This is a genomic window from Exiguobacterium sp. FD-YE-25-4, from assembly GCF_057004685.1.
Genome location: NZ_CM168041.1, coordinates 517,501 through 632,843, shown reverse-complemented (window position 1 = coordinate 632,843; position 115,343 = coordinate 517,501). Strand labels below are relative to the sequence as shown.

The following is a 115,343-nucleotide window of genomic DNA, read 5'->3' as shown; positions in this document are numbered from 1 at the left end:
CATAGTCAGCTCCGCCTCCGACCGTTTGGACGGTCACTTTGACGCCAGTCTCTTCTTCGTATTCTTTCGCCATCGCCTCGAGGTCTTTGGCGATTTCCGCCTTGAACTGGAAGACGTTCAACGTGACGTCTTGTTTGTCCCCGCTATCCGCGTTCGCATCGTTCGATCCTTCATCTTCCGTAAGCGACCCGCCGCCACAGGCCGCAAGCGTCAATACCATCCCAGCCGTCATGACGGCAGTTGATAATCTCCATTTACGTTTCATTTTGCTTCCTCCTAAGTATAGAGTCGACAATCATGATTCCAATCGGTACACCCTAACTTTAGATGAAAACGCTTCCATTATGTAGGTGTCAAAATTGACGTGTAGGGTGGAAAATGTTGCACAGAAAACCAGGACTTTCTTATTGAAAAAGAAAGTCCTGGTTTTAGTTTCTTCTATATAATTACAACAGGCTGATTCCGGCTTCTTCACACGCGGTGATCATCTCACTCGGCCAAACCGAAGATTGGACTTCGCCGATATGGCGGGCACGAAGCAAGTACATGGCGACACGGGATTGCCCGATGCCCCCTCCGATGGTAAGCGGGAGGCGTCCTTCGAGGACGGCTTGGTGGAACGGGTACTTCCGTTTCTCTTCGGCACCGGCTGTAGCCAACTGCTCAGCGAGTACCGTCTCGTCGACACGGATCCCCATCGACGACAATTCGAACGCCGATTCGAGTTCCGGGTGCCAGACGAGGATGTCGCCGTTGAGTGACCAGTCATCGTAGTCGGCCGCACGACCGTCATGCTTATCGCCTGAGGCGAGTGCACCACCGATTTGCGAGAGGAAGACCGCACCGTACGCTTTACAAATCGCGTGCTCACGTTCTTTTGGTGTGAGCGTCGGGTAAAGGTCTTCGAGCTCTTGGCTCGTCAAGAAATGAATCGACTCTGGCAAAATCGCCTCAATCCCGTACATCGATTCGACCGTCTGCTCCGTCTCGCGGAGTGCCGCGTAAATCGATTCGACCGTCGCCTTCAAGTACTCCGTCGTCCGGTGTTCCCGGGCGATGACGCGTTCCCAATCCCATTGGTCGACGTGAAGCGAGTGCGTCGCGTCGAGCTCTTCATCACGACGGATGGCGCGCATTTGGGTGTACAAGCCTTCCCCGACCTCGAATCCGTAACGGCCGAGCGCTTCTCGTTTCCATTTCGCGAGCGACTGAACGATTTCAAGTTCGTGTCCCGGATACTGCGTGTCGAACTGAATGATGCGTTCGACGCCGTTCAAGTGGTCGTTGACACCGCTCGCCGATGTGACGAACAGCGGGGCCTGCACTTGTGTCAACCCAAGCGCCGTGCTGAACTTGTCTTCGAATGTCGCCTTCACTACTGTAATCGCCTGTTGTTTCGCTTTCATCTTGCTTGTTGCTGTCGTTGTCATGTTTTCTTCCTCCAATTGTGGGATTTTGGGACGGAGCAATAGAAAAAAGCCCTCCAATCCCATGGACTATGGGACGGAAGGCTTCAAGCTCCGCGGTGCCACCCAAATTAGTAGACGAATCTACTCACTTTTTCGAGACGAACATCTCGTAGTTCCGATAACGGGGAACATTCCGGCTACGTCTACTTGCAAAGCGTTCGGGTAGCGACTCCAGGAGGTTCTTCGACAGAGATTTCAGTCCGGGCTCTCACCTTCCCCGGCTCGCTTTGCTTACGTCTTCTGTGTACTCGTCCTTTCAATGTCGTTCACAATTGAATTGACCCAATTATTATAAATATTCCGACGAATGTCAACAGCTTTTTTCAAAAAAATTCTCCCCCGTGTAGCGGACGGGGGAGACCCTTGGGAAGGGTTATTTGATCGAGCCGCTCGTGATCCCTTTGATAATATGCTTTTGCATACCGAAGAAAAAGACGAGGAGCGGAACGATCCCAAGGACTAAACCTGCGAGTGCCAAATCCCATTGTTTTGTATATTGTCCGAAGAAATAGAACGTCGCGAGCGGAATCGTCCGCAGTTCGATGTCTCGGAGGACAAGTGAAGGTAACAGAAAGTCGTTCCAAATCCAAAGGCTGTTCAAGATGACGATTGTCACCGTGATCGGTTTTAAAAGCGGGAACACGATGCGCCAAAAGACGCCCCACGTCGAGCAACCGTCAATGATGGCTGCTTCTTCGATTTCTTCCGGAATCGACTTCATAAACCCGTGATATAAGAACACGGAGATGCCTGACCCAAACCCGAGATACATGACCATCAGTCCCCAATGGCTGTTTAACAACCCGAGTACGCTCGATACTTTCACGAGCGGAATCATGATTGACTGGAACGGGATGACCATCGCCGCGACGAACAAGAAGAAGATGACCGTCGAAATCCAATGTTTCGTCCGGACGAGCTTCCAAGCCGCCATCGATGTGAACAACACGATCAGTAGGTTCGCGCCGGCCGTGATGAGGAGCGAGTTCAAGAAGACGCGTCCGTAGTTCATCGCCTCCCATGCCTCTGAATAGTTCGAGGCGAGCCAAACGTTCGGCAAGGCAGACGTATTCGTGTAAATCTCGGCGATCGATTTGAACGAGTTGACGATGACGTAATAGAACGGGACGAGGTACAAGAGCCCGAGTAAAATCGCCACCAACTCGACGAGACCGAGCCCCGCCGTATATCCGCCCGTCCGCAACGGCTTTTGCGGCAACAATTGTCGTGGTGCCTGATCGATATTCGCTTCGATGCGTTCAATTTTTTCCGTCGTCATGCCTCCACCTCCCGCTTTTTCGTCAAGTACACTTGCGTGACGGTAATCGCCGCGACGACGAGGAAGAAGATGACTGCTTTCGCCGAGCCGAGTCCGTAGTTATTATTCACAAACGATTCGGTATAGATGTTCAAAGCGAGCATCTCCGTCGATTTGAACGGCCCGCCGTTCGTCAGTGATAAGTTCGTATCGAATACTTTGAACGACCATGAGATGGTCAAGAACAGACAAATCGTGATCGACGGCATGATCATCGGGAGGGTGATATGACGAAGCATCTTCAACCGGTTTGCCCCATCGATTTTAGCCGCTTCGAGTAAATCTGTCGGCACATTTTGGAGCGCCGCGATGTAAATGACCATGACATAGCCCCCACCTTGCCAAATGGCGACGATGACGATGCCCCAGAACGCCGTCTGAGCGTCACCTAGCCACGGCAGTTCGAACAGACTCCACCCGGTCAGTGCCCCGATTGATTCAAAGCCCTTCACATAGATAAACTGCCAAATGAACCCGAGAATGAGCCCGCCAATCAAGTTTGGCATGAAAAAGACGGTGCGCAGAATATTGCGCGTCTTAATGTTCATCGTCAATAGTAAAGCCAATAGGAAGCCGACGATATTCGTCAGCACCACGGCCACGAGCGTATATTTCGTTGTGATCCAGAACGAAGCGCGGAACTGTTCATCTTCAAATAAAATCCGATGGTAGTTGTCCAGTCCGACCATATTCAATTGCCCCGTCACACCGTTCCAATCTGTGAAACTGTAATAAATCCCGTTGAAAAATGGAATAAGCACGATTGCCACAAATGCCACAAAGGCCGGACCAACGAATGCGATAAAACTCGCCGGCTTCTTCCAATTTCGTCTCCGTTTGATTCGTTTCGGTGTTTCTGTCATGTTCATCGCCTCCACTATCAACTTACCTTCCTGGACCAAAAATGAAAACGGATACATTTGACGGAAAGGGTGGAATATATTGCACTCAATGGGTGAATTCTACGAAGCGATGGGTTATGATAAACTCAATGACAACACGAACGAGTCTTCCCCAACGAAAGATTAAACCTTGATTCCGGGTCGATTCACGAATGAAATGGACTAAATAGATTACAATGTTCGAAAGTGGAGGGATTTTATACATGACGACGATTAAACCGTTATCCGACCTAACAATTGCCCAACAAGCCGAGATGCTACCTGTCAAAGAGATTGCGGAAAAACTCGGTTTACAAGAAGATGACCTCGATCTATACGGGAAATATAAAGCCAAGTTATCATTCGATGTCATCGATCGGATGGCGACTCGAGAAGACGGGAAACTCATCCTCGTCACGGCGATCAATCCGACTCCAGCCGGTGAAGGAAAGTCGACCGTGACCGTCGGACTTGGACAGGCGTTGAATCAACTCGATAAACAAGCAATCGTTTGTCTACGTGAACCATCACTCGGTCCGACGATGGGCTTAAAAGGCGGTGCGGCCGGCGGCGGTTTCAGCCAAGTGTTGCCGATGGAAGACATCAACCTTCACTTCACAGGTGACATGCATGCGATCACCGCAGCTCATAACACGATCAGCGCCATGCTCGATAATCATCTTCATCAAGGGAACGACCTCGGGATCGACGTCCGTAAAATCGTCTGGAAACGTGTCCTCGACTTGAATGACCGTGCACTTCGTCACGTGACGATCGGACTCGGCGGCAGTGCCCACGGGGTACCACGTGAAGACGGATTTGACATCACCGTGGCGTCCGAAATCATGGCCATCCTCTGCCTCGCCGATTCGTTGACCGACCTTGAGACGCGCATCAAGCGCATCGTCGTCGCCTACGATCAAGACAACGAACCGATCACGGCCGAACAAATCGGGGCGGCTGGTGCCGCGACCCTGTTGTTGAAAGAAGCGTTCAAGCCGAACTTGGTGCAAACACTCGAACAGACGCCCGCGCTTGTTCATGGTGGTCCGTTCGCCAACATCGCTCACGGCTGCAACTCGTTGATTGCGACAAAAACTGCGCTCAAGCTCGGTGAATACGTCGTCACCGAAGCCGGATTCGGAGCCGACCTCGGTGCCGAGAAGTTCTGTCACATCAAGTCACGCATCGGTAAATTAAATCCGGACGCCGTCGTCCTCGTGGCGACAGTCCGTGCCTTGAAAATGCATGGTCGCGTCGCCAAAGACCAACTCCACGTCGAGAACGTCGGGGCCGTCGGGAACGGATTAAAACTTCTTGCCAAACATGTCGAGACGATGGGGAAACTTGGCTTGCCGACCGTCGTCGCCCTCAACCGATTCAATTCAGACACGACCGAAGAGTTGGCGGCCGTCCTCGACTGGTGTGAAGCGAACCACATTCGAGTGGCGCTCAGTGAAGTGTGGTCAAACGGAGGCCAAGGCGGACGTGCGCTCGCCGAGGCCGTCATCGAGACGATTGAGTCGAATGAGAGTGCATTCACCCCGCTCTATGCGTTGACCGATTCGATCGAACAAAAAATCTTGACGATTGCCCGTGAAGTGTATGGGGCGGCCGACGTCACCTTCACCGCGACCGCAAAAAAACAAATAGCTCAAATCGAAGCGAACGGCTGGCAACACTTACCGATTTGTATGGCGAAGACACCGTTCTCGCTGTCAGACGACCCAACGAAACTCGGCTACCAGCACGGGTTCACTGTGACCGTAAGAGAGTTGAAACCGTCGGTCGGCGCTGGCTTCCTCGTCGCCTTGACCGGAAACGTCTTGACGATGCCAGGTCTGCCGAAGCAACCGGCCGCCTTGAATATGGGAATCGACGAGACCGGTAAAGCAATCGGATTATTTTAAACGACACGGAGGGATACAGATGGACGTCACGGAACATACGTATGCGGACGGGTATCGGACGCATGTGCTACACATTCCCACCTCACAACCAATTGGAAATTGCTTCATCTTTCACGGTATGCTCGAGCATCACCGACGATATGTCGAATTCGCTGATTTTTTGTCAGAAATTGGTTTTAACGTATTCCTATGCGATCTCCGCGGTGCCGGTTCTTTGGCACGGGATCAGTCCACTTACGCCCACTTGTCTCCACATGAAGGATTTGATCAAATGGTTGATGACGCTATCTCACTCCTCGATCACTATCAAGACGAGTTGCCGACTGTCGTCCTCGGCCATAGTTTCGGCTCACTGCTCGCCCGTCGCCTCGGGCAACGGTTAGGTCATCGCCTGGCTGGCGTCATCGCCGTGTCTCCGCCTCCACATTCGGGATGGATCGGGCGGATCGGACTGTATGCGATCGATTTGGCCATCCGGTTCAAAGGGAGCCAATATGAATCTCGCTTTTTCGAACGCTTGCTGTTCGGACGATACAACTTAAAGTTCTTACCCGCCACGACCGAGAGCGATTGGATTTCAAGCGTTCCAGAAGAAGTATCCGCCTATGTAAACGACCCGGATTGCGGCGGGATTCCGACGCTCGGCTACTTGCATGAGGTCGCCCGCGCCTCACTCGATGTGACGTCCACTGCCCGGATTCACGAGCATCCGAAAACGTTACCCATCTTGTTCGTTGTCGGGGCTGACGATCCGGTCGTCCATGACGGTGAAGGACTCACGGGAATCGTTCGTAAACACCAAATTGCTGATATCGAGTTGACCGTTCTCTCCTATGACAATGCCAGACATGAGATTTTGCGTGAACGACAACGACAAGACGTGTGGACCGATATCGGCGATTGGATGCATCAAACCGTACAAATCGAAAAAAGAACCTCCATTTCCTAGGAGGTTCTTTTTTCTTTCCATAAAAATACATCACTTTTCTAATTCATTTACCTTTTTTGTAATTTACATTCTTCTTTCCAATTTTTAAGTACGCTATACTTAGACCGCACACTACATGAATACATACATGTTGATCTGTATTCACCGAAAGGGGTAACACATTGAAGCCAACAATCACACGATTGAGCACGGCCGTCCTCATCTCTAGCACAATGTTGAGTACGCTTGTTCCCGCTCATTCATATGCAGCAACATACGAAGGAACCGTGAATACATCTATTTTAAACGTACGTTCCGCCACTTCGACCACTTCGGACATTGTCGGGAAATTGACGCAAGGCGAGACCGTTCAAGTATACACAACGAACGATAACTGGGCCCAAATCGAATTCGAGGGCGAAAAACGCTACGTGTCGGCAACGTATTTGACATTGAAATCAACCGTTGAAAAAACAGCGACGGCAACGGCCTCGGCCTACACAGCGGACGCGAACGTCAACTTGCGTTCGTCGACGTCGACTTCTGCCGTCATCCTCACGACGATCCCGAAAGACGCGACCGTGACCTATATCTCTTCGCACGGCGCGACCGGCTCGTGGATGAAAGTGACTTACGGGAAATATACAGGTTACGTTGCAGCCCGCTACTTCACACCGACGACACCTGTCGAAACGTCTTACTATGCTGTCAAGACAGCCGTGCTGTATGACTCGACAGGTTCAGGGGCGACGAAAATCGGAACGATTCCGGCAGGTGCCAAAGTGACGCACCTCGCCTCACTCGGCGCGACCGGTTCGTGGTTTAAAATCGAGTACGGCTCGACCGTCGGATACGCCCCGGCCCGGAACTTCTCGACTTCGCTCTTGACGCCGGAAGCGACGACCCCTTACTTCGCGGTCAAGAACGTCGCTTTCTATAACAGTTCCGCCTCGGGCGCGACGAAAATCGCGACGATCCCACTCGGTGCCCAAGTCGAACAACTCGCGATGCCAGGACTTAGCTCATCTTGGTTCAAAATCCGCTACAATGGCGTGACCGGCTATGCGGCAGCACGTAATTTCTCAAAGACAAAACCAGAAACCGTCGTGCGGACGCCTTACTATGCCGCTCGTGACCTCGTCTTGTATAAATCATCAGCTTCAGGGGCGGAACGTCTACGGACAATCCGGGCCGGTAGCAGAGTGACACAAGTGTCAGAGGCCGGACTCGCAAGTTCGTGGTTCAAGATTGAATATGATGGCGTGACCGGCTATGCCGCGGCTCGAAACTTCTCGACGACTCCGCCAGAAGTGATTGTGATCAAACCTTATTACGCGATTCGCAACGTGGCGATGTATAGTTCATCGGCTTCGGGTGCGACGAAAATTGACACGATTCCATTCGGCGCGAAAATCGAGCAGATTTCGCAGAGTGGATTGTCGAGTTCATGGTTTAAAGTACGTTACGATGGGAAAACGGGCTATGCAGCTTCACGCCATTTCTCAGTCGACAAACCGGAGGTGATCGTCGTGACCGATTATTATACGACGCAACGAGTCGTCCTCTATGACCGGTCTGTTTCACCGAAAACAAAAATTGCCGTCATTCCGACGGGAACGAAAGTTCAGCAAATTTCTGAGGCTGGCTTGACGAGTTCGATGTACAAAATCAAGTACGGCTCGCTCACGGGCTATGCGACCGCCGCCTATTTCGCCGACAAACCACCGGCTCCAGAAGAACAGTTAGAAGCTGAACGGGAAGTCGAGGTCGTCGTCGCCAACAATGGCACGTTGAACGTCCGGACGAAACCGGTAGACGGGAACGTTATCGGTACGCTCGCTAACGGAACGGTCGTCAAAGTGAAACCAATCGTCGGCAGCGACTGGGGTGTCATCTCGTACCTCGTCAACGGTTCGCTCGTAAAAGGGTACATCTCCCTCACGTATACGAAACCGTACACGCCGCCTGTTGCCGGCAGTAAAGAGATGGTGATCACAGAGACGGCTTATCCGTATACGCTTGCGACGATGGTCACGAAGCAGCGCAACGTGTTCGCCCAGTCGGACGCATATCGCGCCGCGAACGCGTATGTACCGAAATCATACATCACTCGTGCGACAACGACTGCCACGACCGGGACGATCGCCTCGACAGAGCTATTTACAACTTCATTCCAGTACTTGAAAGCAACCGCCTCATCATCGGCTGCCAGCTTGACTAGCCTCTCGAGCAATACGAAGCTCGAATATCTCGGCACGCAAAAGGTCGGCTCGACGACTTGGTATAAAGTAAAATCGGGTCTATTGACGGGATATGTCAGCGCCGCCAACGTTGCCGGAAACGTCAAGGTGTTGAAAGATGCCTCATTGACGGCGCACTCGTTCGGGGTGATCAACCCGGGTGAGACGGTGACCATCACCGGTGAAATCGGTCAGTATTACACAATCAGCTACTATCGCCCGAGTGGATACAATATTCGCGTCTATGACCGGAATTGGCGTCTTGCGACAGATGAAGAAATCACACGTCAAGTTTCACCGACTTCGTTCGCCACGACGTCACGTGAATATTTCCAATTCCTCGACTTGTCGAAGAGTGCAGATTTGACAGCGACCGTGTTGAACAAATCGCTCGTCGGCAAAGGAATTTTAGCAGGCCGTGGCCAAGCGTTCATCGACGCCTCACGTACGCACAACGTCAACGAGATTTATCTGTTGTCGCATGCGTTATTAGAGACGGGACACGGAACGTCCGCACTCGCCAACGGGACAGTCGTCTCGAGCGTCGACGGCAAGGCCGTCACGCCGAAGACCGTCTACAATATGTACGGCATCGGTGCGATTGACGGGAACGCCCATGTCAAAGGTGCTGAGCGCGCTTATAAAGAAGGTTGGTTCACACCGGAAGCCGCTATCATCGGCGGGGCCAAGTTCATCGGCGACTCGTATATCAACAACTCGAGCCGGAAACAGAACACGCTCTATAAGATGCGGTTCAATCCGAGCAATCCAGGTACGTATCAATATGCCACCGATATTTCGTGGGCAACAAAACAAACGGCCAATATTTACAACATGTATCAACAGCTCGACGCTTACACGCTTTACTTCGAAGTTCCGAAATTCCAGTAAGACACAAAGAGACACGCAGCCGACGTTGGCGCGTGTCTCTTGTTATGTCCACTCGATCGAGTCGATAATCGATTCGATCTCTAACTTCTCATTCGTCACTTCATCGGCGACATACGTCAAAAACAAAAGTCGCTTCCCGTCTGTCAACGACCATACATCGAGATGCATGCCGTCTTCAATTCCGCTCGCATAGGCCGTCGTCATACCACCGGCCTCCGACGTGACGCTTGGGGCGACTTTGACGTCGATCGGGAACTCACCTAAAAACGTGTTCAACTCTTGTAGCGCGGCGTCACTCGGGGCTTGTGCTTCCTCCGCTTCATAAATGGACATTTGAAGCGTCCCTTGCGCGTCTGCCTCGACAGAGTAAAAACTGACATGGTCTTCTTCTTCATTGTATTCAAAGTGTTCTGGGTAGTCTAGACGGATCCAACCGTCAATTTCGTATTCCTTCATGCTGTTTGCTCCTTCGTTTTCTTGAATGCCAGCCCGGTCACCATTTTCGCTTGAAGCGCATATTTGAGACGCTCCGTTACGTAAAGGCGTTGGCTGTTTCGATCTTGGGCAATCATATGCCCGAATAAATTTAGTCTCACGGTTTGCCGTGACAAAAAATAGAGCCGATCCGGATCTAACGGTCGATACTCGCCCGAATCTTCAAGATGTTCAATCTCGAAACGGCGTAACACGTTGAGTGCGCAGTATTGATCCGTCTTTCCGGTGCTCGTGTGCAACTCGACTCGAACGAGTTGAATATCATATGGGCATAAGTTCATAAAAATCGGGCCGATCCGTTCGTGGATGAGCAGGACGCCCATATCCGTCTCAATCAAATCGGGAAGTGCCTGCATGTCTTGAGAGATACTCAAGACGACGTAAGGGCGTTCAGTCGGTGCGAGCAATTCCCCTTTAAAAAAGCGGAATCGTTGAATGCCGGTCAATACACGGGCCCGCCAGGCACTCCCACGAGCTTCCGCTTCAATCCGATATAGCCTTTCTCGACTCACGACTACTCCCCCTTCAATTGTTTGAGCGACGCGACGAATCGTTCCCACTCCTGGTCGTCACAGACGACCTTACTTTCAATTCCCCATTCTTCATCGATAGTCAAACGTACTTCGTTCGTTTCGAGATGACGCGTGAGCTGTAACGTCCCGATTTGGACGAATAACGGTTCAATGATGAACTGATTGGTCTCTGGACTGATCCATTTCAAGCGCTCTGTCCGGAGAATCACAAGCCAATTCGCCTCACGGCTGATCGAGAATGTCCATTGGCGCAGCTTCGTCTCATGATTGATTTGTTTGCCTTCTTTCATCATCCGAAAGCCCTCGCTCATCATCTGTAAATAGGATTTACGCTCACTCATGCCCCATCCACTCCTCTCTCCTATTATCTTAGCAAGACGACCTAGCCGCAACAACCAATGTTTTTTCAAAAAAGGGTTTGCAAAGCTAAAATCCTGTGCTATTATATTACCGTAACGTTAAGCGTTTCGCGGGTGTAGTTTAATGGTAAAACCTCAGCCTTCCAAGCTGATGACGAGAGTTCGATTCTCTTCACCCGCTCCATTTTAAAATTTCATATGCGGGTGTAGTTTAATGGTAAAACCTCAGCCTTCCAAGCTGATGACGAGAGTTCGATTCTCTTCACCCGCTCCAATTACCGACATATACGCGAGAATTTGCTCGCACACATAACCGCACGGTACACCGTGCATGAAGCAGGACGTCATTCGACGTTCTGCTTTTTTGTTTTTCACGATAATAGCAGTCATACCGGCGACGCTTAAATGATGACGATTCGGGAAAAGGATGGAAGACAAGAAGGAGGGATTCCCGTGATTCAAGTACGTCTTCAACCGTTCACTGTTTACGAAAGTGCACTCATGCGAACGACTTCGACGTTGATTGAGACGAATGAGAGCTTAATCGTCATCGATCCGAACTGGCTGCCTGAAGAGATTGCCACCATCCGCCGAGACGTCGAACTGCGTCGACAAGGCAAAAAGCTGTATGTCATCTATACGCACCAGCATTACGACCATATTATCGGTGCCTATGCGTTTCCCGATGCGACCGTCATCGCATCTCAGGCGTTCGTCGAGACGGATGCGCGCTCGCAGTTAGACGAGATCCAGTCGTTTTATGAGCAGTATTATATCGATCGCCCCATCGTCAAACCGGCCGTCGACATCATGATCTCCGAGGACGGGACGCTCGCACTCGGCTCTACCCCCATCACATTTTTATTGACACCCGGACACGAGTCGACTCATATGTCTTTAATCGTCGAACCGCTGCGACTCCTGATTTGTGGCGACTATGGGTCCAATATCGAGCCTCCGTTCATCGAGCATGATGCCGAGGCGTATTTGAATTCCTTGCAAAAACTCCAAGCCGCCATTTATGAGTATGAGATTCGTTGGCTCGTCCCGGGCCACGGCGATTTATGCGACGATCGCAGCAAGATGATGGAGCGGCTGAGCGCGGCCGAAGAGTATATCCTCGCTCTGCCCGAGGAACGGGTTTGGTCTCCCCATTGGCCCGAGCACGCCTTTTTCCAACGCGTCCATGAACGGAACCGTAAGCACGTCGAACAAAAAGCGAAAGATCGCGAGTCACGGCAACAAGATTATTGACACAAAAAAATCGCAACGTCTCCCCAAGACGTTGCGATCCCCCCTATTATGTAGACCTATTTCTTTGTGATGCGCTCTGAACGGACCGTGAACATACGGTCAATCCCATAAATGGTCACGCCGGTTAAGGCGAGCAATCCAATCATAGCTGATGAAAACATTGACCATACCCCCATTGTTCACAAATTCGTCAAAATCACCCCGTGCCTTCATTATAGAAGAAAACAAACAAAAAAGAAAGCGTTTTCTTCTAACTTTCTTCACAATTTTGTCACCTCTTTGAGTTCCCATTTGCTTGTCCAGCCTTGCGCAAATATGTGTAGCTTTTGTGGAATGTGGGAATACACTCTATAAGAATAAAGAGACAGAAAGCTGTTCGTTGAGGAGGAAGAGGCATGATTAAGTACGGCACATTGGTGCGGGTCGAAGGGAAGTATGCCGTGTTACGTTGGAACAACGGCTCGAGTTTCATCCCAAGACGATTCTTGCCATCAGAAGCACGTGTTGGCGATACAATCATTCGAGATAATCATCACTATTATCTCGAGGAAGACATGACACCGAATTTTGATGCGCTCATCAAACAACATTATAAAAAGTAGACAAAGACAGACCGGTTCACTCCCAGTCTGTCTTTGTCCGTTCATTTACTTTGTTTTGTCTCGCAACCAATCGAAATCGACCGGTCCGACTTGTTTGGCGGTGATCACACCGTCTGATCCGATGACATAGGTCGTCGGCATGGCCACAATGCGATACGTTTTTACAGCCTCGCCGTCTTCGTCTAACAGGACCGGGAAACTGAGCGGCACTTCTTCTAAAAATGCATCGACATCTCGTCGGCCGCGACGTTCGTTATTCGTGATGTTCACGCCTAGCACAGGGACGCCCGTCTCATCGCTAAATTTAATCAGTTCAGGTAGTTCTTCACGGCACGGAGGACACCACGTCGCCCAGAAGTTCACTACAACCGGCTGTCCTTTGTAATCGGCGAGCGATAGGCGTTCCCCTTCGACCGTCTCCAGTTCAAGGGCCGGCGCGCGTTGACCGACCTCGAGACCGCCAAGTACGCTATCGTCCGTGGCGATGCTGACCGCCGGTTCCTTCGCCTGACTATTAAACTCGTCATATCCTTTATAGCCTAAACCGGCCACGAGGCCAGCCATGATCAATCCAATCGCTAGTTTATGAAATCGCATGATTTACCCCTTGTCCTGTGTACTGTTCACTCCTAAACTTAACTTATCATATCATTCAAAGGAGAGTAACTATCTTGCAACTTTACAACGAGAAAGTTAGCGTCACACTAAAAGCACACGGTGCCGAAATGACCAGTTGGAACGTCGACGGGACGGAGCTCCTCTGGCAAGGTGACCCAACGTATTGGGGCCGGCAAGCCCCGATCCTTTTTCCGTTCGTCGGACGCCTGCTCGACGACCGTTACTTATATGACGGAATGACGTACACGATGAGCCAACACGGATTTGCGCGCGACGAACTGTTCGAGGTCGCCGAGGCTTCCGATACCCACGTCCGCTTTATCCTGCGCGATTCTGTCGAGACGCGTAAACACTATCCATTTTCATTCGAACTGAATGTCATCTATCGCCTCATCGGCGAAGAGTTGAGCGTGACGTATCGTGTCGTCAACCGAGATGATACCGTCCTCCCGTTCAGCATCGGCGGGCACCCGGCCTTTAATATCCCATTTGCCGGGGGGACGTTTGAAGACTATACGATTGACTTTGGGGAGACGCGAACACTCGACCGTCTATTGCTCGAAGGACCTTACTTGACGGGTGCCTATCAACCTCTCGGGGAACGCCGTTACATCCCGCTGACTCATCACTTGTTCGACCAAGATGCCCTCATCTTTGAACAAATCGAGTACGCAGCGCTTCGACATCAACCGAGCGGTCGGGCCATCGTCATGGAATCCCCTCACTTCACCCATTTCGGCATCTGGTCGCCTCCACACTCCGACGCCCCGTTCGCCTGTCTCGAACCTTGGTTCGGACACGCTGACTACAAAGGTCATCGGAAGGACATCCGCCATAAAGAAGATATGCAACTGCTCGACCCTGGTGAGTCGTTCGAGGCGACTTACACGCTCTATACCGAATAAAAAACGAGCTGACCGATGCGGTCAGCTCGTTTTGTTAAAAGCGATTTTCTTGCTCCGCCTCATACTCTGACGGCGGTTTTTTCATGACGATGGCCAGGACGATATAAATCAATAGACCAGGACCCCCGAACAAAGCGAGGACGACGAAGATGATGCGCATTAACGTGACATCGACCCCAAGGTATTTCCCTAGTCCCGAACAGACACCGGCAATCATTTGATCAGACGGATCTTTATACAATTTTCGTTCCATCAGGACACCTTCTCCTCCAGATTTTCGTTAGCGTTGTGGTCGACGAAGCGTCGTTCTGCCTCCAGTCGCCACTTCCCCACGACTGTCAAAATCGAGTGCTTCATTGATTGGGGTACTGCCGGATTTCACTTCGATCCGACGGCCATACAACCCACGATTATCGAGCGAAGCGGTGATGATCGTCGCGACGTCCGTTTCAGAAATCGTCGCACCATTCGCATCACTCAAGTCTTCCGATGCCTCAATCGAGCCTTTCCCTGGCCCATCTACAATTGTCACTGGGCAAATGATCGTGTAGTTTAAACCGCTATGTTCGATATACTCATCGGCCGCGTTATTGGCAGACAAGAAGTTGAAATGTTCTTTCGGTGCCGCGTCCGGTTGATCCGCGCCGTATGCACTGAGCAAGACGACGTGACGGACACGTTCTTTTTTAGCAGCGTCAATCGCTTTCATCGCGACGTTGCGGTCCAGCAGTTCGATTTCCTTGCTTGATCCATCTGCCCCTGCCGTTGCCGCGATGATGACGGCATCTTGTCCCGAGGTCGCCTCGTGAATCCCTTTATCCAATTCTTTCTCGACGTCGACGGTGAGCACGCGCGCACCCATCTTTTCATACTCTGCCTGTAGTTCAGGATAACGAATTAAAGCGGTCACTTGATGCGATTTCGCTAAACTTTTCAATACACGTCTACCGATCTTTCCTGTTGCTCCAATGACTAAAACTTTCATTCAAATTTCCCTCCTCAAAAGAGTAGTTCATTTGATTAAATTTCCTCTTTCGGAACGGAATCAAACCCTTTTCGCGAAATTATCTCACCGTTCCCCACATCGTCAAGTCGAGGGCGTCACGAATGGCTTGAACACTCGCTTCGGTCGGTTGATAGTAATAGACGTTATCGATGTAGGCGTCTTCTCCTTCGATTTGAAGTTTATCCACCTGCGGCTGTAATACCATCGTCATTCCGATCGATGCCATCTGCAACGGATTCATTTCGAGTCCCATTTCGTCTTTCATGAAACGATACGTCGCCGGGATTTTCGTCCACCCCGTCGGACTGGCCAATTTATCGGCGACGGCCGACATGACTTCGGTTTGGCGGTTAGAGCGGGCACCGTCCGTGTCTGTCTTCCGGTGACGGGCGTAGGCGAGCGCCATGTCCCCGTCCATGGCGTAAGACACTCCTTCTGTGTACTCATACGTTTGATTGAAGCCTTTCTCGCTGAACGAGTGGGTCGCTGTGACGTTGACGCCGCCGACGAGGTCAATCAATTCCATAAACGTTTCAAACGTGATCACGACTTGACCGTCAACCGAGGTTTCCGTCAGTCCTTCTACCGCCCCGACCGTACAATCCGCACCACCATAGGCAAACGCATGGGTGATCTTATCGCCTTCTCGTTCTGGTTCGCAAGGAATCGCTGTATACGTGTCCCGCGGAATCGAGACGTTTTGAACAGTGCGTGAACGTGGTACAAATTCCATCAACTGTAAAGAGTCCGTCCGTGATCCAGATAATGATTCTCCGACGCGGGCGTCACTTCCCATCACTAAAAACGTAACAGGACGCGTTGCCATATAGCCGACTCCGATGAGGAGGAGCAATATGACAAGCAATAGCTTCCCTTTCCACTTCCGGCGGCGCGGTTTGTCTTTCGGTGCGGTCGCCTCATGTTTGACGTGAGTTCGTTCCGGTTCACGTGTTTGGCGTCTCGGTTCCCGTCGTTCTTCTCGACGTGGCTTTGATTTACGTTTCGTGCCGAACGGAAGAGTTAACTTCGCTTTCGGTTTCCGGACGTCGCGCGCTTTCTTTTTTGGTTCAGACGACTGTTCATGCGCTCGGTTTAGAAACGGATGCTCGCCTTGTGTCGTCTCTGCTAGCCGGCCCGTCTCCCATCTTTCCGGGCTCTCTTCGTTTGTTTGATGATTTATCGCTTCGTGTCGAGCTTGTTCGTTTAGCTGAGCCTCTTCACTCAACCGTTCCCGTTCGAGCTCACGCTTTCTGCGTTCGACACGTGATAAGTGTTGATCGTCATTCATATGCAATACCTCAATTATGGTTAGATTTTTCTACATTATCATCGACAAACGTTTTTCTGACAACGGTTAACGTAAAAATCCGTCTCAAGCATGAGACGGAAGGGTTGTTTTGAATCGAAAGCGGGAAAGGAAGAATAATTGGTGTCTGCCCATCTGCGGACAGTTACTTTGTTCGACGTCCTCTTGAAAGGAGGGAGAGCTAATGCGTATCGGGAAGTTACGGATGTTGCTAGAACAGTACGGCGAAGCCACGCTTCGCGATGTGATTGTCGAGATGTATCGAAACATCCCTAAAACCGTGATTGAAGAGAAAGACATCGACTTTATGGTCAGCCAGTTCACACGATATAAAGAGCAAAAATCGTCAGACGAACGTCATTCGCTCTCACAAACCATCATCCTCGCTGAACGTTTTGTCGAATTGGCTTATGATCACTTATATGTAGTACCGAACCAAGTGATGAGTGAACGTGACCAAAAAAATTGGTACATTCATGCGAAAAAAATCATTCGCGATTTAGCCTATTACGCGGATGACGAGCCCGAGGCCCGGACGATGTACGAAGAAATGTTTTTGTTGCTGTCGTCTTCAGCGGGAGAAGAACCGCTCTTCACAACGAGCGATCCTTTCCGGTTGTTAAAATTGTCTCAAACCACGATGTTATCCCAACTGATTCAGTATTATCAACTTGATGCCCCCACGACCGCCGTTTGGATCGATCGTTCCTTATACACCGCACTCCATGTCCCAAAAGATGTTGACTCGACTCGGGTCGACCTGCTCTCGACACTCCTCGATCAATCTTATAATTCGTCCGAATGGAATTTGCTCCGTGAACGTTTGACCACGTTGTGCGACCGCACATTAGCCAAAGCCCACACAGACGAGAACGCCCTTGCCGATTATCAAGCCTTAAAGATGCTTGAGCTGGAATTACTCGTGGAGCGCGGCCATTTATCAGAAGCCGAACAAAAGTTGTTCGCCGAATATATCCCTTTCTTCTCCCATCGTTCAGAACCGTTCAAAGTATATGTGAATATGCTCGAAAGTCGTGGCCATGCGAATGAAACGAAACGATTGCGACGACTCGCCAAAGAAAAACGAATCCAATTTTAATCATACAAAAAAGGGAGTCAATCGACAGCGTCGGTTGACTCCAAAACATGATATGAACGAGGGGTGTTCATCTGAAAAGGAGGGGAAGTTGGTGCAGAACTCCCTTCCTACACGTTTAGTATAAATCAGATTTGAAACCGCTTCCGATTCAGATATTGCATTTTTGTGAACGTTTTCACGTTATTCAATCGCATTGATAATCCCTAGCCCGATCACGGATAATAATACAATCAATACAAAAATGAACACCATCTCGTTCGGGGAGCGAAACCCTTCATATAGTTCTACCGCTTCGTCAACGATGACGTTCTCATGGACAACGATCGGATTCGTTTCCGCCTGCGCCGTATGCGGTATACCCATCAACACTACTGCTAATAACCAAAAACTTATTACGTATCGCATAGTCGTCTCCTTGACTCGTTTCTTACCCATCAGTATAGCATGTCTTTTTCATTTAACCTGAATTGGATTGTTCTACGTTTTAACAAATATCACACCCTGTTTCATCCTCCGCCATCAAATCTCTTTATGTATGTCTTAGCCAGATAGAGTCTCGTCCTTGAGCCATTTCCACGTCAAATCGGAAAGATTTTTGGGTGTTTTTGAAACAAATACGCCCTTGATTTCCCAATAAATGTTCATCAATTTAATACGAGCATTTGTATGTGGTAACGCTTACAATTTAAGGGTATCTCATTTTATATAGAAAGTAGGACCGCTCGGATGAAGCAGACCTTTACCATCAAAGAAAGTCGTGAACTTCCACCCCATCTTCGACCATTGCTCCACAATCTTTATAACCCTCGGCACGTCCCGAATCTGTTCAGCTTTCCACCACAGTGCTCGTTGTATACCGGTTGGCTAGGAAATGAGCTCATGGCCGCCATCACCGTGGATTATCGTGACCTCCCCACCACCCAACAGATTCGCATGACTGATGCAGCCTATACAAACTTCGCGGCATTGCGTGGGTTGATCGATCGCGTCTTGTATCAATTCCATCCGCATATCGGACAAAAAACGATGGTCTCTTTAAATGTCCAAAACGCAAAGGCGCTTCAACGACTCGATTCGTTCACCGCCATCGGGTTCACACCTCATCTTGAGTCGACCGTTTATGATTTACCTGTACTACCGTTCCAAAAAGAGACATACGCGCAATGGCAACTCTGCCTTGAGCATCCGGAAACGTATGCGTTATGGTCATCGACCCGCAATCAGTACGCCCGTCTTTTGCCAGGCGCCTTACCGGTTTCGGCTAGAACCATCGACGAATGTCATCGAAATCAAGGTGCGTTCCATTCATTGAGACGGAACGGTGCTGTCGTGGGCACGATGTATAGCCGAATCGAGTTCTCGCGCTTGCATATTCATGAGCTCCACATGACGTGCGACTCATTCACGACCCGAGAAGGTCTCTCGTTCCTCCAACAATCATCTTTCATAAGGTTGAAAAAGATTCAAGACGTCAAGGTCACAGTGACATCGCTCCAACCAAACTTGCGAGACGCCCTACTAAAACAAAAAGCCACCCAAACATCTGTCAGCACTCATACATTTTTAAAAGAATTGGTCCCTTATCCTTCTGTACAGTAAACAGTAAAAAAACACGAAACGTTCTGGGTCCTTCATCGGACTCGTTCGTTTCGTGTTTTCATTCGGCAGCGTTTGTCGATTCCATCGCGAGCGGTGGCATCTGTTCAAAAAGATCGGTTCTAAGTCCTGTATCGCGCCGATCCAACGATTCGATTCGATCGAATTGGATCTCGCGGTCCGCCACGCTGAACCAATAGGTGATATGTGGCTCGTCTGTAAAACGCAGGGCATAATTGGAACCGTTCAAATGAAAGTCCACTTCCGTCGACAAGATTTCAGCAGGACCAATTTTTTTATGTGTCGTCAATCGTTCCAGGACGACTTGTTCTTCATTGATCCGATAATCGACAAACGTCGCAAGTGAGAGTCCAAACACAAATGACACCAGCGCGAACGCGCTGATCAATCCAAGAGTGATCTTTCCGTTCATTTCGCCGTCCCTCCCTCTTTCAGTATATCGGATTCCGACAAAACGTTGTGAAGTGACATTTTGTTCAAGTTTCGTCAAACTAGAGTGTGAGGAGGGATCAAGATGCACATTGACCATACCGGAATCGCTGTCCGTGATTTAGACGAAGCGATTTCATTTTACACGACCGTCCTACAAGGGAAGCTCGTCGATCGCTACACAAACACAGCGGTCGGCGTCGAGACGGAAATCGCCGTCATCCACGTCGGTGACGATGTGATTGAACTGTTGTTGCCGACGAGCCCAACGAGTCCAATCGCCCGCTTCATGAAAGCACGAGGCAAAGGCGTCCACCATATCGCCTACCAGGTTGATGACTTAACTCAATCGATCGAGTCGCTCAAACGAGACGGCATTTCCTTTTTAGAGGACACGTTGCGGACGACGGCAAAAGGCCGACGTCTCATCTATATGGACCCACGTCATTCGGGCGGCGTCATCGTCGAACTGTGCGACTATCCGACAACAAGCAAGCAGTGAGGGAGCCCCTCACTGCTTTTGTAATGCCTGCTCGATGATATCACGGTTTTTTGTCTTCAACCGTTCGTTGTGCGAGGACACCATCGCCGCTTTCGTGGCGTCCGGATCGATGAACGTCTTTGCACGGTTGACGGCATTGGCCGCATCTTGGAAAGCGCCCGCGATGAGGTGGACTTTCCCTTCATGCGTCAAAATGTCGCCAGCCGCATATAAACCTGGCACCGACGACTCGCTGCTCGCATTGCCTTTCACGTAAAAACCATCCACCATCTCGACTTGTAACTCGCAATCACCGAGCAGCGCCGTATCCTGCTCGTACCCATGGTTGATGACGACTTCGTCGACTTCTACGAGATCACGTTCCCCCGTCCCGCAATCGACGAGCGAAACCGCATGAATCGTCGTCCCATCCCGAGAGATGAGGTCTTCGATTTGCGTATGCAACCGACAGTCGACACGGCCACAAAGCAACTTATCGACTTGTGACTCATGTCCCTTGAGCGCTTCTTTCCGGTACGTTAAAATGACGCGCTCAGCAATCGGTTCGAGCTCATTGGCCCAGTCGATGGCACTGTTGCCGCCCCCTGAGATCAATACCGTCTTTCCTTTGAACGCCATGAGCGATTTGACCGTATAGTGTAAATTCGAGACCTCGAAGCGCTCTGCCCCGCTGATATCGATTTTCTGTGGTTGTAGGATGCCGCTTCCTGTCGCGACGATGACCGTCTTGGAAACATGCTGTCCATGTGTCGTATCGAGTACGAAATGGCCTTGGTTGTCCTTCGTCATCGATTCGACTTTCTCTCCGAGCACGACGGTCGGATCAAACGTCAAGCCTTGTTCCACCAATTGTTCGATAAGGCGAGCACCGGTCGTCGGTGTGACCCCGCCGACGTCCCAAATCATCTTCTCTGGATAGACATGGATTTTGCCGCCGAGATGTGGTTGAAACTCAATCAATTTCGTCTTCATCCCACGAAGCCCACTATAAAACGTCGCATATAGTCCGGCTGGTCCGCCCCCAATAATCGTTACATCATATACATCTTGTTCGCTCATCGCCCTCACCCTTCCTTGAAACTCCAGCGCCATTGATTCTCATTCTCATTCACTATACCTTGAAACACGCCTGTCGACAATCTATTTTGACATCAAACAAACATTGACACGATGTGTGGCACTTGCTATAGTAGATTCGATATTGAGAATCATTATCACGGGCGTCATCTACGGAAAGGGGAATCCATCATGTCACGGATACATACGACAGATATCGAGGTCGGATATGGCGACAAGACGATTGTAAAACAATTGAGCTTGTCGATTCCCGACCATAAAATCACGACGATCATCGGACCGAACGGCTGTGGAAAATCGACGCTCTTGAAGGCGATGACCCGGATTCTTTCTCCGTCTAACGGTTCAGTCCATTTGGACGGAGCCGACATCGCCAAATGTAACACGAAAGAGATCGCCCGAAAAATGGCGATCCTGCCGCAAACGCCAGAAGGTGCCGGCGGATTGACGGTTGGAGAACTCGTCTCCTACGGCCGGTTCCCTTATCAATCCGGATTTGGCCGCCTTTCGAAACATGATCATGAAGTGATTGATTGGGCGCTTGACGTGACCGGGACGCTCGCCTATAAAGACCGCAGCGTCGATGCCCTCTCAGGCGGACAACGTCAGCGTGTATGGATTGCGATGGCGCTCGCCCAAGAGACCGATTTGATTTTCTTGGATGAACCGACGACGTATCTCGACTTGGCCCATCAGCTCGAAGTACTCGAACTGCTCGAGACGCTCAATCGAGACCAAGGACGAACCATCGTCATGGTCCTCCACGACTTGAATCAGGCCGCTCGCTTTGCCGATCACATCGTCGCGATGAAAGACGGCGAAGTACTCGCGACAGGAACGGCCGAAGAAGTCATCTGTCCGCTCGTCCTCAGACAAGTATTCCACATCGATGCCATCATCGGTCGCGACCCGCGGACCGAGAAGCCGATGTGTCTCACGTATCACTTGATCAAAGAAGAGACAAACGAAGTGAAACACGACAAACAGGTCGCCGCAGCACTGCTTGCCAACGCGCATTAATCGGCTGAGCACTACTTAACGTCCCGCACATTGCGAGACGTTTTTTCATTCAGCGTGCGTTTTTGGGGAGGAAGACGCGGGTATTGAGTGGAAGATACTGAGAAAGGAGGCACGCTATGGATTGGTTAGACGGGTTCTTCATTCTCATCTCAGTCGCTTGGCTATATGAAATTTGGCGTTACCGAAATCGGTCCGAGCCGACCGACGGCGCCAGTGAGCACGCCAGTTTTTACATCGTTTCATTGATCATGGTCATCGTGTTTGCGGTTTCCATCGGATTATCCGTCTGGACAGATGTACGTCAACCGCTTCCCCAACGTCTGCTCGGACTCGGTTGCTACGTAGCCGGAGTGTCGCTCCGCTATTGGGGCATCGGGCAGTTGCGCCATCAGTTCACCCGTCACGTCGTCGTCCGTCCCGAGGATGAACTCGTCAGTTCGGGGCCGTATCGCTATTTACGTCACCCGCTCTACACAGGGCTCTTGTTTATCACACTCGGGTTTTCACTTTACTTCACGCATTGGGGCATCGCCTTATTCGGCACATTCTCGATTGGTTTAGCGCTGTTATGGCGAATTCACATCGAAGAGAAGATGCTGACCTCTCATTTCGGGAGCGCGTATCGAACGTGGGCCAAATCGCGTAAACGATTGATCCCGTTCGTCTATTGAGCAACAATCGCTGAATAAACAAAAACATGCACGCCGTCAATCGATGACGGTCGTGCATGTTTTTTTATACAGAGAAGCGTCCGAGCAGACGGACGATCATAAAGCCTGCCCCAAATGAGAGGATACTGAGCACCCACATGAGCGTCGTGTCCGGGAGACCCGGGAATACGACCGCGAGCGAGCCGATGACGAGGCCTAAAATGACGGAAAACGTCATGCCTGGAAAATGGCCGAGCAAATAGCGGATCACTTTACTGCTGACGATGAAACCGACCGCCACCCCAAGACCGACGATACCGATGATGAGAATATTCAAGTTCGATAACGCACTGATGACGGTTGGATAGACCCCGATGAGAAGCAAGACGAACGAGCCGCTAATCCCTGGTAACAACATGGCCATACTTCCGAGCCATCCTGAGAAGAACAACAGAATCGCCGTGCTTGTGGAAAGTTCTGTAATGATGGCCGTATCTGCCGGTTTAATGATAGCCATGCTCGCCACAAGAATGGCCCCGATCACCATGGCGACGATATGTACCGGACGCATGACCGCACGCGATCGAAATTCAAACAGGAGCAACGGAATTATCCCGAGAATCAACCCGATGAAAAAGAACTGGGTCGGCTCGTAATATTCAAGCAGCAAAAATTCGATCACGCGGCTAAGACCTAAAATCGCACCCGCCATCCCGATCCCGAGCGGAATCAAGAACAAGATATGCTGTTTCCAATGTCGACTGAAAATCCCACTGATCGCTTCGATCAACCGGTCATAAATCCCTAAAATAACTGCAATCGTCCCACCACTGACACCGGGAATCAAGTCACTCGTCCCCATCGCGATGCCGCGCAGGATATTTTTCCATTCCATACATGATCTCCTTTTTCGCTACTGATTCATTTCAAGCATTTAGTATAGCCGAGTCGCAATCATTTTGCATCGGTTTTAAGACTGATAATTGACCGATTGACGGTTCAGTCAAAGCGCGAGCGCCATATAATCAAACCGTCCTCCGGAGATATCGATTTCTTTCACTTTTTTAAAGCCGAGCCGCTCATACAACCGCCCGGCTGCCGGGTTCGTCTGGTCAACGTTGAGCGTGACTTGTGGGATGCCTGTCTCACGGGCATGGTCAATCGCTTGTTGAATCAGTTTCGTCCCAATCCCACGGCCGCCGAACGACGAGTCGACAGCGACCGAATCGATATAGAGCACATCCCCTGACGTTTCGACGTCTAACGTGTCCGGTTGCCCTTGGGTCCGGAGCCACGCCTTGATCGGTTCATCCAACTGCGATGCCCGTTCCCCGTGGTAGGCAATCAGAATGCCCGCCATCACTGTCTCGTTTTCCGCCACCCAAACGTTTTCGTAGCTCAAGCGGTTTCCGGGCTGACCAATCCACATCGAGAGTCGTTCGAGTACTTGTTGTTGGTCTGACGTACCGGTCAACGAATACGCAATTTCGTGAATCGCCGCGTAAACGAGCGGTGCGATTTGCGTGCTGTCATCCGGTGTCGCTTTTCGAATATTCATCTTTATCGCCTCCACCCATCAGTCTAGCACAAAGCTTCTTTCAAAGGGTTTGTCGGACAGTGAAGTGTGGGATGATACAAACAGAAGGGAGGAATAAGTAATGAAAGCAATTTTGACAGGCATGAACGGAACGGTCGCCCCTGTCGTCGCCCGTACATTAAAGCGGCACGGCATCGAGCCGGTCGCGTGGGACCGCACGAAAGTGTCCACATCTGACGAGGCTGAGATGCGAGCCTTTATCGAATCGGTCCGCCCGACTTATTTTCTTCATATCGGCATGGGTGCCGCCGAATGGGCCGATACGCTCGCACGTCTATGCGGGGAATATAAAATCCCCTTCCTCTTCACGAGCACCGTCTCCGTCTTCTCCGACAGTGTGACGGGACCAATCACCCCGGACACACCGCCCGATGCAACAGATGAATATGGTGCCTATAAACGGGCGTGTGAAGAAAACATCGCTAGGACTAATCCCGGTGCCCAAATCGTCCGCCTCGGTTGGCAAATCGGGGACGGTCCCGGTTCGAATAATATGATGGATTATTTCGAGACCGAGATGAAGCGAAACGGTGTAATCGTCGCGAGCGCACACTGGTACCCGTCCTGCTCGTTTTTAGAAGATACGGCGGACGCCTTGTTCGAGATTTTGACGAAACGTGGGCCGGGACTGTATCAATTGAACGGCAACCCGAGCCATTCCCTCTATGACATCGCACTCGGCTTGAAAGAGTTGCATGACACATCATGGCAAATCGAACGAACCGACGAACCGAAACGGGATAACCGTATGGTCGACACGAACATCACAATCCAACCGATCACGAAACGGTTAGCCTTGCACACAAAATGAGTCGCCTCTCGGCGACTCATTTGCGTTCAACCCGTTCCAACACGAGCCCGCTTTTCGGCAAACTCGGTAAGTCCACAAAACTATAACTAAGGTCTTGAGACGGTACCTCATAGCGATAGCGGTTCAAGAACACGTCGATCGTTTCACGCATGATGGCGATCGTCACATGTTCCCCGGCGCAGCGATGCCCAAAATCCACATCCCCGCCACCTTGAGGGATGAACGTGAACGGGCTCTCGGTCCACCCTTTGAACCGGTCTGGATTGAACTGTTCGGGTTCCGTCCAAAGCGAGGGGTCGTGGTTCGTCCCATACAAGTCGAGCAAGACGAGCGTCCCTTGCTCGAACGCAAACCCATCCCATTCGAAGTCCTGCTTGACGCGCGCGGCCGTCACCGGGAAGAACGGATAAAAGCGCCGGACTTCTTGGACGAACCATGTCGAATCCGTCTCGCCGTAGGCCAACCGGGCACGAGCCTCCGGAAACTGATGCAACGCGAGCACAGTGAACAAGACGTAAATCGACACCGCCACAGTCGGTCGTAAAATATTGATCACCTCGACCGCCACGACATCGGCCGGAAGCAACTCCCCTGCCTCATCACGATGCCATGAAAATTCATACAACGCTGTCTGTTCGTTCGGAAGCAACCGGTTCGTCCGCACTTCCTCGACCATCTTCCGAACCCAAGACTCGGCCGACGACCGGGCCGCCCGTCCACGTATGTGCTTTGGTCCAAGGGCCGTCCCCGATTCGAACAACAACCGCATCTCATCCGTCCGCTGTTTCACTTCATGCTCACCGAGCGGAACCCCGGCCCATTCACAAACGGCCCGCATGAGGACTTCTTGCGCCATATCATAGAGCATTGTTTCGTCTTCGGCCGCATCGAGCGCTCGTTCCCATTCACGGCTGACAAGTCTCGTCAGTCGCTCGATATTTCCTGGGAACATGAGCGACATGAACATCTTTTTTCGATGTGCATGCGCCGCACCGTCCAGCGTCTGCACCCCGTCCTCCCCGAATAACGTCTTCAGCAACCGCTTCGGTGCCGCGTCTTGCCGAACGAATTTGTCCGCGTCATAAAATAAAGCGGCTGCCTCGGCACCACCGAGACAGATTGCTCGCTCCCCAAGTAAACGCGTTTCGAATAGGTTTGACTGAAAGCTTTTTCTGCGGTTCGGGACATACAAGTAGCCCTCCCGGAGGAACGCCAAGCTATGGTCGAGCCCTTGTTCTTTCGGGATCGGTCGTGTCATGATGTATCATCCTTTCCAACTTTTCTATAGAGGATGTTCCCCTGTTCTTAGCGAACAAACCTATAAAGAAAGGAGGCGGGCGAATGCTCTCATTTATTTTGACGTTTCGTCGCATGTTTCGCGGAATCTGGCGCGGTCTGAAAGACGCTGAGTTTCAAGTGTTGTTCAGTCTCGCCCTTCTGACCATCGTCTCGGGGACACTATTTTATTCACGGTTCGAGGACATGCGTTGGCTTGACGCCTTGTATTTCAGCGTCGTCACGCTCACGACGATCGGCTATGGGGATTTCGTCCCGACGACCGATCTCGGTAAAGTGTTCACGATCGGCTACGTCATTACTGGTGTCGGCATCATGGTCGGCTTCATCACCAAAGTCTTTGACCACCTCCAGCAAGCGCGACTCGAAGAGGTGCGCAAACGAAACACGCCACCGTCTCCTTGAAGACGGTGGCGTGTTTCGTTAAGATGCTTTTCGATTTCGATTTTCGAGCTCGAGTTGCTGATTGAACCGTTTCGTCTCGGCGATCACGACACCCGACAAGAACAGCAGACCAATCAAGTTCGGGATGGCCATCAAACCGTTAAATACATCGGAAAGGGCCCAGACCAAGTTAAGGTTCGTCGTCATCGCGCCGAGTCCGGCCACGAGGACGAAGGCGATGCGATACGGAATAATCGATTTCTGGCCGAACAAGTAGTGAATCGAACGTTCTCCATAATACGACCATCCGAGCACCGTCGAATAGGCGAACATGACGAGGCCGATTGTCACGATATATCCGCCAGCCGGCCCTAAAAATTGCTCAAACGTCGCCGTCGTCAACGCGACCCCTTCGAGCCCCGACCCGATTTGTCCGCCCATGACGAGCGTGATCCCTGTGACCGAACAGACGATGAGCGTATCGAGGAACACTTGCGTCATCGAGACGAGTGCCTGACGTCCTGGCATATCCGTCTTGGCCGCCGCCGCCGCGATTGGGGCCGATCCAAGACCGGCCTCGTTCGAGAAGACGCCGCGGGCCACCCCGTAACGAATCGCCGCCCCGATCGCTCCTCCACCAATTGCCTCGGCGCTTAACGTGCTGCTGAAGATGAGTGAAATCGCATCTGGAATGAGCGTATAGTTCATAATCATAATCAATAATCCACTGCCGAGATAAAAGACGATCATGACCGGTACGAAGTAACTGACGACGCGTCCGATCGATTTGACACCACCTAAGATGACCGCACCCGTGAAGATCATGATCAAGATACCGGATACGTAAAGCGGCACATCAAACGTCGTTTGGAGTGCCATCGCCACCGAATTCGTCTGTACCCCGTTTCCAATCCCGAACGCCGCGAGGGAAGCGAACCCCGCGAAGGCGACGGCGAGCCAGCGCTGTTTCAAGCCGCGCTCCAAGTAATACATTGGTCCCCCAGCCATTTGTCCCCGCTCATCAGTGACCCGATATTTGACCGCGAGCACGGCTTCCGCGTATTTGGTCGCCATTCCGAAGAAACCGGATACCCACATCCAGACGATCGCGCCTGGCCCACCGAGCACGACGGCCGTCGCGACCCCGACGATATTCCCCGTACCGACCGTAGCCGCGAGCGCGGTCATGAGTGCTTGGAAGTGACTGATGTCCCCTTTCGATGACTTGTCCTGATTTTTAGAGAATGCGAGCTTCAATGCGTAAGGCAACTTCGTGATTTGAATTCCCCCGAGACGTACCGTCAAATAAATGCCTGTCCCCACAAGCAAAATCAATAACGGTGGTCCCCACACAAAGTTTGAAATCGTACCGATGAGTTCACTGAACGATTGACCCATGTTGTATTCCCCTTTCCCCGTATGTAATGAGTACATCTCTATTTTTTCAGAATACTTAGAAGATTGTCAAAAGTATTGTGATAAAACAAGTCAGAGAAAGAGGGGCTGTATCTAAAACAGCGAGCCGTCGATTAGACGTCTCGCTGAGATGGGGGTTTTTCACGTTGTAACGGCGCCTTCCAATCGAACTCGTCCGGCACGTAGTCGAGCCCGCCCGAATGGAACGGTTGGCAACGCATGAGCCGGCGCGTCGTCAAATAACCACCTTTGAGTGCACCATGTTTCTCGATCGCCTCGATCCCATAATGCGAACAACTCGGATAAAACCGACACGTCGGTGGTTTCAACGGAGAAATGAAGCGTTGATACCCTTGAATCCCCCGGACTAATACTCGTTTCACGTTTCATCGCCTCCTGATTGATTACTGCCATGATAGCTCGACCGGTCCGACTTGTCATCCGTGACGTCTGCGACAATCCAGTGACAAGACGGTGTCACGTTTTTCCTTTGTTTTACAATTTGAGCACGAGAGGCGCTATTTGACGCATCATTTGTTATGATAGGCAACATGTACACGACCGAATCTATATGAAGAGGTGACGATTATGAATATTTTAATGGTAGGAGCAGGATCGATGAGCGAGTCACTCGTCCGCGGATGGTTAGCCTCAGGTCTGTCTCCTGAACAAATCACGATGACGAACCGGAGTGACCGGACACGTCTTACAGAACTTCACACTGAGCTCGGCGTGCAAATCGTCGACGAAGAGGATGTCAACGCGTATGACATTGTCGTCCTTGCGATGCAACCGGACGGGGTGCTTCCATATGTAAGCTCGAAGACGTGGACCACACCGCTCCTCGTCTCCGTAGCGGCTCATATCGAACCGAGCGAAATTGAAGAGGCGTCAGGTCTCCCTGCCGTCTGCGCGATGCCGAATACGCCAGTGGCTTATCAAAACGGGATGACCGGACTCTGGTTCGGACCCGAGACCGATGATACGGTCCGTGAAACGGCGACGGCGTTGTTTGAGCGTGTTGGTCGTACAGCTGTGACTGATGCGAAGACGATGTCGGCCTTTATGGCCGCCGCCGGTTGTAGCCCCGCTTTCTTTTACGAGATTGTCGGGTCGATGACACCGGTCTTGACGGAAGCAGGATTTGACGAAACGACAGCCCGTCAAATCGTCGCCCAAGCGATGAAAGGATCAGCTGAGCTTCTCCTCCATGAGACACGGCCGACGAACGACTTGATCGCAGATGTGGCCGCGCCGGACGGTCCGACCGATCGGGGTGTCGGTGTCCTTCGCACACGCGACTTGGCTGACGTCATGTCATCCGCACTACGTGAAAGCGCGAAAGAAGACCATGAAGCGATTGACGCACCGATTGAAAGAACGTAACCATTGAATGAAATGCCCGCTAGAAGTCGAACGTTACGTTCTGACGTCTAGCGGGTGTTTTTTCGTTTCCCTTCGTATGCTCGATAAGTCATAAAATCCACATATTATGGGAACTTCCAACGACAAAGGGCATGGTATGCTACTGATTGAGAACAATTATCATTTAATGAATATGGAGAGATCTCAATGCGTTCACTACTTGCCATTCCGTTGCATCAGCCTGTGTTCATATCCGATTTGACGAGAATTGATGATCGTCTGCGCCGTCGCATGATTGCTTTAGGGTTTTATGAGGGCTGTTCCATACGGATCAAACGTCGGGCCATCCTATCCGGACCGCTCACCATCGAACAAATCGAACATCAACAAATGATTGCGATTCGTCGTTGTGACGCCGAACAAATCGAGGTGATTGTCCCATGACCCAACGAATCGCCCTCATCGGGAACCCGAATACCGGAAAAACGTCATTGTTCAATCGATTGACAGGTTCTTTCGCCCACGTCGGAAACTGGTCCGGCGTCACCGTCGAACAGAAAGTCGGACAATTGCATGGAAACATCGGACAGCTAATCGACTTGCCGGGTGTCTATGACTTAGACCCGCTGTCGGCTGACGAAGCGATCGTCTCGCGGTTCCTGTTACAGGAACCGTTCGATGGGCTGTTCAACATCATCGACGCCTCACAATTCGAACGCAATTTACAATTGACGCTCCAGCTGCTCGAAATGGGGCGCCCGCTCCAAATCGGATTGAACATGGTCGATGTCGCCGAAGGAAGAGGCATCACCATCAATTTAGAACGGTTGCGCGAACGGTTGAACGTCGATATTTTCCCCATCACAGCGCGCACCGGAGCCGGTTGTGATGTCCTTTTATCCTCGCTTCAATCGAAACCACGCGACCCGTTCATCCTTGATTACGGGCAAGATACCGAACGTGCGATTCAACAAATTTTGGACGCGACCGGCCGCTCCGACCGTGACCGCTGGGTCGCTGTCCAATACTTGGCTGGAAACCGTGTCATTTCCGAGCTACTTGAGTCTTCAGCACCAACCGTTCTCGCGATTCGAAAGACGTTGGAAATGAAACTCGGTCGCTTCGCTCATGCCCATATCACGGAACGAAGACGCGAGTGGACGAAAGACGTTCGTCAGCACGTCGTCGAGGAACGGAATACCCGGCGCGTCACGCTGACTGATCGCATCGATGCCGTCGTCACACATCCGATCTGGGGCTTACCGATTTTCTTCGCGGTGCTCTATAGCTTGTTCCATATCACGTTCAACTGGGTCGGCGCGCCCTTATCCGATGTATTGGATGGATTGTTGACCGGTCCCGTCACATCGGGAACGAGCTGGTTGTTACAAACGCTCGGGACCTCGTCCTTCATCCAGGCATTGATCATCGAAGGTGTGATCGCCGGTGTCGGTGGCGTCCTCGTCTTCGTACCGCAAATCTTTGTGCTCTTTTTCTTCATCTCATTCTTAGAGGACTCAGGGTATATGGCGCGCGTCGCCATCGTCATGGATCGTTTCATGCAACTCGTTGGACTGAACGGGAAAAGCTTCATCCCGATGATCATCGGCTTCGGCTGCAACGTCCCGGGTATCATGGCCGCCCGAACGATCGAGGAGGAGCGCGAACGGCTGGTGACGATATTCATTTCACCGTTCATGTCTTGCTCTGCACGTCTACCGATTTACGCCGTCTTTGCTGCTAGCTTTTTTGCATCGAATCAAGCGCTCGTCGTCCTGTCGCTCTATATGTTAGGAATCATCTTGGCATTGATCATCGCTAAAATTTTTACGTCCCTCTTGGCCGCAGAAGACCGAAATAGCCTCTTTATCGTCGAACAACCTCCTTACCGGGTCCCTCAGGGGTTGACGCTTTGGCGCAGCACGTGGCAAAAAGCAAAAGGGTTCGTCCGAAAAGCCGGTACGTTCATCTTTGGAGGTTCCGTCTTCATTTGGTTGCTCGCTTATTCCGGCCCAAATGGGTTCGACGTGCCGATGGACGAGAGTTTTCTCGCCATGGTCGGTGGCGTCATCGCGACGTTGTTGGTACCGCTCGGATTTGGGACATGGCAAGCGGGCGCTGCACTCATCACCGGTTTTTTGGCGAAAGAAGTCGTCGTTTCGACGATGGCGATCATCTATGCGGTCAGTGAATCCGATTTGTCGGCTTCATTATTTCCCGTGTTCACTCCGTTGAGCGCGTATAGCTTCATGGCGTTCGTCTTGCTTTATGTGCCGTGCCTGGCGACCGTTGCTGTCATTCGGCGTGAGGTAGGAAGCGCCAAGCTGACATGGGTCGCTAGCCTTTACGGATTAGGCGTGGCGTATGTCGTATCGTTGCTCATCTACCAAATCGGCCGTCTACTCGGATTTTCGTGACAAGGAGGAAATGAGATGTCTTTATTTGATCTATTGATTGGCCTTGGCGTCTTCGGATACGCCGTTTATGCGCTTTATCGATACACACGAAAAGCAAAAGCCGGGAAATGTGCCACTTGTGAGATCAAACCGACGTGCACATCATCCTGTGAGGCCGCCGACTGGGATCAACTCATCACCGAGGCTTTACGTTCCAACTCAAAAAAGTCATGACCTATACAAAAATGGACGGGCGCGTTTTTTGCGCCCGTCCATTTGTTCATTGAAAGATATGTAACACGGTGACGATGACGGCGACCATCAAAATCCCCGGCAATAGATTCGCGACGCGAATCCGAGTGATGCCGACCAAATTTAAACCGATTGCGACGATCATGACGCCGCCGGTCGCTGTCATTTCTAAAATAAAGTCATCCATGAGCGATTCAGGGATAAACTTCATGATTTGGATGGCGAGCAAGGCGATTGCCCCTTGGTATAAGAGAACCGGGACGGCCGAGAACATGACCCCAATCCCTAGCGTCGAGCTAAGGACGAGTGCCGTGAAGCCGTCAATCAATCCTTTTGTATAGAGGACATCATGGTCCCCACGCAATCCACTGTCGAGTGCACCGATGACCGCCATCGCCCCGATGACGAAGATGAGCGTCGCCGTGATGAAGCCTTCGGCGATACTCGACTTGCTCTTGCCGCCGAGTCGGCGTTCTAATTGATAGCCGACCTCGTTCAACTTCTCATCAAGTTTCCACCATTCGCCGAGCGCCGCCCCGATGACGAGACTGCCGATGACGATTAAAAAGTTCTCACTCTTCATCCCCATTTGAATCCCCAGCAAGACGACGGCGAGACCGATGGCTGCGGTGACCGTCTCTTTCATTCGTTCGGGGATGCGGTGAAATAAAAGTCCAAGTAATGTGCCAATCACGATCAACGCCGCGTTGACGATTGTTCCGGTTAAGACCATCGTATAACTCCCCGTTTCTGTATGTATTGAGAGGAATATACCAACTGTGTATGTAGACTGTCAATTGAAAGAAAAACAAAAAAAGCCACTTCTCGCAAGAAGTGGCGTCGCGGAAACCCACGTTCCTATGGGTTTCGCATCGGGTTTGGCACCCAAGTGATTCTGACTGGGCTCGAACCAGCGACCTCTACCCTGTCAAGGTAGCGCTCTCCCAGCTGAGCTACAGAATCAGGTCGTGTCCTCTCTTAAGGACACTATTAATATATCAAGAAACTAATGCCTTGGCAACTGTTTTTTAAAACTTTTTTTACTTTTTTTCAACGCGTCATTTCTTCCCGTTTCATATGGCGGCATAACCGCTCTAAATCACCGGCATATACCGAGACGAGCATGCCTTGATACTCGGTGTCACGGTCCCAATGCAATCCGTTCGCTTTCGCGACTCGTTGCGATGGGACGTTATCCGGATGAATCAAGGAAATGATCTCTTTCTCACCTTCTTCGAACGCATGACGCATAAGGCGAGCCGCTGCCTCGCGTCCGTAGCCCATATGCCAATGCTTCGGCGCCAACCAATATCCGACTTCAAGTTCAATCGTGCCGTCGAGTTCATGGAGCAACGTGCCGGCATGACCGATCGGCTCGTCATTTTCATGCGACATCAATTTGAGCAACCCGGTTTGACGACCCGTCTGATAGCGGGCCAACTGGCGCTCGAACCATTCGATCGTCTGTTCATCCGTATATGGCTTTCCGTCCGGGCTAATGAAACGCATCACGCGCGGATCTTGGAGTAGCGATTTCACGAAATAAAAATCAGCAATCGTGTAAGGTTCGAGTCGTAGACGCTCGGATTGCAGTTTGATATGACTCATCGTCCCCGCCCCTTTCGTTCACAGTCTGAACTATTCAATTCCCGTTTTTATTCGAAGCTAATCCTGATCACGCGACAACTTTCAATCCGATGACGCTTCCGATAATAAGCAATAAGAAGAAGATGCGCCACCGGTCCCGGGATTCGTTCAAGTACAGCATGCCGAGCACGACCCCGCCGGCCGCCCCAATCCCGACCCAAATCGAATACGCCAATCCGAGCGGGAGCGTCTCGAGCGAACGCGACAATAAATAAAAGCTTAAGGCAAACGTTCCGACCGACAAGATCGACCATTTAACAATCTGATAGCCTTTTGATTTACCCATCCAAAAGACGGCCATCATCTCAGCAAGACCCGCACCAATCAAAAATACCCAACTCATGCCGACTCACCTCCCGTCACTTGTTTCAGTCCGACCACACCGATCAGAAGCGTGATGATAAAGACGAGCTTCATCCCGGTGAGCGCCTCGTCGAACAAGAGCGCCCCGACGATGACCGTTCCGACGGCTCCGATGCCGGTAAAGACGGCGTATCCCGTCCCCGCCGGTAAGGTGCGGAACGACATCGCCAACAATCCAAAACTCACAATCAATAATAGAATCGTCATCACGCTCGGACCGAGCACCGTGAACCCGTTCGACAGCTTCATCGTCGTCGCCCAAACGATTTCGAGCAGACCGGCGAGCACGAGCCAAACCCAGGCTAGTTGATCTTGTTTCATGTCCAACCGACTCCTTTCTTGAAAATCGTGAATGCGGCCCGTTGCCGTTTGACGCGATTCGTCTCAAGCGTGAAGAGCGAAAGAAGCGCCCCGTCTAGAAAACAATAGTACGCGTCATACACGTCCTCGAGTGACTGTTCGGGTAAGGCCCCTTGCTCCATCGCCAATCGAAACTGTTCTTTCTCGAACGCTTGCAGTTCCGTCTCGACCGAACCGAGCGTCGTCTCGATGAACGATCGCAACTCGGGCGGTGGGACGAGCAACATCCGCTTCGTCAGCATCCACGTCTCTTCCTCTTCAAAGAAGCGAATCAACGCCTCGACGATCGCCTCGATCCGCTCGAGCGGCGCAGCGTCAACGGAAGCGTCCCGTGCCTCCTGCCAGATGTGTGCATAACGGTTCCCCATGTCCTCGACGACTTGCTTGAACAGTTGTTCTTTCCCTTCGATATGGGCGTATAGCGACGCCTTTTTGATGCCGACATCCTCAGCGAGCGAGGCGAGCGACAAGCCTTCATATCCTTCAAGCGCAAACCGGCGCCGCGCCGCCAGTTCGATTCGTTGTTTCGTATTCATCACAGATCGTCCCCTTTCTCTCTCACCACCTTACCTAACGAACGGTAGGTAGTCAAATGTGCGGATTGCATTCCCCGGTTCCACCCGGCAAAATGGAGACAGTGAATGGGAAAGGAGCGCTTTATATGCTTGAGCAATTCAGCTTTACGTTACCGACCGAGACGACACACGGACGGAAACGAATCGTCCGTGTCTATCGTCCCGACTTTGTTTCGGCTGACGAGCAGATCCCGGTCCTCTATATGCACGACGGTCAAAACGTGTTCGACGGCAAGACCGCCACAATCGGCGAAGGTTGGTCGATCGACCGCCACATCGAGGACTTACAATTGCCGCTCATGGTCGTCGCCATCGCGAGTGCCCCAGACTGGCTCGACCGCTACGATGAGTATTCGTTTTATGAGGATGAGATGCTATACCGGCGGATTGGACCGGAACTCGCCAAGACACGGCCCACGCTCGGGGGTAAAGGGCGTGCTTACGCCGACTGGCTCATGCAAGAGTTGAAGCCGTGGATTGATGAACGCTACGCGACCGACCCGGACGACGTCGGCGTGATGGGCAGCTCGATGGGCGGGGTCATCTCGCTCTATATGATGACGGCCTATCCGTCCATCCGGCGCGTCGGCTCGCTCTCGACGGCCGCTTGGGCTAATCTCGACTCCCTCATTCGGGAAGTGAAGCAGGCCGATGTGACGGCGCGTCTCTATATGGACATCGGGACGAACGAGACGAGCGGACCGATCACGCCCGAGGATTACCTTTATACGAATGCGAAACTCGTCGAGACGGTCGCGCGAACAGGGGTCGCCTTTCGCTATGAGGTCGAGCCCGGTGCCGTCCATAACGAGATCGCGTGGCGGCGTCGGTTACCGAACGCCCTCGCCTTTCTCTATGAATTGACATGAAAAAAGAGACGAATTCCACGAAGGGATTCGTCTCTTGCTTGATTAAATGACCCAGTTGCCGTCACGCATGATGGCTTCGCGTGAACCGTCTTCGAGTTCGCCGTCGATGTTCATCTCGGCCGAGCCGATCATGAAGTCGACGTGTGTCATCGAGTCGTTCGCACCGTTCTCGGCGAGCTCTTCGGCTGACATTTGCGGTCCGCCTTCGAGACATGTCGAGTACGCGCGTCCGAGCGCCAAGTGGCACGATGCGTTTTCGTCGAACAACGTGTTATAGAAAAGGAGACCCGAGTTCGAGATGGGTGAGTCGTCCGGCACGAGCGCGACTTCTCCGATACGACGCGCCCCTTCATCGAGGTTCAACAACTCATCGAGTGCCTGTTGTCCTTGTTTCGCTTCCGCCTTCACGACTTTCCCGCCTTCGAACCAGAGCGTGAACCCATCGATCAAGTTGCCGCTATAGCTGAGCGGTTTCGTGCTCGACACGTGACCTTCGACCGAATCTTTATCGGCGAGCGTGAACACTTCTTCGGTCGGCATGTTGGCGATGAAATCGACACCGTCGATGTTCGGACCGCCGCCGCCAAGGAAGACGTGCTTCTTCGGCAAGCCGATCGTCAGCTCCGTGCCCGGTGCTTTGTAATGGAGCTTCGTGTACTTCTTGTTCGTGAGTAACGTCGCGCGTTCACGGAGCGATGCGTCATGCGTATCCCACGCCGCGACCACATCCGGTTGGTCCATGCGTGTCGCTTCGAAAATCGCTTTCCAAAGGGCTGGTACGGCGTCTTCACGGTCTGGGAAGACTTTCTTCGCCCATGCTTCCGAAGCGCCAGCAACGATTGACCAGCTGACATTGTCGCTCATGACATATTTGCGCCATTTCGCGAGCGCCACGCCGGCAGCACGGTTCGAGTCCGCGATGCGTGACGACTCGACGCCGTTCAGTGCGTCCGGGTCGTCGCTGACGATCGATAGGAATGCCGTCTTCTCTTCGGCCAATTGCTCAAAGCGGGCCTTGAGCCATTCCGGGTATTCTTTGAAGGCATCCGCTGGGGCGTTGAAGTAACGGACTTTCGTCGTCTCTTCGTCGCTCCAGTTGACATACACTTGTTTCGCGCCAGCCGCGTAAGCTGCTTTCACGATTTGACGGACGAGCGGTGCTTGGCTAATATCAGCTCGGACTTCGAGCTGTTGGCCCGGCTGAATGTTGACGCCTTTTTTGACGGCAAGCTCAGCGTAGCGGGCAAATTCTGCCTCAGTCGGCATGGTTACAGTAGACATATGTACAGTTCCTCCTTTTTCACTTATTTCTATTTTCTTAAATTTTCGGAAAAGTTGCAACCAAATCGCAAAAACGGGCATATTAGTAGATGAAGACAGAAGGAGGAATATACATGTCAGATTGGAAAACAACGTACACACACTTTTTAACGAGCGCGACCGAGGACTATACCGACAATGAAACATTAGGTGACCTTTTGGTCCAAGGCGAACTCGCTCTCGCTAAAGTGACGGTCGACGTCGCTTCAAACGAGATTAGCAATATCGAGCGCGAAGAAGAACTGACGCTCTACTTCCAAATGAAACAGTTACTCAACATGTTGCGTGCCGTCTATAATCACCAGTTCGAGATGCAGCCGGACAAACAACATGCCCTCGTTGCGGCCGTCTTATACTTCGTATCCCCATTCGATGCGATTCCGGACGACGCCCCACTCGGCTTATTCGATGACGCTCAAGTCATCGATTACGTGCATGAACAGCTCGCAAGCGATATCGACCGCTTCCACAACGAATTGTAATCGTTCGGCGCTTGAAATTCCTCCACCATCGGAGTACGCTTGAGTGAGTTTATTTCAAAGGGGGCGTATGGCGCCTAGCCATCATCTATGTACGCAAAATCAAGAAAACGAATCGCCGTCGAGACGACTTTGTTCATCATCGCCGGAACGATTCTACAATCGATCTTTGTCGGCTTATTGCTCAAACCAAACGAGATCGGGTCCGGGGGCATCGTCGGGATCACCTTGATCATCAACGAGCTGTTCGGTACACCGATCGGATTCACGCAACTCGTGTTGAATATCCCGCTCTTTATCGTCGGGATTAAATATCTGGGGAAACGGTTCATTCTCATGACCGGGCTCGTCGTCGTCTTATCATCTATCTTGATCGATACGTTGCCCGTGCTCATCCCGCCGACCCCGCTCGACGACCCGCTCGTCGCCTCGGTGTTCAGCGGAATCGTCTCCGGTCTCGGACTTGCCTTGCTGTTATTCGCAGGTGCCTCGACCGGTGGCCTAGATATTCTCGGGAAAGTCATTTACACGAACAACCGCAATTTATCGCTCCCTAAGATCTTTTTGACGCAAGACATCATCGTCTATATTCTCGTGTTCATCACGTTCGATATTAAAGCGGTCATGTACGCGCTCGTGCTCAGTTTCGTCCGGTCGCGAACGCTGTTGACGATTCACCGATTCTTCTCGGCACAAAAGCAGTGCTTCATCATCTGTAAGAAAGCCGATGAAATCAACCTCGTCATCAAGCAAAACTTGAAGCGTGGTGTCACAATCATGGACGCAACCGGTGGTTATTCGAACGACTCGAAGAAAATGTTGTACGTCGTCGTGCAAAACAATGAAATTCCAAAACTACGTCAAATCGTCTCCGATATCGACTCGGAAGCGTTCGTCACCGTCTCGGAAATCGATTCGGTCGTCGGTAACTTCAAAGAGCATTCGTATACCTTGTAATCGACAGCAGCTTGCTGTCGATTTTTTTGGTGTAACAAATCCATAAACAATCCGATAATAATGATGAGCCTCTTAGACATATACAGAAGGAGGTGCATGAGTTGATCAACCACTCGTTGCGCCAAACAGTCCCCGCTTTGCTCGTCGGGACCTTTTTTCTCGGCCTTTTATTGATCCTGTTCACCCCTTATGACTTGAGGGAGACGAGTTTGTTCGTCTATTTCACGGCGGTCACGCTCATCGCGACTGCCTTCAGCATCACCGCCGTCCTTCGGAATCGCGGCATGCGTCGCTACATCCATTTACTGATTAGCGCCGGAAACGTTTGTTTCATCGCCTATTTAGTCGGGCATCACTTCGTCATGTCAACTGGAATTGAGCTTATGCCGTTCATCCAAAACTTCTTTTATTTAATCATGTCGTTGATCGTGATCACCCAGTCGATTGAGATTCGGACATTGAAACTGCGAACGTTTGATATCTTCGCCTTGCTCAGTTTTCTGTTGATCGGCGCCATGCATCTGTTCATTTATTCGAGCGAGAACGGGAGCTATGCCGCCAACTTGAATGGGTTTGAAGAACAGATGGTGTTGATCAGTCTGTACATGATGCTCGGCTTTCTCTACTTGAATCGAATCACTTCGGCAGGTCAGAGCTTCCGCGTATTGTTATTGGTCGGCGTTCTTGGCTTCACGACCGCTTCGATTTTGAACCAATTGCTCATCTTCAACGGCATCGGCCACGAGTTAATTCATTTGCTTCAAGTGACGAGTATTTTCATCATTTCCATCAGTTACGTGTTTGATGAATCGACCGAGGACGCGCTCGTCCATGACTCCGTGTTCGATTACGTCGTCTATAGCACAATCGTCATGCTGTTCATGCTCGCCTCCGATCGGCTGCTCGGTACATCCGTGCTCGATTCGATGACCGCGAATGCCGTCTTGTTGCTACTCATTCGTCAGTTCGTCGTCGCCAAGCAAAATGCCTTGATCAGCCACCGCTTACATACCGTCAACACTGACCTTGAAGTCGCAGTGACGACGAAAGCACATGAGCTTGAAATTCGGGAGCAACAGTATCGGTCCCTGTTCGCCTATCATGCCGAACCGATTTTCTTGTTCGACCTTCACGGTGAAGTGTTGTCCGTAAACGAGGCCGGCAGCTCGGTGCTCGGTCATGACACAGAGACACTCATCGGTTCCAACATATTAGATATCATCGAACAAAAAGACCGGTCCGCCTATGCGACCGTATTGCATGATTTGAAGAACGGTCGCCCGCGTACGCTCGACGTCGATGTCGTCACCGAGGACGGGGCGAAGCGAGTTTGGCAGCTGATGAACATCCCGATGATTATCGACGGGGAAGTCGAAGGCATTTATGCCATCGTCAAAGACATCACCCAAATGATCGTGCAACAAGAACAAATCTACTATCAAGCAAATCATGACAGTTTGACGGGACTACATAACCGTTACGCGTTGCAAGAACAAATCGAACGGCTCATCGCCGAAGGACGACGATTCTCGCTCATGTTCTCCGACCTGGACGGCTTCAAAGAGATCAACGACCAGTTCGGCCATCATATGGGCGATGAATTGCTGCAACACATCGGCAAACGACTAAGAGGTGCCTTATTGCCGAACGAGTACGCGGGACGGCTCGGCGGTGACGAGTTCATCGTCGTCGCCGAACATGATGATGATGAGATGTTAGTCGAACGGTTGCGACGCTTCGTCTATCGCCCGCCTTACTTTATGGGCGGAACGCTCGTCGAGATCCATGCGTCGATTGGCATCGTCCGCTATCCCGACCACGGATCGACGCTCAAGCACTTGCTCTCAAACGCAGACCTCGCGATGTACAAGGCAAAGGACAAGGGACGTAATGAGACCGTCCTGTTCGCGCCAGAGCTGCGTGCGGATAAAGAAGAACGCAAGCTGTTGATGGAAGGGCTCGACACCGCCCTTGAAAAAGGCGAGATCTCGCTTTACCTTCAGCCTCAAGTCGACGCCTCGACGAAAGCCATCATCGGGGCCGAGGCGCTCATGCGCTGGCAACGCGATGGGGTCTTCATCCCGCCGAGCCAATTCATCCCGATCGCCGAGGAGACGGGCCACATCCACGATCTCGGTCGCTGGATGATCCATGAGACATTCCAATTGATGTACGCCTTCGAGCAAGGAGACATCAATTTGCCGAAATTGTCGGTCAACCTCTCCGTCCGTCAATTGTTCGATGAACATTTAATCGAGTATTTGACGACTTTGTTTGAGCGGTTTCCAATCGAACCGAGCCGACTCAACTTCGAATTGACCGAGACCGTCGCCGCCCACCATTCCGACCGGGTGTTGACACGGATCCTCGAACTCAAGGCGCTCGGCATCAAACTGTCGATCGATGACTTCGGGACCGGCTACAGCTCGCTCGCCTACCTCGTCCGCTATCCAATCGATGAGCTGAAAATCCCGCGCGAGTTCACGATGCAACTCGAAGAGAACCGGGAGTATCAAACCGTCACCGCGACGATCGTCGCCATGGCCCGACAACTTGGGATGGCGCTCGTCGCCGAAGGGGTCGAGACAGAATATCAAGAGAATTTCTTACGAAAAATCGGCTGTGATTCGATGCAAGGGTATCGCTATGCGAAGCCGATGCCGCTCGATGAGTTTGTCATCTACTACATGAAGCAGACGATGTGACAAAAAATGCCCCGAACCGGTAAACCGATTCGGGGCATTTGCTTATTTCATCTCATAAATTTTGACTTCGCCCGGCTTCAAATCGACCCACAGGTCCCAATTCTCATCGAACGAGTGCTCGGCATACGGCCATGACGTCGGTGAGTAGACCATCTCGGCGAAACGGCTTGCGTTCCAGTTACGGCGGCGCACCCCGTCGAGCGGGACTTTCCCCTGCAGCGGATGATGCATGCTCGTGTTGGCAACGACAAGGAGCGTCTCGTTCGTATCCGGACGCAGCCAAGCGAGGCCGATGAACGGCGCATCCATGTGCGTCATCGCGAGCGGTTCGAAATGACTCGGGTTGACGAGGACATCCAACCAACGACGACGCACTTCGGCAACTTGATGCATGAGTTCGATCATCTCTTCTCGTTCCGGGTGATCCCAATGGAACTGATACGCGTCGAAGAAGGCGAGCTTACCAAAGTACGGATCGGTCGGGAAGAGTTGGTACGCCTCTTCCGGTCGACAGTCGAGCCCGGTGTTCATCGGTTGCGTCTCATACAGTTCGAGCCCCGAGTTCGTCATCGGAACCCCGTTCGGCACGAAGCCGTTCAACACAGTGAGCAAGCGACTCGCTTGCCGTCCCCCGTCCCGTGTCGCCACGCGGCGCGTGTCCGCTGTTTCTCCGGCCGCGAACACCGGCAACGGTAAGAAGCGTGAGTCATAAATGAACTGGTGTGTCTCATGCGTATCGAATCGAGGTTCTTTATAGAACCCGTAGCCGATAATCATGTTATAGCCCGCCTCTTTCGCTGCCCACGCTCCGATTTCGATCAATTCTTCAGCGATGAAGCTGAAGTTGGCGTCGAGTGCGCGTGGCTGTTGAAGGATCCGTTGTGCCAAATCGACCGGCAAGGCGTGACCCATATCGATGCGGGCCCCATCGATTCCAAATTCGCGCTGGTAGTGTGGGATGATATCGGCGAGCATCGCCCATAGCGGCTCATTGATTTGATCGCCCCGGAATTGATTCGACTTGATCGAATCGAACAGAATGTACGGAGCCAAGTTCGCCTCGCTGACGTAAGGCGCTGCCGCTGTCGGATGATCGAGGAACAGACGGAAGTATGTGACGTCCGACCATGGCGGTTGCGGGTCATTGATACAATCCGAAAAAGCTGGAGCGGTCGTCAAACCGAACTCACGCTCGATGACCGCGAGCAAGTTCTCTTCCGGGTGCTCGAGCAAGTACGTCTTCACCGTCTCCCACTTGTCCGCGTCAACGAGGTTCGGCGCCATCGAGAAACGACGCAAATGCGCCCATACGTCTTCCGACCCGTAAATCATTGGCAAGAAAGCGTGCTCTGGTTTTACGTTCTCTCCGATACCGGGCACGTGCGGCGGGTGATAGTAGTCGAGTTCCGTCACCGGGATCCAATAAAACCATTCCGGATTTTCTAGAATGAGACGGTTGTCACGGGCGCATGTGCGCGGGATGACATCGATGACGACCCGAATCCCGACCATATGGCACGCCTCGACGAACGCGGCGAACTCTTCTTCGACCGTCAACCCGTCTCCCGTCAACGTCTCTTTCAGTTCTTCATCGATTCCAAAGAAGTCTTGCACGGCATAAGGAGAACCAAATTCGCCTTTTTTATTTTTGTGGCTATGTTGCGAGATCGGCAATAGGAACAACGTGTCGATTCCCATATAAAGCAAGTGCGGGATTAGCGCGAGCGTTTTGACGAACGTTCCCGTGTCCTTCATCCCGACCGAGTTTTCCATCTCGACATAACCTGAACCGTCATGATCCCATGACGTCGAGGTCCGGACTTGCATCGAATAGACGGAGGCACGCTTAATCCAATCGCCGCCCGTTTGAAGATATCCATCCGCTTGGGCGACCGACTGATGATAATCCCGTCCGTCGACCGCATGCGGGAGAATCGCTTTTTCAATCGTCTCGATTAAAAAATCGTAAGGATTGACCCGTTCGACGCCATCTCGGACAGGCTCTGAAGGGAATTGCAGGCGGTTCCACAAGGCCGGAATGTCATATTCCATGTTCGTTCGTTTTTCTTTCAAGACCTGGTGTAACTTGTGTAACGATGAGTTCTCTGGCATGTGTATTCTCCTTATGAATGAAATCGTTCCTCATTTCATTGTAAACGATAACAAGAAACGCTTTACTATATATTTATACCTTTACCCGAAATTTTCCTTTTCCAAAAAAATATTTTGCGACGAAATCGGTAAATATTGTACGATTGTATGGAAGGAGGGATGACCGTGTCCCAACAGAAATGGCTGACCTTACTCATCTTGTTATCACTTTTATCCGCGCTGATCCTTGCGGGTTTTGGGTTTCAACTTCGAGACACGAGACATCAACTCGAGTCGATTCATAGTCAACGCCTCGATTCCTATGATGCCATCGAAGAGATCATGTATTTTAACATTGAACGAGCCAACGCCATTCGCGGGTTGCTCGCCTACGAAGACCGGCGTTTTTTAGAATCGTATTACAGTATGTCCCAGCAAGCTGAAGAGTTGAAGACTTCGATCACGAACGACCCGCGCACACCGAGCTCGCTGATTGATTTGCTTTACCGTGACGGAATATGGGAGCAAGGCGCCGCCGAAGTGCTTGTCTTTTATGAGCGCGGCGATCTCGAGGCCGCGACCGAGCTAGCCGAGACGATGACCGATCAGCGCCAAACGATCCTCGAAGATTTGCGCGCATTGAAGAAACTACAGTATGAAGACATCCGCAAACAACTCGTCGCGACCGAGAATCAAATCGATGTGTTGATTCAAGCCCTCACGTCGATTGCCATCTTGCTCATCGCCGCACTGCTCGTTTTGCTGTTTCTCCTCTTCAAAACACGAAAAAAAGACCGTCTCCAATGAGACGATCCCTCGACCTCAATTTCCATTGTGAGGTCTTTTTATTTGGAATGAATGAGACGTGCGGCGTTCCCGATGGCGAGCAAGGCAACCCCGACGTCAGCAAACACGGCTTCCCACATCGAGGCGAGCCCGAAGAGACCGAGCAAGAGGAAGAGCGCCTTCATACCGAACGCGAACGTGATGTTTTGCCAAACAATCCGCCGTGTCCGCTTGCTTAATTCAATCGCTGCCACGACGTCGCGCGGAGCGTCGTTCATCAGCACGAGGTCGGCTGCCGTGACCGCTGCATCACTCCCGACGCCGCCCATCACGAGTCCGACATCGGCTCGTGCGAGCGCCGCCGCATCGTTCAATCCGTCACCGACAAAAGCGACCTTGCCGGTTGTCGCCAACCGCTCGACTTCTGAGACTTTTTGATGCGGAAGCAATTCGCTTCTCACTTCATCGATTCCAATTGCCGAACCGACGGCGGCTGCGACTTCTTGCCGGTCCCCGGTCAACATGACCGTCTGATAACCATAGCGCTTCAAAGCTTGAATCGTTTCTTGCGCATCTGGCTTCACTTGGTCTCTCAACTCGATTCGGCCGAGCCAACGGTCATTTTTGACGATATGGACGATCGTCCCCGATGTCTCCGCCGGGGTTGGATAACCCAATTTTTGAACATAGCGGGCGCTGCCGACGTAAATGCGGTTTTCACCGTCGATCGCCATCAACCCGTATCCCGGTTCTTCTTGAATCATCGAGAACGGTGCGACTGGACCCGCATGCTCGACGATTGCTTTTGCGAGCGGATGCGTGGAGGCCATCTCAACACGGGCGGCAAGCTGAAGCAACTCGTCTGTCGTCAGCTCCCCGTTTGTCACGACATCGGTCACTTCAAAGCGGCCGGTCGTGAGCGTACCGGTCTTATCGAATACGACCGTATCGACTTCGGCGAGCACATCTAAATATTCGCCGCCTTTCACTAGGATGCCCCGCCGTGAACCTGCTCCAATCCCACCGAAATAGCCGAGTGGAATCGAGATCACCAAGGCGCATGGACAACTGATGACGAGGAAGATTAAGGCCCGGTATACCCATTCCTCGAGATTTCCGACAAACAGTGGTGGAACAAATGCGACGACCGCCGCGAGCACGACGACGACCGGCGTGTATACTTTCGCCAACCGTGTGATCATCTGTTCCGTTCTCGCCTTGTTCATGCTCGCTTGTTCGACGAGGGCAATCATTTTTTGCAGGCTCGATTCAGTCGCCGGGCGTTCGACTCGTATTTCGAGCCGCCCGTCAAGGTTGACCATTCCCGCAAGGACGTCTTCCTCGGGACCGATTGGGCGTGGTAACGACTCACCTGTCAGCGACGCCGTATCCAATGAGCTCGAGCCTCGCAGCACACGACCGTCCATCGGGATCTGTTCGCCTGCTCGAACGATGATGATGCTACCGACCGCGACCTCTTCAGGACGTCTTTCTACTTCACGTCCATCTTCGAACACGCGCGCAATCGTCGGCTTCATGTTCAACAGCGATTGAATCGACCGTCGCGAGGCGTGGACGGCCCGTGCTTGGAAGTATTCACCGAGCTGGTAGAACAGCATGACGGCGACCGCTTCCGGATACTCCGCAATCGCAATCGCACCGATTGTCGCAATCGTCATTAAAAATTTTTCATCAAACCATTCCCGATGCCATACGTTACGAATTGCGGCATAGACGACGTCATAGCCTGCGACCACATAGGCAATCGCGTACACAAAGAGCGAATCGGTGTACAGACCGACGAGCAGCAGGGCGAACGCGACGCCAAACCGCCACAATAAGCGACCCGACATCGGCACTTCCGCCTCGTCTTTGACAAAATGTGCACCCGGTTCAATTCGCCCCATCGTCGCTTCGATGGTGCGGAGCGTCTTCGTGTGATCCTTCGAATCATCCCATTCGATAATCATTCGACTTGTCGCAAAATCGATTTGACAAGCGGCGACACCGTCCTCTCCCGTCACGCTTTTCTCGATTTTGGCGGCACAGTTCGTACATGTGATCCCTTCGACAGGTAATACATCTCGTTTCATAATTATCTCGCCCCTTTACATTCAAACGTTCATTTGAATATATCGTATCGCTGTTCCATCACAATTACAACCAAAAAAAGAGCCGACTGGAATCCCAGCTGGCTCTTTGTCACGCATCAATTTGTTCGGCACTGTGGGCCATCGCAATCTCGACGAGTAGCCGGACGTGATCATCGTCGAGTGAGTAGTAGACGACTTTTCCATCTTTTCGATATTTGACAAGCCCTTGCTCGAGCAACGTCCGTAAATGATGCGACGCCGTCGCGTTTGAATGTCCGATCACGGCCGCCACATCACAGACGCACAGTTCCCGTTCTAACGTCAGGACGTACAACACTTTGAGCCGGGTCGGATCGGCGAACGCTTTGAACAATCGACTGACTCGAACCGCATCTAGGTCTGTCAGTGCCCGTTGTAATACCGTCACATCTTCACTTTGAATGGCGATTGTTTCACACTGGGGTGCTTTCATCCGTCTCACCTCATTTTCTGTACTCTCATTCTAACAAAATCCGATTTATAAATCTGTTATATATTATTGTTGACTTACACACCACTGTTATAATACAATCAAACCAACATAACAGCTAAGTTACTTAAATAAAGGGGGCAGTTACAATGAATGAATGGGCAAGCCGACTTGAATCTTCCGTCGAATTTTATCGGAAGTTACCGGACAAGACGTGTCAAGAATGCGGGAAACAGATGGATGAGCAGTGCGAGTCTTACGAGAACACGTGCCCATCTTGTGCTGAAAAACTCCAACTTAGCGAATAAAGCAAATCCCTCGGAACAAGTTTCCGAGGGATTTTTCATGGCAGATGATAACCGAGATAGGCCGCCAGCAGACCAAGTACATAGGTCGCAAGCAAATACATCCCGAAACGAAGCCAGTCTTTGGCGACGAACCGCATCACTTCGAGCTTGAACGTCGAGAACGTCGTGAACGAACCGAGAAAGCCGACACCGAGACCGAGCATGAGCGTTTGGTGAACACTCGCCCCGTATAAATACCCAAGTCCAAACGAACCAGTCACATTGACGATGAGCGTCGCCCACGGGAACGCCGATGTCGTCCGGGTTTTGACGAACTGACCGACCCCGAATCGCGCCATCGCCCCGAAGAACGCGCCGATCATGATGACGAGAAGCGTCATCGTACTCCCCCCTCTCGCATGACAGCCCGATCGAACCGTCGCCGCCCAAACCAAAATCCGAGCCATGAACTAAACAGCCCAAGTCCGAGACTGAGCGTCACATAAAGCAGAGCTGAACCGAATGCGTCAGCCTCTAACAATTCAATCGTCTCCACACTGAACGTCGAGAACGTCGTAAACGAGCCGATGAACCCTGTCCCGACCGCAGTGACGACACTTGGGGAGAGACGTCCGGAACGAAACAGAAAGTGTGTCAGCCAACCGAGCGCGAAACTTCCTGATAAATTGATGAGCAGCGTCCCGAGCGGAAACAGACCGATCCAAAACGTCTCGATGCCTGTCCCGATTCCATAACGTGCCAAGGCACCGAGCGCTCCTGCCAAGCCGACGTACACATAGAGCATGGCCCCGTCTCCCTTCAAAAAAACACCTGCCGCGAGCACGTCGCGAGACAGGTGTTTGAGTCTGTATTCATTATAACAAGCGATGCGCAATCACGAAATAGCGGCTGGTGCGAACACGGCCGAAATCGCCTCGAACGCCTCATCGAGCTCTTCTTTCGTGATGACGAGTGGTGGCGCCAAACGAATCACCGTCTCATGCGTCTCTTTGCAGAGCAGACCGCGCTCTTTGAGCGCTTCACAATAAGGACGTGCCGCTTCTGTCAATTCGATTCCGATGAATAGACCGCGTCCACGTACATCTTTGATGAGCGGATTGTCAATCGATTTCAATCGGTCCATGAAGTACGTCCCGAGTTCAAGTGAACGTTGTGGCAGTTGCTCTTCCTCTAACACTTCAAGCGACGCGATCGACACGGCTGCCGCGAGCGGGTTCCCGCCGAACGTCGACCCGTGCGACCCTGGATTGAATACGCTCAAGACGTTCTCATTGGCTGCGACACATGATACCGGGAATACGCCGCCCCCGAGCGCTTTTCCGAGAATATACATATCCGGCTCCACATCTTCCCATTCGATGGCGAACCATTTGCCTGAGCGACCGAGCCCCGATTGAATCTCATCGGCCACGAACAAGACATTATGCTGCTGGCAGAGCTCACTGGCACGTTTCAAGTAACCAGCCGGTGGGATGATGATCCCGGCTTCGCCTTGAATCGGTTCGACGATGAACGCCGCCGTATTTTCAGTGATGGCCGCCTCGAACGCATCGATGTCACCGTACGGCACGACTTTAAACCCTGGCAATAGCGGTCCGAATCCGCGTTGATATTCCGCTTCTGTCGACATCGACACCGCCGCCATCGTCCGGCCGTGGAAGTTGCCCGAGCAGACGATGATTTCCGCTTGGCCTGGGATTTGTTTCACTTCATACGCCCAGCGACGTGATGCTTTGACAGCCGTTTCGACTGCTTCCGCACCCGTGTTCATCGGCAACACCATCTCTTTGTTTGTAAGCGCTGCCACTTTTTTGTAGAAACGACCGAGTTGATCATTGTAAAACGCACGTGACGTCAGCGTGATTTTATCCGCCTGATCTTTTAGCGCTTGGATGATTTTCGGATGACAATGACCTTGGTTGACGGCCGAATAGGCACTCAACATATCCATGTAGCGGTTCCCCTCTGGATCCGTCACCCAGATCCCTTTCGCTTCCGAGATGACGATTGGAAGTGGATGATAGTTGTGCGCCCCGAACTTCTCTGTCAATTCAATCACTTCTTGTGTCTTTGACATTTGATTTCCCCCTTATCAAAAAACTATCTTACTCCTTCAGTATATGATGACCGTCTTTCTTTTGACAACGACCAACTTGCCCATTCCTCGGGTTGGGAAAATAAGGTACACTGAACGTAGAGTACGATTCATTTGATGTAGATTGGAGGAAATGCTGTGGCTTCATTGCGCGATTTGCCGATTGACGAGTTCATCGATGCTTTATCTGTCCCATGCTGTTACATCAACCTCGACGGCAACGTCCTTCTTTGGAACGAGCATGCGGAAACGCTCTTCGGATGGGAACGGGACGAGGTCCTTCACCACCCACTCCCGGTCGTCCAGCACTTAGAGCATACGCTCGAGACGTGGTCGCCACTGCTCCTTCAATATCCGTTCTCGACGACGGCGATGACGCCGTTCAAACATAAAAACGGTTCGGTCGTCTATGCGACCGCCTATTTACAATCCTTCTCCATCAACGATTTCACCGGCTATTTTTTAGCCTTTTTACCGAAAGGGTTTAGTCCGCTCATCAGCACGGAACAGTTCAACTTACTCCATCATTTTCAGGCGATGATTGAGCAGTCGACTTATTATCTGGCTGCGAACGCGTATGGGGAAATCACCGAGATCAACCCGTTGTTATGCGGATTGATCGGGGCCCCCGACCACCAATTTATCGGTCGTAATTGGTTCGAGCTCATCCATCCGTCATTCGAGAATGACCCGATCGCCGAGGACGTGCTTCAAGCGCTTACGACCGACCGTATTTGGAACGGCGAGATGCCCATCCGCTCGGAACGTCATACGGCGAACACGTGCTGGCTCAATTTGACGGTCGTCCCAATCTTGAGCGAAGAAGGCGAAGTCGTGCAATATACCGCCTTCGGATTTGACGTCTCGGATAAAAAACGGCTCGAGCAAGAGGTCAACTACCTCGCCTATCATAACGATTTGACCGGTCTATTAAATAAAAAAGGGTGGCTTCGCCAATATGCCCACGTCTTGAAAACTGTCGATCAAGGGGATGGTTTGGTCCATGTCGCCTTGTTCGACATCGATCGCTTTAAAATCATCAACGAATCGTTCGGCTCCCGTGTCGGCAACGAACTACTCGTCCAAATCAAAGACCGGGCCACTCAGTTCATGCCTGAGACGAGCGTCATGTTCCATCCGTCGGGCGGTTTGTTTGGACTCCTGTTCTTTGAAGAGTCGAAAGAGGAAGTGTTCCAGTTGTTGCGCCAATTGCAACATGAACTGCAACGACCGTTCCGGATTTATCATCACTCGATCATGGTGTCGATTTCCATCGGTTGTGTCTTCTATCCATCGGCCACATCTTCATTAGAAGAACTATATACGCGTGCCGAAAGCGCCTTGTTCAAAGGGAAACGGATTGGCGTCGGCACGATTCAGTTCGTCACGAAAGACATGGACGACGCGTTCTCACGTCAAATCCATATCGAAAAAGCGCTCTATCAAGCGCTCGAGGAAAAACACTTTTATTTGGAATATCAACCAAAGTTCGAGTTGAAGACCGACCGGCTCATCGGGTTCGAGGCGCTTCTCCGTTGGCATCACGATGAACTCGGTCAAATCCCGCCGTCGGAGTTCATCCCGCTCGCCGAGGAGATGGCGCTGATCGTCCCGATTAATAACTGGGTCATCCTTGAGGCCGCCAAACAGTTGAAAGCATGGCAACGACTCGTTGATTATCCGTTGTCGATGGCTGTCAACATTTCACCGAACCAATTCCGGAGCGACAGCTTCATCAATACGCTCCGAAATATCAAGCAACAGCTCAATTTAAACCCGTCCGACATCATTCTCGAGATCACGGAAAGTCTCGTCATGCAACAGACGGATGAAATCATCGCCCGGATGAATCAAATCAAGCGGCTCGACTATCGCCTGTCGATTGACGACTTTGGAACTGGATTCTCTTCACTCCAATACTTGAAGTCGTTCCCGGTCGACGAGCTGAAAATCGATAAAGTCTTTTTAGACGATTGGCTCGCCTCGAAGTCGCACTTGCTCGATGTCATCGTCCATCTCGGCAAGAGCCTACATCTGCACGTCGTCGCCGAAGGCGTCGAGGACCAAGAGATGCTCGATCATTTGAAGCAAACTGCCTGCGATTCGTTCCAAGGCTTCTTGTACGCGAAGCCGATGCCTCCAATCGAAGTCGTTCACCTGTTAACGGGCGGAAAGCAATAAAAAAGTCATCGGACGTCTTCACGACGTTCGATGACTTTTTTTTATAGGCTGATCGTGGCCGTCCATAGTCCATAGACGCCGTACGTGGCCGCCAACAGAATGACGACCGCAATCATATATTGCAGACGGTTCAGGAACGGCCGGCCCTGTTCACGTTCGGCTATCATGAAGACGAACACGCCCGGCGCGTAAAGAATCATCGCGATGAGCATATATTCGACACCCGACGCATAGAGGAGCCATGCCGCGTAAACGGTCGCGATGCCCGACATGACAAGCATCGAGCGCGTCCCTGTGCGTCGTGCCTCTTTCCAACCGAACAAGGCGGAAAACAAGTACGGGACGAGGGCCGCAATCCCGGCAATGCTCGAGAGCACCAAATAGGTTTGTTCGGAGAAGAGTGCAATGATGGTGACGAGTTGTGTGAAGACTTGCGTGATGAACAAGGCACTCACCGGCGTCTCATTCCGATTGAGCCGATTGAACAATTTCGGGAACACCCCGTCGCGACTTGCCACATAAGAAATCTCTGTCGCGAGAATCGTCCACCCGAGCAACGCACCTGAGAGCGAGACGAGGAGGCCGATATTGATGAGGGTCGCACCGACGGGACCGACGACCGCCTCAAGCACATACGCCATCGATGGTTCCGCCAGTGACGCGAGTTGCTCTTGGGTCATCACCCCGAACGATAGGATTGAGATCATCATATAAATGACGAGTGTCCCAACCAGTCCGATCACCGTCGCTCGTCCGACATCTCGTTTATGACGGGCCCGTGATGATAAGACGACCGCTCCTTCGATGCCGACGAACGCCCATAACGTTACGAGCATCGTCGATTTCACTTGCGGGAACACCTGTGACCAGCTGAAGCCCGACTGACCCCAAAAGTCGATTTGGAATGTGTCGATCCGGAACGCGAACAAGATAAGGATGATAAATAAAAAGATTGGGACGAGCTTCGCGATTGTCGTGACGATATTGAGGAGGGCCGCTTCTCTCATCCCTCGCGAGATGATCCAGAACAGCCCCCAAATCACGATCGCGCTCATAATCAATCGAAACGACCGATGCTCTGACGAAAAGATCGGGAAGAAATAACTGAGTGTGCTAAAGATCAACGTGATGTTCGCCACCGTCCCAATCCACGCGGACATCCAATAACCCCACCCGCTGTTGAAACCGACGAACTTGCCGAACCCTTCCTTTGCATAGGCATAAATCCCGCCTTCAAGCTCAGGACGCGTATTCGCTAAAAATTGAAACACGAACGCGAGCATGACCATGCCGATGCCCGTGATCGTCCAACCGATCAATACCGAACCGACCCCGGCACCTTGCGCCATCGCGCCAGGCAAGTTAAATGCGCCTCCACCGATCATCGTTCCGACGACCATGGCAGCAAGCCCGAAAAAGCCGATTCCGGCTGATTGTCCCTTCATTCCAAACCCTCCAAAAAAAGTTGACGTCTGACGAATAACTATACATGGATAATGTATAATCATTCGATGATTTCCTTATTCTACTGAATCCAATGACGTTTAGATAGGTATTTCACTAATGTTTATATTTTCGAATAATTTAAAAAATTTTATTGCGCATTCATCTTGTTTGTAGTTTAATTGCAATATATTCGAAACAATCAGAATTTTCGGGAGGTATGACAATGCGTAATAAGAAATGGTTAGCTTTATCGGGTGTTGCCTTGCTTGCGACAGCAGCATGTGGCGGCGGAGAAGAATCATCGTCGAGCTCGTCGGACGGATCATCATCGGGTGATGCGAAGAAGGAAATCACGCTCGTCTCGGCGACGGATTTACCACAACTCGACCCAACGCTCACAACGGACTCGACATCGATCATCGTGACGAACAACGTCTTCGAGGGACTATATCGTCTTGATGAGAACAACCAGCCGGTACCGGGAATTGCTGAAGACGTTGAGATTTCAGAAGACGGACTTACATACACCTTCAAGTTGCGTGATGCGAACTGGTCAGATGGCTCACCGGTCACAGCTGAAGACTTCGTCTATTCATGGAAGCGCGCCCTCAACCCAGAGACAGGCGCGGAATATGCGTACATCCTTCAAGACTTGAAAAACGCCAACAAAATCCTTGCAGGCGAAGAAGAACTCGATGCGCTCGGCGCGAAAGCGGTCGACGAGAAGACGCTCGAAGTTCAATTGGAAGCACCAGCCCCTTACTTCCTCGGATTGACAGGTTTCCCGACGTACATGCCACAAAAGCAAGAGTTCGTCGAAGAGCAAGGCGAGTCGTTCGCGAGCGCGGTCGATAAGACACTCTACAACGGACCTTACGTCTTAGACAGCTGGCAAGACAACGAAGGTTGGGTATACAAAAAGAACCCCGACTACTGGGATGCTGAAAACGTCAAGATGGAGACGATCAATGTCAAAGTCGTCAAAGAAGTCGCGACGGGTGTCAACTTGTTCGAATCGGGCGAAGTCGACTACACGCTTTTGTCGTCTGAATTCGTACCACAATTCCAAGACAGCGAAGAGTTCAAGACTCGTGCCGACGCACGCATCAACTTCCTTCGCTTCAATCAGAAAAACGAAGCACTCCAAAACGTCAACATTCGTGAGGCGCTCGCGAAAGGCTTCGATAAGCAAGGTGTCACAGACGTCATCTTGACAGACGGCTCACAGCCGGCCAACTATATCGTCGCGAAAGACTTCACGTTCACAGAAGACGGAGCCGACTTCCGCGAGAAGTATCCAGACCTTCAAAGCTACAACGTCGACGAAGCGAAAGCGGCATGGGATAAAGGTCTTGCCGAGCTTGGCGTCGAAACGATCGAACTTGAATTCCTCTCACGTGATGAAGAAGCGTTCAAGAAAGTCAATGAGTACATCAAAGGTGAGCTCGAGAAGAACCTCCCTGGCCTCACGCTCAACATCAAGCAACAGCCGTTCAAAAACTTCCTTGACCTTGAAGGTAAAGGTGAGTATGACGTCTCAGCTGCTGGCTGGGGCCCTGACTACCAGGATCCAATGACGTACCTCGACATGTGGGTAACGGACGGTCCATTCAACCGGATGGCCTACTCGAACGACGAGTACGATAAATTGATCCAAAGCGCGAAACAAGAAGCCGATCAAATGAAACGTTGGGAAACGATGCAAGAAGCAGAACGCATCTTGCTCGAAGATGACTTCGCGATCGCACCGATCTATCAAAAAGGTGAAGCGTACCTCGAACGCTCAAACATTCAAAACATGCACCGCCATCCGTTCGGAGCTGACGCTAGCTTCAAGTGGTTGGACGTCAACTAATCAGCAAGCCCTGTCACTCCTGTGGCAGGGCTTGTTTGTGCATCGACACCTATGCCAATACAAAAAAGAGGCGTGCCACGAGCGGTGGCACGCCTTTAATCTAGATGAATTACGCTTCGCGTTCAGCGCGCATATCAGCTGGCACGCGTCCGCGTTTAGAAATGATTTGCGCGATGACAAGGGCCACGACGAACGTCGCGAATGCCGCGAAGAAGCCGATCCACATCGAACCTGTGATCCCGAGGACCAAATACCCGACCGCTGACACACCAGCCGCAATCAACGCGTATGGAAGTTGTGTCAACACGTGGTCGATATGGTGCGATCCGGCACCCGTCGAACTGAGGATCGTCGTATCCGAAATCGGTGAGCAGTGGTCACCGAACACCGCACCAGCGAGCACCGCCGCGAGTGTCGGGAGCAACAGTTCCGGATCGACGGCCATAATCAAGTCTGCCCCGATTGGAAGCATGAGACCGAACGTCCCCCAGCTCGTCCCTGTCGAGAACGCCATCAGACCGGCGATCGCGAACAAGATGAGCGGCAAGTAAGATGCTGCAATCGAATCTGTGACGAAACTTGCCAAGTAATCACCCGTTCTCATATCTCCGATGACGGCAATGATCGTCCAGGCAAAGAGCAAGATGAGTACAGCAGGCCACATGGCACGGATACCGGCCCACGTCGCATGACCGTAGTCTTTAGCTGGAATTTTACGACCAATCAAGAGCAAGAGCGCAACGAGCAAGCTGATGACGGCACCGGTCACAAGTGACCGTGTCACATCTGTCGACTCGAACGCACCGAGAAGCGAGAAGCTTTGACCATCGGCCGCAAGCGCTTGTCCGCCTGTGTACAACATGGCTGAAACAGTGGCAATGATCAACACGATGATGGGGACAATCAAGTCGCGGACTTTTCCGCCATCGTGTTCTTTAATATCTTCACTCATCCCCATCGGTGCGCCTTTCGATGAATCGTAAAGCTCACCTTGAAGGGCACGTAGCTCATGTGTACGCATCGGTCCGATCGCGAGTCCCGTGTAAGCGACATACGCCGTCAACATAAGTGCGAAGATGGCATAGAAGTTCATCGGGATGATTTGGATGAACGCTGAGAATGACGAGTAGCTGTCGATTGAGTACTTCGCAAGAATTCCTGCGATGATGGCGATGATGTACGCTCCCCAACTCGAGAGCGGGCTGATGACACAGACCGGTGCGGCCGTGGAGTCGATCGTATAAGCGAGTTTCGCGCGTGATACTTTTTTCCGGTCCGTCAGCGGTCGGCTGATATTCCCGACGGCAAGACTGTTGAAATAGTCATCGATGAAAATCAAAATCCCAAGACCGAACGAGACGAGGCGAGCGCCACGAGCCGTTTTGACATTAGAAGCGGCCCATTCTCCGAACGCACGGGCTCCGCCCGACGTTTGAATGATGGATGACAAGATGCCAAGCAAGAGCAAGAACGCGATCAACAGCACGTTCCATTCATTGATGGCCCCATCCGCCCAAAATAGCGCAATGATGTTTGACCATAAATACTGAATCGATTCGAGCGGGTTGAAATTGTGAAGCAGTAGCACCCCTGCGATAATCCCGACACCGAGTGACGGAATGACTTTCCGTGTTGTGATGGCCATAATAATGGCGAGTAAAGCCGGTACGAGTGATAGTACCGAAGTTGAATAATCTACCATGCTGATTTCCTCCTCTTCTGTTTGAGATGAGGCCCCCCTATGCCTAAAAAAACGCAAAGCGAGGGCATCGGCAACAAAGCCGACACCCTCGCTGGATGTTCCGTCTTTCTTAGCCGACTTGGAGCGCTCCATACGTAAATATGTATGGCAGTCTGACGGGTATTTCCCGTCAGCCCAGCACAAAGTCAGAGACATGACTTTACACTTCGGCGATCTTGCCTTTCTGTAGTCTTCACCGTTGTCATCCTCGGACTACTTACTCATCAGCATCGCACCTCTACCTCATCGATAGCACGAATATTCATTTAAAGTTACGTCTAAATTATCATAGGTCATAGTGACTAATCAACAGTTTTTTTCATCTCGGATGATTTGTTTTAACACAGCGAGTGCAGCTTGATCGTCAGACTCGACCGCTTTAAAGAAATCACTAAAGAAATGATACAAGACGAATCGTTCGGCGTGTGACGATGTATGGTCTTTAATCGTCAGTAAGACGAGATGACGCAACCGCCGTTTCGTCCGCGTCTCGTCAGGCAATTCTTCACATCGATCCTGGAAGGCACGATATACAGAATTGATCAAATCCTCATGTTCATCATACGACCGGTTGTAAGCAACTTGTTCCATCTGTTATATCCCCCCTTTCCATTTGTACCGATGAAACTTGTCGTAACTATACCAACTTAACCAAGAGCGTTCAATCGTTTCGGGTCGTTCTTAACAAAAATCATACGTTAGACTGACTTACGACTCGATGAATGAGAACGTCGTCACATCGAATAGTCCCATATCGGTCAACTTCAAATCCGGGATGACCGGGAGCGCGAGGAACGACATCGTCAAATATGGATTGAAATGACGATGGGCGCCGACGACGTCGAGCGCATCGTTCAACTGTTCGAGCACGTCCGCCACTTCCGCATACGGACGTTTCGTCATGAGTCCTCCAATCTCGAGCGGCAAGACCGCCAGCACCTTCCCTTCTGACACCGCGACGACACCACCGCCCACTTTTTCAAGTGTTTCCGCAGCGAGCAACATGTCGTCCGGGCTCACCCCGGCGATGACGAGGTTGTGGCTATCATGGGCGACCGTCGCCGCGAGCGCGCCCCGCTTCAAGCCGAACCCTGTCACCGGGGCCAGGGCCATGTGACCCGTCCCATGATGGCGTTCGATGACGGCGAGCGTGGCAATGTCTTGGGCGAGGTCGGCTCCGGACGCGTCAGGTGTGAAGACAAGACGCTGTCGCTTCGTCAAGAGACTGTTCGGCAATACTTGAATCACATCGACCGCTTCTTCTTTCACGGCTAAACGGAACGAGTCCGCCGTCAAATCGGGTAGTTTGAGTTCACCTTTCATCGGTTTCGGCACTTCAATCCCGTCGGCTTCGAACGTCGCCTTTCCTTCTTCGGCGACGACTTCCCCGTTCACGTAGACGGTTTCGATTTTTACCGATTGGACGTCTGACAAGATCACAAAGTTTGCTCGTTTGCCCGGAGCGATGGCACCCACATCTTTGAGTCCGTACGCCTCGGCCGCGTGCAGACTAGCGACGGCATAAGCCGTTTCTGGTTTGACACCTTGTTTGATCGCCATGCGAATGTTGTAGTCGATCCCGCCTTCGGCGACGAGGTCGTCCAAGTGTTTATCGTCCGTACAGAACAGGAAACGGTGAGCGTTGCTTTCCGTGATGGCCTGGCTGACTTTCTCCACGTTCCGCGCGACCGACCCTTCTCGAATTTGAACATAAAAGCCGCGCCGGACCCGTTCGAGCGCTTCTTCGGCCGTCGTGCATTCGTGATCGGTCATGATCCCTGCCGTCCGGTATACGTTCAGCTGGTCCGGATCGAGGCCCGAAGCATGGCCGTCGACGACTTTCCCGACGTGTTCGGTTTGTGCGATCTTTTGAAGCATATCCTCACTTCCGGACTCGACAGACGGATAGTCCATCACCTCGCCGAGACCATGGACGCCCGGGTCCCCTAAAAACGGCGCCAAGTCCTCGGCGTATAGCTTCGCCCCGGCGTGCTCGAACGGCGTCGCCGGCACACAGCTCGGGAGCATCATCCGCACGTCGAGCGGCAACCCTTTGGCGTCGGCGAGCATATACTCGATGCCGAGTGCCCCGTTCACGTTCGCAATCTCGTGCGGATCGGCGATGACCGTCGTCACCCCGAGCGGAAGCACCGCTTTGGCGAACTCGTGAGGGGGTACCATCGACGACTCGATATGGACATGCGCATCGATGAATGACGGTGCGAGCGTCCAAGACGGGTCATGGTATTCGGTCTCCCCTTCGTAGCCGTCCCCAATGGCCACAATATAGCCGGCGTCGATGGCGACGTCGGTGCGAATCGTCTCACGGCTGTAGACGTCGATGACCGCCACATCTTTAAAGACGACCGCTGCTTTCTTTTTTTTCGCCGCGATGTCAATCAAATGTTGTTTCTCCATCTGTCTGTCTCCTTTTTTCTACGTATTTTTACTATCTTAACAAGAATAATCTTTCCGGTGCAATTTCTTTTTCAACTTATGCGACAATGAAAGCATATCCGTTTGAAAGGGGTTACACATATGCAATACAAATTAGGAGAATTGATTCCACATGTTGATGAGACGGTGTTCATCGCACCAGGGGCGCACGTCATCGGCGATGTCACGATTGGCGCCCATTCCGGCGTCTGGTTCAATACGATCATCCGCGGCGATGAAGGACCGATTCAAATTGGTTCGTACGTGAATATTCAAGACGGATCGATGGTCCATCAATATGAAGGGTCCCCGACCATCATCCATGACCGGGTGTCGATTGGACACATGGCGATGATTCACGGATGCGAGATTGAAGAAGGCTGTCTCATCGGTATGCATGCGACTGTCCTCGACGGAGCCAAAATCGGCAAAGGTTCATTCATCGCAGCCGGTGCACTCGTCACACCGAACATGCAAATCCCGGAAGGCGTCATGGTCATGGGCGTACCTGCCAAAGTCGTCCGTCCGCTCAATGACGAGGATCGCTTCATCATGGAACGGACCGTCAACAAATACGCGAAACGGGCTGAGCAGTACTTGACGACATGCGAGCCACTCACATCGACACAAAGATTGTGAAAGCGTTTACAAGATTCATAAATTGTTAACGATTATCCCGATTTTTCTTCATGTTTCCTTTGTATACTGAGGATGTAGTCAAGCCGACGTGTCGAAAGGGGCCAATTGTAATGTATCCAAACCATGCCGAACTCATGTTAGACTTGTACGCCTCGTCCGTTAACCCAAGCTATTGCCTGCATATCGAGGATTCGTTCGATGATACGCTGCAAGGAACACATCGAGAGGTTTGGGAACGATTGCAATCGGATAATACTAAAGAGGAAGAAACTAAAGTTAAGGGAACGTGAACAAAATGATTCCAACGAATGTCATTCAAGACTGGCTCGCAGCCAAGTTAAAAAAATAAACTGAGCGCTCACATGAACGGCTCAGTCTCATTGACCTATAAATACTGGTCCGATCGTAGTCACCTACGCTCGGACCTTTTCGTTCACTCAAAAATCGTCAAGCAAGCGTCAATCGATTGACGTTGCTTCGTAGGCGGTACGTCTTCGTAACGACCGAGCTGGAGCAGTCCGACAAACGTCTCACCCTCAGCCCCAATCATCTCTTGAAGCCTGGCATCCTCAAAAATACCGCCCGTCCGCCAGACGAGGCCGATCTGTTGCTCACTACATAATAAATGAAAGTTTTGAATCATCGTCGCCGTCGCGAGCAGCGCATCTTTCTTCCCTTTGTCCGTCTCGAAATGCTTCGTCGTCACGTAGACGCAAGCTGCCGCGTTCCGGATGCGTCCCGCGATTTTCTCGCGCTTCGCCTCTGGTCCATCTTGAAACGCCGGTTCGAGCGCCTGAAGCAAGACGTCTTTTCCATCCCCGTTGAACAAATAAAGATTCCACGGTTCGACTTTGTTATGAAACGGTGCCTGATGCGCCGATGCCAACAACTCATAGAGTACTTTCGTCGCAATCGGTTCTTCAGTGAACATCCGAATCGTCCGCCGCGACTCAATCAACTGTTGTCCTGCTGTCTTTTCCATTGAAGTCACTTCCCCCTCTGTTATCTATTCCATCATAATTGAAAACATTTCTCATTTGAAGGAGAATGACTTCGACAAAAAGAACGCATCCCTGAGTCAGGAATGCGTTCGTTCTATCATGTCGATTGCCCGACGACCTCACAGGCGACCAAGTCTTCAAGTGTCTGTCTGCGGACGACGAGACGATGTGTCCCGTCTTTCACGAAGACGACGGCCGGGCGGAGCATCTGGTTATAGTTGCTCGCCATCGAGAAATTGTACGCTCCCGTCGCTTTGACGAGGAGGAGATCGCCAGCTTCGACCGGCGGGATGAGCGAACGGTTCGAGATGATGTCTCCCGACTCGCAGCACGCCCCGACGATTTTTGCTTCAATCGTCTTCGGCTCATCCATCCGTGTCGCCACAATCACATCATACTCGGCATCATAGAGGGCGGGACGAATGTTATCCGTCATGCCTCCGTCGACCGAGACATACGTGCGGACACCGCTCACTTCTTTCACCGTCCCGACTTCATAGATCGTCGCACCGGCGTTGGCGACGAGCCAACGGCCCGGCTCGATCCCAATTTTCGGGAGCGGCAAGCCGAAGCGTTCCACTTCCGCGACGAGCGTGTCCATCACTTGTGTCATCGTGTCGGCGAAGTCGAGCGGGTCGTCCGACTCGAGATAGGCGACACCGAAGCCACCACCGATATTCAAGACGTCGGCCGTGTATCCTGTCTCTTGACGGATCGTCTCGATGAAGTTGACCATCGTCTTGACGGTATTGATGAACAACGTCGGTTCTTGAATCTGCGAGCCGACGTGACAGTGGATGCCTTGCAAATGCAGACGTTCCGCCTGCAGCGTCGCCTTGATCGCTTCGAGATACGTGTCGTCGTGGGTCGGGAAGCCGAACTTCGTGTCGACCCCACCCGTCTGAATCGCCTCATGGGCGCCTCCGACGACTTGTGGGACGATGCGGAGCAGGACGTCGACGTCGACATCGTGTTCGACCGCGAGGCCCGACAACAGTCCGATTTCGCGCATATTGTCAATCGTGAAATGGGTGATGCCGTTCTCGAGTGCGAACGTGATGTCCTGCACCGTCTTGTTCGACCCGTGGACGTGAATCCGGTCGGCCGGGACACCTGCGTGGAGCGCGACGAACATCTCACCGCGTGAGACGACGTCGATGCTTAAGCCCGCTGCCATCACTTTATCGTACACGGCCGCGATCGACATCGCTTTTGATGCGTAGAGCGCATATGTGTTCGGATACTTGTCGAGGAACGCGTTCCGGACGAGGCCGAGGCGACGCTCGAGTTCAGGCTCGCTCATGATATAGAGCGGTGTCCCGTACGTCGCTTGAAGTTCACGGACGGACACGCCTTCGATCATACAAACTGATTGGTTGGTGGTGTACATACATTGCCTCCTTCAAAGCGATGCGGGACACGCCATGAGCGTGCGCATAATTGTTCTGAGTTATTGGCGTGCCCGGTGCGGGTCACGTCATCGATTTTCGTGAGATGGCCGTACAGCTCCACACGGTCTCCGACTTGAATCGTGTCATCGACGCGCAAGAAACTGTGGCTCATGAAGATGTTGCTGATGAACGGATAGGCCCGTCCTTCGATGTGGGCCGGTAAGAAGCGCCGGGCTCGCATGAGTCCGTCGCCATAACCGACCGAGAGCACAGCGATGCGTTCATTCGTCTCGGCCGTGTAGCCCGTACCGTAACCGACGTGGGCACCGGCCTCGATGTCATGGACGGCGACGACTTCTGTTTCCCAGTGAAACGCCGGGATGAGCCAATCGACCGGTTCGACCGAGGAATAGCCATAAAGGAAGATTCCCACGCGCACATGGGTGCAATGCCCGAGGCGCGGATCCGCTTGTAGTGTCGCGGCGCTATTGGCCGCATGCACGATGTCGAACGAATGCCGTTCGATGAGACGATTCGACCAGTCGGCGAACCGTTCCACGTGCACACTGTGTTCGATTTCCGCGTTGTCGGCGTCAGCGAGCGGGAAATGAGTACATAACCCGACGAGGTCGAGCCCCTCGTCTTGGCAAAACGCGACGATGGCCAGCGCTTCTTTGAACGTCTTGGCACCGAATCGGTTCATCCCGACGTCGAGCTTTAAATGAAGGCGGACACCGTCCAACTGATCCCGTTGCGAGACGAGCCAGTCATAGGAACCGATGGCGACGTCAAGATGGTCACGATGGACGGTTGCCCAGTCGTAGACCGGGTTCATGACGAGGACGCGCGCTTCCGGAGCTGATGCCCGGACCTCGCTCGCCTCGTCCAGCGTCGTCACCATGAAGTGACGCACCCCTTCTTCGTACAGTGTCGTCACAACTGGCTCCATCCCTAAGTTATAGGCGTTGTTTTTCACGACGGCGAACACCGGTCGGCCAAGCGCTTCAATCCGACGTTTGTTTTCGCGAATCGCATTCAAGTCAATTGTGACTCCCATACAAAAAACTCCTTTATTCTTTGACTCCAGCTTTGACGAACGTGATCCAATCGCGGTGTGTCGGAATTTGTCCCGTCACAGCCTCACGGTAACGCGCGAGCATGTTCGTCGCGACCGTCTGGACGCCGCCGCCGATTGAGATGTTGTCGATTTCGATGACGCTCGTCACTTCAGCCGCCGTCCCCGTTAAGAAGATTTCATCTGCGACATATAGTTCGTCACGTCCGATGTGGCGTTCGATGACCTCGAACCCTTCCTCACGGGCGAGTTCGATCACCGTTTGACGCGTGATGCCGTCGAGCACCGAGCAATCGAGTGACGGTGTGAAGATTTTGTTTCCTTTGACGAGGAAGATGTTGGCGACGCTCGCCTCGCTGACGTTTCCGTTCATGTCGAGGGCGATCGCTTCATCATATCCATCGCGCACCGCTTCTCCTTTAAGGAGTTGCGAGTTCATATAGTTCGCCGCCGCTTTCGCTTGCATCGGCATCATCGTCGAAGAGACACGACGATACGAGGCGACTTTCGCGCGGATACCGACCGTCTTGCTGAAATATTCGCCGAGCGGCCAGCACGAGATCGCGACGTGTACTTTCGTTTCCTGCGTCGGCATGAGTGCCTGCCAAGGTGTGCCGAGGAAAACGAATGGGCGGATGTAACAAGCCTCGAAGCCGTTGCGTTCAATCAATTCGATTGTCGCTTGTTCGAGCTCATCGACCGTGTACGGCAAGTCGACGTGATAGTATGCACACGAACGAACGAGTCGCTCCAAGTGTTCACGGAGTCGGAAGATGGCCGGGCCTTCCTCTGTATGGTATGCCCGAATCCCTTCGAAGAACCCGCTACCGTAGTGAATCGCGTGCGTCATGATACTCGTGTTCGCGTCACTCGGCTCGATCCAAGCCCCGTCTTGCCACATCCATTGTCCATACTGTTCCATTGTTCAACTCTCCCATTCATTGTTTATATTTTCTGTCTATTATACGTTACAGGGAGCGTAAGTCATCAACAAGTTGTGTTTTTTCTGCGGTTTTTTCATCTTTTTGCTTAATGACACGGGCTGGTGTTCCGGCGACGACGCTTCCTGCTGGGACGTCTTGCGTGACGACACTCCCTGCTGCGACGACTGCGTTTTCACCGACACGGACGCCTTCCAAGATGACGGCGTTCGCACCGACCATGACACCGTCTTCAATGATGACCGGGTCTTTTGAAGGTGGCTCAAGGACACCGGCGACAACCGCGCCGGCTCCAAGATGGACGTTCTTCCCGAGCGTCCCACGGGCACCGATGACCGCGTTCATGTCGACCATCGATCCGTCACCGATGACGGCACCGATATTGATGACGGCACCCATCATGACGACGACGTTATTGCCGATTTGAACGTGGTCCCGGATGAACGAACCTGGTTCGATGCGCGCGTTCAATTTCGTCGTGTCGAGCATCGGCACGGCGCTGTTCCGGCGGTCGTATTCGAGATGCGTATCTGTGATGACCGCTGCGTTCGCTTCAACGAAAGCGGCTGCGCGTTCGGCCGTCGTGAGGAATAATTTCGATTCGTCGGTCCCGAATGCTTTCGCCCCTTCGATGTCTAGACCGGCCAATTGACCGTTGACGTATAGTTTGACAGGCGTTTCTTTCTTGGCATCTTTAATGTATTGTGCGATTTCATAAGCGTTTGTGAGTAACATGAGTGGCCTCCTCGTATAGGTTCGTTAAATTGTATAATCCGGCCGGGCGGTCAAGAATCGTTGCCGCCGCGGCGAGTGCCCCGTTCGCGAAGACGCGTTTGGACAGAGCCGTATGTTTCAATTCGAGCATTTCGTCGTCTCCGGCGAAGAGCACCGTGTGTTCCCCAAAGATTGTGCCGCCGCGCACCGAGTGCATGCCGAGTTCATCGGCTGCACGCGCTTCGCGACGCGGTGTCCGGTCATATACCGGTGTCACATCGCGTTTGGCTTCGATGGCACGGGCGAGTAATTCCGCCGTGCCGCTCGGTGCGTCGACTTTCTTGCGGTGGTGCGCCTCAATCACTTCGATGTCATAACCGAGCGTGAGCGGGACGAGTTGGTCGAGCAACTGTTTCAGGAGCGCGATCCCATAAGACGTATTATACGACTGGAAAATCGGGATCTCCTGAGACGCCGCTTCAATTTTGGCGAGTTCCGCTTCCGAGAAACCCGTCGTCGCGATGACGAGCGGGATTTGCTTGGCTTTCCCGAAAGCGAGCACATCATCTAACAGTGCCGGGTTCGAGAAGTCGATGACGACATCGACGTCGGCCTCGACGTCTTGCAACGAGACGGGATGCCCCCCTCCGGCCGGTGAGACGATGGCCGCAACGTTCAAGTTTTGTGTCCGGGCGACTTCTTCGACGATCTGTCCCATCGCTCCGTAGCCATGAATGAGTAAGTTCACTGTCTCACCTCATTGAACTGCTCCATCGCCGACAACAAGCGGGCCTCGGCCGTCGCGCTCATCGGTACGAGCGGGAGACGTGGTGCACCGAACTCGAAGCCGCGTGCATTGAGTGCCGCTTTGACCGGAATCGGGTTCACTTCCGCGAACAATTCGTCGATGACCGGGAGCAGTCGGAGCTGCCATGTGCGGGCCGTCTCTAAATCTCCGGCGAGGAGCGCTTCGGCTAAAGCGACCGTCGCGCCCGGATAGACGTTCGAGAGGACCGAGACGACACCTTGCGCGCCCCAAGCCATATAAGGAAGGATTTGATCGTCGTTCCCGCAATAGACTGGGAAGCCTTCCGGCACGTGCGCCATCATTTGAGCCATCACCGAGATATCCCCACTCGCTTCCTTAAGGGCAGCGATGCGTGGGTGATCGGCGAGTTCCCCAACCGTTGCCGGATCAAGGGCGACACCCGTGCGTGACGGTACGTTGTAGAGCATGAGCGGAATCGGTGACGCGTCGGCGATCGCTGTGAAGTGGGCAATCAGACCCGCTTGCGTCGACTTGTTGTAATAAGGCGTGACGACCATCGCCATCTCGGCTCCGAGTTCGGCGGCCCGTTTCGTCTTTTGAATGCTGAGCGCCGTGTTGTTCGACCCGGTTCCGGCGATGATAACGGCGCGACCGGCCGCGACTTCAATCGCTTTGACGAGAAGCGTCTCGAACTCGTCGTCCGTGATGGTCATGCCTTCACCGGTCGTTCCCCCGATCACGAGACCGCTGACACCCTCTTTAATTTGATCTTGAATCAACGCTTCCCACGCTGTGAGATTTAGCTGACCGTCTGCTTGAAACGGTGTAGCGAGTGCGGTTGCGACTCCTGTGAACATAAAATCTCCCCCTTATTTTGTAGCAGTCTGCCCAATCATGCATTGGGCGATTTGGACGGCGTTCGCTGCCGCGCCTTTTCGAACGTTATCAGCGACACACCAGAGATGGAACGTGTTCGGCTGTGACTCGTCGACACGGACACGACCGACGTACACGTCGTCTGTCCCGTTCGCATCGAGCGGTGTCGGGTAGACGAGTTCGCCCGGGTTGTCCATGAGGACGACACCTGGCGCGTCCGCGAGCACGGCTTTCACTTCGGCTAGCGTCGCCTCGCGGTCGAGCGTGACCGTGATCGAGACGGCGTGGCTATTACGGACCGGGACACGGACGCATGTCGCCGTCACCCCGAGGTTCGGCGCGTTCAAAATTTTACGTGTTTCCTCGATCATCTTCTGTTCTTCTTTCGTATAACCGTTCTCTAAGAACACATCGATGTGCGGCAAGACGTTATCGTAAATCGGATACGGATAGTTTTTCGGTTCCTCGCCGCGTGCTCCGCGTTCCAAGTCTTCAATCCCTTTTTGACCCGACCCGGAGACGGCTTGATACGATGTGTAAGCGACGCGCGTCAACCCGTATACTTCCGCAAGCGGTGCGAGTGCGACGACCGATTGGATCGTCGAGCAGTTCGGGTTGGCGATGAGTGTCTTGTCCGGGCTCAGTTCGACTCGGTTCACTTCCGGGACGATGAGCGGGATGTCCGCTTGCATCCGGAACGCGCTCGAGTTATCGATGACGATGACCCCTTGTTCACTCAGACGAGGTGCATATTGTTCACTGAGGCTCCCCCCGGCTGAGAAAAGCGCGATATCGATTGGGTCGGCGTAAATCGCGTCCGACAGTTCCCGGATGACGACATCTTTTCCGTTCACGTTCACGGTCTTTCCGGCTGAACGGGCTGAAGCGTAAAGCAATAATTCGTTGATTGGAAACTCGTATTCGGTCAAGACTTCAATCATTTTTTGACCGACGGCTCCGGTCGCGCCGACGACGGCTACGTTATACATGGTGACTCCCCCTTATAAATGGAAACGTTCGGCGATGGCTGCGACCGCCGTTTCAACGTCTTGATCGTTAATCGTGTACGAGATGCTGATCTCGGATGTCGTGACTTGATAGAATGGGATCCCGCTTTCACGGAACGTGGCGAACAATTCGGACGCGACTCCGGTCGCGTCACGCATCCCGATGCCGACGACCGAAATTTTCGCATGTTCGGTATGACGGTCGATTTTGATTTGCGGGAACGTCTCGGTCAATTCCGCGAGCGCTTCTTCGAGGAACGCCTCTTCATCGAGCGGACACGTGAACGATAAGAACACTTCTCCATCGAACGCCGTCTGACTGATCATATCGATATTGACATGACGCTGTGACAACTTCTCGAAAATGTCGGCAACTCCTGCCACCGAATGTGGAATGTGTTTGATTGAGACACTGAGCACGTTTTTCACGACGCTCACGCTCGTCACCGCTTTTTGTTCCATCGCCTGTGTCATATCCATGATCCATGTTCCTCCTTCGCTTGCAAGCGTCTTCCCTACAAAGATGTTCACATCAAATTTTTTCGCGAGCTCTACGCTGCGCATCTCCATCACTTTCGACCCGAGCGCGCTCATCTCCATCATCTCGTCATACGAGACGGTATCTAATCGGCGGGCCGTCGGATGGATGCGCGGGTCAGCCGTATAGACCCCGGCGACGTCTGTATAGATTTCACAACGTTTGCTAAGCACGGCGGCCAAGGCGACGGCCGTCGTATCCGACCCACCCCGTCCGAGCGTCGTCACATCACCGAACTCGTTGACACCTTGGAAACCGGCGACGATGACGACGTCATACGTCCGAAGTTTTTCTTCTAACACTTCTTTTCGAATCGCTTTGATTTTACTTTTCGTGTGAATGCCCATCGTGTCGATGCCGGCTTGTTGTCCGGTGAGCGAGATGGCGGCCACGCCCCGAGAGTTCAAAGCGATGCTGAGCAGGCTGATCGTCTGCTCCTCACCGACCGCGAGCAAGCGGTCAAGTTCACGAATCATCGGACGTTCCGTGATTTGTTTGGCGAGTGACAAGAGTGAGTCAGTCGTTTTCCCCATCGCGGAAACGACGACGACGAGCTTTTCACTGGCGGCGGCCCGAGTCTGTAAATATTCAGCAATGGCCTGGATTTGTTCAATCGTGGCAACGGAGCTGCCTCCGAATTTCAATACGGTTGTCATCAGGTTCCCCACTTTCATGATGTCCACCAACAGAAAAAGCGGCAGACCGGTAGGAAGCACTCTCCCTACGGTCTGCCGCTTGTACGCGCAGTTGAAAAACGATTAAAGAATCGTTCCGTAGATAGCGCTCCATGGCATTTCATCCATGGCAGTGTAGGCGTTATTCACGACTACCCCAGCCTTCGTTCGTACGCATGCGAACGTCGACTTCGGCGAATTTCCCCTTTCGGCTCGATCCGGAATGCGTCCGTGTCGATCAAGCTTACTCATGTCATTCGCAACCTCTATCTGTCAGTTGTTAGTTTTAGTTATAACAAATGCTTCCCGGCTTGCCAACCTTTTTTTAGAAAAAAGGAAAATTTCAAACAATGGTCACCACGCCTTGTGCATCATCCGATGTGGAATGTCAGCATCTAAAAATTCATCGCCGTACGCCTCGTACCCGAGTCGTTCATAGAACGGAAGTGCCGTCAGTTGCGCCCCTAGTTTGAGCTCGTGTAACTCCCTCGCCCGCGCGACAGATTCGATGGCGAGCATGATCTCCTTGGCATACCCGTTGCCGCGCTTCGTGGCAAGTGTGGCGACCCGTTCGACTTTCCCGACCCCGTCACCGATTGGGCGCAGACGTGCCGTCGTGACAGGCTCAGCGTCCACCGTTCCGACAAAATGGATACAGTCCGGGTCGAGTTCGTCATACTCAAGTTCCGGCGCGATCCCTTGTTCACCAATAAACACCGTTTCCCGCACAGACCGGGCCAGTTCAATCAGTTTCGAGTCGTTCCCGTGTTCAATCTTCAACATGATACCATTCCTTCCTGTAGCCGCTTCACAATCTCCGCTGTCGCTCGTTCTAACTCGAGGACAGACTCGAAGCGGGCTTGCGCTTGTTTGTGACTGCCGCCCCCTCGACCGATGCCGAGGTCGTCGAGCGTCCGTTTCAAAAACTTACCGATGGCGATGTCGTGTGTCCCGTCATGCATGAGCCACAGCTTCTGTCCCGAGTGGTTCGCTCCGACGGCAATCCGTCCGGTCGCGGCGATGCGTTCGACGATCGTCGTCGTGAGCGTCTCTGCTTCCGTTTTGCCGATGTGGGTGATGACATAATTGTCTTCTTGCAAGAAGGCAGCGACTTTCGCTTTCGCGACGCGGGCCTCGAGCGCCTTCACTTCTTTGTCCCGCTCGAGCCGAAGATTCCGTTCTTCGATGACACGGGCGGCGACCGTCTCGTTCGTCGTCGACAACGTTTGATGAATCGTCCGTAGCGCGGTCCGGGACGAATGGACCTCGGCCAAGGCCCGAAGACCGGCGACGTACGTCAAACGGACATTACCGCGAACTTTCTTCATCGAGGTCACATGGACGATTCCGAGTTGACCCGTTGAATCCACATGGGTCCCGCCACAGGCGTTGTAATCGAGGCCGTCGATGGCGACGATGCGGACGGTTCCGGTGCGGTCGGTCGCTTTTCGTAAACGGTCTTGTTCGACTTCTTCGGCTGGGAATTCACGCACATGGACCGGACGGTTTTCAAAGATGATGCGTTGCACGTCCCGTTCTAGCGACTCGATTTGATCCCAATCGAATGTATCCGTATCGATTTCAAGCGAAGACTCGGCTGGCCCAATCCCGAAACTGAGCGTCTGAATGCCATACTCGTCTTCTAACAAAGCCGTCAAAACATGCTGGGCCGTATGTTGAATCGAGTGGTCGCGACGGACCGCCTCATCGACGATGCCGGTCACAAGCGTTCCAGGTTCAGGCGCACGTTCGATCAAGTGCCAGACGATTTCGTCGACCCGTTGCACATCGAGCACGGGCTCTCCGTTGAGTGTTCCGGCATCCGGTGGTTGTCCCCCGCCTTCTGCATAAAATAATGTGGATTCAAGCGCGATCCATGTCCCGCGCGCATCGGTGCGAGTCTCGGTCTCCGTCGTTTCAAATTGCCATGAATTCATTGCTGTCGCCGCCTTTTCTGTAGGATATGTTCAGACAACTAGTCTAATTTGGTCTATAATAAGAAACACTTACTTTCGAAGTCAGGAGCGATATGCATGTTACAGATTGATAAACAATCACCGCTACCTATTTATTATCAAATCGAAGCCTATTTAAAGCAACAAATAGATGCCGGCGAGCTTCAACCCGGAGAATCGATTCCATCCGAACGGGAGTTTTCCGAGCGCTATAACGTCAGTCGGATGACGGTCCGACAAGCGATCACGAACTTGGTCAACGCCGGTTATTTAAGCCGGCAAAAAGGCCGGGGAACGTTCGTCGCCAACAAGAAAATCACGATGGCCTTGTCTGGATTGACGAGTTTCTCAGAAGAAATCAAACATCGAGGCATGCGACCGTTCAGCCGCCTGTTATCGTTCCAGACGATTCCAGCCCCGGCGAAAATCGCTCAAAAGTTGAGCGTGTCCCTCGATACCCCCGTCTATGAGATGCGACGGTTGCGTCTCGCCGATGAGAACGTGCTCGCCCTCGAGACCGCATATATCCCGGTCGCCTTGTTGCCAGAACTGACCGAGACGGTTGCCGTAGGTTCAATCTATGAGTTTGCCGAGCAGTCCGGCCTTCGATTAAAGAACGCGACCCAAACGCTCGAGGCACGGAGCGCGGGGCCGGAAGAAGCGAAGCTGTTGACGATTTCTCCGAACGCCCCTGTCCTTTTGATCGACCAACGAACGTATCTCGAAAACGGAGACATGTTCGAATATAGCCGTTCCTTGTTCCGTGGTGACGCCTACTCGTTCACCGTCTCCATGGATCGGACGTAAAAAATGGTTTGCCGCGGACGGCAAACCATTTTTTATTGTGCTTCGTACGTGATGCCGGCAGGGTCATACATATACGTTTCGAGCTCTGTATCGGTCATCGGCTCCACTTCATTGCCCGCATCGGCCTGTTGGACACGATAACGGACTTCTTCGAGTAACGGCTCGTTCAAGAAGTAATAGAAATGGCCGTCGTTGCCGCGGGCCCCTTCACCGGTCAACTGATACTGGACCGTGTTGTTGAGGGCACCAACGTCTTCGATCAGGCGCATATAGTCGTTTGGACCGAGCGTCGTCTGCATGTTGTCACCGACCGCCTTCAACACCTTGTCATAGTTGTTGATGAGTGATGTGCCGAGCGCTTGGTCAAGGACCGCGTTGATCACTTCCATCTGGCGCTGTCCGCGTCCGATGTCACCGCGTGGGTCGTCATAGCGGTTCCGGACGTAAGCGAGTGCCTCTTCACCTGACAACTGTTGCAATCCTTCTTCGACTTGGACGACTTCACGGGAAGCGTCATAACTCTTCTGTTCCGACGAGAACGGGACATCGATTTCGACGCCGCCGACGGCATCGATGAAGTCGACGAACCCTTGGAAGTTGAGCGAGACGACGTGATCGATATCGATACCGACCAAGTCTTCGATCGTGTTCGTCGCTACTCGCATCCCGTTGTTCGGGTTCGATTCATCCATCGATCCGAAATAGTACGCATGCGTGATCTTATCTTGATCGAGTCCGGTCTTGCCGTACGGGATGTTGAAGCCCGTGTAGTCGATATTGACGTACGAGTCACGCGGGATGCTGAGCATCGTCGTCTGCTTATTTTTCTTGTTCAAAATGACGACGATCATGACGTCTGAACGACCGTACTCCCCGCGTGCTTTCTTTTGCGGGGACAAGTCCGTCCCGAGTACGAGGAAGCTCTCGGTGTCCTCTTTATCGAATCGCGTCGGTTCGAGGGTCGGATCATCCTCAAGTGTCACTTGCGTACCGGACAACATGTTATGTGCTTTATAAAACGCTGTCCCATACATGCTCGAGCCAACGATGACGGCGATCAATACGAGGGCGCTGAACAGCTTATAAAACGCAGACGGACCTTTGCGACGTCTACGAGCCTGGGTTCTTGAATTCATGAGTTTCTCCTTCACGGTCGATTGATATGAGCTTCACCTATTATAGAGGAATCCTCGACTTTTGTCGAAAACGTTTTGATTACAAATCCATTTCCATACAATTTCCCACAGTTGGCCATAAAAAAACCTGGAGACACTTGTCTCCAGGTCGTTAAGCTCGGATGGAAAAGAATCGATCAGCCGCTTCGCTGCCACGTGCCTGTAACACGTCACTGCATCCTGAAGCCGCTTCGGCGTCGAGCACGATGGTGACGCTTGGATGCGCCTGTAAGATGGAAGCCGGCCACTCGATCGTCGGTACGCTCTCAATCATGTGGTGCACGGCTTCCGCTTTACGAGCACCTGTTGCGACGAGTACAATTTCTCGCGCGTTCATGATCGTATCGAGCCCCATCGTGATGGCATGTGTCGGCACTTCTTCAATCGTGTCAAAGAAACGACGGTTCGCTTCCCGCGTCGACTCGGTCAGTTCGGTCACGTGCGTCTTCGCATCGAGCGCGGTACCCGGCTCATTGAAGGCGATATGTCCGTTCTCTCCGATGCCGAGCAATTGAAGATCGACCCCAATCGATCGGACGAGCTGTTCGTATCGTGCCGCTTCCGCTTCCGGATTTTCCGCGTCCCCACGAGGCAGATGGCTCTCTTTGAACGGGACGTCATTGAACAGGCGCTCTTCCATGAAGTGATGATAACTTTGCGGATGACTCGGTGCGAGTCCGATGTACTCATCTAAATTGACGCTTGTGACATGACTGCAGTCAAGCTTGTCACGTTTGAACATCTGATACATGCCGACCGGCGTGCTCCCCGTCGCCAGCCCGAGCACGAACTCTCGTTTCCCGGCCAATCGTTCAGTGATGAGTGTATAAGCGATCGTTTCTGCATCTGTCGGTGTTTTCGCAACTAGTATGTTCATTCCATATCCTCCTTCGAATAAGCGATACGTCCTTGAAGAATCGTTGTCGTGACCGACAGCGCATCGTCCCAAATGACGAGGTCCGCATCAAAGCCGGCCGCAATCGATCCTTTTTTCGTCAATCCGAATTCACGCGCTTGGTTCGTCGACGTCATCTTCACCGCTTCAGGTAATGTGCATCCTGTGAACGTGACCACGTTTCGGAACGCCGCGTCCATCGTCAAGACGCTACCGGCCAAGTTTCCGGCTTCAAGGCGGGCTGCCCCGTCCGCAACGATGACCGGTTGGCCTCCGAGTTCATAGCGACCGTCCGGAAGCCCTTTCGCCCGCATGGCGTCTGTAATGACGACGAGCCCGTCCGCCCCTTTCATGCGATAGGCGAAGTCGACCATCTCGTGACGGCTGTGAATCCCGTCTGGAATGATTTCAACCATGACGTCCCGCTCCAATAAACAATAGCCGACCGTTCCCGGCTCCCGATGGTGAAGTCCGCGCATCTGATTGTATAAGTGCGTCGCATGTTTGACGTTCGCTTCCTTGTTCTCGGCGAACGTGGCGTTCGTGTGCCCGGTCGACCCGACCGCCCCGGTCTCAAGCATCGCTCGTTCGAGTTCACGTGCCCCTGGACGTTCCGGCGCATACGTGACGAGACGGATGTGCCCGCCGGCCTCTTGTTGCCATGTCCGGAACTGCTCCGCGTCGGGGTCGATAATATATTCTGCCGGTTGCGCCCCCGCGTTATCGACGTTGACGAACGGTCCTTCTAGATGGATGCCGACGAGCGACGTGTCTCCCACCTCGATGACAGTCCGGGCTGATTGTAGCGCCTTCGTGATGGCAGTCGGTGACTGCGTGATCGTCGTCGCAAAGAATGATGTCACTCCTTCAGCAAGCATCGACTTGGCGAGATGACGCAATCGGTCTTCATCCGCATCCATCGTGTCGACGTCATACCCGCCGTGGATATGAACGTCGATCATGCCCGGCGTCACAAGCGCCCCGTCCACATCGAGCTCCGTCTCACCTTCTGCTCTATACTCATCCATCGAACCGACGCTCTCAATCGTCGCTCCTTCGAACCGGATATATCCTCGTTCCCATGTCTTGTCCCCCGAAACGATCTGTGCGTTGATGATCACCATGATTGGTCATCCACCTTTCCTCAAGTAGCTTCATCGTCATCATAACAAAAATCAGTATAGTTGTATAGACCAATTTTGTTTAATAAAAAGGATTGATTCCCTCAATCCTTTGCCCGACTTATTCATGCCTAAAACAACAAAAGTTGACGTCAGTGACGTCAACTTTTGCAGGTTATGAGGTCTCGTTCATGAGCGGTTTCCCCTCATACCGTTTGACGATATGAATGAGACGCATGAACAACAAGACGGCGCCTGCCGCAAGACCTGCGATCAACCCGATCCAGTAACCATCCGGTCCGAAGCCGAACTGTTCGGCGAGTGTATAGCCGAGCGGGAGACCAATCACCCAATAGGCGATAAGCGACAAGACGAGCGTCACGTTCACGTCTTTGAAGCCACGCAAAATCCCTTGAATCGGTGCGGCGACCGCATCCGACAGTTGGAAAAAGACCGCGAAGATCATGAAGTGGGCCGCGAGTTCCACGACGGCCGCGTCGTTCGTATAAATCGCGGCTACCCGTTCATTTTGCCAGAACAAAAGACCACCCGAGAAGAGCGAGACGGCCAGACAGAGTACGATCCCGATTTTAGCATAGCGCACCGCATCCTTGAGTCGCCCTGCCCCGAGTTCGTACCCGACGACGATGGTGAGCGCGCTCGATGCCGACAACGGCAACATATAGACGAACGAGGCGAAGTTGATGGCCGCTTGGTGGGCCGCGACGATATTGTCACCATAGGCGCTAAGGAGCAATGTCACTGCCGCGAAGATGCTGACTTCGGCAAAAATGGCGAGACCGATCGGCGTGCCGAGCTTGAGCAACTCTTTTTGTCTCGGCCACATAAGACGTTCCACCGAGCGCAGGAAGCGATATTCGAGGAACGGTTTTCCGTTCCGGACGAACGCGAACGCCATAAAGAACAGCAACCAGTAGGTGATCGCCGAGGCAATCCCGGCCCCGACACCGCCGTATGCCGGCACACCAAGTTTTCCAAAGATGAAGATGTAGTTTAACCCGACGTTAATGGGTAACCCTAATAATATAAGCAGCATCGAAATTCGTGTTTTGCCGAGCGAGTCCATGAGTGTGCGCAGCACGTTGAACAAGAACATCGGCAATACTCCGAATCCGAGTGCGAGCAAATACCCTTTGGCAATCCGTTTGCCTTCTTCACTCAGCCCCATGCCGTCGACAGCACTTGGGACGAGAAAGAAGCCGAGAACGAGCGTCGCGACGCTCAACCCGATCGCTAAGTAAACACCTTGATACAGTGTCCGTTGAATCTGTTGGATGTTACGGGCCCCGAGCGCCTGCGCGACGATTGGTGCGACAGCGAGCAAAATCCCGCTTAACCCCGTATAGACGGGCATCCATAGACTCGACCCGACGCCGACACCTGCCAAATCGACGGCACCGGCACGGCCTGACATGACCGTGTCAAAAAAGCTGATTAAGTAAAAGGACACTTGTGTCACCAAAATCGGGAAGAAGATGGTGAAGAACAGTTTAATTTTTTCATTAAGTGAATGTGTTTGATACATGGACAACCTCATCTCATTTCAGAAAGGAAAAATTAGAATGAATCAACGGAATGCGGAGAAATTAAAATACGAGCTTTTGGAGACGTGGAACACGTTCAATCATTATATGACCGAGGCGCTCACGTTCCAAAACAGCGAAGACATCCACCAAGCGCGGGTCCATCTTCGGAAACTATTGACGTTCATGCAACTGTACGACACGAAACCTTCCACGTATCGTCAGTTGAAACAGTTGATGGAGGCGCTCGGTGCAGTGCGTGACGGGGACGTTCTGCTCGAAGGGCTCACTGTCGAGACCGAGCTCGAGCAGGCTTTCGCCGATCACGTCGAAGCGAGCCGCGCCAAAGACCGCACGATTTTAAATACGCGCGTCACGGAGAAGATGACCCCATCGCTCGACCAACAAGTTCGCCGCTTTATCGGCGGACAGTTGTTCCGTGCCTTCAAAAAGCAGGACGCCTCGTCATTTATCGATAAAGCGAGGAGCGACCGCAAACGACGGATCGACGCCCATCACGACGCGACGGAGATGTCCGACCGGCTCGAGACGCTCCACAAGGTCAGGCTCGCCGTGAAACGCGAGCGCTATTTGAACGAGTACTTATTGAACTATGAGACGAAAGCCTCAAAAGATCAAATTCAAAAACTGAAGCGGCTCCAGACCGAGCTTGGCGACATGAACGATCGCCATCAACTGTTATTGCGTTGGAGCGATTTCACACCACCCGCCGCCTTGGCCGACGATTACGAACAAGTCGTGCACGAGCTGCAATCTCGGCTCGACGAATCGGTCGACGCCATCCAGCTTTAGCGGGACGTGTAGCGTTCGACGAGCAGTTCGAGCAGTTTCATCCCGGCAATCGAGTTCCCTTTCGAGTCGAGCGCCGGTCCGAAAATCCCGAAGCCGACATCGCTCAGTCCGAGCTCGTGTTTACCGGTCGCAAGGATGGCCCCGGACACCCCGCTCTTTCCCGGGAGACCGACACGGACGGCAAATTCCCCCGACGCATCGTACATGCCGCACGTCGTCATGATCGCTTTGACGATTCGGACGACGCGACGCGGAATCAGCTCTTCGCCCGTGACCGGGTCTTCCCCGTTGCCCGACAAAATTCGGCCAATGCGGGCCAAGTCAAAGCAATCGATCTCAATCGCACACTGCTTCGTGTACACGTCGATGATTTCATCGACATCACCCTCGACAATCCCGTGATGGCGCATGAAATAGAGCAAGGCCCGGTTCAAGTCGGTCGTCTCGTATTCCGAGCGGGCGACTTTTTCGTTATACGTGATTTCCTCCACCGGTACGTCGAGCAACGTCGCCAAAAACTGGCGGAACTGATAGATTTTCAGTTCCGCCGTGTCCCCTAAAATCATGCTCGTGACAGCGAGCGCCCCTGCATTGATCATCGGATTGAGCGGCTTTGATGGCACCGTCTCTTCAAGCTTGGCAATCGAGTTGAACGCGTCGCCGGTCGGCTCCATCCCGACTTTCGAGAACACGTAATCTTCTCCAAACTCCATCAAGACGTAACAGAGCGTCAACGCCTTCGAGACGCTTTGGATTGTGAACTTATGGTGGACGTCCCCCGCATGAATATATGAACCATCAGGCAAACAAATCGCCACGCCGAGCAAATCATCCTGTACATGCGCGAGCTCAGGAATATAGTCGGCGACTTTCCCTTGTGCTGTGTACGGACGACACTCATCGACCAAATGCGCCAACTGTTGTTCCAATACGTTCATCCAATCACCCCATGTCCGATAGTTTTCAACCGGGTCATCTTATCATATTCGAAGACGGTTAACCATCAAGTGGCCCGTCTTCCTTTTCTGGCTTATACCATTCCTCATCAGCCCAAAGGACCGACGGGCTGTCTTCATCTCCGTCGAGCTTCTCCCCGTACCGATTCATCGATGCGATAAAGGCGATAATGCCGACCACGACGACTGTCGCCGTTATGCCGAACCAAACCATATGGAGCCTCTCCTTCCCAATCGTGACGAATTTGTCTAGAACCATGTGAGACTTATCCTATGTCTACGTCAATATTCTCGGTACCGTTAGGAAGAACACTACATAGAAATGGGTGAATGGATTGAACAAAATTGCAATTATCGGTGGAGGAATTACAGGCATGGCCGCCGCCTATTACGCGAAACAAGCCGGGGCGCACGTCACCATGTACGAAGCGAGCGATCGAATCGGTGGAAAAATCAAGACCGTCTATCAAGACGGCTTCGTCTTAGAATGCGGACCGGACGGATACATGGCCCGAAAACCGACATTGACCGAACTGATCACCGAGCTCGGACTCGACGACCATCTCGTCCGGTCGATGACCGGGACATCGTACATTTATGTCCGCCAACAGCTTCGACAAATGCCGGACGGATCGGTCATGGGCATCCCGACCAAGTTTTGGCCGATGGTCAAGACCGATTTGTTCACGTGGCGCGGTAAACTTCGGGCCGGGATGGACCTCGTGCTGCCACGCGTCTATACGGGGACAGACATCTCGCTCGACAAATTCTTCCGGACCCGGCTCGGATCAGAAGTCGTCGATGCGATGATTGAACCGCTTCTCTCGGGAATCTACAACGGGACGCTCGACGATATGAGCATCGAGTCTACTTTCCCTCAGTTTATCACGATTGAACAAAAAACACGCAGCCTGATTCTCGGTATGAAAGCATTGACACCACCTGTTCAAGCCGGCGTCAAGCCACGTGAAGCCGGGAAGTTTCTATCCCTTCAGCAAGGTCTCGGTGTCCTCATCGAGGCGCTTCGCCCGTCGATTGACCGCCTCTATACAGAGACGAAAGTCGCGGCGGTCCGGCCCCATGAAGTCACCCTAGCCGACGGGACGACCGAGTCGTTCGACGGCATCATTTTGGCCACTTCGCCGAATGCGCTCGGTCCGATTCTCGGTCTCCCGGAAGCAGAAAAATTGTCCGATTTGAAACGGACGTCTTCCATCACCGTGCTCGCGGCGTTCGATGAAAAAGAGGTCGCGGCACTCGACGGGACCGGTTACGTCATCGCCAAAGCGGAAGGGAACGCCTTGACGGCCTGCAGTTGGATGCATAAGAAGTGGCCCCACATGGCACCAAAACATAAGGCGCTCTTACGCGTCTACATCGGATCTGAGTTCGTTCCCGACTTGTTGACGGAATCCGACGAGGCCATCGCCGACTTCGCGCTGCGTGAACTGCGGAAGATTCAACACGTCGGTACCCCGATCTTCACAAAAGTCGAACGGCACATCGATACGATGCCGCAATATGAGGTCGGTCACAAACAATACGTACGCGCTTTCGAAGAGCAGCTGTCCACACTCGACGGAATCGAGGCATGCGGTGCCATCTTGCATGGCGTCGGTCTCCCCGACTGCGTCGACTCGGCCAAACAGGCCGTCTCCCGGGTGATGGCGAGACAGGCGGTGTCCGTATGAAACGAGTCGACTACAACGAAAATCCATTCATCGTCATCTGGGAAGTAACACGTGCCTGTGCGCTATCGTGCGTCCATTGCCGAGCCGAGGCCCAGTTCCATCGGTACCCGGGTGAACTCGATACCGAGCAAGGCAAGGCACTCATCCGAGACATCCAGGCGATGGATAATCCGATTCTCGTCTTCACCGGGGGCGACCCGCTCATGCGTGAGGACTTGTTCGAACTGACCGAATATGCCGCTTCGCTCGGCATGCGTGTGTCGATGACCCCGTCGGCGACACCTCGTGTGACCCATGACGCCGTCAAACGGGCGAAAGACGCCGGCTTGACGCGCTGGGCGTTCTCACTCGACGGTCCGGATGCCAAATCGCATGACTACTTCCGGGGAACGCGTGGCAGTTTTGAACGGACGCTGCGTGGCATCTCATACTTCCGAGAAGAAGGGATGTCATTCCAAATCAATACGACGGTCACGGAGTATAACGTCGACCAACTCCCCGAAATCGCCAAACTCGTCGGTGAACTCGGCGTCTCGGTATGGACGTTGTTCTTCCTCGTGCCGACCGGTCGCGGGTCACTCCTCCAGCCGATCTCGCCAGAACGGCATGAAGATATACTCCGTTGGGCGTTCGCGTTGCAAGAGCACGTCCCGTTCATCATCTCGACGACCGAGGCCCAGTTTTATCGGCGCATCGCCCGGCAAGAGAATTTGAAACGAAAACAAGTTGGATTGCCGCCCATCGGCCATCCGCATGACGACCTCGCCAAGGCGCCTCGCGGCACGAATGACGGGAACGGCTTCGTGTTCATCTCGCATACGGGCGACGTCCAGCCGTCCGGCTTTTTGCCGATCACGTGCGGCAACGTGAAAGAGACACCGCTCGCTGAGATTTATCGGCACCACCCGGTCTTCAAATCGCTGCGTGACCCTGATACACACCACGGGAAATGCGGCTACTGTGAATATCGATACGTCTGCGGAGGGTCTCGGGCCCGCGCTTATGCCGTCACCGGCGACTATAAGGCCGAGGAACCGTACTGCGTCTATCAACCCGAACCGATTGCATAAACAAAGAGCGCCGGCGTCAGCCAGCGCTCTTTCGTTATTCAGTGAGTGACCGTCGCGGGACGAAGCGTCAACTCGTCGTTCTCGACGTCGATGACGACCGTCTGGCCGTCCTCGATATCTCCGGCGAGAATGCTACGGGCGAGTTTCGTCTCAATCGTCCGTTGTACGTACCGGTTGATCGGACGGGCCCCGAACTGTGGCTCATACGCCTCGTCAGCAATGAACACCTTCGCGGCATCCGTGATCTCGATTTGAATCGAGCGCGCCGTCAAGCGACTGCCCATGCGTGCGACCGCTTTTTCGACGATTTGGCCGATTTGAGCCCGCGTGAGCGGATGGAACAAAATCGTCTCATCGACCCGGTTCAAAAACTCGGGACGGAAGTGGCGGCGGAGCCGCTCGATGACTTGGCGTTCTTCCGCCTCATCGATGACGCCATCTTTCGCCGCTTCGAGCAAGATGTCGGCCCCGATATTCGACGTCATGATGACGATCGTGTTTTTGAAGTCGACGACACGCCCGTGCGAGTCGGTCAAGCGACCATCATCGAGCAGTTGCAACAAGATGTTGAACACATCGGCGTGCGCTTTCTCGACCTCGTCGAGCAGGAGCACCGAGTACGGGTTGCGGCGGACCGCTTCCGTCAACTGGCCGCCTTCTTCATAGCCGATATAACCCGGAGGTGCCCCGACGAGACGCGACACGGCGTGTTTCTCCATATACTCGCTCATGTCGAGGCGAACGATATGGTCCTCCGAGTCGAACATCGCTTCGGCGAGCGCTTTCCCGAGCTCGGTCTTCCCGACACCGGTCGGTCCGAGGAACAAGAACGAGCCGATCGGACGGTTCGGATCTTTGATGCCGGCCCGAGCCCGAATGACGGCGTCGCTGACGAGCCGAATCGCATCGTCTTGTCCGAATACGCGTTGATGGAGCACCGTCTCGAGGTTGAGCAACTTATCTCGTTCTCCTTCGGTCAATTTCGTCACAGGGATGCCCGTCCATTTCGAGACGACCTCGGCGATTTCTTCCTCGGTCACTTCTTCCCGAACGAGTTCACGTGTCACCGAACCAGCAAGCCGCTCTGCTTCTGCAAGCTCGCGTTCGAGTTCCGGGATGCGGCCATATTTGAGCTCGGAGGCCCGGTTCAAATCGTAACGGCTCTCGGCTTCTTGCAGTTCAAGTTTCACTTTTTCTAAATCCCCACGGATATGTTGGACACGATGGGTCGACTCTTTCTCGTTTTCCCAGCGGAGTCGGAGCGCGTCCGACTGTTCGCGGATTGAGGCGAGCTCTTGCTGCAGCGCATCGAGTCGTTTCTTCGAGGCGTCATCGCTCTCTTTCTTCAGGGCCGCCTCTTCGATTTCGAGTTGCATGACGCGGCGCACGAGTTCATCGAGCTCGGCCGGCATCGATTCCATCTCCGTCCGAATCATCGCACACGATTCGTCGACGAGGTCGATCGCCTTGTCCGGCATGAACCGGTCGGTGATATAGCGGTTCGATAACACGGCCGCTGCGACGAGCGCGTTGTCGTGAATGCGGACACCGTGGTGAATCTCGAAGCGCTCTTTTAATCCACGCAAGATCGACACCGTGTCTTCGACGTCCGGTTCGTCGACGAGTACTTGTTGGAAGCGGCGCTCGAGCGCTGGATCTTTCTCAATATATTGCCGATATTCATCGAGTGTCGTCGCACCGATACAGTGGAGTTCACCGCGGGCGAGCATCGGTTTGAGCATGTTCCCGGCGTCCATCGCGCCTTCGGACTTACCAGCCCCGACGATCGTGTGCAGTTCATCGATGAAGAGGATGATTTTCCCTTCCGCTTCTTTCACTTCGTTCAAGACGGCTTGAAGCCGCTCTTCGAACTCGCCGCGATATTTGGCCCCGGCGACGAGCGAACTCATATCGAGACTGAAAATCGTCTTGTCTTTCAAGCTCTCCGGCACGTCGCCGCGGACGATGCGTTGGGCGAGCCCTTCGACGATTGCCGTTTTCCCGACGCCTGGTTCCCCGATCAAGACCGGGTTGTTTTTCGTCTTCCGGCTCAAGATGCGGATGACACGCCGAATCTCGCTATCGCGCCCGATGACGGGATCGATTTTTCCGGTCTTCACTTCTTGGATCAAGTCGCGTCCATACTTCGTCAAGACGTCATACGTCGCTTCCGGTGATTTCGACGTAATCCGTCGATTGCCCCGGACGGCGACGAGTGCCTCACGCAATCTCTCCTCGGTCACACCTTTGCGTTCGAGCATGTTCTGTGCTTGACTCTTGTTCATGATGATCCCAAGCAGAATATGCTCGACCGAGACGTATTCATCGCTCATCCCTGTCGCTTCACGTTCCGCCGTCGTCAACACGTTCAACAGCGAGGCCGAGATCATCGGCGTCGTCGGCGTTTGAAGTTTCGGTGCGTTCTTGAGCGCCATCGCGACCTCGGCCTCGATATCGGCGACGCTCAGTTCCATTTTTTGCAGTAGGAGCGGCGCGATGCCGTCCGTTTGTGAGATCATCGACGCCAAGACGTGCCATTCGTTCATCTCGCTATGGTGGTACTGTTTCGCAAGTGCCTGCGAGCTGACGATGCCTTCATGTGCTTTATCGGTAAATCGATTGAAATCCATTCTGCTTCCTCCTTAGGCTCAACGTTCGAGTTGTTCGTAAACAGATCGGTGGGCGGCGTCTAGCGGCAAATCGACCTCAAGTTGGACGAATAGATCCGATCGGACTTTCGAAGCGGTCATGAATCCACGTCCCGGGATGCGCATCCGTTGACCAGGCCGCGACCCCGGTTTGACTTTCAGCTTGACCCGACCACCATCGAGTGTCGCCACGACGACTTCCGCGCCGTCGAGGAAAGCGAGCGGACGCAACCGTTTGACGGTGGTGACGTTCGCCCCTTCGCGCCGGTACGTGTCGTCATCGGTGAAGTGGAGCTCGACGTACACATCGCCTCGATCGCCCGACTGTCCGACTTTACTGCTCTTGCCTTTGAGCCGCAGCTTTTGTCCTTCATGGGCGCCTTGCGGGATTTTGACGTTGACCGTCCCCGTCTGTAGGCGCAGGCTCACTTTGGCCTCACTCGTCAACTGACTGAGCGGGACATTGACTCGGACCGTCTCATCGAGGTCTTCTTCGACCGCCTGGTCAAAGAAGCTGCCGAACATATCCTCAAAACCGAATGTGCGCGACGTCGTTCGTGACCCACCGCCGAATTGACGGAACAAGTCCTCGAATTGGGCCGATCCTTCCCCGTACCCATCACCGCTGTACCCTCCGCCGAACGTCGGCCCTTCCGGACTTCCGTAACGGTCATAGTTCGCTTTTTTGTCAGGATCGCTCAACACGTCAAAAGCCTCTTGGATTGCTTTGAACTTGTCTTGGGCACCCGGGTCTTTATTCACGTCCGGATGGTATTGTTTTGCCAACTTTCGATACGCTCGTTTTATGTCTTGGTCGGATGCCTGCTTCGGCACGCCAAGGACGTCATAATAGTTTTTTGCCATCTCGTTTCACCTCACCTATCCCTTTCCCGATTCTGTTAAGTCTATTCTACCTATTTGGTCAAAGAAGGTCAAAGAATTTCCTCGTTACTTGTCATACGAAAAAAAGAAGGCATTCGTTTCATCACGATGCCTTCTTATCGGTTAGAAATATACTTTCGGACTATCCATGCCCTCTTCAAACACGATCGTCACTTCTTGTTCGCCACCGAGCGAGGTGACGTTGATTCGGACCGGTACGTTCCGGTTGTATTCCCAGCGGTTCTCGAGCAGGCCGACGACGTGCTGCGTGAAGCCGACGAGTTCGGCCCGGCTATAGAACTGGATCGGAATATCGATCTCAATCCGTGACAATTCCCCGTTCTGATAAAAACCTTTCCCGATCATCCCGCTGAAATCTGGGAACACATCAGCGATTCGGTCGCTGAAGAGGGAGAATTTTTGAGCGTCATCGCGCACTTCCGTCGTCGCTTTGGCGGACGGGAAGTAATAATACGTCTCGTCGACATCTTTCCAATCCCTCGCCGTCACCTCGCCAGCCGTGCCAACGAATGCCGATTTGACATAGTTCCCCGGCGTCGGTGACCCTTGCGACGCTTTCATATACAATGCGACGTTGATATCGAGATCTTTGAAGTCCTCGCGCTTGCGCAGTTGGGCGACGAGTTCATTCGCCATGCGCTCTCCTTCGGCAATGACTTTCTTCTCGTCCAACTTTTCCGTATACGTCGGACCGAAGTTCGGTGCTTGGAACACGTACTCCCGGTTCAAAATCAAAGCGAACGAAACGCCGCCGAGTTGATAGCCGTTATCCGTCTTCGTCATATAGTTCTGTTCGACGAGCGACGCCAAATAGAGTGGCGACTTTTTATTCTCCTCGACGAATTGGTCTTCGGCCACTTCGGCCGTGCCGTTCGCATACGCCGGGTTGAGCGGGACGAGACCTTCTGACGTTTTGTCTTTACGGCCAAGCAGACGCGATACATCTTCACTCGTCAATAGCTGTCCTTCTTGATACGCATAGTTTTCCGGTTTGAACGCGCCGGTCGAATGGCGCATGAGGCCGAGCTCCACTTCTTCGAGCTCGAGCGACGAGCTCACTTGGCGCTGGGCCAAACCTCGGGCTGCCGCCGGTTTAAATGGAATGACCATCTGGTAATATGAATCACGCGCTTGAATCGCTTCTGTGACGCCTTCGGCTGCCGTCTCTTCACCCGTCGGTGTGACTTCCTCTTCCCCCATCGGGATTTTCATCGAGCACCCGCCGAGGAAAACCGTCGCGGCGAGAGCTGGGATAATCAATTGTTTCCATTTCATCTATGTCTGAACTCCTTTGATGATTCGATTCGTTACACTTCGTCCATTATAACAAAATCGTCCGTCGAAAAAAGTGTCGAAGCGGAATCAGTCCCGATTCAAAGAAAAGCACCCCCCGACTCGTGTCGGAGGGCGCCTGCAATCATGCTTTTGTGGATGGACGGCGCCGATGCGTCACGAACAAGAGCCCGAGCACGATCAAGACGAGTCCGAGTACCGTTCCCCACGTTTTTGTCGTGCCGGTCATCGGAAGGGTCGCTTGGTCTGGCGTCACCGGAGTCGTTGGTTCCGGCACATAAACCGATTCATCTTGGTCATCACGGTTATCGTTGCCCGGTTTTGGAAGGCTTTGCTTCACGTGCACCGTCGCCTCGGCCGTTCGGGACACACGCGCCTCACGATTGACCTCGAACGTGAACGTCGTCCGGTTCGTCAATACTGCGCCCGCTCGCACATCATAGGATGGCAAGAGTACTTTTTCCATCTCGAGCACGACTTCCTCACCTGGGATGAGTCCGTTCTCGACTTCAGCGAGAGCCTGCATGCCGTCTCGAAGCGTCTCGGTCGTCTCGCGCTGTTCTTTGGTCGTCAACGCCCCGCTCGTCCATTCATCGATGACATCGACAAAGTACAAGGTGACATTCGACGTGTTTGTGATTGTATACGTATAGCGAATCGCCTCGCCCGGGTGCACCGTCCCTGGGCTCGCCACTTTCGTGACCGTGAAATCAGCTTGGTTCAATAAGACGATTTGTTGACTCTCGGCATCGACGACCCGTCCATAGAAATCGGTCGCGCCGACCCGGAACACGTTCCCGATCTCAGGAGCGTTCGTCCGGTCATAGTCGCTCGGGATTGTTAAGTTGACCGTCGCCTCGACGCGTTCACCTGCCGCGAGGCCGTTCTCCCCGATGAGCGCCATCAACTGCTCACGCACGTCGGCATTGAATGCTTCGACCTTATCAGCATCGATGTCGCCGCTAAAGAACTCATCTTCGATGGAGGTGATCGTGAGCGCCGTCTCGCCTGTGTTCTCGATGACGAACGTATACGGAATCACTCCGCCGACGACGGCTTGATCAATATTTGCCTCTTTACCGACCTCGAGGCCAATCGTCTCATTCGGTACGACCGTGACGGTCGCTTCGGCACATTCGGCCGGAATCAATTCATCTGCTCCTTCAACACCGATACAAAACGTATTCGTCACCACCGTCTCATCTGTCACGTCTGGTGCGAACACATCGAACTGGATTGTCGTCGTCCCGACCGGTATCGTCGGAAACGTCCAATCGAAGGCGGGTGGTCCACTCACGGTCGTCGGGGGTACCGAACCTTCCGGACCGAGAACTTCAACCGAGTCCGCGACGACGGTCAACGCTTCCGGGACCGTGTTGGATACGGAAAAATTCTCGACAGGGGCGCCCGTCACATCGATGACGAGCCGATACGTCACTAAATCTCCGCCTAACACACGCTCGATTGGCCCGTCGGCACCGAGCACCAATTGATCGATGGCAACTACTGGGGTGGCGGAGGGTGCGGTCACTTCTTCTGTGACAGGTTCTTCTGGCGATGGCTCTGATTCAACGAGCGGAGGCTCGACCGGTGCTTCAACGTCTGGAACTGTCTCTGTCCCGTCATCACCCGGCTCAGTCGACTCGCCCGCAAGTTCCTCAACATGAAATGCATAGACCGCGTCCGGGAACGAATAAGGAACGCCCTCACCATTATATAACGTGACTTGATCGATGGTCGTAACGTCAACGTCGGCCGCATCCACCATGAACCGCCAAATCGTTGACGATTCACGCGCCCCGTAGTACGTCACGTCGTCGTAAATCAGGCTTGCGTCGTCGTACGCTTCGATTTCTTCAGGGCTCAAATCAATTTGTGCATAAATTGGCGTTGGTGTCATTGTCGTGTTCGCGTAAACGCCATTCGGTGCCCACATGCCAATCAATACGAGGACGAATGTGATGAGTGCAAAGATGCGTCGGTTAGTGTTTCGCATGATGGTCCCCTCCTCTAAGGTGTCTGCCAAACTGTGACGAATGTCTGCGATGACACGCTCCGGCACGGGAGAGGGATAGAGGATGATTGTGCGCGAGTCGTGGTGTGAGTTCTTGGTGTCAAAAAGTATTTGTAGATACTATTCATTACCCTTCGCACGTTCCCACGAACCCGCCGTCATCCTAAAACAGTTGAAAATTAGGTCAATGAAAAAAGGCCTTCCACACGGAAGACCTTTCCTTCAAGATTGTTCTGCCAAGAAGGCGAGCAACGCCGCCTCGTCCCACACTTCGATGCCAAGCGATTCGGCTTTCGTCAGTTTCGACCCGGCTTTCTCGCCGGCGACGAGAAGGTCGGTGTTCTTGCTGACGCTTCCCGTGACACTCGCACCGAGCAATTCGAGCTGCTTACCGGCTTCTCCGCGCGTCATCTCATGCAGTTTCCCGGTCAAAACGACTGTCTTCCCGGCGAGCGGCGCATCCGTATCGACCGGTCGTTTCGTACCTTTGAACGTCAGGTTGACACCTGCCGCGCCGAGGTCACGGACGAGGTCACGAGCTTCCGGCTTCTCAAAGTATAAGCCGATCGATTCAGCCATCTTCGTACCGATACCATCGATTGACGTCAAGTCGTCGATCGATGCCTCCATGACCGCTTCCATCGTCTCGAACCGTTCCGCAATCAACGCGGCCGCTTTTTGTCCGACGAGGCGGATACCGAGCGCGAACAAGACGCGCTCGAGCGAGTTCTGTTTCGACTGCTCAATCGCCGCGAGCAAGTTCGTCACCGACGTTTCGCCCATCCGGTCGAGCTCAAGGAGCGCGTCCCGGTCGAGACGGTACAGGTCGGCCACGTTATGAACGAGCCCGGACGCGTGGAGTTGTGTGATTACTTTCTCGCCGAGCCCATCGATGTTCATCGCCGGGCGTGACACGAAATGAATCAACCCTTCGAGCAGTTGGGCCGGGCATTCCGGATTGACGCAGCGGTGGTCCGCCTCTCCTTCTAAACGCACGAGTTCAGATTCACAAGCTGGACAATGCGTCGGGAAGACGATTTCCGTCTCCTCCCCGGTCCGCTCACTGACGAGCGCCGAGACGACGGCTGGAATCACATCGCCGGCTTTCTTGATGACGACACGGTCCCCGATGTGAAGGTCCTTCTCTACAATGAAGTCCTCGTTATGGAGCGTCGCATACGTCACGGTCGACCCGGCGACCGAGACTGGTGCGAACCGTGCGCGTGGCGTGACTTTTCCGGTCCGCCCGACACTGAAATCGACGTCTTCAATCGTCGTCACGACTTCTTCAGCCGGGAACTTATACGCGACGGCCCAACGCGGGCTCTTCGCCGTGAAGCCGAGCTGTTCTTGCTCTTCGTAAGCTGCGACTTTAATAACGATGCCGTCAATCTCATATGGTAGCTCCGACCGCTTCGTCACATACGTTTCGATATAGTCCCATAACTCATCGGCCGTATGACACGTCGTGTATTCTTGGCTGACGGCGATGCCAAGACGGCGCAAATACGCGAGCGACTCGTCATGTGAGGCGACGAGGTCGTCCGTCGAGACGAGCCCGTAGGCGAAGAACGCCAAATTTCGCGACGCCGCGATTTTCGAGTCGAGCTGCCGGAGCGAACCTGCCGCCGCATTGCGCGGGTTGGCGAATAAAGGTTCCCCAAGACGTTCTCGCTCGTCGTTCAAATGTTCGAACGACCGTTTCGGCATATATGCCTCACCGCGCACCTCGAACGTGACGTCCTCGTTCAACCGGAGCGGAATCGAGCGGATCGTCTTCAAGTTTTGCGTGATGTCTTCTCCGGTCGTCCCGTCACCGCGCGTCGCGCCACGGACGAGCCGACCGTCTTCGTATTTCAGTGACACAGCGAGCCCGTCAAACTTGAGCTCGGCGACGAAGAGCGGACTGTAACCGAGATCTTTCTCGATGCGTTCGACCCATTCGACGAGCTCTTCTTTAGAAAACACGTTCCCGAGCGAGAGCATCGGCGTATCATGCGTCACTTTGACGAACGCATCGAGCGGGGCACCGCCGACCCGTTGCGTCGGAGAGTCTGGACTCCGAAGTTCCGGATAGTCCGTCTCGATTTCAATCAATTCGTTCATGAGGCGGTCGTATTCAGAATCCGGGACACTCGGGCGGTCGAGCACATAATATTCATATCCGTATTGGTTTAACTTTTGACGAATCGCTTCAACACGTTCTGCCATCTCCATGTGATCACCTCACGCTTTTTCGATTGGGGCAAACTTGGCGAGCAGGCGCTTGATGCCGACTGCAGGGAAAGCGATATCGAGTTCGAGCTGATCGCCTTCGCCACGCGTCTGGACGACCGTGCCTTGACCCCATTTTTTATGATTGGCCTTATCCCCAACGTTCCAACCGATCGATTCGGCGCCGGACGACTGGGCGAGCTTCGGTTTTGGTTTCGAGCTGAAGCCGTTCACCGGAAGTTTCCCCGGCGACTCGACCGGATTCCATGGCATCGCCTTTTTCGCTTTGCCCGAACGCTCCAAGAGCGTCTCTGGCAACTCGTGCAAGAAGCGCGATTCCGGGTTGTTTTGGAAACGACCGTACAACATGCGGGACTGGGCCCGCGTCAAATAGAGACGTTTCTCGGCCCGTGTGATCCCGACGTAGGCGAGGCGACGTTCTTCTTCCATCTCTTCCGGATCGTTCAAGGCACGGCTGTGTGGAAACAACCCTTCTTCCATCCCAATCAAGAAGACGACCGGGAACTCAAGTCCCTTGGCTGAGTGGAGCGTCATGAGTGTCACTTGGTGCAACTCGTCGACTTCTTCGAGCGTGTCGAGGTCCGAGACGAGCGTCAAATCGGTTAGGAAGGCGACGAGTGTCTGCTCGTCACTCTCTTTCTCGAAGTTTTGGGCGACTGAGAGGAACTCTTGCAAGTTCTCGAGGCGGCTCTCGGCTTCAAGCGTCTTCTCGATTTTGAGCATCTCTTCGTAGCCTGACTTCTTCAGCACTTCTTCAATCAATTCGGAAATCGACAAGTAGTCGGCCATTTGACGCAAATCGACCATCAATTGACGGAACTCGGCAAGCTTCGTCGCTGTGCGTGGGGCAATGCCCGACAGCTCGATGTCACGAATCGCTTCCATGAGCGACACACCTTGCATCCCGGCGAAGTCGCCGAGCTTATCGACCGTCGCGGCGCCGATGCCGCGCTTCGGTTCGTTGACGACACGGACGAAGGAGATGTCCTCGTCCGGGTTGGCGATCAAGCGTAAATACGCCAAGATGTCTTTGATTTCTTTTCGTTCATAGAACTTCGTCCCGCCGACCATCTTATACGGGATGTTCGACTTGAGGAGCATCTCTTCAAGTCCACGCGATTGAGCGTTCGTCCGATACAGAACGGCCATTTCGCCGTAATCGACACCCTCTTGGCGGAGTTCTTTCATCTGATTGATGATAAAGAACGCTTCATCCCGGTCATCCGAGGCGACGTGAAGGAGCAGTTTCTCCCCTTCGACGTTCTCGGTCCATAGCTTCTTATCTTTTCGGCTCGAGTTATTTTGAATGACACCGTTCGCCGCTTCCAAAATCCGTTTCGTCGACCGATAGTTTTGTTCAAGTAAGATGACGTGCGCACTCGGGTAATCTTTCTCAAACGTCAAGATATTGGCGATATCGGCCCCGCGCCAACGATAGATCGACTGGTCCGAGTCACCGACGACACACAAGTTCTCATGCGCTTGCGCGAGCAGTTTAACGAGCGTATATTGGGCCCGGTTCGTATCTTGATACTCGTCGACGTGGATGTATTGGAACTTTTTCTGATAAAACGCAAGCACGTCCGGTGCTTCTTGGAACAGCTGAATCGCCTTCATGATCAAGTCATCAAAGTCGAGCACGTTGTTTTGCTTCAACTTTTTCTCATACGCCGTATAGACGTCCGAGATGACTTTCTCGTATGGGTTGTTGCCGACGAGTCCAGCCGCGTCTTGCGGCGTGCGGAGTTCGTTCTTATGGTTCGAGATCATGCCGAGGAGCGTCCGCGGCTCATATTTTTTCGGGTCAAGGTTCAGCTCTTTGAGCACTTGCTTGATTGCCGTCAACTGATCGGACGAGTCGAGAATCGAGAAGTTCCGGTCATAGCGGATGCGATCGATGTCGCGGCGCAAAATCCGGACGCACATCGAGTGGAACGTCGAAATCCAAATATCGTCCGCGACACCGCCGACGAGGCGGGCGATCCGGTCTTTCATCTCGCGGGCCGCTTTGTTCGTGAACGTAATCGCGAGAATGTTCCACGGCGCGATTTGTTTCGACGCCATCAAGTAGGCGACGCGATGCGTCAAGACACGTGTTTTCCCAGACCCTGCCCCGGCCATGATGAGGAGCGGGCCGTCCGTATATTTGACCGCCTCCGCTTGCGGGGGGTTCATGCCTTTGACTAATTCTTCACTCAAGTTATACATAATCGTTTCCTTTCTCTAACCAAACATTTGTTCTTATTTTATCGGAGTGCCGCGACAGTCGCAAGCGCTCCTTCGAAATTGTCATAAATCACATTACCGACGACGATCGTGTCCGCGTATGCGGCCATCGTCTGAGCTGATTCAAAATCGGTGATGCCGCCCCCATAAAACAAGTGGGCGTCCGGCACCGCTAAACGTACTTCTTTGATGAGCTCGACGGATCCCAGTGTGCCGCTATACTCCACGTAAAGCGAAGGCAAGCGGAACAAGCGATGACCGGCTTCTGCGTAAGCGACCGCCTCTTCGATGGAAAGGTCGGTTTTCGCCTCGGTCACACGGGCCACTTTCGCGTCCGGGTTCAAAACGATATAGCCTTGTCCGGTCACCTGGTCATGAAACAAGTGTCCGTGTCGTTCAAACGCCTTCACTTGATGACCGATGAGCCAGTCGACAGTTCCTGCATTCAGGACGGTCGGAATAAAATAGTGATCGAAGCCTCGAACCACTTGCTCGGGGTGGCTCATCTCAAGCGCGAGCGGAATGCCGCACCCTTCGAGTCGGGCATAGAGCGCGAATGTGTTCTCCGCATCGACCCCGTCGGTCCCTCCGATGAGGAAGGCGTCCGTACCGGAGCGGATGAGCGCCGCGAGCGCCGAATCATCGAGCGGTTTATTCGGATCTAGTTTAAACACGTGGCGCCACGATTGAAAATCCATTCGGCTTCCCTCCCCTTCGATACCTTCTCTAGTGTAGCGATTTTTCCCGCCACTTGCATCTGTTGAACAAAAAAAGACTTGCCGAGGCAAGTCTCAAGCACGTCTCGCGTGCGTCTTTTGTTCGCGGGCCGTCATCCACTTGGCGACGAGCAGAGCGAACAGCCCGTACACCGGGATGAACCAGAGCGGATTCGCCAAGAAAAAGCCGAGCACGGGAATATCAAGTAGCGGAGAATCCGGTGAACAGAGCGCCGTTCCGTTCACAACCGCGATGAACGGCAACACCGGGACGGCGAACACGTAACCGAAATTGATCCAAAAAGCTTTCATGTTCTGAGCTCCTTACCCTAAGATGATTGATTCTTTCGGATAGTTGTACATCCGTTTCGGCTGTCTCCGCTGCAAAATCAAGATGAAGGCGATGACACCGATGCGTCCAATGAACATTAAAATGGTGAGCACCCACTTGCCGACGTTACTAAATTCGGACGATAGCCCGACCGACAACCCGGTCGTTCCGAACGCCGAGCACGCCTCGAACAAGATACGCGTGAGCGATGCGTCTTCGAAGAACGTGAGCACCATGACCCCGGTCAACAGGACGGCCAGAGACACGGTAATGATGACAAACGCTTTCCAAATGTCCTCAAGCACGATCTCACGTCCGAAGATTTTAATGGACGAGTCCCCGCGAATGAACGCGACGACCCCGAGCACGGCGACGGCGAACGTCGTCGTCCGAATCCCCCCACCGACCGAGGACGGTGACGCCCCGATGAACATCAGAATCGAGAGCAGCAACATGCTGCCTTCCGAGAACAAGTTGACATCAACGGTCGACAACCCCCCGTTTCGCGTCGTCACGGACTGGAACAATGAGTCCGAGAGTGCGAGCCAGAGCGGCAACTCTTTGAACGCGTTGTCATACTCAAACAGGAACAAACCGACGGTCCCGATGGCAATCAAGATGAAGAACGTCGATACCGTCAGTTTTGTGAACAGTGAAAAACGGCGCGGGAAATTCTCGCGCTTCCGAATGATTCGGTTCGTCAAATAGGTGCGAATCTCGACGAGGACCGGGAACCCGATGGCACCGCCGGTCATGAGCGCGATTTGGGTGAAGATGACGAACGGGTCTTCCCGGAATGGTGCGAGTGAGCTACCGGTGATGTCGAAGCCGGCGTTCGTCGTCGCACTGATCGAACCGAACAGGCCTTGCAGGAACGCCTCGCTGGCCGTATCGAAGTAATTTAAGTAATGGACCCCAAGCAACACCGCACCGACCGCTTCAATCGCGATAACGGTGATGACGATCTCGGTGATGTACTTGACGATCCCAGACATCGACGTCTGGTTTTGGTCACGTAAAATCAGCTGGCGCTCGCGAAAACCGATGCGCTTGCCAAGCAAGATCCACATGATGACGTGAAGACTGATCAACCCGACCCCGCTCACTTGAACGATGAACAAGATAATAAATAATCCGAACGTCGAGAACGTATCGGTCACGACGATCGGGGTCAATCCGGTAACGCTGACACAGCTGACCGCGAAAAAGACGAGATCGGTGAACGTGATCGAGACGCCCGGTTGTCGCGCAATCGGTAAAGCGAGCAAAATGACGGCCAACACGACCGCCGCGCTATAAATCAACACGAGTGTCTGGACCGGTGTCAGCTTCCGAAAGAACAGCTGTAAATTTCGCTTCATAAACTTGTCTTGCATCTCGCCCCTCCTCTCCCATCAAAAACAAGATGACTCTTACGAGTCACCTTCTGATTGTTGTAGACGTTCAAGGGCAAGATCATAGCCGCCTGACCCGTAGTTCAAGCAACGCTTGACGCGGGAAATCGTGGCCGTCGAAGCTCCTGTCGCTTCTTCAATTTTATGGTACGTGCTACCTTCACGAATTTGGCGGGCCACTTCTAGCCGTTGGGCGAGCGCCTGCACTTCGTTCACGGTCGCTAAATCTTCAAATAGTTGATAACAATCTTCGAGTGTATCGAGCTTCAAAATCGCCTCAAACAGCTGATCGAGCTCTCGTCCTCGTAATTTATCGAGTTGCATCCGCAAGCATCCTCTCTCCATCGTACTTCTTTATCATTCTAAAGCACGACCGGCTCGGACTCAACTGTTCATCGTAAAATCGCCGGAAATAGTATTTGTTTCTTCATCACTTCGTAAATTCCGAGCGGTGTGGCCCGCACATATGGCAAGTGCGTCGACGCCAAGAACAAGAGCGTATAGATCGGGTCTTCAAACTTATACCCGCGCGTGAGCAGTTCGGACCGCAACACTTCTTCTTGGACGATCAACTGTTCAATCGGCTCCTTCGACGTCATGCCACAGAGCGGGAGCGGAATTTCCGCGATAATCTCACCACGGTCGACGAGGACGATACCGCCGCCGAGCTGTTTCATCCGTTCGAACGCCGTCAGCATGTCTTGTTTACATTTCCCTAAGATCAAGTAGTCGCCACTAATCGAATACGAGCTGACGAGCCCGCCAAAGTCGTTGGCAAATCCTTTCAGTACCGTGTTGAGGCGCCACTTTCCTTCTTTATCAAGCAACATGAGGAACGACTCGTCCCCGTCACGCGGCAATTCGTCTTGACCGGTGTCGTGCGAGATTTTGAACAGTTTCATGATGACCGAGTTGACCATGTCGAGCCCGACAGGCATGCTGAACGACAGATCGTTCGGCGTCAGTTCGATGTCGACGTCCGTCGACGGCATGAGCGCGAGCGCCGCATCGATGAGCTCGTTCGGGAACAACGATGCCCCGTCCCGGTAAATCCATTGTCCTTTGGCGATGACGGCGGACGGGCGCGGCTCGTCGATCGCATCAAGAATATTGAGATGGGCGATGCGTCCCGGCGCAATCGAACCGAGGACGTGATCGAGCCCAAAGTGTCGCGCCACGTTCAATGACACGATGCGGTACGCCTCAATCGGCGGCAATCCGGCCTCAATCATGATCTTGATAAGCGCGTCTTGCAGCCCGTCTTGATAAAATCCTGGCGTCGATCCGTCTGTCGTGACCATCACATGATCGAACGCCTCGAGTCCGGCGTCGAGCAGACCACGGATGAGTCCCGGAAGGTCAGGACGAATCGAAGAATGACGGAGTGTCGTCGTATAGCCGTGTTCGAGCCGGCAGAGCGCTTCTTCGGCCGTCATCGCTTCATGGTCGCTGTGAACACCCATCAGCGCCATCTTCGTCAACGTCTTCGCCGAGGCACCCGGGAAATGTCCTTCGACCGGGAGCCCGCACGTCTCCGCGTCGAGCATCCACTGCAACATCTCGTCATCGCCTTTCAACGTGCGCGGCCATGCCGTCAATTCACCGGCCATGATGACGTCCGGATGATTGAACCAGTCGTGAATCCGCTCGGAATCGACAAGGACACTGTCCCGGTCGAGCTCGGTCTGTGTATCGAGACGCGCCCACCAATATGTGCTCGTCGGAAGCTGTTGGATCGCATCGAGTTGCGCAAACGCTTGCTCCTTATTTTGTAAAAAAAGAAGCATGTTGTCATTCACGAGCGTCGTCGTCCCCCGCTCGCCTGCATACTTCGACAGCGTCGCCGGATTATAAAGTTGGAATGGATGCGCATGTGGTTCGATATAACCAGGCACGATATATTTTCCGGATACGTCCACCGTCTCGACGGCCGCTTTCGGTACATCTGGCCCGACATAGACGATCCGGTCATGCTCGATCCAAATATTTGCTTGTTTCCACTGCTTCACGTACATGTTCAAGTATGTGGCATTCGTCAATACGAGCGAAGGTGGCCTGACTTGGCTCACGACTTCTAGTTGTGACCGAATCATCGCTTTAGACCACGGTGCCCGCGCCGATCGTTTTGTTGGCATCGAACCCAATCCTCCCTTAATCGCCTCGCCATTATTATCAGACAATAATTTTGTAAGCGTTTTCTTTCATCTGTTTCAAGTTTACCTTTTCTATGAAAGGGTCGCAAGTTATGTTGCTAATTGTAACGGAATTCACATGAAATTCACACAAATAAAGACACCTCCCGCAGGAGGTGTCTTCACCAGTCATACATCGTGACCGTTTTCTTCAAGTAATGCTCAAGTTGTGCCAGCGGAACCGGTTTGCTGTAATGGTAACCTTGGATGAGCGAACTGCTATGTTCGAGCACGAACGCGAGCTGCTCCGGACGCTCCACACCTTCCGTGACGATATCGAGACCGAGTGTATGGAACGTTTGATATAACCCTTCGAGCAATGCCCGATCGAACGTGTTCTCAGGAATCCCTTTGACAAAGTTTTGATCAATTTTAATAATATCGAGTTGAAGCGACTGCAAGAACGAGAGCGACGATGTCCCGACACCAAAGTCATCGAGCGAGATTTTGACGCCGATTGCTTTGAGCGCGTGAATGAACTGCTGAAGCTCATACAGATTCCCGCCGACCTCACTCTCGGTGATTTCGACATGAAGGCGATGAGGGTCAAATCCCGTTTCGGTCAGCACGTGTTCCAATGAAGCTAAAAACGACCCGTCGGCGATTTGGCGTTTCGATACGTTGATCGAAAGGAACAAGTGATGTCGTTCCACATGATCCTTCATCTCCGTGACCGCCTGTACGAGCACCCAGCGTCCCAAGTCCGAGATAAGACCGAGCTGCTCGGCGACCGGGATGAATAGGCCTGGGGAAATCTGACCTTTGCCCGGATGATTCCAGCGAATGAGCGCCTCGACTCCCCGTACTGCAAACGGCCGTGGCGATACGATCGGTTGATAATACAGTTCAAACTCATCGTGTTCGAGGGCATGGCGCAAATCGCGTTCCATCTCGAGCGTCTGTAAATAATGGCTCCCGTCCTCGATTTCTTGGAACGTCAAGACACGGTTCTTCCCTGACAGTTTCGCCTCGTGAATGACCACGTCGAGCCGCCCCATCATGACCTCATACGTGTGTTGCGGCTCGGCATAGGTGAACACATCGATGCCGATTGTCGCCGCCATCCCTTTCACACCGTTGACATGGGCCCAGTCCTTCAAGTCTTTCGTCAAGTGCCGGGCGACCGGTTGGAGCTGGTCAAGTGTCCAGCCCGGATGGACGAGCATGAACTCATCGGCACCGATGCGAGCGACGAACCCGTCTTCTTTATAGAAGTTGAGCCGTGAGGCGAGATAGATGAGAACAGAATCACCCGTCCGATGTCCGTATTGGTCGTTGATCCGGCGGAAGTCATCCAAATCCAATCCGAGCACTCCGATCCGTTCCTGCTTTCCACGCACGGTCGAGAAATAATCTTCTAGCGCGAGCCGGTTCGGAAGAAGCGTCAATGCGTCTCGGAACGCCCGGTCGATCACTTCGGCGCGCGTATCTTCGAGTGCCGCGAGCACCTCGTTCATACTCGTCGCCATCTGTTCGATTTCGTCGTGGCTGTGCGCGTCCCGACTGAGGCGGAGTCGGCTGTCCCGCTCGAGTGTGATGATCTTCAACTCACTCACGATCTCCATCAGCCGCCGAATCACGACCCGGTGAATCGTCCATAACAAAGAGAAGAACAGACCGAACCCGAGGATGACGAGCGCGAGCATGCCGAGCCGCAACATCGTGACCATATTTTCGTAGTGCGTTTGCGCGACGGTGAACCCGACTTCATAATCGGATTGCTGAAACACCGTGTCGAGTGGGATCACCACATCGGTCCCGTCCGTCCCGCTCTTGATGGCCGTCTCTTCTCGACGAACCGGCTGAATCGTCAATGGTATCTTCGTTTGAGCACTTATATCTGCCATGACCGTCGAATCGACGAACTCGAGCATGATGAGCGTTCCTTGGCGTGGTCCACTACTGTCACTTCGTAGAATCGGATGACTGACATATAACGTCGGGCCAAAATCACTCGCGTATACGCCGTTCTGTGCATCGCTCCGATTGGTCAAGCGAGAGGTAACCGCCCGGATGATCGCTTGTTGGTCGGCTTTCGACAATGACATGTCTGTCGAACGAAACGCCGAGTAGAAAGCCTCCCCCTCGTTGTCCAAATAGACGATAGCGTTGACGCTCAAGTTCTCGAGCGACTGTTCACTGATGTTACTTTTGATATAAGCGGCATTTCGTCGCTGCACGAACGTGTACGTATCATTCCAGACAGCCCAGTCGATGAGTGTGCGCTCGAGTGTGCTCTTCCGATTGGCGAGTGTCTCAGATACGCTCGCGATTTGACTCTCGACCGTTTGACGATCTTGCTCCATGCTTTTCTCGATGAAATATGGTCGTACCCCAAAAAAGATGACACCGACAAACACAATTATATTCACGGCCACCGCAATCATGAGCTTCGTCCGAATGCGCACGTCGACCACCTTCTTCCTTCAATCTACTCCATTATTGTAGAGCAGGAAGTACGGATTCCCTTCTTTTCGCATGAAAAAAAGGACGGGTTGACCCATCCTTTAAAAAATCTGAGCCAACGCCCGCCCTCCGATATCACGCCGGTAAAACGTCTGTGGCAAATCAAGTTGTTCGAGTGCCGTATAGACGGCCGTCTTCGCTTCAAGCAACGTCGGTTTCGTCGACGTGAGGACGAACAATCGCCCCCCGTTACCGATGATGTGGGTCCCGTCCCGGGTCGTCCCCGCATGGAACACGAGCACATCATCTCGTAAGTCACCGAAGCCTGACAGTATCTGCCCGGTCGTCGCTCGATCAGGATAGCCTTCTGCCGCGACGACGACTCCAATCGTATAGCCTTCTACCCATTCAATCGGATACGGTTTTTGGTCCACGACCGCCTCGATGACGCCGAGGAGAGGAGATGCCAAGTTCGGGAGAATGACCTCGGTCTCGGGATCGCCAAATCGAGCGTTGAACTCGATCACTTTCGGGCCATCCGCCGTCAAGATGAGGCCCGCATACAAGAACCCTTCAAACGGGGTGCCCCGCTCGACCATCGTCCGCGCCAGCGGGAAGAGCACACGTTCGACCGCCTCTTGATACACAGCATCATCCAAGTGAGGCATCGGACTGTAGGCGCCCATGCCGCCCGTGTTCGGTCCTGCGTCTCCGTCATAGGCACGCTTATGATCTTGTGACGTGATCATTGGGATAACGTGCTCCCCAGAGACGAACGCCATGAGCGAAAACTCTTCTCCATCCAAAAACTCTTCGATGACGACACGTGATTGGTCACCGAATTTATTGGTATCGAAAATGTCATGGATGGCTGCTCTCGCCTCTTCAAGTGTGAACGCGACGGTCACCCCTTTACCGGCGGCGAGTCCGTCCGCTTTGACGACGAGCGGTGCTTCGAGTTGATCGATCTGTCGAAGCGCTGACTCGGCGTCGGTGAACGTGTCGTACCCTGCGGTCGGGATATTGGCTTCGCGCATCACTTCTTTCGCAAACGCTTTACTGCCTTCAAGCAACGCCGCCGCCTTCGTCGGTCCGAAGATTTTTTGTCCATGAGCTTGAAACACATCGACGACACCGGCCATGAGGGCCGACTCTGGACCAACGATCGTCCAGTCAACCGCCTCGCGCTTCGCAAACTCGACGAGGCCAGAGACATCTGTCTCTTCGATTGGTACACACGTCACGTCGCCCATATTAAGATTACCCGGAGCGACGAACACCTCATGTCCGTCTTGTCTCAACTTCCAAGCGAGCGCGTGCTCACGCCCGCCGCGTCCAATGACGAGTACGTTCATCTTATCGCTCCTCTCAATGTTTGAAGTGTCGAACTGACGTGAACACCATCGTGATTCCGTGACGGTTCGCCGCTTCAATCGACTCCTCGTCACGAATTGATCCGCCTGGTTGAATGATGGCCGTGATCCCGGCTGCGGCTGCGGCTTCGACCGTGTCCCCCATCGGGAAGAATGCATCGCTACCGAGCGCGGCACCCGTAGCACGTTCACCTGCTTGTTCGAAAGCGATTTTCGCCGCGCCGACGCGGTTCATCTGTCCCGCTCCGATGCCGATTGTCGTCTCGTCTTTGGCGACGACGATGGCGTTTGATTTCACGTGTTTAACGACACGCCACGCAAGTTTCAAGTCTTCCCATTCAGACGCCGTCGGGCGACGGTCGGTCACGATTTGGCATGACGCATCATCGAGTGTGACGTCGTCCCCATCTTGTACGAGGAGACCGCCCGCGACGGCTGTCAAGCGCATCCCTGTCATCTGGCCCATATCAAGCGTCAATAACCGAAGATTCTTTTTCTCTTTCAATCGGTCAAGTGCTGCCTCACTAAAGGATGGCGCGATGATGATTTCTAGGAAGATGTTACGGAGGGCCTCTGCCGTCTCCACATCGACTTCACGGTTCAAGGCGACGATGCCACCGAAAATCGAGACCGGATCGGCCGCATGGGCTCTTGAGAACGCTTGGCTGATTGTCTGTCCGACAGCGACACCACATGGGTTCATATGTTTGACGACGACCGCTGCCGGCTCCGTCAATTCACTGAGCGCCTCGAGCGCCGCGTTCGTATCTTGGATATTGTTATATGAGAGTTCTTTTCCATGGAGCTGCTCCGCGTTCGCGAGCGTCATCCCGTGATAGAGCGGCGTCTTATAAAACGCTGCCTGCTGGTGCGGGTTTTCCCCGTAACGGAGGTCTTGTACTTTCTCATACGTGACCGTGAGCTGTTCCGGGAACGTCTCGCCGATCTGCTGCCCTAAATAGTCGGCAATCAAGGCGTCATACGCCGCCGTGTGACGGAACGCTTTTGTGGCAAGACGTTGACGTGTTTCGAACGTCGTCCCGCCGGCACGAACCGCTTCGGCCACATGACCGTAGTCGGCCGGGTCAACGACGACCGTCACGCTGGCATGGTTTTTCGCGGCCGAACGGAGCATGCTCGGTCCGCCGATATCGATATTCTCAATCGCTTCATCATACGTCGCGTTCTCTTTCGCAATCGTTTCTTTGAACGGATACAAGTTGACGACGACATAGTCGATTGGCTCGATGTCGTGGTCTTTCATCTGTTCGACGTGCGAATCTAAATCGCGGCGTCCGAGAAGTCCGCCATGTACGAGCGGATGGAGCGTCTTCACGCGACCGTCGAGCATCTCTGGGAACGATGTCACTTCCGAGATATTTTTTACGGGAAGACCGGCCGCGATGAGCGCCGCTTCCGTCCCGCCTGTCGAAATGAGTTCGATGCCTGCTTCATGCAACGCATGCGCGAGCTCGACGATTCCTGTTTTATCTGACACACTCAGTAATGCTCTCACTTGAAAACCTCCTGTTGGATAAACACTTGTTGTAGTACGCGCGGATAGAGCTGATGCTCGACCGCTTGGATGCGTCTTGCCGCTTCGGCCGCATCACAGCCTGCGATGGCGACGTCTTGTTGGGCGATGATTGGTCCCGTATCCATCCCGGCATCGACGTAATGGACGGTGACACCGCTCGTCGGCACGTTCGCCGCGAGCGCCTGACCGATGGCGTCTTTTCCTGGGAACGCCGGTAAGAGCGACGGATGGATGTTGATAATATGGTTCGGATATGCTGACAGCAATACGTCCCCAATCAACCGCATATACCCGGCCAAGACGATATAGTCGGCGCCGAGTGTCTGTAACAAGACGAGAATCTCTTGTTCGAATTCCGCTTTTGACGCATATGCCTTCGGTTCGAACGAGAAGCTCGCGATGTTGAACCGATCCGCCCGCTCGAGTACTTTCGCTTCTGGTTTGTCCGTGACGAGCAGGACACATTCCCCTGACAAGTCGCCTCGGTCGATGGCTTGCCAAATCGCTTCGGCGTTGCTACCGGACCCGGAGGCGAAGATGGCAAATTTTTTCACTGGTCGACCCCCATGATGCGGACGCCCGGTTTGGCATCAACTTTCCCGATACGGTGCGATGTCTCTCCAGCGCGTTCGAGTGCGGCTTCGACGGCTTCGACATCTTCAGGCCGGACCGTGATCATGAAGCCGATGCCCATATTGAATACGTTGAACATCTCTTGTTTCGAGACGTGCCCGACTTGCTCGAGCCAGTCGAACACGGGCAGACTCGGCCAATTCGATGCGTCGAACGTGACACCGAGACCTTCCGGCAACATGCGTGGCACGTTCTCGTAAAAACCGCCGCCCGTGATGTGGGCCATGCCTTGGACACGCCCCGTCGCGATGGCCGCTTTCGCCGCCTCGGAATAGATGCGTGTCGGCAACAAAAGGGCGTTCCCGAGCGTCGTATCGAGCATGGCGATCTCGTCAGTGTAGGCGAGCCCTTGCGACTCGACGATATGGCGGACGAGCGAGAATCCGTTCGAATGGACACCGGATGATGCTAAACCTAGGACGATGTCCCCCGCTTCGATTGTCCGTCCATCGATCAGTGCTTCCTTCTCGACGACACCGACGGCGAATCCGGCGATATCGTACTCGCCGTCCGGATACATACCCGGCATCTCGGCCGTCTCGCCTCCGACGAGGGCACAGCCCGCTTGGACGCAACCTTCGGCGACACCTGCGACGATGCGCTCGAGTTTGGCCGGTTCTGCCTTGCCGGTCGCGATATAGTCTAAGAAATAAAGCGGTTCGGCCCCGTGGACGAGACAGTCGTTGACACACATCGCCACACAGTCAATTCCAATCGTATCATGTTGGTCGAGCGCGAACGCGAGTTTGAGTTTCGTGCCGACCCCATCCGTTCCGCTGACGAGAATCGGATGTTTCAACTGCATCGAGCCGAGGTCGATCATCGCCCCAAAACTGCCGAGCCCGGTCATCACTTCTGGACGCATCGTCCGTGCAACGTGACGCTTCATGCGTGATACTGCTTCATAGCCTGCTTCTAAATTCACACCCGCTTGTTCATATCTTAAACTCATCGTCAGTCCCCCTCAAGCTTTTGTCTCTGTTACAAGTTCCGCCAGTTCAGTTGGATAAAGTCCGGTGAAGCAAGCGGCACACTGCCCGCGCAAGTTCCCTTCGAACGGCCGGTCGATCGCTTCGACCGTTCCGTCCAATGTTAGGAACGCCAGTGAATCGGCCCCAATCTCTTCTTTAATCTCTTCGATGGATTTGGTGGCCGCAATCAACTCTTCCTTTGATGATGTATCGATGCCGTAATAGCACGGATGCTTGATTGGTGGTGACGTGATGCGAACATGCACTTCGGTCGCCCCGGCTTCACGGAGCAACTTGACGATGCGTCTGCTCGTCGTACCGCGGACGATCGAATCGTCGACCATGATGACCCGTTTTCCGTTCACGACGCCTCGAAGCGCCGACAGCTTCATCTTGACACCGCGCTCCCGTAGTTCTTGCGACGGCTGTATGAATGTCCGGCCGACATAGCGGTTTTTGATGAGTCCCATCTCGTACGGAATCCCGCTCGCCTCGGCGTAACCGATGGCCGCCGAGATGCTCGAGTCCGGGACGCCGGTGACGACGTCCGCTTCAACTGGTGCCTCGTCGAACATCTTCTTCCCCATCGCCTTACGGGCCGTATGCACGTTGACGCCATCGATGATCGAGTCCGGCCGCGAGAAGTAGATGTATTCCATGGAACACATCGCGCGGACCGATGCCTCGCTGTACCGCTCCGACACGATCCCGTCTCGCGTGATCATGAGGAGTTCTCCTGGCTCGACATCGCGTACGTACGTCGCCCCCACGACGTCAAACGCACATGTCTCTGAGGCGAACACGTAGGCTCCATCCTCGGTCTGGCCGAGCGAGAGCGGGCGCAAGCCGTGAACGTCGACGCCGACGTAGAGCGCGTCTTCCGTCAAGAAGAGGAAGGCGAACGCGCCGACGAGACGGGCCAAGCTATCTGCAATCCGCTCTTTCATCGAGTTGCCACGGCTTCGTTTAATCAAGTGGGCGACGACTTCCGTATCGGATGTCGTCTGAAAGATCGCACCTTCCGCTTCGAGCATATGTTTCAACTCGTTGGCGTTGACGAGGTTACCGTTATGCGCCATCGCCAAGTCGCCCGTAAGCGACTTGAAGTGGAGCGGTTGGACGTTCTCGAGCGTGTTGCCGCCTGCCGTCGAATAACGGACATGACCGATGGCGTGATGCCCGGTCAATGCGTCGAGCGACGGTTCGTCGAACACTTCAGCGACGAGGCCAAGCCCGCGTTTGGCGTGCAAGCGCTCGCCGTCAGCCGTGACGATGCCTGTCCCTTCTTGTCCCCGGTGTTGCAGGCTGTGGAGGCCGTAGTAGGCGAGGTGTGACGCTTCGTGGTGATTAAAAACCCCGAATACCCCGCACTCCTCGTTCATGCCTCGGATGTCATATAACATGGAATAGCTCCTTCCCATACCCGTTCAAGTTCCGTGACGTCCATTTCGATGAGGCGGTCGCTCGCACGGATCGTCAATTGTGGCGTGTCTGTCACCTGTCCGATGCGTGTCGCCTTCGTCAACTTCGCGAACGCATCAGCCTGATGTGGCGCGACTGTGACGAGGAACCGTGACTGTGATTCGCTGAAAAGTGTCGTCACGAGATCTGAGTCGACTGTGACATCTGCGCCGAATCCCGTGCCGAACACGAGCTCAGGGAGTGCCGCGGCGATTCCGCCTTCCGATACGTCGTGGGCCGCTGTGACAAGACCTTCCCGGATTGCTGCGAGGAGCGCTTGTTGCTGACGGCTCTCCGTCTCGAGGTCAAGCATCGGCGCCTGTCCGCTCACTTTACCGTCTTGCAGCATTTGGAGCGCACTACCGCCGAATTCTGGTTTCGTCTCCCCGAGTAGGAAGATGATGTCGCCTGCTGCTTTCGCGAACGACGTCGTGATATGTTCCGGCTTGTCGATCAAGCCGACCATGCCGACGACCGGCGTCGGATAAATCGCCGTCCCGTTCGACTCATTGTAAAGCGAGACGTTTCCACCGATGACCGGTGTATCGAGGGCACGGCACGCTTCGGCCATCCCTTCGACAGCTTGGTCGAGCTGCCAGAAGCCTTCTGGTTTGTCCGGGCTACCGAAGTTCAAGCAGTCGGTGAGAGCGAGTGGTGTGGCGCCGCTGGCGACGATGTTGCGCGCTGCCTCTGCGACCGCAATCGCACCACCGACACGTGGGTCGAGGTACACGTACTTGGCGTTGCAGTCCGTCGTCATCGCGAGTGCTTTGTCTGTATCGCGAATGCGGATGACGGCCGCATCACTTCCTGGGGCGACGACGGTCGACGTTTGGACCATATGGTCGTATTGCTCATACACCCAGCGTTTCGAAGCGATTGTCGGCATGGCGAGCACGTCTTTCCATGTCGAGAGGACGTCCGAGACAATCGGTTGGATTGGTGTCATCGCTTGGAACGTTTCATAGTACGCCGGTACTTTCGACGGCTTATGGTAGACCGGTGCGTCTTCTGCGAGCGCATCGACTGGTACTTCGGCCGCGACTTCCCCGTGATGGAGCAGGCGGAGCACTTTGTCTTCGATGACTTCACCGACTTTGATCGCATGAAGTCCCCACTTCGTGACAATCGCTTCGATCTCATCTTCATGTCCTGCCTTGACGACGAGGAGCATCCGCTCTTGTGACTCGGACAACATCATCTCGTAAGGCGTCATGTTAGCCTCGCGTTGTGGGACGAGGTCGAGGTTCATCTCGATGCCCATGCCTGCCTTCGATGCCATCTCGGCCGAAGACGACGTGAGACCGGCTGCTCCCATGTCCTGGATACCGACGAGGGCCGGGTGCTTGATGACTTCCAAGCACGCCTCAATCAACAGTTTCTCCATGAACGGGTCACCGACTTGGACGGCCGGGCGTTTCTCGTCCGCGTCCTCACCGAGTTCTTCCGAGGCGAACGTCGCTCCGTGAATGCCGTCGCGTCCTGTCGTCGCTCCGACATACATCACTGAGTTACCGACGCCTTCGGCAATCCCTTTTTGAATGTCTTCATGGCGGATGAGCCCGACACACATCGCGTTGACGAGCGGGTTACCCGCATAGGCCGGGTCGAACGCGACTTCCCCCCCGACCGTCGGGATACCGACACAGTTGCCGTACCCGGCGATGCCTGAGACGACATGACCGAAGAGATGTTTCACACGTGATTCGTTCAAATCTCCGAAGCGGAGCGAGTTAAGGAGTGCGACCGGTCGCGCGCCCATCGAGAAGATGTCGCGGATAATCCCGCCGACACCTGTCGCCGCACCTTGGTACGGCTCAATCGCCGACGGATGGTTATGGCTCTCAATTTTGAAAGCGACGGCCTGGCCATCGCCGATATCGACGATGCCAGCACCTTCCCCAGGTCCTTGAAGGACATGTTTCCCGGTTGTCGGGAATTTCCGGAGGACAGGCTTCGAGTTTTTGTACGAACAGTGTTCAGACCACATGACCGAGAATAACCCAATCTCGGTGTAGTTCGGCTCACGACCGAGCAGTGAGACGACGAGCGCGTATTCCTCATCGGTCAATCCCATCGTGGCGTAAAGTCGCTCTTCACGGATGTGTGTTGCTGTCGGTTCAGTTGTAAGTAGCATGTCGAGTCCCCCATTTCACCATCGAAGTGAATAATCGTTTGCCGTCTTCCCCGCCGAGCAATACTTCGACCGCTCGCTCCGGGTGCGGCATCATTCCGAGTACGTTGCCTTGTACGTTCGTGATCCCTGCAATATTCGCGACCGATCCATTCGGGTTGTCGGTATATGTGAAAGCGATCTGCCCATTGCTACGAAGCGTCTCAAGCGTCGCCTCGTCACAGTAGTAGTTGCCTTCCCCGTGCGCGATCGGGACTTGGATCGTTTCCCCGAGTGCATAATCGTTCGTGAACATCGTCTCGTTCGTCTCGACTTTCAATTCGACCGTCTTGCACATGAACTTCAAATCACGGTTACGCATCAATACGCCCGGTAGGAGTCCCGCTTCGACGAGCACTTGGAAACCGTTGCAGACGCCGAGTACCGGACGCCCTTCTTCTGCGAACCGTTTGACTTCACTCATAATCGGTGAGAACTGGGCGATGGCGCCGCAGCGCAAGTAATCCCCATATGAGAATCCGCCTGGCAGGAGCACACCGTCGTAACCGTCAAGCGACGTTTCCGTATGGAACACATAGTCCGCTTCTTCGCCGAGGACATCTTTTACAGCGTGATACATGTCGAGGTCACAGTTTGATCCCGGGAAGACGATGACAGCGAATTTCATGCGAGTACCCCCATCTCGATTCGATAGTTCTCGATGACCGTGTTGACGAGCAACTTCTCACACATGTCACGGACCATCGCTTCGGTCGTCTCTTCTGCCACTTGAAGCTCGATGACTTTCCCGATGCGTACTGATTCAACGCCTGTAAAGCCGAGATGTTCGAGTCCGCCTTTGACGGCGACGCCTTGTGGATCGAGTACACTTTCACGTAATGTCACGTACACGTTTACTTTTTTCATCAGTTCATTCCCCCTATGCGTGTTAACAACTGGCTATACGTATCTGTCAGAGATCCGAGGTCTCTGCGGAAAACATCTTTATCGAGCTTTTGTTTCGTCTCTTTGTCCCAGAGTCGGCACGTGTCCGGCGAAATCTCATCGGCGAGGATGATCGTACCGTCGACTTTACCAAACTCGAGTTTGAAGTCGATCAAATCGATGCCGTGTTCGTTGAAGAAGTCGAGTAACACATCGTTGACCCACAGCCCAAGTTGTCGCAATGTTTCGACTTCTTTGTGTGTGGCGACTTGCAGTAAACGGATATGGTCCTCTGTTAAGAGTGGATCTCCGAGTGCGTCATCTTTATAGTAGAACTCGACGATTGGTGACAGGAGCGGTGTCCCTTCTTCCCAACCGAGTCGTTTCGCAAGGCTTCCGGCGGCGATGTTGCGAACGACGACCTCGAGCGGAATGATGTCGACACGGCGTACGAGCTGCTCGCGATCCGATAGTCGCTTAATGAAATGCGTCGGAATCTTGTTATCGTGCATGAGTTCGAACAAGCGCGTCGTGATAGCATTGTTTAACACGCCTTTGCCGGCGATTGATTCTTTCTTCTCCCCGTTAAATGCTGTCGCGTCGTCTTTATAATAGACGCGGAGCACACCCTGTTCTTCTGTCTCGAATAACGCTTTTGCCTTACCTTCGTAAATTGCTTCCATCTGTATCGTCCCCCTTAAAAGTGAGAGGGGCATGACGCCCCTCAACGATCACAAACCACAGCGTTCAAAAATAACATCGACACGGCGCACGTGATGGCTCGGGTCGAATAGGTCGTCGAGCTCGTCACTCGTAAAGAGCGCGCCCATTTCGGCGTCTCGTTCAATCAAAGTGCGGAACATCGTCTCTTCTTCCCACGCCTGCATCGCCTTCGGTTGAACGGCGTCATACGCCGCTTCGCGCGACCATCCTTTTTCGATCAACGCGAGCAAGATGCGTTGGGAGAAGATAATGCCAAACGTCCGGTCCATGTTCCGGCGCATATTGTCCGGGAAGACCGTCAAGTTCTTCACGATATTGCCAAAGCGGTTCAACATGTAGTTGAGGAGACTCGTCGCATCCGGAAGAATGATCCGTTCTGCTGATGAGTGTGAGATGTCACGTTCATGCCAGAGGGGAACGTTCTCATACGCCGTCACCATATGACCGCGAATGACACGGGCCAGGCCGGTCATGTTCTCTGAACCGATCGGGTTACGTTTATGCGGCATCGCTGACGACCCTTTCTGACCTTTGGCGAAGAATTCTTCGACCTCACGTGTCTCTGTCTTTTGGAGGCCGCGAATCTCTGTCGCCATCTTCTCGATCGATGTAGCGATTAAAGCAAGTGTCGACATGTACTCGGCGTGACGGTCACGTTGTAACGTCTGCGTCGAAATTGGTGCCGCTTGAATCCCTAATTTGTCACATACATACGACTCGATGAACGGATCGATGTTTGCGAACGTGCCGACCGCACCACTCATCTTGCCGAACTCAATCGTCTCACGGGCTGCCATGAACCGCTTCTTGTTGCGCTTCATCTCTTCGTACCAAAGGGCGAGTTTCAATCCGAACGTCGTCGGTTCTGCGTGAACACCGTGTGTACGGCCCATCATGATGTCATACTTATGTGCTTTCGCTTTCTCAGCGAGGATGTCGATGAAGCGGTCGATGTCAGCTTCTAAAATATCGTTTGCTTGCTTAATCAAGTACGATAAGGCCGTATCGACGACGTCTGTCGAAGTCAGTCCGTAATGCACCCACTTCTTCTCTTCTCCAAGCGTCTCTGAGACGGCACGCGTGAAGGCGATGACGTCATGGCGCGTCTCTTGCTCGATCTCCAAGATGCGTTCGACATCAAACGATGCTTTGTCCCACAGGACCGCGACATCTTCTTTTGGAATGACGCCTAGCTCGCTCCACGCCTCACATGCGTAAAGTTCTACTTGAAGCCATGCCTCAAATTTGTTTTGGTCTGTCCAAATCGCCGCCATCTCGGGACGGGTATAACGTGAAATCATAAAACGGTCTCCTTCCAGATTGCCAATTGTTCGATGGTCTGAAGCGCTTCTTCGACGGAATCGGCGAGCACGTTCAAGTGCCCCATCTTCCGACCAGTCTTCGCTTCTTCTTTTCCATACAAATGTAGTTTAACATTCGACGGTAACGTTTGCGGATTCAGCTCATCCATATGTTCGCCTAACAGGTTAACCATCACGACCGGGGTGTGGAGTGTCGTCCGGCCGAGCTTCATACCAGTGATTGCCCGTACATGTTGCTCGAACTGGGACGTCTCACAGGCGTCAATCGTGTAATGCCCTGAATTGTGGGGACGAGGAGCAAGTTCATTCACATACAAGGAACCATCTTCCATGATGAACAGTTCAACCGCAAGCGTTCCAATCAATCCGATGTGGTCAGCGAGTTGAAGGGCCAAATGCCGAGCCTCTTCCAAAATGTCTTGTTCTACTCGGGCTGGCACTATCGATAAGTGTAAAATATTTTGATGATGAATGTTCTCGCTGATCGGGAACGTTGTCGTCGCGTGAGCCCCTCTCGTTACGATGACCGAAATTTCTTTTTTAAAAGGCAGCCAAGCTTCGGCCACGTACTCCGTCTCTTCGAACTGATCCGTAAATGTGCGAACATCTTGCTCCGTCCGCAAGACCGTTTGACCTTTTCCGTCATATCCGAATCGGCACGTCTTGATGACGAATGGGAGGCCTAACACGTCTCTTGCTCGAGTGACGTCTCGGAGGGAACGAACTGGAACATATGGAGCGACGTGAAGGCCCGCACCTTCAATCATTTGCTTCTCATAGAGCCGATGCTGTGTCGCCTTTAAGACATCCATCCCTTGCGGACACTTGTCAGCGATAGCCTCAATCATCGCTGTATCGATATTTTCGAATTCATATGTGATGACGTCTGAACGCTGAGCGAGTTCGCGAGCTGCTGTTACGTCGTCAAATGTAGCCACGATGCTTGGCGCGACTTGAGCGGCCGGTGCGTTTGGGTTTGGATCAAGACTTAGCGTTTCGTATCCCATAGCACTCGCGCTGAGTGACATCATCCGACCTAGCTGGCCTCCGCCTAAAATTCCGATTCTCATCAAATCAGCTCCTCTGTCGCTTTGAGTGCCATATTTCGTTTCACTTGGCGGTAAACCTCGAGACGTTCAATCAATTCAGAAGATTGGAGGCTCAAGATTTGCGCCGCGAGAAGACCTGCGTTCGTCGCCCCAGCTCGACCGATGGCGACGGTTGCGACCGGTACACCTGCAGGCATTTGAACAATCGAGAGCAATGAATCAAGTCCGTTTAACGCCTTCGATTGTACTGGTACCCCGATGACGGGTAATGTGGTCTTTGCAGCGACCATACCTGGTAAGTGAGCTGCGCCTCCCGCTCCTGCGATAATGACCTGTATGCCCCTTGCCCGAGCTTCCTCAGCGTAGTCGAACATTAAGTCCGGCGTCCGATGCGCCGAGACAACTTGTTTTTCATATGGAATACTCAACTCTTCAAGGATTTCACAAGCATGGCTCATTGTTTCCCAATCGGAAGAACTACCCATGATCACACCTACTGTTGCCTTCACTTAAATGTCCCCCTTAAAAAAAGAAATCCCTAAACCGAATAACCAGTTTAGGGTATAGACCACGACAAAAAAATGTCGACTATACCCCATAGTCTGATCAGAGTCGGCGATCAGGTAGAAACTTGCGAGCCATTTCCTCGCGATTATATGGAGCACTATTTAATTTGTTCTTAACTCACACGCCTATCGTACCTTGTTCATTCAAAACATGTCAACAAACGGCGAACAATTTAATTGTCTGAATATTTATCGTTCGTCTTTAGGTTCATTAAAACACAAAAAAACCGCCACTCATTCGTGACGGTTTGGCATTATGGTTTGAGAGCAACGCACTCAAATAAAATCGACTGATGGGAATGTACAGGTTCGTCTTTGGTTCCCGTTTGTTCAAAGACAGGCTTCTCAATCCTACGTACCGGGCGATACCCCATTTGAGCAATTCGATTTAAACAGTCATCGATTGTCTCGTTTGGCTCGACGTATACTTTGATTTTTTTGGCCATCTGTTCTTCCTCTCTTTCATTTGAATCGCGATATAAATAAAAAAAGCGGCGGCCCTTGAGCGAATGCTCCAGAACCACCGTTTGCCTGGCGACGTCCTATCCTCACAGGGGGAGACCCCCAACTACTTTCGGCGCTGAAGTGCTTAACTTCCGTGTTCGGCATGGGAACGGGTGTGACCACTTCGCCATCGCCACCAGACAAGAGAGATCGTTCTCTCAAAACTGAAGACTCATCAATTCATACAAACCGTTAGACTAGATCAAAGCCTCGACCGATTAGTATCATTCAGCTCCACACGTCGCCGTGCTTCCACCCATGACCTATCTACCTCATCGTCTCTGAGGGGTCTTTCTTGATTGCTCAAAGGGAAATCTCATCTCGGAGGGGGCTTCATGCTTAGATGCTTTCAGCACTTATCCCGTCCGCACGTAGCTACCCAGCGATGCTCCTGGCGGAACAACTGGTACACCAGCGGTGCGTCCATCCCGGTCCTCTCGTACTAAGGACAGCTCTCCTCAAATTTCCTGCGCCCACGACGGATAGGGACCGAACTGTCTCACGACGTTCTGAACCCAGCTCGCGTACCGCTTTAATGGGCGAACAGCCCAACCCTTGGGACCTACTCCAGCCCCAGGATGCGATGAGCCGACATCGAGGTGCCAAACCTCCCCGTCGATGTGGACTCTTGGGGGAGATCAGCCTGTTATCCCCAGGGTAGCTTTTATCCGTTGAGCGATGGCCCTTCCATGCGGAACCACCGGATCACTAAGCCCGACTTTCGTCCCTGCTCGACTTGTAGGTCTCGCAGTCAAGCTCCCTTCTGCCTTTGCACTCTTCGAATGATTTCCAACCATTCTGAGGGAACCTTTGGGCGCCTCCGTTACTGTTTAGGAGGCGACCGCCCCAGTCAAACTACCCACCTGACACGGTCCTCCAGCCGGATCACGGCTGCGAGTTAGAGACTCTATACGCAAAGGGTGGTATCCCAAGGGTGTCTCCACCGAAGCTGGCGCTCCGGCTTCACAAACTCCCACCTATCCTGTACATCGCGTACAAAGCCTCAATATCAGGCTGTAGTAAAGCTCCATGGGGTCTTTCCGTCCTGTCGCGGGTAACCTGCATCTTCACAGGTACTATGATTTCACCGGGTCTCTCGTTGAGACAGTGCCCAAATCGTTACGCCTTTCGTGCGGGTCGGAACTTACCCGACAAGGAATTTCGCTACCTTAGGACCGTTATAGTTACGGCCGCCGTTTACTGGGGCTTCGGTTCAGTGCTTCTCTTGCGATGACACATCCCCTTAACCTTCCAGCACCGGGCAGGCGTCAGCCCCTATACTTCATCTTGCGATTTAGCAGAGACCTGTGTTTTTGCTAAACAGTCGTTTGGGCCTATTCACTGCGGCTTATGTTGCCATAAGCGTCCCTTCTCCCGAAGTTACGGGACCATTTTGCCGAGTTCCTTAACGAGAGTTATCCCGCGCGTCTTAGAATTCTCATCTCGCCTACCTGTGTCGGTTTACGGTACTGGCGCCGACCTCCTTACTAGAGGCTTTTCTTGGCAGCGTGAAATCCGGTACTTCGCCCTACGGGCTCCACGTCACAGCTCAGCCTTGTGTGTCGGGCGGATTTGCCAACCCGACGGCCTCGCTGCTTGTCCGTGCACTTCCAGTCGCACGGTTACCTTATCCTTCTGCGTCCCCCCATCGTTCAAACGGTGGTACGGCGGTACAGGAATATCAACCTGTTGTCCATCGCCTACGCCTTTCGGCCTCGGCTTAGGTCCAGACTAACCCTGAGCGGACGAGCCTTCCTCAGGAAACCTTGGGCTTTCGACGGAGGGGATTCTCACCCCTCTTTTCGCTACTCACACCGGCATTCTCACTTCCAAGCGCTCCACGGCTCCTCACGATACCGCTTCACTGCTGCTTGGAACGCTCCCCTACCATCCCTTACGGGATCCATAGCTTCGGTGGTATGTTTAGCCCCGTTACATTTTCGGCGCGGCGTCACTCGACTAGTGAGCTATTACGCACTCTTTGAATGATGGCTGCTTCTAAGCCAACATCCTAGTTGTCTGTGCAACGCCACATCCTTTTCCACTTAACATACACTTGGGGACCTTAGCTGATGGTCTGGGCTGTTTCCCTTTCGACTACGGATCTTATCACTCGCAGTCTGACTCCCGAGTACAAGTTGCCGGCATTCGGAGTTTGACTGAATTCGGTAACCCTGTGGGGGCCCCTAGTCCAATCAGTGCTCTACCTCCGGAACTCTTCACCTCGAGGCTAGCCCTAAAGCTATTTCGGGGAGAACCAGCTATCTCCAGGTTCGATTGGCATTTCACCGCTACCCACACCTCATCCCCGCACTTTTCAACGTGCGTGGGTTCGGACCTCCAGTCAGTGTTACCTGACCTTCATCCTGGACATGGGTAGATCACCTGGTTTCGGGTCTACGACGACGGACTGATGCGCCCTATTCAGACTCGCTTTCGCTGCGGCTCCGCCTCATCGGCTTAACCTCGCCCGCCATCGTAACTCGCCGGTTCATTCTACAAAAGGCACGCCATCACCCGTTAACGGGCTCTGACTACTTGTAGGCATACGGTTTCAGGATCTGTTTCACTCCCCTTCCGGGGTGCTTTTCACCTTTCCCTCACGGTACTGGTTCACTATCGGTCACTAGGAAGTATTTAGCCTTGGGAGATGGTCCTCCCGGATTCCGACGGGGTTTCACGTGTCCCGCCGTACTCAGGATCCACTCTGGAGGGGATACGATTTCGGCTACAG

Annotated in this window: 107 protein-coding genes, 3 tRNA genes, 2 rRNA genes, 3 riboswitches and 1 other annotated feature (2 of these 116 only partly in view); of the genes, 32 read left to right on the top strand and 80 right to left on the bottom strand. The window is 53.1% G+C overall.

The window, feature by feature from the left end; all coding sequences use genetic code 11:
• From AC13H5_RS03260 to AC13H5_RS03245, 4 genes are all read right to left on the bottom strand, one after another.
• Positions 1 to 265 carry the start of an ABC transporter substrate-binding protein gene (locus AC13H5_RS03260; protein ID WP_034781154.1) on the bottom strand. Its footprint begins 1,031 nt before the window's first position, so the window shows 265 of its 1,296 coding nt (coding positions 1–265); it begins with the start codon at positions 263 to 265; its stop codon lies beyond the left edge, outside the window.
• A 181-nt stretch (positions 266 to 446) separates the two neighbouring features.
• On the bottom strand, positions 447 to 1,430 hold the full coding sequence (gene asnA, locus AC13H5_RS03255) for an aspartate--ammonia ligase (RefSeq protein WP_138859955.1): 984 nt from the start codon (positions 1,428 to 1,430) through the stop codon (positions 447 to 449).
• 66 nt (positions 1,431 to 1,496) lie between these two features.
• Positions 1,497 to 1,738 (bottom strand) — a binding site (T-box leader).
• A 104-nt stretch (positions 1,739 to 1,842) separates the two neighbouring features.
• Positions 1,843 to 2,748 carry a carbohydrate ABC transporter permease gene (locus AC13H5_RS03250; RefSeq protein WP_084592978.1) on the bottom strand — a complete coding sequence of 302 codons (906 nt, stop codon included), beginning with the start codon at positions 2,746 to 2,748 and terminating at the stop codon, positions 1,843 to 1,845.
• Positions 2,745 to 3,650 carry a carbohydrate ABC transporter permease gene (locus AC13H5_RS03245; RefSeq protein ID WP_483546298.1) on the bottom strand — a complete coding sequence of 302 codons (906 nt, stop codon included), beginning with the start codon at positions 3,648 to 3,650 and terminating at the stop codon, positions 2,745 to 2,747. The genes AC13H5_RS03250 and AC13H5_RS03245 overlap by 4 nt, the downstream gene beginning before the upstream one ends.
• A 242-nt stretch (positions 3,651 to 3,892) precedes the next feature.
• Here AC13H5_RS03245 and AC13H5_RS03240 point away from each other — a divergent pair, with 242 nt between their 5' ends.
• From AC13H5_RS03240 to AC13H5_RS03230, 3 genes are all read left to right on the top strand, one after another.
• Positions 3,893 to 5,578 carry a formate--tetrahydrofolate ligase gene (locus tag AC13H5_RS03240; RefSeq protein ID WP_483546297.1) on the top strand — a complete coding sequence of 562 codons (1,686 nt, stop codon included), beginning with the start codon at positions 3,893 to 3,895 and terminating at the stop codon, positions 5,576 to 5,578.
• A gap of 19 nt (positions 5,579 to 5,597) precedes the next feature.
• Positions 5,598 to 6,527, top strand: a complete 930-nt coding sequence (locus tag AC13H5_RS03235; protein WP_483546296.1) for an alpha/beta fold hydrolase — start codon at positions 5,598 to 5,600, stop codon at positions 6,525 to 6,527.
• A gap of 161 nt (positions 6,528 to 6,688) precedes the next feature.
• A complete protein-coding gene (locus AC13H5_RS03230) occupies positions 6,689 to 9,637 on the top strand; it encodes an SH3 domain-containing protein (protein ID WP_483546295.1) in 2,949 nt (982 codons plus the stop codon).
• A 42-nt stretch (positions 9,638 to 9,679) separates the two neighbouring features.
• Here AC13H5_RS03230 and AC13H5_RS03225 read toward each other — a convergent pair whose 3' ends face one another.
• Genes AC13H5_RS03225 through AC13H5_RS03215 form a run of 3 tightly spaced genes read right to left on the bottom strand, consistent with a single transcriptional unit; the run spans position 9,680 to position 11,006 of the window.
• Entirely contained in the window at positions 9,680 to 10,093 is a 414-nt protein-coding gene (locus tag AC13H5_RS03225; RefSeq protein WP_034781164.1) for a hypothetical protein, read from the bottom strand.
• On the bottom strand, positions 10,090 to 10,644 hold the full coding sequence (locus AC13H5_RS03220) for a hypothetical protein (RefSeq protein WP_034781166.1): 555 nt from the start codon (positions 10,642 to 10,644) through the stop codon (positions 10,090 to 10,092). Before AC13H5_RS03220 ends, AC13H5_RS03225 begins: the two co-directional genes overlap by 4 nt.
• A 2-nt stretch (positions 10,645 to 10,646) precedes the next feature.
• Positions 10,647 to 11,006: a hypothetical protein gene (locus AC13H5_RS03215; RefSeq protein ID WP_483546294.1), complete on the bottom strand. Its 360-nt coding sequence runs from the start codon at positions 11,004 to 11,006 to the stop codon at positions 10,647 to 10,649.
• Between the two features lie 128 nt (positions 11,007 to 11,134).
• Here AC13H5_RS03215 and AC13H5_RS03210 point away from each other — a divergent pair.
• From AC13H5_RS03210 to AC13H5_RS03195, 4 genes are all read left to right on the top strand, one after another.
• Positions 11,135 to 11,208, top strand: a tRNA-Gly gene (locus tag AC13H5_RS03210).
• 16 nt (positions 11,209 to 11,224) lie between these two features.
• A tRNA-Gly gene (locus tag AC13H5_RS03205) sits at positions 11,225 to 11,298 on the top strand.
• A gap of 179 nt (positions 11,299 to 11,477) precedes the next feature.
• On the top strand, positions 11,478 to 12,278 hold the full coding sequence (locus tag AC13H5_RS03200; RefSeq protein WP_034781170.1) for an MBL fold metallo-hydrolase: 801 nt from the start codon (positions 11,478 to 11,480) through the stop codon (positions 12,276 to 12,278).
• A gap of 395 nt (positions 12,279 to 12,673) precedes the next feature.
• On the top strand, positions 12,674 to 12,880 hold the full coding sequence (locus AC13H5_RS03195) for a DUF3006 domain-containing protein (protein WP_016508383.1): 207 nt from the start codon (positions 12,674 to 12,676) through the stop codon (positions 12,878 to 12,880).
• A gap of 45 nt (positions 12,881 to 12,925) precedes the next feature.
• On the opposite strand, the gene AC13H5_RS03190 is transcribed toward AC13H5_RS03195, so the two are convergent.
• Positions 12,926 to 13,477 carry a TlpA family protein disulfide reductase gene (locus AC13H5_RS03190; RefSeq protein WP_034781171.1) on the bottom strand — a complete coding sequence of 184 codons (552 nt, stop codon included), beginning with the start codon at positions 13,475 to 13,477 and terminating at the stop codon, positions 12,926 to 12,928.
• A 74-nt stretch (positions 13,478 to 13,551) separates the two neighbouring features.
• Here AC13H5_RS03190 and AC13H5_RS03185 point away from each other — a divergent pair, with 74 nt between their 5' ends.
• Complete coding sequence (locus AC13H5_RS03185) at positions 13,552 to 14,403, top strand: aldose 1-epimerase family protein (RefSeq protein WP_251128517.1); 852 nt, start codon at positions 13,552 to 13,554, stop codon at positions 14,401 to 14,403.
• Positions 14,404 to 14,437: 34 nt separating this feature from the next.
• On the opposite strand, the gene AC13H5_RS03180 is transcribed toward AC13H5_RS03185, so the two are convergent.
• From AC13H5_RS03180 to AC13H5_RS03170, 3 genes are all read right to left on the bottom strand, one after another.
• Positions 14,438 to 14,656: a PspC domain-containing protein gene (locus AC13H5_RS03180; RefSeq protein WP_034781174.1), complete on the bottom strand. Its 219-nt coding sequence runs from the start codon at positions 14,654 to 14,656 to the stop codon at positions 14,438 to 14,440.
• 27 nt (positions 14,657 to 14,683) lie between these two features.
• Positions 14,684 to 15,388 (bottom strand): SDR family oxidoreductase, encoded by a 705-nt coding sequence (locus AC13H5_RS03175; RefSeq protein ID WP_034781176.1) that lies wholly within the window; start codon positions 15,386 to 15,388, stop codon positions 14,684 to 14,686.
• 79 nt (positions 15,389 to 15,467) lie between these two features.
• Positions 15,468 to 16,697: an LCP family protein gene (locus AC13H5_RS03170; RefSeq protein WP_483546293.1), complete on the bottom strand. Its 1,230-nt coding sequence runs from the start codon at positions 16,695 to 16,697 to the stop codon at positions 15,468 to 15,470.
• 202 nt (positions 16,698 to 16,899) lie between these two features.
• Between AC13H5_RS03170 and AC13H5_RS03165 the strand changes: the two genes are divergently transcribed.
• A complete protein-coding gene (locus tag AC13H5_RS03165) occupies positions 16,900 to 17,814 on the top strand; it encodes a hypothetical protein (protein WP_483546292.1) in 915 nt (304 codons plus the stop codon).
• A gap of 180 nt (positions 17,815 to 17,994) precedes the next feature.
• Here the strand turns inward: AC13H5_RS03165 and AC13H5_RS03160 are convergent, their stop codons facing one another.
• The gene (locus AC13H5_RS03160) at positions 17,995 to 18,177 is read right to left on the bottom strand and encodes a hypothetical protein (protein WP_233005286.1); all 183 of its coding nucleotides are present in this window, start codon (positions 18,175 to 18,177) and stop codon (positions 17,995 to 17,997) included.
• A 516-nt stretch (positions 18,178 to 18,693) separates the two neighbouring features.
• On the opposite strand from AC13H5_RS03160, the gene AC13H5_RS03155 reads away from it, so the two are divergent.
• On the top strand, positions 18,694 to 19,413 hold the full coding sequence (locus AC13H5_RS03155) for a hypothetical protein (RefSeq protein ID WP_483546291.1): 720 nt from the start codon (positions 18,694 to 18,696) through the stop codon (positions 19,411 to 19,413).
• Between the two features lie 58 nt (positions 19,414 to 19,471).
• On the opposite strand, the gene AC13H5_RS03150 is transcribed toward AC13H5_RS03155, so the two are convergent.
• Positions 19,472 to 19,843: a hypothetical protein gene (locus tag AC13H5_RS03150; RefSeq protein WP_034781184.1), complete on the bottom strand. Its 372-nt coding sequence runs from the start codon at positions 19,841 to 19,843 to the stop codon at positions 19,472 to 19,474.
• Between the two features lie 102 nt (positions 19,844 to 19,945).
• On the opposite strand from AC13H5_RS03150, the gene AC13H5_RS03145 reads away from it, so the two are divergent.
• Positions 19,946 to 20,362: a VOC family protein gene (locus AC13H5_RS03145; RefSeq protein WP_214754276.1), complete on the top strand. Its 417-nt coding sequence runs from the start codon at positions 19,946 to 19,948 to the stop codon at positions 20,360 to 20,362.
• A 9-nt stretch (positions 20,363 to 20,371) separates the two neighbouring features.
• Here AC13H5_RS03145 and AC13H5_RS03140 read toward each other — a convergent pair whose 3' ends face one another.
• Positions 20,372 to 21,421: an NAD(P)/FAD-dependent oxidoreductase gene (locus AC13H5_RS03140; protein ID WP_034781187.1), complete on the bottom strand. Its 1,050-nt coding sequence runs from the start codon at positions 21,419 to 21,421 to the stop codon at positions 20,372 to 20,374.
• A gap of 189 nt (positions 21,422 to 21,610) precedes the next feature.
• On the opposite strand from AC13H5_RS03140, the gene AC13H5_RS03135 reads away from it, so the two are divergent.
• Together AC13H5_RS03135 and AC13H5_RS03130 are read left to right on the top strand one after the other, a co-directional pair.
• On the top strand, positions 21,611 to 22,459 hold the full coding sequence (locus tag AC13H5_RS03135; protein ID WP_034781188.1) for an ABC transporter ATP-binding protein: 849 nt from the start codon (positions 21,611 to 21,613) through the stop codon (positions 22,457 to 22,459).
• A gap of 116 nt (positions 22,460 to 22,575) precedes the next feature.
• Positions 22,576 to 23,130, top strand: coding sequence for a methyltransferase family protein (locus AC13H5_RS03130; RefSeq protein WP_483546290.1), 555 nt, complete (start codon positions 22,576 to 22,578; stop codon positions 23,128 to 23,130).
• 64 nt (positions 23,131 to 23,194) lie between these two features.
• On the opposite strand, the gene AC13H5_RS03125 is transcribed toward AC13H5_RS03130, so the two are convergent.
• Both AC13H5_RS03125 and AC13H5_RS03120 read right to left on the bottom strand, forming a co-directional pair.
• Positions 23,195 to 24,004: a DUF368 domain-containing protein gene (locus AC13H5_RS03125; protein ID WP_214712213.1), complete on the bottom strand. Its 810-nt coding sequence runs from the start codon at positions 24,002 to 24,004 to the stop codon at positions 23,195 to 23,197.
• Between the two features lie 108 nt (positions 24,005 to 24,112).
• Complete coding sequence (locus AC13H5_RS03120) at positions 24,113 to 24,667, bottom strand: GNAT family N-acetyltransferase (RefSeq protein WP_034781193.1); 555 nt, start codon at positions 24,665 to 24,667, stop codon at positions 24,113 to 24,115.
• Between the two features lie 100 nt (positions 24,668 to 24,767).
• Here AC13H5_RS03120 and AC13H5_RS03115 point away from each other — a divergent pair, with 100 nt between their 5' ends.
• Positions 24,768 to 25,517, top strand: a complete 750-nt coding sequence (locus AC13H5_RS03115) for a sugar nucleotide-binding protein (RefSeq protein WP_034781195.1) — start codon at positions 24,768 to 24,770, stop codon at positions 25,515 to 25,517.
• Positions 25,518 to 25,533: 16 nt separating this feature from the next.
• Here the strand turns inward: AC13H5_RS03115 and cypC are convergent, their stop codons facing one another.
• A complete protein-coding gene (gene cypC, locus AC13H5_RS03110; RefSeq protein ID WP_483546289.1) occupies positions 25,534 to 26,775 on the bottom strand; it encodes a CYP152 family fatty-acid peroxygenase CypC in 1,242 nt (413 codons plus the stop codon).
• An 83-nt stretch (positions 26,776 to 26,858) separates the two neighbouring features.
• Here cypC and AC13H5_RS03105 point away from each other — a divergent pair, with 83 nt between their 5' ends.
• The gene (locus tag AC13H5_RS03105; RefSeq protein WP_034781199.1) at positions 26,859 to 27,218 is read left to right on the top strand and encodes a potassium channel family protein; all 360 of its coding nucleotides are present in this window, start codon (positions 26,859 to 26,861) and stop codon (positions 27,216 to 27,218) included.
• 18 nt (positions 27,219 to 27,236) lie between these two features.
• Here AC13H5_RS03105 and AC13H5_RS03100 read toward each other — a convergent pair whose 3' ends face one another.
• Both AC13H5_RS03100 and yidD read right to left on the bottom strand, forming a co-directional pair.
• The gene (locus tag AC13H5_RS03100; protein WP_214712218.1) at positions 27,237 to 28,595 is read right to left on the bottom strand and encodes an alanine/glycine:cation symporter family protein; all 1,359 of its coding nucleotides are present in this window, start codon (positions 28,593 to 28,595) and stop codon (positions 27,237 to 27,239) included.
• 131 nt (positions 28,596 to 28,726) lie between these two features.
• On the bottom strand, positions 28,727 to 28,996 hold the full coding sequence (gene yidD / locus AC13H5_RS03095) for a membrane protein insertion efficiency factor YidD (RefSeq protein ID WP_034781204.1): 270 nt from the start codon (positions 28,994 to 28,996) through the stop codon (positions 28,727 to 28,729).
• A gap of 205 nt (positions 28,997 to 29,201) precedes the next feature.
• Here yidD and AC13H5_RS03090 point away from each other — a divergent pair, with 205 nt between their 5' ends.
• The 4 genes from AC13H5_RS03090 to AC13H5_RS03075 all read left to right on the top strand — a co-directional run bounded on the left by AC13H5_RS03090 (position 29,202) and on the right by AC13H5_RS03075 (position 32,608).
• Positions 29,202 to 29,999, top strand: coding sequence for a pyrroline-5-carboxylate reductase family protein (locus AC13H5_RS03090; RefSeq protein WP_034781206.1), 798 nt, complete (start codon positions 29,202 to 29,204; stop codon positions 29,997 to 29,999).
• Between the two features lie 186 nt (positions 30,000 to 30,185).
• Complete coding sequence (locus AC13H5_RS03085; RefSeq protein ID WP_214754283.1) at positions 30,186 to 30,422, top strand: FeoA family protein; 237 nt, start codon at positions 30,186 to 30,188, stop codon at positions 30,420 to 30,422.
• Positions 30,419 to 32,395, top strand: a complete 1,977-nt coding sequence (feoB, locus tag AC13H5_RS03080) for a ferrous iron transport protein B (RefSeq protein WP_214797608.1) — start codon at positions 30,419 to 30,421, stop codon at positions 32,393 to 32,395. The genes AC13H5_RS03085 and feoB overlap by 4 nt, the downstream gene beginning before the upstream one ends.
• Positions 32,396 to 32,410: 15 nt before the next feature.
• Positions 32,411 to 32,608: a FeoB-associated Cys-rich membrane protein gene (locus AC13H5_RS03075; RefSeq protein WP_214797609.1), complete on the top strand. Its 198-nt coding sequence runs from the start codon at positions 32,411 to 32,413 to the stop codon at positions 32,606 to 32,608.
• 46 nt (positions 32,609 to 32,654) lie between these two features.
• On the opposite strand, the gene AC13H5_RS03070 is transcribed toward AC13H5_RS03075, so the two are convergent.
• The 6 genes from AC13H5_RS03070 to AC13H5_RS03045 all read right to left on the bottom strand — a co-directional run bounded on the left by AC13H5_RS03070 (position 32,655) and on the right by AC13H5_RS03045 (position 35,532).
• The gene (locus AC13H5_RS03070) at positions 32,655 to 33,359 is read right to left on the bottom strand and encodes a DUF554 domain-containing protein (RefSeq protein WP_034781214.1); all 705 of its coding nucleotides are present in this window, start codon (positions 33,357 to 33,359) and stop codon (positions 32,655 to 32,657) included.
• Between the two features lie 157 nt (positions 33,360 to 33,516).
• Positions 33,517 to 33,589: transfer RNA gene (locus AC13H5_RS03065), tRNA-Val, on the bottom strand.
• Positions 33,590 to 33,676: 87 nt separating this feature from the next.
• Positions 33,677 to 34,234: a GNAT family N-acetyltransferase gene (locus AC13H5_RS03060; RefSeq protein ID WP_029596076.1), complete on the bottom strand. Its 558-nt coding sequence runs from the start codon at positions 34,232 to 34,234 to the stop codon at positions 33,677 to 33,679.
• A gap of 67 nt (positions 34,235 to 34,301) precedes the next feature.
• A complete protein-coding gene (locus AC13H5_RS03055) occupies positions 34,302 to 34,616 on the bottom strand; it encodes a DMT family transporter (protein WP_021065258.1) in 315 nt (104 codons plus the stop codon).
• A complete protein-coding gene (locus tag AC13H5_RS03050) occupies positions 34,613 to 34,957 on the bottom strand; it encodes a DMT family transporter (RefSeq protein WP_167491846.1) in 345 nt (114 codons plus the stop codon). Before AC13H5_RS03050 ends, AC13H5_RS03055 begins: the two co-directional genes overlap by 4 nt.
• Entirely contained in the window at positions 34,954 to 35,532 is a 579-nt protein-coding gene (locus AC13H5_RS03045; RefSeq protein ID WP_214708893.1) for a TetR/AcrR family transcriptional regulator, read from the bottom strand. Before AC13H5_RS03045 ends, AC13H5_RS03050 begins: the two co-directional genes overlap by 4 nt.
• 125 nt (positions 35,533 to 35,657) lie before the next feature.
• Here AC13H5_RS03045 and AC13H5_RS03040 point away from each other — a divergent pair, with 125 nt between their 5' ends.
• On the top strand, positions 35,658 to 36,440 hold the full coding sequence (locus AC13H5_RS03040; protein ID WP_483546288.1) for an alpha/beta hydrolase: 783 nt from the start codon (positions 35,658 to 35,660) through the stop codon (positions 36,438 to 36,440).
• Positions 36,441 to 36,482: 42 nt separating this feature from the next.
• Here the strand turns inward: AC13H5_RS03040 and AC13H5_RS03035 are convergent, their stop codons facing one another.
• Complete coding sequence (locus AC13H5_RS03035; RefSeq protein ID WP_200860057.1) at positions 36,483 to 37,721, bottom strand: aminopeptidase; 1,239 nt, start codon at positions 37,719 to 37,721, stop codon at positions 36,483 to 36,485.
• Positions 37,722 to 37,834: 113 nt separating this feature from the next.
• Between AC13H5_RS03035 and AC13H5_RS03030 the strand changes: the two genes are divergently transcribed.
• The 3 genes from AC13H5_RS03030 to AC13H5_RS03020 all read left to right on the top strand — a co-directional run bounded on the left by AC13H5_RS03030 (position 37,835) and on the right by AC13H5_RS03020 (position 41,901).
• A complete protein-coding gene (locus AC13H5_RS03030; protein WP_034781220.1) occupies positions 37,835 to 38,242 on the top strand; it encodes a YkvA family protein in 408 nt (135 codons plus the stop codon).
• Positions 38,243 to 38,329: 87 nt separating this feature from the next.
• Positions 38,330 to 39,196: a YitT family protein gene (locus AC13H5_RS03025; RefSeq protein ID WP_034781221.1), complete on the top strand. Its 867-nt coding sequence runs from the start codon at positions 38,330 to 38,332 to the stop codon at positions 39,194 to 39,196.
• Positions 39,197 to 39,297: 101 nt separating this feature from the next.
• Positions 39,298 to 41,901: a putative bifunctional diguanylate cyclase/phosphodiesterase gene (locus AC13H5_RS03020; RefSeq protein WP_483546287.1), complete on the top strand. Its 2,604-nt coding sequence runs from the start codon at positions 39,298 to 39,300 to the stop codon at positions 41,899 to 41,901.
• A gap of 42 nt (positions 41,902 to 41,943) precedes the next feature.
• On the opposite strand, the gene AC13H5_RS03015 is transcribed toward AC13H5_RS03020, so the two are convergent.
• Positions 41,944 to 44,013, bottom strand: coding sequence for an alpha-amylase (locus AC13H5_RS03015; RefSeq protein ID WP_483546286.1), 2,070 nt, complete (start codon positions 44,011 to 44,013; stop codon positions 41,944 to 41,946).
• A gap of 159 nt (positions 44,014 to 44,172) precedes the next feature.
• Between AC13H5_RS03015 and AC13H5_RS03010 the strand changes: the two genes are divergently transcribed.
• Positions 44,173 to 44,799, top strand: a complete 627-nt coding sequence (locus AC13H5_RS03010) for a hypothetical protein (protein WP_214797613.1) — start codon at positions 44,173 to 44,175, stop codon at positions 44,797 to 44,799.
• A 38-nt stretch (positions 44,800 to 44,837) separates the two neighbouring features.
• Here the strand turns inward: AC13H5_RS03010 and AC13H5_RS03005 are convergent, their stop codons facing one another.
• Together AC13H5_RS03005 and AC13H5_RS03000 are read right to left on the bottom strand one after the other, a co-directional pair.
• Positions 44,838 to 46,871: a heavy metal translocating P-type ATPase gene (locus tag AC13H5_RS03005; RefSeq protein ID WP_483546285.1), complete on the bottom strand. Its 2,034-nt coding sequence runs from the start codon at positions 46,869 to 46,871 to the stop codon at positions 44,838 to 44,840.
• Between the two features lie 109 nt (positions 46,872 to 46,980).
• A complete protein-coding gene (locus AC13H5_RS03000; protein WP_034781229.1) occupies positions 46,981 to 47,343 on the bottom strand; it encodes an ArsR/SmtB family transcription factor in 363 nt (120 codons plus the stop codon).
• A 146-nt stretch (positions 47,344 to 47,489) separates the two neighbouring features.
• Between AC13H5_RS03000 and yhfH the strand changes: the two genes are divergently transcribed.
• Positions 47,490 to 47,648 (top strand): protein YhfH, encoded by a 159-nt coding sequence (gene yhfH, locus AC13H5_RS02995; protein WP_021065246.1) that lies wholly within the window; start codon positions 47,490 to 47,492, stop codon positions 47,646 to 47,648.
• Between the two features lie 35 nt (positions 47,649 to 47,683).
• Here yhfH and AC13H5_RS02990 read toward each other — a convergent pair whose 3' ends face one another.
• From AC13H5_RS02990 to AC13H5_RS02980, 3 genes are all read right to left on the bottom strand, one after another.
• Entirely contained in the window at positions 47,684 to 48,028 is a 345-nt protein-coding gene (locus AC13H5_RS02990) for a fluoride efflux transporter FluC (protein WP_214799605.1), read from the bottom strand.
• Positions 48,025 to 48,432: a fluoride efflux transporter CrcB gene (gene crcB / locus AC13H5_RS02985; protein ID WP_138859989.1), complete on the bottom strand. Its 408-nt coding sequence runs from the start codon at positions 48,430 to 48,432 to the stop codon at positions 48,025 to 48,027. The genes AC13H5_RS02990 and crcB overlap by 4 nt, the downstream gene beginning before the upstream one ends.
• Positions 48,433 to 48,522: 90 nt before the next feature.
• The gene (locus tag AC13H5_RS02980; protein ID WP_029596085.1) at positions 48,523 to 49,725 is read right to left on the bottom strand and encodes an ornithine--oxo-acid transaminase; all 1,203 of its coding nucleotides are present in this window, start codon (positions 49,723 to 49,725) and stop codon (positions 48,523 to 48,525) included.
• 156 nt (positions 49,726 to 49,881) lie between these two features.
• Here AC13H5_RS02980 and AC13H5_RS02975 point away from each other — a divergent pair, with 156 nt between their 5' ends.
• Positions 49,882 to 51,924, top strand: coding sequence for an EAL domain-containing protein (locus AC13H5_RS02975; RefSeq protein WP_483546284.1), 2,043 nt, complete (start codon positions 49,882 to 49,884; stop codon positions 51,922 to 51,924).
• 41 nt (positions 51,925 to 51,965) lie between these two features.
• On the opposite strand, the gene AC13H5_RS02970 is transcribed toward AC13H5_RS02975, so the two are convergent.
• Positions 51,966 to 53,369: a basic amino acid/polyamine antiporter gene (locus AC13H5_RS02970; protein WP_034781238.1), complete on the bottom strand. Its 1,404-nt coding sequence runs from the start codon at positions 53,367 to 53,369 to the stop codon at positions 51,966 to 51,968.
• A 224-nt stretch (positions 53,370 to 53,593) separates the two neighbouring features.
• Here AC13H5_RS02970 and AC13H5_RS02965 point away from each other — a divergent pair, with 224 nt between their 5' ends.
• Complete coding sequence (locus AC13H5_RS02965) at positions 53,594 to 55,225, top strand: peptide ABC transporter substrate-binding protein (protein ID WP_152567785.1); 1,632 nt, start codon at positions 53,594 to 53,596, stop codon at positions 55,223 to 55,225.
• A gap of 109 nt (positions 55,226 to 55,334) precedes the next feature.
• Here the strand turns inward: AC13H5_RS02965 and AC13H5_RS02960 are convergent, their stop codons facing one another.
• From AC13H5_RS02960 to ade, 3 genes are all read right to left on the bottom strand, one after another.
• Positions 55,335 to 56,927 (bottom strand): Na+/H+ antiporter NhaC family protein, encoded by a 1,593-nt coding sequence (locus AC13H5_RS02960; protein WP_214823758.1) that lies wholly within the window; start codon positions 56,925 to 56,927, stop codon positions 55,335 to 55,337.
• Between the two features lie 113 nt (positions 56,928 to 57,040).
• Positions 57,041 to 57,215: riboswitch (Lysine riboswitch) on the bottom strand.
• 57 nt (positions 57,216 to 57,272) lie between these two features.
• Positions 57,273 to 57,557 (bottom strand): hypothetical protein, encoded by a 285-nt coding sequence (locus AC13H5_RS02955; protein ID WP_034781242.1) that lies wholly within the window; start codon positions 57,555 to 57,557, stop codon positions 57,273 to 57,275.
• A 117-nt stretch (positions 57,558 to 57,674) separates the two neighbouring features.
• Positions 57,675 to 59,384, bottom strand: a complete 1,710-nt coding sequence (gene ade, locus AC13H5_RS02950; RefSeq protein ID WP_483546283.1) for an adenine deaminase — start codon at positions 59,382 to 59,384, stop codon at positions 57,675 to 57,677.
• A 120-nt stretch (positions 59,385 to 59,504) separates the two neighbouring features.
• Here ade and AC13H5_RS02945 point away from each other — a divergent pair, with 120 nt between their 5' ends.
• Positions 59,505 to 60,041: a gamma carbonic anhydrase family protein gene (locus AC13H5_RS02945; protein WP_034781244.1), complete on the top strand. Its 537-nt coding sequence runs from the start codon at positions 59,505 to 59,507 to the stop codon at positions 60,039 to 60,041.
• A 433-nt stretch (positions 60,042 to 60,474) separates the two neighbouring features.
• Here the strand turns inward: AC13H5_RS02945 and AC13H5_RS02940 are convergent, their stop codons facing one another.
• The 11 genes from AC13H5_RS02940 to AC13H5_RS02890 form a co-directional block, all read right to left on the bottom strand.
• Positions 60,475 to 61,023: a nitroreductase family protein gene (locus AC13H5_RS02940; protein ID WP_034781247.1), complete on the bottom strand. Its 549-nt coding sequence runs from the start codon at positions 61,021 to 61,023 to the stop codon at positions 60,475 to 60,477.
• A gap of 116 nt (positions 61,024 to 61,139) precedes the next feature.
• Complete coding sequence (gene lysA, locus AC13H5_RS02935) at positions 61,140 to 62,432, bottom strand: diaminopimelate decarboxylase (protein ID WP_251132966.1); 1,293 nt, start codon at positions 62,430 to 62,432, stop codon at positions 61,140 to 61,142.
• Complete coding sequence (gene alr / locus AC13H5_RS02930; protein ID WP_034781251.1) at positions 62,402 to 63,490, bottom strand: alanine racemase; 1,089 nt, start codon at positions 63,488 to 63,490, stop codon at positions 62,402 to 62,404. The genes lysA and alr overlap by 31 nt, the downstream gene beginning before the upstream one ends.
• A 13-nt stretch (positions 63,491 to 63,503) precedes the next feature.
• Complete coding sequence (locus AC13H5_RS02925) at positions 63,504 to 64,430, bottom strand: branched-chain amino acid transaminase (RefSeq protein ID WP_034781253.1); 927 nt, start codon at positions 64,428 to 64,430, stop codon at positions 63,504 to 63,506.
• Between the two features lie 46 nt (positions 64,431 to 64,476).
• On the bottom strand, positions 64,477 to 65,184 hold the full coding sequence (gene dapD / locus AC13H5_RS02920) for a 2,3,4,5-tetrahydropyridine-2,6-dicarboxylate N-acetyltransferase (protein ID WP_034781255.1): 708 nt from the start codon (positions 65,182 to 65,184) through the stop codon (positions 64,477 to 64,479).
• On the bottom strand, positions 65,162 to 65,911 hold the full coding sequence (dapB, locus tag AC13H5_RS02915; protein ID WP_483546282.1) for a 4-hydroxy-tetrahydrodipicolinate reductase: 750 nt from the start codon (positions 65,909 to 65,911) through the stop codon (positions 65,162 to 65,164). Before dapB ends, dapD begins: the two co-directional genes overlap by 23 nt.
• The gene (gene dapA, locus AC13H5_RS02910) at positions 65,908 to 66,789 is read right to left on the bottom strand and encodes a 4-hydroxy-tetrahydrodipicolinate synthase (RefSeq protein ID WP_214797626.1); all 882 of its coding nucleotides are present in this window, start codon (positions 66,787 to 66,789) and stop codon (positions 65,908 to 65,910) included. Before dapA ends, dapB begins: the two co-directional genes overlap by 4 nt.
• Positions 66,790 to 66,801: 12 nt before the next feature.
• Positions 66,802 to 67,797, bottom strand: a complete 996-nt coding sequence (locus AC13H5_RS02905) for an aspartate-semialdehyde dehydrogenase (protein ID WP_034781260.1) — start codon at positions 67,795 to 67,797, stop codon at positions 66,802 to 66,804.
• Between the two features lie 12 nt (positions 67,798 to 67,809).
• The gene (locus AC13H5_RS02900; RefSeq protein ID WP_483546281.1) at positions 67,810 to 69,009 is read right to left on the bottom strand and encodes an aspartate kinase; all 1,200 of its coding nucleotides are present in this window, start codon (positions 69,007 to 69,009) and stop codon (positions 67,810 to 67,812) included.
• Between the two features lie 114 nt (positions 69,010 to 69,123).
• Positions 69,124 to 69,304: riboswitch (Lysine riboswitch) on the bottom strand.
• Between the two features lie 77 nt (positions 69,305 to 69,381).
• Positions 69,382 to 69,810, bottom strand: coding sequence for a GNAT family N-acetyltransferase (locus AC13H5_RS02895; protein ID WP_483546280.1), 429 nt, complete (start codon positions 69,808 to 69,810; stop codon positions 69,382 to 69,384).
• Positions 69,804 to 70,964: an alanyl-tRNA editing protein gene (locus AC13H5_RS02890; RefSeq protein ID WP_483546279.1), complete on the bottom strand. Its 1,161-nt coding sequence runs from the start codon at positions 70,962 to 70,964 to the stop codon at positions 69,804 to 69,806. The genes AC13H5_RS02895 and AC13H5_RS02890 overlap by 7 nt, the downstream gene beginning before the upstream one ends.
• Before the next feature lie 96 nt (positions 70,965 to 71,060).
• Between AC13H5_RS02890 and AC13H5_RS02885 the strand changes: the two genes are divergently transcribed.
• The gene (locus AC13H5_RS02885; protein ID WP_034781265.1) at positions 71,061 to 71,789 is read left to right on the top strand and encodes a GntR family transcriptional regulator; all 729 of its coding nucleotides are present in this window, start codon (positions 71,061 to 71,063) and stop codon (positions 71,787 to 71,789) included.
• Positions 71,790 to 71,821: 32 nt separating this feature from the next.
• Here AC13H5_RS02885 and AC13H5_RS02880 read toward each other — a convergent pair whose 3' ends face one another.
• The 4 genes from AC13H5_RS02880 to AC13H5_RS02865 form a co-directional block, all read right to left on the bottom strand.
• Entirely contained in the window at positions 71,822 to 72,925 is a 1,104-nt protein-coding gene (locus tag AC13H5_RS02880) for an LCP family protein (RefSeq protein ID WP_034781266.1), read from the bottom strand.
• Positions 72,926 to 73,076: 151 nt separating this feature from the next.
• Entirely contained in the window at positions 73,077 to 73,841 is a 765-nt protein-coding gene (gene nagB / locus AC13H5_RS02875) for a glucosamine-6-phosphate deaminase (RefSeq protein WP_138860005.1), read from the bottom strand.
• On the bottom strand, positions 73,838 to 74,983 hold the full coding sequence (nagA, locus tag AC13H5_RS02870; protein ID WP_483546278.1) for an N-acetylglucosamine-6-phosphate deacetylase: 1,146 nt from the start codon (positions 74,981 to 74,983) through the stop codon (positions 73,838 to 73,840). The genes nagB and nagA overlap by 4 nt, the downstream gene beginning before the upstream one ends.
• A gap of 172 nt (positions 74,984 to 75,155) precedes the next feature.
• Positions 75,156 to 76,526 (bottom strand): MATE family efflux transporter, encoded by a 1,371-nt coding sequence (locus tag AC13H5_RS02865; RefSeq protein WP_483546277.1) that lies wholly within the window; start codon positions 76,524 to 76,526, stop codon positions 75,156 to 75,158.
• Between the two features lie 37 nt (positions 76,527 to 76,563).
• On the opposite strand from AC13H5_RS02865, the gene AC13H5_RS02860 reads away from it, so the two are divergent.
• Positions 76,564 to 77,337, top strand: a complete 774-nt coding sequence (locus tag AC13H5_RS02860) for a CHAD domain-containing protein (protein WP_483546276.1) — start codon at positions 76,564 to 76,566, stop codon at positions 77,335 to 77,337.
• Here the strand turns inward: AC13H5_RS02860 and glsA are convergent.
• Complete coding sequence (glsA, locus tag AC13H5_RS02855; RefSeq protein WP_034781271.1) at positions 77,334 to 78,275, bottom strand: glutaminase A; 942 nt, start codon at positions 78,273 to 78,275, stop codon at positions 77,334 to 77,336. The two genes, AC13H5_RS02860 and glsA, sit on opposite strands and share 4 nt — an antisense overlap.
• A gap of 58 nt (positions 78,276 to 78,333) precedes the next feature.
• Positions 78,334 to 78,507, bottom strand: a complete 174-nt coding sequence (locus AC13H5_RS02850) for a hypothetical protein (protein ID WP_167491852.1) — start codon at positions 78,505 to 78,507, stop codon at positions 78,334 to 78,336.
• Between the two features lie 112 nt (positions 78,508 to 78,619).
• Between AC13H5_RS02850 and hemG the strand changes: the two genes are divergently transcribed.
• Positions 78,620 to 79,984: a protoporphyrinogen oxidase gene (hemG, locus tag AC13H5_RS02845; RefSeq protein ID WP_214825235.1), complete on the top strand. Its 1,365-nt coding sequence runs from the start codon at positions 78,620 to 78,622 to the stop codon at positions 79,982 to 79,984.
• A complete protein-coding gene (locus AC13H5_RS02840) occupies positions 79,981 to 81,054 on the top strand; it encodes a TIGR04053 family radical SAM/SPASM domain-containing protein (protein ID WP_483546275.1) in 1,074 nt (357 codons plus the stop codon). The genes hemG and AC13H5_RS02840 overlap by 4 nt, the downstream gene beginning before the upstream one ends.
• 38 nt (positions 81,055 to 81,092) lie before the next feature.
• Here AC13H5_RS02840 and clpB read toward each other — a convergent pair whose 3' ends face one another.
• The 27 genes from clpB to AC13H5_RS02705 all read right to left on the bottom strand — a co-directional run.
• The gene (gene clpB / locus AC13H5_RS02835) at positions 81,093 to 83,684 is read right to left on the bottom strand and encodes an ATP-dependent chaperone ClpB (protein ID WP_034781279.1); all 2,592 of its coding nucleotides are present in this window, start codon (positions 83,682 to 83,684) and stop codon (positions 81,093 to 81,095) included.
• 18 nt (positions 83,685 to 83,702) lie between these two features.
• A complete protein-coding gene (locus tag AC13H5_RS02830; protein ID WP_483546274.1) occupies positions 83,703 to 84,566 on the bottom strand; it encodes a DnaJ C-terminal domain-containing protein in 864 nt (287 codons plus the stop codon).
• A gap of 141 nt (positions 84,567 to 84,707) precedes the next feature.
• Complete coding sequence (locus tag AC13H5_RS02825) at positions 84,708 to 85,880, bottom strand: CamS family sex pheromone protein (protein ID WP_483546273.1); 1,173 nt, start codon at positions 85,878 to 85,880, stop codon at positions 84,708 to 84,710.
• A 142-nt stretch (positions 85,881 to 86,022) separates the two neighbouring features.
• A complete protein-coding gene (locus tag AC13H5_RS02820; RefSeq protein ID WP_483546272.1) occupies positions 86,023 to 87,894 on the bottom strand; it encodes a DUF7507 domain-containing protein in 1,872 nt (623 codons plus the stop codon).
• 240 nt (positions 87,895 to 88,134) lie between these two features.
• Positions 88,135 to 90,129: an NAD-dependent DNA ligase LigA gene (gene ligA / locus AC13H5_RS02815; protein WP_215192655.1), complete on the bottom strand. Its 1,995-nt coding sequence runs from the start codon at positions 90,127 to 90,129 to the stop codon at positions 88,135 to 88,137.
• Between the two features lie 9 nt (positions 90,130 to 90,138).
• The gene (gene pcrA, locus AC13H5_RS02810) at positions 90,139 to 92,355 is read right to left on the bottom strand and encodes a DNA helicase PcrA (RefSeq protein ID WP_034781291.1); all 2,217 of its coding nucleotides are present in this window, start codon (positions 92,353 to 92,355) and stop codon (positions 90,139 to 90,141) included.
• A gap of 38 nt (positions 92,356 to 92,393) precedes the next feature.
• Positions 92,394 to 93,071 (bottom strand): heptaprenylglyceryl phosphate synthase, encoded by a 678-nt coding sequence (gene pcrB / locus AC13H5_RS02805; protein WP_214754293.1) that lies wholly within the window; start codon positions 93,069 to 93,071, stop codon positions 92,394 to 92,396.
• Between the two features lie 93 nt (positions 93,072 to 93,164).
• On the bottom strand, positions 93,165 to 93,401 hold the full coding sequence (locus tag AC13H5_RS02800) for a hypothetical protein (RefSeq protein ID WP_131437309.1): 237 nt from the start codon (positions 93,399 to 93,401) through the stop codon (positions 93,165 to 93,167).
• A gap of 12 nt (positions 93,402 to 93,413) precedes the next feature.
• A complete protein-coding gene (locus AC13H5_RS02795; RefSeq protein WP_052090282.1) occupies positions 93,414 to 94,796 on the bottom strand; it encodes a TrkH family potassium uptake protein in 1,383 nt (460 codons plus the stop codon).
• 36 nt (positions 94,797 to 94,832) lie between these two features.
• Positions 94,833 to 95,138: a YerC/YecD family TrpR-related protein gene (locus AC13H5_RS02790; RefSeq protein ID WP_034781303.1), complete on the bottom strand. Its 306-nt coding sequence runs from the start codon at positions 95,136 to 95,138 to the stop codon at positions 94,833 to 94,835.
• 68 nt (positions 95,139 to 95,206) lie between these two features.
• The gene (locus tag AC13H5_RS02785) at positions 95,207 to 96,949 is read right to left on the bottom strand and encodes an adenine deaminase C-terminal domain-containing protein (protein ID WP_483546271.1); all 1,743 of its coding nucleotides are present in this window, start codon (positions 96,947 to 96,949) and stop codon (positions 95,207 to 95,209) included.
• Between the two features lie 179 nt (positions 96,950 to 97,128).
• Positions 97,129 to 99,414: a putative bifunctional diguanylate cyclase/phosphodiesterase gene (locus tag AC13H5_RS02780; RefSeq protein WP_483546270.1), complete on the bottom strand. Its 2,286-nt coding sequence runs from the start codon at positions 99,412 to 99,414 to the stop codon at positions 97,129 to 97,131.
• Between the two features lie 99 nt (positions 99,415 to 99,513).
• Complete coding sequence (gene purD, locus AC13H5_RS02775; protein ID WP_483546269.1) at positions 99,514 to 100,767, bottom strand: phosphoribosylamine--glycine ligase; 1,254 nt, start codon at positions 100,765 to 100,767, stop codon at positions 99,514 to 99,516.
• 13 nt (positions 100,768 to 100,780) lie between these two features.
• A complete protein-coding gene (purH, locus tag AC13H5_RS02770) occupies positions 100,781 to 102,301 on the bottom strand; it encodes a bifunctional phosphoribosylaminoimidazolecarboxamide formyltransferase/IMP cyclohydrolase (RefSeq protein ID WP_215192647.1) in 1,521 nt (506 codons plus the stop codon).
• Entirely contained in the window at positions 102,298 to 102,876 is a 579-nt protein-coding gene (gene purN, locus AC13H5_RS02765) for a phosphoribosylglycinamide formyltransferase (RefSeq protein WP_214708824.1), read from the bottom strand. Before purN ends, purH begins: the two co-directional genes overlap by 4 nt.
• Positions 102,873 to 103,907, bottom strand: a complete 1,035-nt coding sequence (gene purM, locus AC13H5_RS02760; RefSeq protein WP_034781315.1) for a phosphoribosylformylglycinamidine cyclo-ligase — start codon at positions 103,905 to 103,907, stop codon at positions 102,873 to 102,875. The genes purN and purM overlap by 4 nt, the downstream gene beginning before the upstream one ends.
• A gap of 12 nt (positions 103,908 to 103,919) precedes the next feature.
• Complete coding sequence (purF, locus tag AC13H5_RS02755) at positions 103,920 to 105,329, bottom strand: amidophosphoribosyltransferase (RefSeq protein ID WP_483546268.1); 1,410 nt, start codon at positions 105,327 to 105,329, stop codon at positions 103,920 to 103,922.
• Complete coding sequence (gene purL, locus AC13H5_RS02750) at positions 105,305 to 107,524, bottom strand: phosphoribosylformylglycinamidine synthase subunit PurL (protein ID WP_483546267.1); 2,220 nt, start codon at positions 107,522 to 107,524, stop codon at positions 105,305 to 105,307. The genes purF and purL overlap by 25 nt, the downstream gene beginning before the upstream one ends.
• A complete protein-coding gene (purQ, locus tag AC13H5_RS02745; protein WP_215190654.1) occupies positions 107,508 to 108,188 on the bottom strand; it encodes a phosphoribosylformylglycinamidine synthase subunit PurQ in 681 nt (226 codons plus the stop codon). The genes purL and purQ overlap by 17 nt, the downstream gene beginning before the upstream one ends.
• Positions 108,185 to 108,427: a phosphoribosylformylglycinamidine synthase subunit PurS gene (purS, locus tag AC13H5_RS02740; protein WP_214754309.1), complete on the bottom strand. Its 243-nt coding sequence runs from the start codon at positions 108,425 to 108,427 to the stop codon at positions 108,185 to 108,187. Before purS ends, purQ begins: the two co-directional genes overlap by 4 nt.
• A complete protein-coding gene (gene purC, locus AC13H5_RS02735; RefSeq protein WP_214797640.1) occupies positions 108,427 to 109,128 on the bottom strand; it encodes a phosphoribosylaminoimidazolesuccinocarboxamide synthase in 702 nt (233 codons plus the stop codon). Before purC ends, purS begins: the two co-directional genes overlap by 1 nt.
• A gap of 48 nt (positions 109,129 to 109,176) precedes the next feature.
• The gene (purB, locus tag AC13H5_RS02730) at positions 109,177 to 110,469 is read right to left on the bottom strand and encodes an adenylosuccinate lyase (protein ID WP_483546266.1); all 1,293 of its coding nucleotides are present in this window, start codon (positions 110,467 to 110,469) and stop codon (positions 109,177 to 109,179) included.
• The gene (gene purK, locus AC13H5_RS02725; protein ID WP_200881510.1) at positions 110,466 to 111,560 is read right to left on the bottom strand and encodes a 5-(carboxyamino)imidazole ribonucleotide synthase; all 1,095 of its coding nucleotides are present in this window, start codon (positions 111,558 to 111,560) and stop codon (positions 110,466 to 110,468) included. Before purK ends, purB begins: the two co-directional genes overlap by 4 nt.
• Entirely contained in the window at positions 111,560 to 112,048 is a 489-nt protein-coding gene (purE, locus tag AC13H5_RS02720; RefSeq protein WP_483546265.1) for a 5-(carboxyamino)imidazole ribonucleotide mutase, read from the bottom strand. The genes purK and purE overlap by 1 nt, the downstream gene beginning before the upstream one ends.
• 69 nt (positions 112,049 to 112,117) lie before the next feature.
• Positions 112,118 to 112,219: riboswitch (purine riboswitch) on the bottom strand.
• A 140-nt stretch (positions 112,220 to 112,359) separates the two neighbouring features.
• The gene (locus tag AC13H5_RS02715; RefSeq protein WP_128123962.1) at positions 112,360 to 112,551 is read right to left on the bottom strand and encodes an NETI motif-containing protein; all 192 of its coding nucleotides are present in this window, start codon (positions 112,549 to 112,551) and stop codon (positions 112,360 to 112,362) included.
• Between the two features lie 83 nt (positions 112,552 to 112,634).
• Positions 112,635 to 112,750, bottom strand: a 5S ribosomal RNA gene (rrf, locus tag AC13H5_RS02710).
• Positions 112,751 to 112,807: 57 nt separating this feature from the next.
• Positions 112,808 to 115,343 (bottom strand): 23S ribosomal RNA (locus tag AC13H5_RS02705); it runs 378 nt beyond the window's last position.

What these genes read in the sequence shown, in the direction of transcription:
- AC13H5_RS03240 (WP_483546297.1), top strand. Translation starts at nt 3,893, where the DNA reads ATGACGACGATTAAACCGTTATCCGACCTAACAATTGCCCAACAAGCC.
- AC13H5_RS02790 (WP_034781303.1), bottom strand. Translation starts at nt 95,138, where the DNA reads ATGCAACTCGATAAATTACGAGGACGAGAGCTCGATCAGCTGTTTGAG.
- AC13H5_RS03170 (WP_483546293.1), bottom strand. Translation starts at nt 16,697, where the DNA reads ATGAATGACGATCAACACTTATCACGTGTCGAACGCAGAAAGCGTGAG.
- nagA (WP_483546278.1), bottom strand. Translation starts at nt 74,983, where the DNA reads ATGGTGATCATCAACGCACAGATCGTTTCGGGGGACAAGACATGGGAA.
- purB (WP_483546266.1), bottom strand. Translation starts at nt 110,469, where the DNA reads ATGATTTCACGTTATACCCGTCCCGAGATGGCGGCGATTTGGACAGAC.
- purF (WP_483546268.1), bottom strand. Translation starts at nt 105,329, where the DNA reads ATGTTATATGACATCCGAGGCATGAACGAGGAGTGCGGGGTATTCGGG.
- AC13H5_RS03050 (WP_167491846.1), bottom strand. Translation starts at nt 34,957, where the DNA reads ATGAAACAAGATCAACTAGCCTGGGTTTGGCTCGTGCTCGCCGGTCTG.
- crcB (WP_138859989.1), bottom strand. Translation starts at nt 48,432, where the DNA reads ATGCTCTATGTGTACGTCGGCTTGGCAGGAGCGCTCGGTGCCTTGGCA.
- AC13H5_RS02885 (WP_034781265.1), top strand. Translation starts at nt 71,061, where the DNA reads ATGTTACAGATTGATAAACAATCACCGCTACCTATTTATTATCAAATC.
- pcrB (WP_214754293.1), bottom strand. Translation starts at nt 93,071, where the DNA reads ATGGATTTTCAATCGTGGCGCCACGTGTTTAAACTAGATCCGAATAAA.
- AC13H5_RS03250 (WP_084592978.1), bottom strand. Translation starts at nt 2,748, where the DNA reads ATGACGACGGAAAAAATTGAACGCATCGAAGCGAATATCGATCAGGCA.
- AC13H5_RS02820 (WP_483546272.1), bottom strand. Translation starts at nt 87,894, where the DNA reads ATGCGAAACACTAACCGACGCATCTTTGCACTCATCACATTCGTCCTC.
- AC13H5_RS03145 (WP_214754276.1), top strand. Translation starts at nt 19,946, where the DNA reads ATGCACATTGACCATACCGGAATCGCTGTCCGTGATTTAGACGAAGCG.
- AC13H5_RS02795 (WP_052090282.1), bottom strand. Translation starts at nt 94,796, where the DNA reads ATGCAAGACAAGTTTATGAAGCGAAATTTACAGCTGTTCTTTCGGAAG.
- AC13H5_RS03090 (WP_034781206.1), top strand. Translation starts at nt 29,202, where the DNA reads ATGAATATTTTAATGGTAGGAGCAGGATCGATGAGCGAGTCACTCGTC.
- AC13H5_RS03150 (WP_034781184.1), bottom strand. Translation starts at nt 19,843, where the DNA reads ATGAACGGAAAGATCACTCTTGGATTGATCAGCGCGTTCGCGCTGGTG.
- AC13H5_RS03245 (WP_483546298.1), bottom strand. Translation starts at nt 3,650, where the DNA reads ATGACAGAAACACCGAAACGAATCAAACGGAGACGAAATTGGAAGAAG.
- AC13H5_RS02865 (WP_483546277.1), bottom strand. Translation starts at nt 76,526, where the DNA reads ATGTATCAAACACATTCACTTAATGAAAAAATTAAACTGTTCTTCACC.
- feoB (WP_214797608.1), top strand. Translation starts at nt 30,419, where the DNA reads ATGACCCAACGAATCGCCCTCATCGGGAACCCGAATACCGGAAAAACG.
- AC13H5_RS03195 (WP_016508383.1), top strand. Translation starts at nt 12,674, where the DNA reads ATGATTAAGTACGGCACATTGGTGCGGGTCGAAGGGAAGTATGCCGTG.
- purK (WP_200881510.1), bottom strand. Translation starts at nt 111,560, where the DNA reads ATGAGAATCGGAATTTTAGGCGGAGGCCAGCTAGGTCGGATGATGTCA.
- AC13H5_RS02960 (WP_214823758.1), bottom strand. Translation starts at nt 56,927, where the DNA reads ATGGTAGATTATTCAACTTCGGTACTATCACTCGTACCGGCTTTACTC.
- AC13H5_RS03115 (WP_034781195.1), top strand. Translation starts at nt 24,768, where the DNA reads ATGAAAGCAATTTTGACAGGCATGAACGGAACGGTCGCCCCTGTCGTC.
- AC13H5_RS02860 (WP_483546276.1), top strand. Translation starts at nt 76,564, where the DNA reads ATGAATCAACGGAATGCGGAGAAATTAAAATACGAGCTTTTGGAGACG.
- AC13H5_RS03040 (WP_483546288.1), top strand. Translation starts at nt 35,658, where the DNA reads ATGCTTGAGCAATTCAGCTTTACGTTACCGACCGAGACGACACACGGA.
- AC13H5_RS03000 (WP_034781229.1), bottom strand. Translation starts at nt 47,343, where the DNA reads ATGAAAGCACCCCAGTGTGAAACAATCGCCATTCAAAGTGAAGATGTG.
- AC13H5_RS02890 (WP_483546279.1), bottom strand. Translation starts at nt 70,964, where the DNA reads ATGAATTCATGGCAATTTGAAACGACGGAGACCGAGACTCGCACCGAT.
- AC13H5_RS03010 (WP_214797613.1), top strand. Translation starts at nt 44,173, where the DNA reads ATGACCGTGTCCCAACAGAAATGGCTGACCTTACTCATCTTGTTATCA.
- purD (WP_483546269.1), bottom strand. Translation starts at nt 100,767, where the DNA reads ATGAACGTACTCGTCATTGGACGCGGCGGGCGTGAGCACGCGCTCGCT.
- AC13H5_RS02830 (WP_483546274.1), bottom strand. Translation starts at nt 84,566, where the DNA reads ATGGCAAAAAACTATTATGACGTCCTTGGCGTGCCGAAGCAGGCATCC.
- AC13H5_RS03015 (WP_483546286.1), bottom strand. Translation starts at nt 44,013, where the DNA reads ATGCCAGAGAACTCATCGTTACACAAGTTACACCAGGTCTTGAAAGAA.
- ade (WP_483546283.1), bottom strand. Translation starts at nt 59,384, where the DNA reads ATGGAGAAACAACATTTGATTGACATCGCGGCGAAAAAAAAGAAAGCA.
- AC13H5_RS03075 (WP_214797609.1), top strand. Translation starts at nt 32,411, where the DNA reads ATGTCTTTATTTGATCTATTGATTGGCCTTGGCGTCTTCGGATACGCC.
- AC13H5_RS02970 (WP_034781238.1), bottom strand. Translation starts at nt 53,369, where the DNA reads ATGAAGGGACAATCAGCCGGAATCGGCTTTTTCGGGCTTGCTGCCATG.
- AC13H5_RS03175 (WP_034781176.1), bottom strand. Translation starts at nt 15,388, where the DNA reads ATGAAAGTTTTAGTCATTGGAGCAACAGGAAAGATCGGTAGACGTGTA.
- AC13H5_RS03225 (WP_034781164.1), bottom strand. Translation starts at nt 10,093, where the DNA reads ATGAAGGAATACGAAATTGACGGTTGGATCCGTCTAGACTACCCAGAA.
- AC13H5_RS03055 (WP_021065258.1), bottom strand. Translation starts at nt 34,616, where the DNA reads ATGAGTTGGGTATTTTTGATTGGTGCGGGTCTTGCTGAGATGATGGCC.
- AC13H5_RS02990 (WP_214799605.1), bottom strand. Translation starts at nt 48,028, where the DNA reads ATGACGCTTCTCGTCATCATGATCGGCGCGTTCTTCGGGGCGATGGCG.
- AC13H5_RS03160 (WP_233005286.1), bottom strand. Translation starts at nt 18,177, where the DNA reads ATGGGTATACCGCATACGGCGCAGGCGGAAACGAATCCGATCGTTGTC.
- AC13H5_RS03005 (WP_483546285.1), bottom strand. Translation starts at nt 46,871, where the DNA reads ATGAAACGAGATGTATTACCTGTCGAAGGGATCACATGTACGAACTGT.
- AC13H5_RS03045 (WP_214708893.1), bottom strand. Translation starts at nt 35,532, where the DNA reads ATGAATACGAAACAACGAATCGAACTGGCGGCGCGGCGCCGGTTTGCG.
- ligA (WP_215192655.1), bottom strand. Translation starts at nt 90,129, where the DNA reads ATGGAGATGGCAGAACGTGTTGAAGCGATTCGTCAAAAGTTAAACCAA.
- purL (WP_483546267.1), bottom strand. Translation starts at nt 107,524, where the DNA reads ATGCTACTTACAACTGAACCGACAGCAACACACATCCGTGAAGAGCGA.
- purS (WP_214754309.1), bottom strand. Translation starts at nt 108,427, where the DNA reads ATGAAAAAAGTAAACGTGTACGTGACATTACGTGAAAGTGTACTCGAT.
- AC13H5_RS03125 (WP_214712213.1), bottom strand. Translation starts at nt 24,004, where the DNA reads ATGGAATGGAAAAATATCCTGCGCGGCATCGCGATGGGGACGAGTGAC.
- yhfH (WP_021065246.1), top strand. Translation starts at nt 47,490, where the DNA reads ATGAATGAATGGGCAAGCCGACTTGAATCTTCCGTCGAATTTTATCGG.
- AC13H5_RS02980 (WP_029596085.1), bottom strand. Translation starts at nt 49,725, where the DNA reads ATGTCAAAGACACAAGAAGTGATTGAATTGACAGAGAAGTTCGGGGCG.
- nagB (WP_138860005.1), bottom strand. Translation starts at nt 73,841, where the DNA reads ATGAACATACTAGTTGCGAAAACACCGACAGATGCAGAAACGATCGCT.
- AC13H5_RS03165 (WP_483546292.1), top strand. Translation starts at nt 16,900, where the DNA reads ATGCGTATCGGGAAGTTACGGATGTTGCTAGAACAGTACGGCGAAGCC.
- AC13H5_RS03215 (WP_483546294.1), bottom strand. Translation starts at nt 11,006, where the DNA reads ATGAGTGAGCGTAAATCCTATTTACAGATGATGAGCGAGGGCTTTCGG.
- glsA (WP_034781271.1), bottom strand. Translation starts at nt 78,275, where the DNA reads ATGAACGTATTGGAACAACAGTTGGCGCATTTGGTCGATGAGTGTCGT.
- dapA (WP_214797626.1), bottom strand. Translation starts at nt 66,789, where the DNA reads ATGTTCACAGGAGTCGCAACCGCACTCGCTACACCGTTTCAAGCAGAC.
- AC13H5_RS03135 (WP_034781188.1), top strand. Translation starts at nt 21,611, where the DNA reads ATGTCACGGATACATACGACAGATATCGAGGTCGGATATGGCGACAAG.
- AC13H5_RS03130 (WP_483546290.1), top strand. Translation starts at nt 22,576, where the DNA reads ATGGATTGGTTAGACGGGTTCTTCATTCTCATCTCAGTCGCTTGGCTA.
- lysA (WP_251132966.1), bottom strand. Translation starts at nt 62,432, where the DNA reads ATGTACACCACCAACCAATCAGTTTGTATGATCGAAGGCGTGTCCGTC.
- AC13H5_RS02925 (WP_034781253.1), bottom strand. Translation starts at nt 64,430, where the DNA reads ATGGAACAGTATGGACAATGGATGTGGCAAGACGGGGCTTGGATCGAG.
- AC13H5_RS03085 (WP_214754283.1), top strand. Translation starts at nt 30,186, where the DNA reads ATGCGTTCACTACTTGCCATTCCGTTGCATCAGCCTGTGTTCATATCC.
- purC (WP_214797640.1), bottom strand. Translation starts at nt 109,128, where the DNA reads ATGGAAGCAATTTACGAAGGTAAGGCAAAAGCGTTATTCGAGACAGAA.
- AC13H5_RS02800 (WP_131437309.1), bottom strand. Translation starts at nt 93,401, where the DNA reads ATGAAAGCTTTTTGGATCAATTTCGGTTACGTGTTCGCCGTCCCGGTG.
- AC13H5_RS03140 (WP_034781187.1), bottom strand. Translation starts at nt 21,421, where the DNA reads ATGAGCGAACAAGATGTATATGATGTAACGATTATTGGGGGCGGACCA.
- AC13H5_RS03180 (WP_034781174.1), bottom strand. Translation starts at nt 14,656, where the DNA reads ATGGAACGAAAATTGTATAAAGATCCGTCTGATCAAATGATTGCCGGT.
- AC13H5_RS03105 (WP_034781199.1), top strand. Translation starts at nt 26,859, where the DNA reads ATGCTCTCATTTATTTTGACGTTTCGTCGCATGTTTCGCGGAATCTGG.
- dapD (WP_034781255.1), bottom strand. Translation starts at nt 65,184, where the DNA reads ATGTTACTCACAAACGCTTATGAAATCGCACAATACATTAAAGATGCC.
- AC13H5_RS03060 (WP_029596076.1), bottom strand. Translation starts at nt 34,234, where the DNA reads ATGAGTCATATCAAACTGCAATCCGAGCGTCTACGACTCGAACCTTAC.
- AC13H5_RS02825 (WP_483546273.1), bottom strand. Translation starts at nt 85,880, where the DNA reads ATGAAATGGAAACAATTGATTATCCCAGCTCTCGCCGCGACGGTTTTC.
- AC13H5_RS03235 (WP_483546296.1), top strand. Translation starts at nt 5,598, where the DNA reads ATGGACGTCACGGAACATACGTATGCGGACGGGTATCGGACGCATGTG.
- AC13H5_RS03070 (WP_034781214.1), bottom strand. Translation starts at nt 33,359, where the DNA reads ATGGTCTTAACCGGAACAATCGTCAACGCGGCGTTGATCGTGATTGGC.
- AC13H5_RS02955 (WP_034781242.1), bottom strand. Translation starts at nt 57,557, where the DNA reads ATGGAACAAGTTGCTTACAACCGGTCGTATGATGAACATGAGGATTTG.
- purQ (WP_215190654.1), bottom strand. Translation starts at nt 108,188, where the DNA reads ATGAAATTCGCTGTCATCGTCTTCCCGGGATCAAACTGTGACCTCGAC.
- AC13H5_RS02940 (WP_034781247.1), bottom strand. Translation starts at nt 61,023, where the DNA reads ATGGAAAAGACAGCAGGACAACAGTTGATTGAGTCGCGGCGGACGATT.
- AC13H5_RS03035 (WP_200860057.1), bottom strand. Translation starts at nt 37,721, where the DNA reads ATGTCTACTGTAACCATGCCGACTGAGGCAGAATTTGCCCGCTACGCT.
- AC13H5_RS03190 (WP_034781171.1), bottom strand. Translation starts at nt 13,477, where the DNA reads ATGCGATTTCATAAACTAGCGATTGGATTGATCATGGCTGGCCTCGTG.
- cypC (WP_483546289.1), bottom strand. Translation starts at nt 26,775, where the DNA reads ATGACACGACCGATCCCGAAAGAACAAGGGCTCGACCATAGCTTGGCG.
- AC13H5_RS02850 (WP_167491852.1), bottom strand. Translation starts at nt 78,507, where the DNA reads ATGGTTTGGTTCGGCATAACGGCGACAGTCGTCGTGGTCGGCATTATC.
- clpB (WP_034781279.1), bottom strand. Translation starts at nt 83,684, where the DNA reads ATGGATTTCAATCGATTTACCGATAAAGCACATGAAGGCATCGTCAGC.
- AC13H5_RS03120 (WP_034781193.1), bottom strand. Translation starts at nt 24,667, where the DNA reads ATGAATATTCGAAAAGCGACACCGGATGACAGCACGCAAATCGCACCG.
- alr (WP_034781251.1), bottom strand. Translation starts at nt 63,490, where the DNA reads ATGGGAGTCACAATTGACTTGAATGCGATTCGCGAAAACAAACGTCGG.
- AC13H5_RS02840 (WP_483546275.1), top strand. Translation starts at nt 79,981, where the DNA reads ATGAAACGAGTCGACTACAACGAAAATCCATTCATCGTCATCTGGGAA.
- AC13H5_RS02900 (WP_483546281.1), bottom strand. Translation starts at nt 69,009, where the DNA reads ATGACAACCGTATTGAAATTCGGAGGCAGCTCCGTTGCCACGATTGAA.
- AC13H5_RS02785 (WP_483546271.1), bottom strand. Translation starts at nt 96,949, where the DNA reads ATGCCAACAAAACGATCGGCGCGGGCACCGTGGTCTAAAGCGATGATT.
- AC13H5_RS02895 (WP_483546280.1), bottom strand. Translation starts at nt 69,810, where the DNA reads ATGTTGAAGATTGAACACGGGAACGACTCGAAACTGATTGAACTGGCC.
- AC13H5_RS03155 (WP_483546291.1), top strand. Translation starts at nt 18,694, where the DNA reads ATGGCCGCCATCACCGTGGATTATCGTGACCTCCCCACCACCCAACAG.
- AC13H5_RS03100 (WP_214712218.1), bottom strand. Translation starts at nt 28,595, where the DNA reads ATGGGTCAATCGTTCAGTGAACTCATCGGTACGATTTCAAACTTTGTG.
- purM (WP_034781315.1), bottom strand. Translation starts at nt 103,907, where the DNA reads ATGAGTTTAAGATATGAACAAGCGGGTGTGAATTTAGAAGCAGGCTAT.
- asnA (WP_138859955.1), bottom strand. Translation starts at nt 1,430, where the DNA reads ATGACAACGACAGCAACAAGCAAGATGAAAGCGAAACAACAGGCGATT.
- AC13H5_RS03030 (WP_034781220.1), top strand. Translation starts at nt 37,835, where the DNA reads ATGTCAGATTGGAAAACAACGTACACACACTTTTTAACGAGCGCGACC.
- AC13H5_RS02945 (WP_034781244.1), top strand. Translation starts at nt 59,505, where the DNA reads ATGCAATACAAATTAGGAGAATTGATTCCACATGTTGATGAGACGGTG.
- AC13H5_RS02905 (WP_034781260.1), bottom strand. Translation starts at nt 67,797, where the DNA reads ATGTATAACGTAGCCGTCGTCGGCGCGACCGGAGCCGTCGGTCAAAAA.
- AC13H5_RS03025 (WP_034781221.1), top strand. Translation starts at nt 38,330, where the DNA reads ATGTACGCAAAATCAAGAAAACGAATCGCCGTCGAGACGACTTTGTTC.
- AC13H5_RS02715 (WP_128123962.1), bottom strand. Translation starts at nt 112,551, where the DNA reads ATGGCCAAAAAAATCAAAGTATACGTCGAGCCAAACGAGACAATCGAT.
- pcrA (WP_034781291.1), bottom strand. Translation starts at nt 92,355, where the DNA reads ATGTATAACTTGAGTGAAGAATTAGTCAAAGGCATGAACCCCCCGCAA.
- AC13H5_RS02965 (WP_152567785.1), top strand. Translation starts at nt 53,594, where the DNA reads ATGCGTAATAAGAAATGGTTAGCTTTATCGGGTGTTGCCTTGCTTGCG.
- AC13H5_RS02880 (WP_034781266.1), bottom strand. Translation starts at nt 72,925, where the DNA reads ATGAATTCAAGAACCCAGGCTCGTAGACGTCGCAAAGGTCCGTCTGCG.